Raw genomic sequence first — 115343 nt, 5'->3', positions numbered from 1 at the left:
GTATACGATTACATCCATTGGTTTTGCTGGTGCAAATGTCTTTTACGATGCGTTTTTAGTTGATGTAACTAAAGAGGAAAAGATGGATGATCTCTCCGCTCGCGGTTATGGGTGGGGCTATATTGGAAGTGCGATTCCCTTTCTAGTTTGTATAATTATCATTATGTTATCGCAAATGGAGATTCTCCCACTTTCGATGACAGCTGCAAGTCAAATATCATTTGTCATCACGGCGATATGGTGGGCTGTTTTTACCATTCCGATGCTTCGCCATGTCAGGCAAATTCATTTTATTAAGAGAGAATCCAAACCTATTATAAAAAGCTTTAAGCGATTAGGTAAAACGATAAAAGATATTCGTCATTATAAATCACTCGTACTCTTCCTACTTGCTTATTTCTTTTATATTGATGGGGTAGGCACGATTATTAAAATGTCCACTGCGTATGGAAGTGACCTGGGTATTTCGGCTACTAGTCTGTTATTAATCCTATTTTTGACTCAGGTTGTAGCAGCGCCTTTTGCCATTTTGTATGGAAGGCTTGCCAATCGATTTACGGGTAAAAGGATGCTGTATGTTGGAATCGGAGTATATATCATTGTGTGTATTTACGCGTATTTCTTAAAAACGGCCGTCGACTTTTGGATACTGGCGATGCTAGTTGCGACCTCACAAGGAGGCATACAAGCATTAAGTCGCTCCTACTACGCGAAGCTTATTCCAAAGGATCGAGCGAATGAATTTTTTGGTTTTTATAATATTTTCGGCAAATTTGCAGCTGTAATGGGGCCGTTGCTCTTGGCGGTTACTGCACAGTTAACAGGGAGCTCAAGCACTGGAGTCTTCAGCCTGGTTCTCCTGTTTATCATTGGAGGAATTCTCCTAGCCTTTGTGCCTGAGACGAAGGAAGAGGCTGGGTTGAGTGGGTGATTTGTGGACGGAGTGGAGTTCAGATTGGGGCGATAGACGATCAAGTGAAACGATAGAAGGTCGAATCAAAACGATGGATGCTCAAGTGAAACGATGGAAGCCCGAATCAAAACGATGGACGCCCAAGTGAAACGATAGAAGGCAATCAAAACGATAGACGCTCAAGTGAAACGATAGAAGGCCGAATCAAAGCGATGGATGCTCAAGTGAAACGATAGAAGGCCGAATCAAAACGATAGAAACTCAAGTGAAACGATAGAAGGCTGAATCAAAACGATGGATGCTCAAGTGAAACGATAGAAGGCCGGATCAAAACAATGGATGCTCAAGTGAAACGATAGAAGGCTGAATCAAAACGATAGACGCTTAAGTGAAACGATAGAAGGCTGGATCAAAACGATGGATGCTCAATTGAAACGATGGAACTCGCCTCAACCCTCCAACCATCAAAAAAAGCTCCTGCCAAATCAGCAGGAGCGTTTCACTTAGTTCAGTGTCTTCAAAAGGGTATAGAGGTTTTCTTTGGCTTCAAATCCTACGCCTGGGATGTCAGGGAGGCCGACGTGCCCATTTTCGACTTTATAGTTATCGGCGAATCCACCAAATGGTTGGAACACACCTGGGTAAGATTCATTTCCGGCTAATCCAAGTCCTGCGGCGATATTTAGAGACATTTGATGTCCGCCGTGAGGGATACAGTTTCGGGAGGACCAACCATTTTCTTTTAGCATCTCTAGAATTCTCATATATTCGGTCAGGCCATAGCTTAAGGCACAATCAAATTGTAAAAAGTCCGTTTTAGGGTTCATGCCGCCATGTCGGATAAGGTTGGTTGCGTCTTGTAGGGAGAAGAGATTCTCCCCTGTTGCCATGGCATGAGGATAGACTTCAGATAGTTTTGCCTGCAGCTCATAATCCAGTGGGTCTCCTGCTTCTTCGTACCAATAGAGCTTATAGTCTTTTACAGCTTCTCCAAATGCGATGGCTTCTTTAAGGTTAAAGCGTCCATTAGCATCGACTAGGAGATTGTCTCCTGAGCCAACAACCTTCAGCACGGCTTCGATTCTTCTGACATCCTCTGCAATAGAGTCACCGCCAACCTTCATTTTTACTTTTGTATAGCCCGCTTCGAGATAGCCCTTCATCTCATCTTGTAATTCGATCAGGCCTTTATTTGGCATGTAGTAGCCACCAGCTGCATAGACAAATACCTTCTCATCAATCGTGCCATCCCCGTATTGATCTGCGAGCAGCTTGTATAAAGGAACTCCTTCAATCTTAGCAACGGCATCCCATACTGCCATATCAAGTGTACCAATTGCAACAGTTCGTTCTCCATGACCGCCCGGTTTTTCATTGGTCATGAGTACGTTAAAAATTTTATGAGGATCTAAGTTCGTTCCCTCATTATTTGTAATGTCTTCAGGGGCAGCTTCAAGTAAGCGCGGAATAAATCGTTCACGTAAAAGTCCTGATGGAGCATATCGGCCATTTGAATTAAATCCATAACCTATGACTGGTTTCCCGTCTCGTATAACATCGGTTTGGATCGCGACAATCGAGGCGTTCATTTTACTAAAATCAATAAAGGAATTACGAATACTGCTACTAATTGGCACGGCTTTCTCTTTAATACTAACAATCTTCAACAACATCACCTCATTATTTTTTTGGTTCACTACTCCTCTTGCAAAAAGTGTGCCAACCCAAAAATGAAGCATAATTAAGGTTTGTGGGTATTTTGTATTTCAAAAATGAAATACCTATTTCGAATTTGAAAGTTTTCTCCAGAGTGTTGTTGGACTAATTTGATAGGCTTCACAGAATTCCTGCTTTGTTCCTTGAAACTGCTGATACAGGGAAGTCCATAATGATCTTTCCATCTCTTTAAAAGACTGAGCTATTGGAATACGTATCGTATTCTCTGGCTCGGGTTTACTTTTCACATATGAACGAACTCCTTCTGATGTAAGCTCATGATCTGGATACGTAATGACAAGCCTTTGCACAACATTTTGAAGCTCACGTGCATTTCCATACCAATTAGCAGTTGTAAGTGGTTCAAGTGTGTTTCCGCCATCCTTTAGACGTAAATAACGATTCTCTCGTTTCATTTCAATTTGTAAGAAATGCAAGGCAAGAGGGACAATATCCTCTTTCCTCTCTCGTAAAGGAGGGAGGTCGATTGTTAAGGTCGAAATTCGGTAGAATAAATCTTCTTTAAATTTCCCTTCCGTTATCAGCTTGTCCATTGGTTGATTGGTCGCACAAATAATTCGAACATTAACAGGGATATACCGCATGCCACCAACTCGCCGCACTTCGTTCTCTTGCAAAACGCGAAGCAACTTAGTCTGAAAGCCATGTGACATTTCATTAATCTCATCTAAAAAAAGGGTTCCTTCATGAGCCATTTCAAATAACCCAGCTCGACCTCCTTTTAAAGCGCCAGTGAAAGCTCCTTCTTCATACCCAAATAATTCGCTTTCAAGTAACTGCTCATTTAATGCACCGCAGTTTATTGATACAAATGGTTTGTGTTTTCTGTGACTTGCTTGATGGATACTCTGGGCAAAAAGCTCTTTTCCAGTTCCGGTTTCTCCATACAAAAGAACTGTACCCTCTGACCGAGCAAATGCAGCTGCGTCATTCATTTGCTTCTTCATTTTGGGGCTCACGCATACAATGTCTTCAAATGTATGTTTAGCTGTTAGTCCTTTTTGATATAGCTCTTTCCGAATTTTTAGTTCGAGAGATTGAATGTCGGATAACCGTTCAAAGATCTGAATGGCTCCTTGATATACATCATTTGAGAAAATTGGTGTTGTGGTTACAAGCATTTGTTCATCATTGACCATGGTTAACGCATTTCGTAGAGGAACCTGTTTTTGAAGCTGTTCTCCTAATTCCTCACTATTAAAAACGGAAGAGTAAGCTAATGTTTCAAAAGGAACATCTAATGCGTGAAACAAAGATTTAGCTTGTTCGTTACACAATTTAATTTCATTATTTGCGTTAAGACTTATCACCGCTTGTGGCACAACTTGTAGAATAGATTCTATTTCTTTTGTCTTTGCCTGTTCTTCTACTTGCAGGTTAAGCGTTTCTATAGCCTGTTGAATCGCAAAAACAAGTGCTTCCTCCCCGGACTTAACTAGAAAAGAAGCAATGCCAAGTTCGGTTGCAGTATCCGTTGCTAAACGGTCTCCAATAATCGCATCAGCGCTTTTGTCTATTGCATAACGACTAATTTGTTCTTTTGCATAAGTGGGTTCTTGGTAGGTTTCTACTTCTATACGAGATGAGTCAAACTGACTGCGAATCGATTCTGCATCATGAAAGATACCGGCATAAAATAAGACTTTTATCTTCTGGTAACCAAGATCTGTCACGTGAGTAATAGATCGTAGCAAATCGAAGGGCGTAATCGGAATTTGAATGTATGGTATGCCGCTTTGTTTTTTTAGTAATTCACCTAATCCACCTCTGGAAACAATCGCCCCGGTTTTAGACGTAATGGCGCCAAGGTTTTTCGAGTACGGAATTTGTGTCTCTGAAAATTTCACGTGATAGGAAAGGTGGTTAAAGGACTGTTCTAAACGTTGAATTTGGTTAGCGCTTAAGTCAAATGGAGCAATCACAACGATCTCTTTCAAGAGAATCCTCCTCTACCTTTTATATGATATGATGATTTTTAAAGGGGGCCGCCTTATGGAAATGGGATTATTTCTACAGCAGAGCACAAGCCTTGTGATGACACAGGAACTCAAGCAGGCTATTCAGCTACTTCAATTTTCATCTGCGGAGATTCGAGATTTTCTAAAGGAGCAAGCACTTGAAAATCCGTTGATCGAACTTAATGATAAGGTTATCTCTCATCCATTATTCCATCAACACGAAAAAATCACCAGTGATGCTAAGCATCGGGCGCTTGAAAACCAGCCGGCCAATAAAAGTTTACAAGATATATTAGTTGAACAATTGTCTGAAATGCAGATAAACGATAGGAATCGAGAACATCTCCAGTATGTCATTGATTCAATTGATGAAAATGGCTATTTAATGATCTCGATTGAAGAGTTTTGTACGGAGCAAGATCTCACCGTGCAGCTAGCAGAATCCTGTATTCAAATGATTCAGGATATGGAGCCAGCAGGAGTGGGAGCAAGGGATCTAGGAGAATGTTTGCTACTACAATTAAAGAGATCTACTGAAAAGTCAGAGCTTGCCGAGCAGATTGTGGCGAATCATATGGAACAATTGGCAGCGAAAAAGTGGAAGGAGCTCTCTGCGCATTACCAAGTGGAGGTCAGTGACATTCAAAAAGTGAATGATTTGATTCTACAGCTTGACCCTTATCCTGGTCGGAGCTATTCAAAGGATCTCTCTCATTTTGTTGCAGCAGATGTCGCCATTATGATGAACGATGATGGGGAACCAGTTGTCACAGTAATAGACTCTTTGCTTGGAAGTATTAAGGTGAATCAAGAATATAAAACTCAATTAATGAATAGCGGCGGAGAGTGTGCAGACTACGCTAAAGCCAAAACACAAGAAGCGCAGTGGTTGATTCAGAGTCTTACACAAAGACAGCAGACTATTCGACGGGCGGCAGAAGTAATTGCTGTGCACCAAGCAGTCTTTTTTAGCTACTAAACAAGGAGAATTGAATTCGCTTACATTAAAAGAGGTCGCTCTTGTAATGGGGGTTCATGAATCAACGGTTAGTAGAGCAACGTCAAATAAGTACGCACAGACTCCTAGAGGACTAATTGAGCTTAAGTCCATGTTTTCATCTGGATATCAATCCATTTCTAAACAAACCTTAAAAGCATGGCTAAAAGAATTTATTCAAAATGAGGATAAACATCATCCGCTAACTGATCAAGAGTTAGTGTCACTTTATAAGCAAAAGGATGTTGATCTATCAAGAAGAGTAATAGCTAAATACCGTGGAGAGCTTGGAATTGAGTCGTCTGCCAAACGAAAGAGATACTAAAACGTAAAATCTTTATTTACAAATAAGAATCATTCCGATATACTGACTTCTATACACAGATCGTAATAGTTACGAAAAAGGAGTCAGATAATGAAAAAGGGATTGGCGATGGCGGGAGCAGCGTTGTTGTTTTTAAACGCATGCTCTTCTGGTTCAGGAGAAGAAGCGGAAGAAAAGGATGCATTAGAAATTTATACAACGATATTTCCGATAGAGGACTGGACTAAAAAAATTGGTGGAGACTATGTGGATGTAACCAATATGGTACCAGTGGGCTCCGATGCTCATACCTATGAACCAACACCAACAGAAATGGTCAAAGTAGCAAGTGCGGATGCGTTTTTCTACAGCGGGGCCGGCATGGAGGCCTTTGCTGATAAAGTGGTTAATGCAGTAGAAGGAGAAGGTGTAGCAACACTTGAGGCTACTGACGGAGTCGATTTGATCCCAGATAGTCATGACCACGACCACAGTCACGAGCACGATCATGGGGAAGAAGATGATCATAGTCACGAAGAAGAAGATCATGACCATGGTGATGATCACAGCGAAGACCACGACCATGATCACGATCACGCAGGGGAAGCTCCAGAGACTGTTGAAATAGAAGGAATTTCAGATCATTACCACTCAGGAGATCATGTTCATTTAACAGCTACCGCTCCAGAAGATGCCAACTCTGATCATTGGCATTGGTATACACTTGAAGCAGGGGCAGATGCAGAGGACGAAGAAGCTTGGGAGGTTGTTCCTGACAATGGATCAGCTGAATACGAAGGAACGGCAGAGGATGGAGAACAAATTGTCGCTAAGCTATTTGGAGATGATCATGAAGTTTTAGCACAATCGGCACCTGTCACAATTACGATTGATGACCATGAAAGTGATGACCACGGACACAGTCATGGCGAATTTGATCCACACGTTTGGCTTGGATCCAATCCTGTCTATCGAATTGGCTGAAAATATTAAGGATCAATTAATTGAATTGAAGCCAGACCAAGAAGCCTATTTTACAGAGAACTTTGAAAAGCTTGTTGAACAATTTGAAGAACTAGATGCAGAGTTTCAAAGTGTAGCTGATAATGCAGAGATAGATACATTTATCGTATCTCATGCCGGTTATGGTTACTGGGAAAACCGATATGGATTCAATCAAATTGGGATAGCCGGTATTTCACCGACTAACGAACCATCACAAAGCCAATTAGTCCAAACAATTGAACATGCCGAAGAGCTCAACCTTCAGTATGTATTATTTGAACCAAATATCACACCAGCAGTTGCAGAAGTTGTGCAAAATGAGATTGGTGCAGAAGCCTTAACCATATATCCACTAGAGGCTTTGACAGAAGACGTAGCAAACGAAGAAGACTACTTCTCCCTTATGCACAAAAATGTAGAAACACTTAAAACGGTATTATCAGCAGAATAAACAAAGCAGCCCTCCAAATGTGGAGGGCTTTTTTAGGTGTATGTTTTGGGGAGGGGATGGAATGGAGCGATGGACTAGGGAATTGGAGCAATGGAGGATGGAATGGAGCGATAGACCAGGGGATTGGAGCAATGGAGGATGGAATGGAGCGATGGATCAGGGGATTGGAGCAATAGAGGATGGAATGGAGCGATAGACCAGGGGATTGGAGCAATGGAGGATGGAATGGAGCGATGGACCAGGGAATTGGAGCAATAGAGGATGGAATGGAGCGATGGCCCGCGGGATTGGAGCAATAGAGGATGGAATGGAGCGATGGAACAGGGGATTGGAGCAATGGAGGATGGAATGGAGCGATGGACCAGGGAATTGGAGCAATGGAGGATGGAATAGAGCGATAGCACCCCGAATCAAAACGTTGGAACCCAAAGTAAAACGATAGCCTCCAGAATCAAATCGAGACCCCATGCAAAACAATACGCCTCACCAAATCCACTTTCACCATCCTTTTTTACTCAATCCATGATTATTTTCTAGTAACTTGTCAAAACTAGTAAAGAGATTATGAGAGTTAGACGAGCTAGAGAAGGGAGATTGGGTAATGAGTAAGGGAATGAAGATGTGGGTGTCAATTCTTTTTATCATACTTATGGTACTTGGCTTGGAATGAAGAATCAGTGGCGGCTGAAATGGGGGAGGTCGATACACAGGTTTCGTTAAATGTGCGGGCAGCACCAAGTGAGGAAGCGGCTATTATTGGTAGTCTTTCGCCAGGAGAGAGAATTGAATATATTGATGTAGGAAATGGTTGGGGGCAAATGACGTATAAGGGAGAGCTCGGATTTGTCAGTACAGCCTACTTAATGAAAACCGCCAGAACACCAGAAAAGCAGGAGCAGCCTTCACCTCCAAAGTCGGAAGTTAAGTCTGAACTGTTGGAGTTTAATCGAATCGTAATCGATGCGGGGCATGGTGGAAAGGATCCAGGAGCAGTTGGAAATGGTCTCTATGAAAAAGTTGTTGCGCTTTCTATTGCGAATAAAGTGAAGGAGTTGCTTAAAGAGGAGGGTTTCGAAGTGCTTATGACTCGAGAAGCGGATATGTTTGTTACGTTGGAGGATCGGGCGTTGATGTCAAATGATTGGTCTGCAGACTTGTTTGTCAGTATTCACGCAAATGGATATGCAGATGCTGCGGCGAGTGGTGTTGAAACCTTTTATTATCAAGGAAGTAGCAAAGGGAAGCAGGTAGCAAAATCCATTCAAGAGCAGCTTGTTCTTTCAACGGGGAACAAAAATCGTGGAGTGTTCTCGGCAGATTTCTATGTATTAAAGTATACGAGCATGCCCTCCGTACTGGTAGAAACGGGTTTTGTCTCAAATGAAAAAGATGCGAGTTTGTTAAAAACAGAGGATTATCAAGGCAAGGCGGCTAAAGCAATTGTTGATGGGATTAAAGCATCTTAGTGAGGAAAATAACCCCCATATATTAGCATGTCTATCATATAATGATAGTATCTAACATATGAGGGGTTGAACAAGCATGTTCAAAAAAAGTACGTTTAGTATTATCATGCTAACTGTTTTGTTTAATGTGCTTGCTTTAAATGATGCTAATGCACTTAGTTGTGTGGAAACGACTGCGAATGAAGCGTTTGATGACGCTGCAGCTGTGTTTAGTGGAACGGTGATCAAAGCCAATTCGCATTCGTACACCATTGATGTAGAAGACGTGTATAAGGGAAACGTAACAGAGACAGTTAAAGTAAAAGGTTCCGAATGGAATCGCGGATTTGAAGTGAACCAGATGCTATTAATATATACAGATCAAACAGCATTAGGTCATTATAAATTGGATCTCTGCAGTCGAACGGGTTCCTTTGATGATCTTGAATATGATGTTCAAGGAATGACACCTACCAAACCGGAATCTGATCCATTTTTAAAAACTCCTATTTGGGCTGGCATCATTAGTATTGGAGCTGTAACGGCTGTTGTTTTCTTTAGAAAAAAAGGACAAAAAGAATAAGACTTGTTAGCGAACGTACATTCTCCTATAATGGAAGTAGAAATGATCTTAGATAGGTGGGTGAGTATGATATGGAACCGTTAAAAGCCATTTATAATGAGGCCTATGTGCAAAAACTGACAGCTGATATCAAAAGTGTAAACCTTGAATTTGACGCTGAAGCATGCAGCAGGTTGATTCTACAACCCGACTGGCAAGCATTAGAATTAATGGAGAGAAAGCGACGAATTACGGAGGCTTTACACGAAACTCTTCCTGCTTCATACCCCGAAGCTTTGAAGATTCTCGTTCAAGTAGCACCAAGCTACAGTGGTCTGGCCGGCATCGTGTTTCCTGATTTTGTTCAGTGCTATGGACTAGAGTTTTGGGAGGAATCAATTGATGCTCTGGAGATACTAACGGAGTATTCAACAGCAGAATTCGCCGTTCGTCCTTATTTTATCCAAGATACTGAGCGGATGATTAGCCAATCCGAAATATGGGCAGAAAGTTCGAATGAGCATGTGAGAAGGCTTGCGAGTGAAGGAAGCCGTCCTCGGTTACCGTGGGGCATTTCTGTGCCGACTTTTAAACAAGACCCTACTCCCATTTTACCGATACTCGAAAAACTTAAAGAGGACGAATCCTTATATGTCCGCCGAAGTGTTGCAAACAGCTTAAATGACATCACAAAAACTCACCCCGATTTGTTTATTGAGATAGCCAACAATTGGTACGGAGAAAGTGTGGATACAGATTGGATTATTAAGCATGCTAGTCGTAGCTTACTGAAAAAAGGAGATAAGCAGGTTCTTGCTCTATTTGGCTATGAAAACAGCCACAATTTACATATCCAAGAATTTGAGTTCAAAACGGCTTCTATAAAAGTTGGTGAGAGAGTAGATTTCTCATTTGATTTATATTCCGAAGTTGGTACGAAGCTACGTGTGGATTATGCCATTGATTATGTAAAAGCGCGGGGGAATAGAACACGTAAAGTATTTAAGCTCTCAGAAACATCTATCCAGAAAAACGAAACAAAATCCTATTCTCGCACGCATGCCTTTGAAGATCTCTCAACGCGTAAGCACCACCCCGGTTTGCATCAGCTGACCATAATTGTAAATGGGGAAGAGAAGGTGTCGGTTGAGTTTGAGGTTGGGTGATAAAATACCCCCAAGCAAGACATATCGTCTCGCTTGGGGGTTCGTTTTATTCTTCTACATTCACATTCATTTTCGCCGGTGCGACTTCGCGTGTTTCGTTGCCGTAGTCGTCACGGACAATGACTTCGATTTGAGCACCTTCCACTTCTACATTGGAAGTAGCTGTCCAGTAGCCCACGTACGTGCCATCGCTTTCTTCGCGAATTGGTAGTTCGTTTGCATTGGAGGTATTGTTGGTTAATGGCATGCGGATGATAAAGGTTGCATCAAGATCTTCTTCACTTGTGAATTCAATTTTGACGGATTCACCTGATTTGAGCTCTTTATCTTCATCCGGTTTTAAATTCTCAATGACCGGGGCATCAAATTTTACATCGATTGTGAGTTGCTCGGAGGTTTCATTTCCGGCTTTGTCTGTTGCAATCACTTCGATGTCGTTGCTTCCATTATCAAGGAGAATTCGTTTGCTAAAGTTTCCATCTTCATCTAAGCTTGCTTCTTGACCATTTACAGTGACAGTATCAAGGTAATCATCGGTCGCGGTTCCTTTCACAGTTACTGTTTCACGATTTGTTTTAGATCCATCGATTGGTTCAGTGATCTCAAGCTCTGGGTTCGTTTGATCTAGAATCACCGTGACGGCTTCAGATGCATCGCTCTCTCCTGAATCGGTTACGGTAGCAGCGGTTAATTCGTTTTCACCTTCTGAAAGATTAATATCAGCGGTGAACCCACCTGATTCGTCAGTTGTTGTTGAGCCGGCATCTTCACCATTATTGTAAATCGTGATGTCTGTTGTTGCGGAGGACGTACCCTCAACAGTGACAACTTCTTCGTTCGTGAACGTTCCATCCTCAGGAGAGGTAATCGTTGGTGCACTTAATTCATAGTTTACTTTTGCACGAATCATATAGTTTCCTTCTTCAGCCGGGGTTTTGGCCCAGCTTCCCCCAACAAACTCCAGCTTCTGTCTGCAAATGGACCATCTTCATCTGTTGCAAGTCCAGGAGCATTAGGGTTGGCAGCAGCTTGGATGTAGACTAAATAGAAGTCTCCTTCAACCATAATTCCTTCCCCAGAAAGATCTACGTCAGTCCAACCACCATCACGCTCTGCTGTGGCATCAATAGGACCTGCGATTTGTTTTCCAGGTGTTCCATTTGATCCACTTGCGTCATAGACAGCTACCTTAAAATCTGTTCCTCCAGGTACTGGCCATTCCTCGTCCCAGAATCGGAATAGGCCTCCTGTAAGAAGTGCACGATCTTCGCCTTCAGCAAGTGACATTCTTACGGCCCAGCCATTGCCAGCTTCAAAGAATACACGTGCATTTTCAGCTGTCCCATCGTCGTAACCAATTTCACCTTCATATCCGATAAATGGTTCCAATGCTACATCATGAGTTACGGTTCCGTCTCCTTCAATCGTCACTTCTAACGTTTTGCTGTAGAAGCTTGGGGCTGTAAACTGTAGCGTATACGATCCTTCATACGCTGTTAACTCATACTCACCTTGTTCGTTTGATTGAACAGGAGCAACATGACCATCTTCAAGTAATGTGACGGTTGCTCCAACAATTGGCTCACCTGTTGCATCATTACTAACGACACCGGTAACGGTACCTTCAGCAATTTCAGTAAGAGTAAAATGAGCTGATGTTGTTTCGTCTGCTTCAACTGTAACGGTCTGCTCTTCGGATTGGAATCCGTAGGCATCTGCACGTAGTGTGAAATCACCAGGTGCGTGTTTAAGTTGGTAGCTACCGTCAGCAGGGTTTGTTTGTACAGAACGGCCACTTTCCAATACGTTAACAGTAGCTTGTACTGGAAGCGCTGCTAGTTCAATCGCAGGCTCATTTTTAGATACTGCAGGTTTTTTAACTGATGTTTGCTCAGGTTGAATCTTATCTGGATCTATGTTTTCTTTTTCGAGATTGCGATTAAAGTAGGTATGGTTTGGAGGTTCAACACCAGGTGAGTACGTAGGCGATGTTGACTCGCCACTCAACGTCACTTGGTCCAAAAACCAACCTTCATTTGTTATTGAGATATCAGTTGTGACGTTAAATCCAAGATAGATGCGTTGTCCAGCATAATCAGATAGATCAATCTCTGTTTCAATCCAATCGGCTGTTGCACCGTTAAAACGTTCAAGTGCTTCCCACGCTTGGCCATCTGTTGAGATAAAGACATGGGCAAAATCATAGTTGTTCTCTAGCTCGTGCCAATGGGTAAATTGCAAATATGCTTCGCCATCATCTAAATCGATTGGAGGCATAACAAGTGTCATATTGGCATTGTTAGGATGATCTCCAGATAGATTTGTAGCATACACGTGGTCACCCGTTAGAGCTTCACCAGGACCGGATTGAGGCTCACCCCACTCCCAAACATCATTAGAGCCAAATGAATACCAAGCCATCTGGTTTTGTTGCAAAGTCTTCTTCGTAACCAATACCAATTGCAGGTAAAATAGAAATTTCATAGATATCGGATTCTGTTGCATTTTCACCGAAGTCAGTAATCGTCCATTTGTATTCAATGGATTCTCCATCAACTGCTTCGCCTGGAATTGTTGCTGCGTATGTACCGGATAAATGGTTTCCATCTACCTGAGTCGCCTCAACGGATGTCCATTCATCAGCTGTACGGAAGCTTAATTCAACCCCAGTTACACCAATATCATCTGTTGCTGTAACTGTTAATGGAATATCAGTTCCAAGCATACCCTTCAGTTACTGGCTCGTGCTCAAATGTTGGAGGTTCTGTGTCTTCACCATCTTTTGTAACACTTCCTGCCACTGTACCAATACCATCTAAAACAGATGCTACAGCATCATAAGCATTAACCAAACCATGACCAAAGCCATTGTTCGGTGATTCTGGATACTCATCATCTGTTAATGGAATCGCAGTAGAAGTAAGGACCTCTTCTAAATCATCAACAGTGAGAGATGCATTAGCTTGTAAAAGTAAGGCAGCGACCGCAGCGACGTGTGGGCCTGCCATTGAGGTTCCATTCCAACCGCCTTCGTATCCACTTCCAGGAACGGTAGAGCGAATGTTCACTCCTGGTGCGGCAATTTCTGGTTTGATCTCTTCGTATGGAGATGGACCTCTAAGTGAGAATCCTGCTAAGTTGTCATTAATATCAGTTGCTCCTGTTGCAAATGACTCTGGATAATTTGCTGGATTTGCAACTGAACCTGGTCCACCTGGATTAAAAAAGTTGGTATTTCCAGCCGAAAATTCTGGGAAGATATTAGCTGCTCTCCAGTTTTCAACCATTGGACGGTACCATTCATCTAGTCCAGGACCACCACCCCATGAGTTATTAACAATATCGGGTGCTTTCTCTGGCTTGGGGATTGCCGTCTGCATCGGTCGGAGCGATTATCCACTCACCAGCAGCAAGCAAGTCAGCATCTGTTCCACCGATATCCGTGAAGGCTTTTACCCCAATCCACTCGGCTCCAGGTGCCACACCTACTGCATTAGATCCGTCTGGCTCAACCCCAACCATTGTTCCGGTGACATGTGTACCATGACCATCATCGTCATAAGGGACGTTTTCGCCCGCAGTAGCATCAAACCAGTTGAAATCGTGGGTAGGACTATCAGGATTAGCTGGATCATATCCACGATATTGCTCCACTAGACCCGGATGATCCCACTGAACACCTGTATCGATAGAGGCAACGATAATTCCGCTTCCATCAATACCTTGTTCCCACACTGATGGTGCTCCAATATGACCTATATTCCATTCAATATCAGAATCAGCTGCTGCTTCAGGTGTTTCTGCTGATGTCTGTTCAGTTGGATTTAGCTGTCTCAATTCATTAGGAAGTACTTTCCCTACTTCAGGTCGAGTAGCTAGTTTTTCCATGACTTCTTTTGTACCAGTCACAGCCATTCCATTAACAATAAAGAAGGATTCGAAGTCTTTAATACGATCTGCTTCTAACTCCTTCTCAAGAAAAGCTGTAACCTCCTTTTGGCTATCAATACTTGTCGCACGCAGGCTCGAAACAATGGCCGAACGCTCAAGTAATTTCATTTGCGAGGCTGAAGCATTTTGCGCCTGCTGAGTCCAAGCCACATTTGCTGCTACCTCCGCAGTATCTACTTGCTCTTTAAATTTTAATAGAAAGGTAACGTATTCCTCTTTTTCAAATTCTTCATACAGACGTTCACTGATCTTCTCAGAGCTTGCCTGTGCAGAATCAAAAACAGACGTACTAGCCGATTGTGCTAACGTCTGATGAGGAATCAATAAAGTGAAAATAAACAACATCGTTAAGAAAATGGAAATGAATTGTCTAACTTTCATGTTATTTGGCATGCACTTTTCTCCTTTTAGTTATTTTTTTCTTGCTAAATCGTCACCTCTTCCTATTATTTTTCTTTTTTATGTAAATCTCGTTGATAGAAGTATCATAGCTAAAAAATAAGTAGAAAACAGTACTATTTAGAAAATTAAGAATAAAGTAATATTGAGTTAGGCAGAGAGATAAAAGGCTTATTATATGAGGTTTTATTAACATCGTGAGGGTGGTAAACAAGTCTACATACAAGATCAGGTACGTGTTAAAGCATCATTCTATGAGATGGAAAATCTAACATATTGAATCGATTACAAACGAATGGAAGGGAAATTTGAGGTTAAAATAGGTTGATACATAAACAGAGACTAAAGTATTAAGAATAATGCTTGAAATGAAACCAAAAGGTGTTATATGATATTTTCAACGTATGAAAGATAAAGGAGCTTACCAATGACTGTTAAAGATATCAAAAAAACGATACAAATAGATGCGCCTATTCAAAGAGTATGGGAGTTTGCCTCAACCGCTTCAGGAATAGAATCATGGTTCATGCCGAATGATTTTGAAGCAATAGAGGGACACGAGTTTCACTTACAATCACCATTCGGTCCTTCTCCGTGCAAAGTGATAAAGGTAGACGAGCCAAATAAGCTTTCTTTCACATGGGATACAGATGGCTTGATCGTAACATTTGACCTCAAAGTAATTGACGGAGGTACTGAATTCACAATCATCCATAGTGGCTGGAAGGAAGCAGAAGCGACTATTGGAAAGGCAAACGAAAAGAGTGCAATTATACGCGACAGAATGAATGGAGGATGGAATGGCATTGTTGCTCGACTTAAGAAAGTCGTGGAGCAATAATGACACAAACCGCAAAAAAATATGATGTTTTTCAAGCCATAGCTGATCCGACCAGAAGAGAGGTTCTAAGGCTATTATCAGAAAAACAGAGACCTATTGCTGACATTACTAGTCATTTTGACATGACTAGAACAGCTGTAGCAAAGCACTTATTTATTCTGTCAGAAGCGGGATTGATTAAGGGAGAAAAGGTAGGTCGGGAAAAAAGGTATCAGCTGCAGCCTGAACCATTAGCTGACTTACAAGAATGGCTCTCATACTTTGATCAATTTTGGACAAATAAGTTATCTGTGCTCAAGTATTTAGCAGAAGCTGAAGAGGGGAAGACTTCTGAATAACGGGGCTGAAGCTCGGAGCCAACCACACCCACATCAATAACACGAAAAAAGCGCAGGGATACTCACTCCTGCGCTTTTCCTTTTATTTCCCTAATTCATGAATAACATGGGCTGTACAGCTGATGCCATTCAAGAAGTTTTCGACTGCAATATTTTCATTTGGTGAGTGATTACGTTGATCGAAATTTGCATAAGGCATCAGCATAGAGGGAGCCTCTAGTATGTTTGTCCACACATAATCAGGAAGTGAACCGCCAAGACTCGGTTGAATGAGTGGTTCTTGGTTATAGGCGTCTCTAATGCCACTAATGGCTTTTTGCACAATCTCAGTATCAACCGGCGTTCGAGATGGATCCATCGAACCTAAGAAGCGAACCTTTGCTGTAGGGTGATGTGCTTTCACATGTCGTTTAATTTTTTCAAAGATATCCTTTGGATTCTGGTCAACGACAAGTCGTGTATCAATCTTTACGCTAGCTTTTGATGGAGTGATGGTTTTGACGCCTTCATCCAGGTAGCCGCTTTTAAGTCCAAAGATGTTGAAGGTGGGTTCCATTGTTAATTTACGATGGTATCCGACTCCATCCAATTCAAGTGATGGAAACCCGATTTTTTCACCGACTTCTTTGGCGTTAAATGGGAGCTCTTCAAGTAGCTTATCTTCCTCTGGGGTGGAAGGACGAATGTGATCATAAAAGCCATCTATCAGAACGCGTCCATCTTGATCGCGCATGGTTTGTAGTAATTCCATCAGTTCCCATGCTGGGTTAGGCACGATGTTTCCTGTGTTACCTGAGTGATTATCAAATGCTGCTCCCTCAACCTCAATCTCGAGCGCAAGCATACCGCGTACACCAAGCAAAACCAATGGAAGACCACTGTTATGAGAGGGACCATCTGCAGTATAAACAAGGTCAGCTTTTAGCATCTGTTTATGTTCTTGAACAAAGTCTGGTAAGTGTACGCTACCCATCTCTTCTTCGCCCTCAATGACAAATTTAAGATTAACAGGTAGGGACTTAAAGACCTCTAGATACGCCTTTACACCCAATAGCTGAGCGACAATTTGTCCTTTATTATCACCGGCTCCTCGTGCATAGATACGCCCGTCGCGAATCGTCGGTTCAAATGGCGGACTGTGCCAGTGATCTAGTGGATCAGGAGGCTGAACATCATAGTGACCGTATAATAAAATAGTTGGAGCAGATGCATTCTCTGATTTCAGCTCACCATATAAAATGGGATGTCCTTTTGTTTCGTGTAATACCGGATCAATGCCAATCTCTCTCATCAGATCTTGCATGAGAGCGGCACATTCACGCATACCCTTATTCTGCGTACTGATGCTTTCTTGTTTCAGAAGCGTGAACAATGTATCAATGGATTGTTGCTGCTGCTCTTGAACGATAGTGTCGATCGCTTTAATACTCATTGTTGAGTAACCTCCTGAAAATCTATTATTGTAAACGAACGTCTACATCAGGTCCAATTGGGATACCTAGCAAATAAAATGCTACAAATAATATAATCATTCCGATTAGTATAGCAATGGAATAAGGGAGAGTATAGGAAATTAGTGTTCCAAGTGCCATTTTCTTATCCCATCTACGTAGAAATTCTAATATTACAACCATATATGGAAGCAGGGGTGAGATCATGCTAGTCGATGAGTCACCAATACGATAAGCCATCTGTATAAAGCCAGGATGGTAGCCTAGTTGCATGAACATCGGGATAAATATAGGAGCAAAAATTGCCCACAGACCAGACCCACTAGATATCACCATATTAATTAGAGAAGTGAAGATGATAAAGCAAATGATTGCGCCAATTCCAGTGAAACCAAAAGTCGTTAACGTCTGGGCGCCTGCTACAGAGAGCCATAATCCAATTCCTGTCCATTGGAAAAATGCCGTGAACTGTGCAATAAAAAAGACAAGTACAATAAAATTTTTCATACTACTGACAGATTCACCCATGAACCTACCAACATCATTTATACTGCTAATTCGCTTCATTTTTATTCCGTACGTTAATCCAATGATAAAGAAGAATACAAGAAGGAACGTAACGAGTCCATCTAATAACGGTGAAGGTAGCAGTCCACCGTTTTCATTTCGCAAAGGACTGTTTGGAATCATAAGTGCGAGTAACAATAGAGCAACATAAATGGCTGCGACAATTCCAGTAGTCTTTAAAGCAGCTGTTTCTTCTTTAGTTACAGGTTTAACTTCTTCTTTTTGTTCTCCTTGATAGAGTCCAAGTCTAGGTTCAGTTATTTTGCGGCTAATCGTTCCACCAATAAGGGTACAAATGATTACACCGGCCACCATAAAATAATAGTTACTGATTGGGCTGACCGATACATCACTACCCAATATGGCAATGGCCTCATTTGTAATTCCTGCGAGTAGCGGTTCATTAGCTGTAATTAAAATACCAGTAGCATATCCGCTGGAAACACCTGCAAAGCCAGTAATAATTCCAACCAGGGGATTCATTTTAAGAGAATAATAGATAATTCCTGCAAGAGGCGGTACGATAAGAAAGGCGGAATCAGTTGCCACAGTAGCGAAGTTCCCGGCAAAAAAGATCATATATGGAATTAACCATACTGGTGCAGATAACATCATTTTTTTAATGAATGTTTCAAGTAAACCGACCCGTTCAGCCAATCCAATCCCAAGCATCATCGTGATGACAATCCCAAGTGGGGTGAACTGTACAAAGTTTGAGACGAGGGAAGTAACGATGTAAGCAATACCTTCGCTACTAAGAAGCCCCTTAATTGCTGTTTCCTCCATCGTACTTGGATGAATGACCGTAACGCCGGCTAATTGGAAAACAGTTGATGTTAGGAATAATAGTCCAATTAAAAGTAGAAAAATAGTTAAAGGCTCAGGAAGTTTGTTCCCTATTTTTTCGATGATGATTAATGATTTTTGACCAATACGTTTCATGAATAGGGATCCCTTCTCATTCTGCTAGTTTGCAAGAAATTTGTCGATTGTTGTCTTGTAGGCATTCCAATATAATAAATAGAAATACATAGAATTGCAAGATAAATAAGATAATTCGTGCAAAAAACATAGTAAGATTCCTGTTTATAGTCTAAGGAAAAGAGGTAAATAATGAAAAAGGTGAAAGGTTCTTTAATGGATGATCAAACACGATGTGTCCACTATCATACGGATAAAGACATCATCGCAATTAAATTTAAATGCTGTGGAAGCTACTATCCGTGTTATCAATGTCATCAAACTCATGAGGACCATCAAATTGTCGTTTGGCCAAAAGAAGAATTTGATGAAAAGGCGATTCTCTGTGGAGTTTGTAAAAGCGAATTAACTATTCATGACTACTTATTGAGTGAATATTCATGTCCAATGTGCAGATCGCAATTTAACGAAGGATGTAGTCTGCACTCTTCCATTTACTTTGAAAAATAAATCCTTATTTATAATTATTATTATTTGATATCTCTTATTAAATGATATATAATATAGTTATACAAATGAAGGAGCGTGTTACGAATATGACCAATCAAACCGTAGTAAACGAACTAAACCAACAGCTTGCAGACTGGAATGTGCTGTATACAAAACTTCATAATTTTCATTGGAATGTAAAAGGAGCCGACTTCTTTACACTACATGCTAAATTTGAAGAATTTTATAACGAAGCAGGAGCCCATGTAGATGAGATTGCTGAGCGAATTCTGGCGATTAAAGGTAAACCAATTGCTACAATGAAGGAATTTTTAGCAACTTCAAACGTGGAGGAAGCGACAGGACAAGAGACAGCACGCGATATGGTTGCCTCTATTGAAAAGGACTTTAACGCAGTATCCAAACATGCGGAAGCTGTTATCCAAGCTGCAGAACAAGCAGAAGATGAGTCAACAGCAGATATGTTTATTGCGCTTAAGGCAGAGCTAGACAAGCATACGTGGATGCTTGCAGCTTATCTAGGCTAATAACGAACAAAAAGGCAAAACAGACGATGTTACTCGTTTGTTTTGCCTTTTTTGTGATTCATCTTCGTAATGTTCTGTTTAATTCAGCTGCTTGTTTTAGGGCAAGCGCATCGTGCTGTATGTCTCCTGGCTTATTCCCTTTTCCAATAATGATTTCTACTAATTCTAACCCAATAAAATCACAGATTAACCTGAACTGCTGAATGAGTGGAGCCATGATGTCTTCAAGAGGCTCATCATTAGCCGTAATAACAAGATAGACCTTTTTCCCTGACACTTGTTCTTTAAAGTTAAGTTGTGGATCTCGCATGTACTGTGACCAGCGATCGAAGAAGATCTTTAGCTTGGGCTTGCATGCTGAACCAATAAACAGGGACAGCAAAAAGGTACGTATCAAATTTTAAAAAGGTTTCTAGTAACTCTTTGTATCCATCATGAACCGGATCGAAGTCTTTTCCCAAATGGCGTTGATCTATAATAGGTTTAAAAGCATGATCAGTTAGAAAAATCTCTGTGGTGTTTATGTTTTCAGTTACTCGTTTGGCTAGTTGCTCAGAATTTCCATTTCTACGACTGCTTGAGTAGATTGTAAGTAGATTCATTTGTACACTCCTTTTTTTCTTTAGTTTACGTCTATAATCGATATCAGTAAAATGAATAATATAGATAAAAGAGTTCACTAAAACGAATAATGGAGGACATATGGAGTTACGACACCTAGTAACATTTATAACGATTGTTCAGAGAAATGGTTTTAAGAAAGCGGCAGATGAATTAGGGTACGCACAGTCGTCTGTCACAAACCATATAAAGGATCTAGAAAATGAATTAGGAAAACGGCTTTTTGACCGCTTAGGGAGTAAGATTGTATTAACGGAACATGGTCATACATTCCTTCCATATGCAAAAGAAATCACTGCAAAGTATGTGGAGGCTAAAGGAATTTTGCAAGATAAGGATCAGTTAACAGGAGAGTTACGAATTGGTGCATCTGAGTCTTTAATTATTGCGAGAATGCCAGATATTTTAGCTCGATTTAAGAAAATGCATCCGAAAGTAAAGTTGATACTGCGTTCGGTCCATTATCAGGATCTAAATAGCCAGTTCCAAAGTGGCGAATTAGACTTGGCAATCATTTTAGAGAAGGACAACTGGATAGATCACAATCTATATATAGAGGAATTGAAACAGGAGAGAATGATGATTGCAGGAGCTGATTTGGAAAAAGAGAACGACGCTCTTTTATACACAGAAGGAGAGTGCAGCTACAGAAGTATCATGGATGATCTCGTAAAAAGTCGAGGATGGCAAAGCAAAGATAAACTTGAATTCTGGAGTACAGAAGCCATCAAACAGTGTGCAATCAGCGGCATAGGCAAAGCTCTTTTACCTTATTTTTATATTGAAAAAGAACTAACTACAGGAGCTATCAAGGCAGAAGATATTCAAAGTGCATCACGTATTTCTACGTACGTTGTTTCTCACAAGAATAAAGAGAGAGAAGGAGCAATTGAGGAAATGATGACAATGATGCGAGAAGTAGCAACTAGCTTGGCAGTAATTATGAGGATTATAGGAATGGGCTGGACATAACTATCATAAAAACTGAACTGCGTTTGTCTTTATAAGTTATCCGTATACTTCTGCCCAAGCTTCTTTCCCCCATTTTTTAAAATTTGACCCTTGCAATGCCGTAATGACCGGAGTATACTCCAGTCATGGACATTTTTTATCCATTATGTACAATTAAAGTCTTTAATGAGGTGTGATAAATAGATGAAGCTTAAAGGTGGAGTGGAGCAGGCAGCATGTATTCTGGTGATTCTTGCGACACAGGTAGAAGGTCAGCCAGTTAAAAGTGACGTGATCAGTAGTCGATTACATGTGTCTTCTTCCTATTTAAAAAAGGTAATGAGAAAGCTTGTAGTGCACAATTTGATTAAATCTGTGTCAGGGACAAATGGTGGATTTACACTAGCTCGTCCAATTGAGGATGTTACAGCATTGGACCTTTTTGATGCGATTGAGGGGACAGAGGATTTTCTTCAATTGGATGGATTGTTTCAGCGAACGTTCCCTGAGTCAAAAGTTACGGAAATAGGGGAAAAGGTTTTTCAAGAATCCTTTTTAAGTGCTCAAAGCAGCTATCGAAACGAGTTAGCCAAATTTCCTCTAAAAGAAATGCTGTCTGAGATCACTGGTTTTGAAAATTTGGCTCTATATGATTGGAATCAATCAATAGCAAAGGAAGTTAGTTCTACTGAAGGGAAAGGCGATGCAAGATGAATATGATAAAAGCAGAGTGGAAGAAGCTCTTAACAAATAGAAAATTGCTTGTGGTTGTATTAGCGTTACTGATTATACCTAGTATGTATGCAGGAATTTTTCTTGCTAGCTCTTGGGACCCCTATGGTAATGCAGATCAGTTACCAGTTGCGATTGTAAATGAAGATCAGGCAGTTGAGTATGAAGGGGAAACATTACAAATTGGGCAGGATCTGATAGAAAATCTCGAGGATAATGACAGTTTGGATTGGCATATGCCAAATCGTGATGAAGCGATGGAAGGGTTAGAGAACGGTGATTATTACATGGTTGTAGTCATCCCAGATACCTTTTCAGAACATGCTTCAACTGTGTTAGATGATCATCCACAAAAAATGAACCTTGAGTATTATACAAGTGGCGGTCAAAATTACATCGCGCAGAAAATTAGTGAATCAGCCGCTAAAGAGCTTAATCAGGAAATTGCTGAAACCGTCACGAAGGAATATGCAGAGACAATGTTCACAAAACTTGATGAGGTTGGAGACGGTTTTCAGGACGGGTCTGATGGTGCAACCGAATTAAAGGATGGTAATCAAAAACTCGAAGATAATCTTCAAAAGATTGCCGATAGCACCGTGACCTTTCAAGATGGGGCTAACTCTGCTGAAGAAGGCGGAGAAAAGCTAGAGGTGAATGTCGGAACTGCAGCAAGTGGGGCGTCAGATCTTGCTGAAGGCATTCATTCTTATACAGAAGGTGTAGGTAGTCTGAACTCAGGCTTGCAGCAATATACAGCTTGGAGCAAACGACTTAAATAATGGCGTTCAGCAATATGTATCTGGAGTTGGCACGTTGTATAACGGTGTCGAACAGTTTGCAGCTGGTGTCAACGATTTGAATGAAGGAGTCCAGCAGTATACATCCAGTGCTGGTCAATTAAATGATGGTGTGAAGCAGTATACAGATGGTGTTGAACAATTACGAGATGGATTAACAGAACAAAAAGCAGGTGCCAAAGAGCTTGCTGGTAATAACGAAGATTTGAGAGGCGGAAGTACCCAGCTTGCAGAGGGACTGCAAGAGTTGGAGCCAGGTATCTCTCAATTAAATGAAGGTGCCTCTACACTCGCTGAAAAAGGATCTGAGTTATCAGATGGACTTGCCGTGCTAGATGAAGGTAGTTCAAGTCTTGAAGAGAAAGTAAATGGATTAGCTGAGAAACTAGAAGGATCAACAGAAAAATCAGCAGAGTTGGTTCAAGGTCTCAAACAGATTCAGGATTCGTTAAATCAATTAAGTGAAAATGTGAGCAATCAAGATTTGAACTCTTCAATTGGTTCAGCACTTGATGACTTATCTGAGAAAATAGCTTCTCTTAATCAACAGGTACTAGAACGCAAAACGTCTAATGACACTGAGATTCAAAATGTAATTGCGAATAGTAGTGCAGATCTATCTGATGAACAAAAAGAAACACTATTAAGTGAGGTTGAGGCGGCTCAAGGCAATCAATCTACTGAAGCAGATACAGCTGCAGTAAATGAAAGTATAGCTGGATTAAAAACAGCAGTCGGTGAACTAAACGAGAAGCTTGGGTCTGTTAACGAGGCAACAAAGGCTATCCCAGATGCAATAGATCGTTTCGACCAATTGGTTCAAGGGGCAGGCGAGCTCCAAAATGGTTATGCAGATCTTGAATCAGGTATTGTAGGTGAGGGAGCAGAACGCCTTCAAGGTGCTGTGGCGCAGCTTTCTGGTGGAATCGGTTCAGCTCATGATGGTAGCAAGCAGCTAACGGATGGCTTATCAACTTTTGCTGAACGGTCCGAGCAGGCGGCAGGCGGTGTTGCTAGTCTAAACGAGGGAGCAGTTGCACTAGAAGATGGAATTAATCAATATACAGAAGGCGTTGATCAACTTAATGGTGCAGCTGAGCAGTTGTCTTCAGGTGCAGATGAACTGAGCTCGAAATCAGGTGAATTAACGAGTGGCACAGAGATGCTTGCAGATAAGGGAGCTGAGCTTGCTGCGGTTCTCAAACATTAAATGAGAAGTCAGGCGACCTTACAGGTGGAGCAGGAGAGTTGGCAGGTAAAGGCGATGAGCTATCTGCTGGTTCGAGCGAGCTTGCAGAGAGTGGACCTGAACTTGCGGCTTGGTGCACAGCAGCTCGATGAAAACGGAAATGCGTTGGAAGAAGGAGCAAATTCTCTTGCGGAAGGACTTCCACAGATCCAAGACGGCCTTCATTCTTTAAACGGAGGATTAAATGACCTAGCTGACGGGGCAGGTCAATTAAATGATGGCGCTCATGAGTTAAAGGATGGTTCTGTTCAGCTTGTTGATGGCTCGCAGGAGCTAGCTGATAAGCTAGCTGAGGGAGCCGAAGAAGTAAGGGATATTCATTCAGAAGATGATAATGCAGGGATGTTCTCTGCTCCAACTGAACTATCAGAGACTCAAGTTTCTGAACTTCCCAACTACGGATATGGAATGGCTCCATATATGATGTCAGTTGCGTTATTTATTGGAGCGGTTATTTATTGCTTACTGTTTCCAATTAAGGAGCCTGCTGAATATCCAACATCAGGGATTAAATGGTGGTTGAGTAAGTTCTCGATTCATTTCCTTGTTTCATTGCTGCAAGCTAGTGTATTAGTTGCGGTTATGGTATGGATCGTTGGTCTTGAGCCACAAAGCGTTGGGGCCACACTACTAGTAGCTTTAGTGACATCGATTGCTTTTATGGCTTTGATCCAATTCTTTAACATTTTATTTGGGCCACCGGGAAGTTTTATGATGTTAATTCTTATGATTTTTCAGCTCGGAGGAGCTGGAGGAACGTTCCCGATTCAGCTTTCAAATGGATTTTTCCAAGCGATTCATCCATTCCTACCAATGACATATTCCATTGACGCCTATCGTCAGGCGATTACTCTCGGCGGTTCAATGGTGAGTGATTTGTTAGTACTAGCTGGAATCTTTGTTGTTTTTACAGTGGTTCCATTGCATATTTTGTTATGAAAGCAAAAAGAATGGATCAAACAGCAAACGTATAAGTCTTGAGTAAGCCCGGTGGTAGATTGCCATCGGGCTTACTTGGTGTTATCATCGCTCAAAAAAATAGCTAGCTATAAATATGTGAGTCTGCTATTTTCAAGTTAGTAATTGAAATCTAGCTTGGAAAGGAAGTCATGTGGTGGAAGAGTGGATTATGACTTTTATGGAGGAGTATGGCTATTTCGGAGTATTTCTTATGATTGCTCTAGAAAATCTGTTTCCTCCGATCCCATCAGAGGTTATTTTGACGTTTGGCGGCTTTATGACAACAACTACAAACTTATCAGTAACGGGAGTCATTATCGCCTCGACGCTTGGTTCTGTCATTGGTGCAGCGGTTTTGTATGGAGTTGGACTACTTCTTGATGTAGCAAAACTAGAGAAAATCATTGATCGGTTTGGACCAATCCTCCGACTAAAACGAGAGGATCTCTATAAGGCGGATGCGTGGTTTGACCGCTACGGGATCTGGACTGTATTTTTCTGTCGAATGATACCCTTAATTCGAAGCCTCATCTCCATTCCAGCAGGCATGTCGAACATGCCGTTTTTCCTATTTTTGTTGTTTACAACACTAGGGACAATTATTTGGAATACGATACTGGTTCTGCTAGGAGCAAGGCTTGGCGAATCATGGGAAGACGTACTAGGTTATATGGCTGTCTATTCAGATATTGCGTATGTGGCGATTGCTGTCATCGCAATTCTCGTAGTGATTTGGTATATTCGTCGCCGTAGACGATCTTAGAGGAACGCTTGAACATTTCTTGTAAACCAAGAGGGTGCAACTTGATCAAATGAATGATGGTCACGAAGCACAGTGTGAAGTCTGCCGAGCATCTCATCAAATTGTTCCGGTGCAACGCGTAAAGACCAAACGATTGATGAAAAAACAGTCATAGCTGTGTAAATAGAATAGAGAGTCCAAAACGTTTCTGGGATCTGATGATTAAAGTATCCATGGATTTGTCCAATTGAAAAAGGGATACTGGTTTGTCTTGAGAAAAGGGCGATTTTGACAAAATCATGATACGGATCTCCCCAATCATACCCATTAAAATCAATCGCTCCAGAGTAATGGCTGTCCTTAATCATGATATTATTCAGGTGGAAATCATCATGCTGAAATTGATTAGGACGGTTTTTTAGAAAATGTTTGTTTGCTTCAATAAAATCGATCAACTTCTGATCATCTTGCAGTTTTACTCCGCTCGAATGATAGCTAGCTAGATAGTTAGTATGTTTGATTAGTGCTCTTTCCTCCCATGAGGCTATGGATTCTGGAGCTGATACCGTATGCATAAGAGCGAGTTCTCTTCCGGCTACTAAACCGATTTGATACTGATCGTTTTTGGATAACTGAGGTAAAGTAGTCTCTGCATCATCTCCATCTATATACGAATAGAGATGGTAGAAATGGTCTAACGAAAGAAGGTGTCCACTGTCGATTGGTTTAGGACAACGCACGCCTTTATCATGTAGAGAAAGCAAGAGATTCGCTTCTTTTCTCCGGTCATCCATAGTCCCTGAGCTACCGACTCTTAAAATAAGTGATGGTTGATGATGAAAATGAACGATGTATTTGTGATCAGGTGAAAATCCTTTGTGTATTTTTTCTAATGTAGTAGCATGCTGTATAGCTGGAATAGAGTTCTGTAACAAAGTTAAATCTATCATATCTAGTTGGTTACTCCTTATAGTATTAGAATGGGGCGGAGAGGTACATAGAGCTACCTTCTCCGCTACAAGCTACTGGCTCACTGAATAGTCTTTTAGAAGAGGTGTAATCTCACCTGCATAGAACATCTCTAGTCGGTGAAGTGCTCTCGTTGCTCCAACATAGAGAAGTTTTATATGCTCTGGAATGTGTTGATAGCTATGCTGATCCACCTCAAGTAATAAAACGGCATCGAAACTCCAGACCTTTTGAGAGATAGACGGGTAAAATCGAGGTTCCCCCTTTATAGGCATCATCCTCTGCCTGAATAAAGGTAAGCTCTTTGTTATCTTCACTTAGTTTCTCATACATGATTGAACATTGATCATGAGTTCTTCCTATCACGGCAATTGTCTGGAATCCTTCATTCTGCATGGTAGTTATCCAGCCTTGTACTTCCTGCTTCATATCCTCCTGCTCAACTTGACGAATAGACACAGGTTCCCCACTACGAAAAACAGGCTCTGCCATAACCCTACGCTGTGGAAACTGCTTTAGAATATGGTTTGCGCACTCAATAATCTCATACGTAGATCGGTAGCTTTTATTCATCTCAAAATAAGCCGTTTTTCTTTCACCAAAGAGATGTTCAAAGGAAGACCATTGATCAATCCCCTGAACGCTGTGAATGCCCTGAGATAAGTCACCTAGGATCGTGAAGGATTGCCCTCTGGTTTGTTCTTGTAGAACGGCAATTTGATAGGGTGAAAAATCCTGTGCTTCATCAATGACAACATGGTCAAAGCGTTTTTCCTTATCGAGTCCAATCCATCTATGATGAATATGGAGAAGAGGGGCAAGGTCTTCTGGTTCCACCATATTCTCCTGAAGCGACATCTCATTATTTTTAAGGATTTGCTTATAAAGCTGAAACGGTGTTCTTTTTTTAATTCTTGCTAAAAACGTTCGTAGCTTAGCCATTGTGTCTTTGCGCAGCTCTTGCTGTTCTTTTTTATCTAAAAATTGCTGTTTGACTTCGATTTCAATCCAGCGCTTCATTCGCGCTTTGATTCTTTCATGTTTTACTCGAACGGGGGAGTCTCGAAAGTCGATTGTACGCCACTTAGCTAACGTTTCAGATGAGAGAGTTGCTCCATGCCAAGCTTGAAAGTCTTCAGTAGGAAAAGAGCCTTCTTCAATTTCCAGCAATTCCTGCTCGATACATTGCTTAAAAGCAACAGATCCTTTGTACTGAGTGGCTTGATCAAGAGTAGATTCGGTTTGCTCAAATCGTTTCTGTAGCTTATGTGTTTGGCTTGCTATTTGAATAGCCGGATCATCGAGCGTCTGGATGGCCCACTCATGAAATGTCGTCTGTCGGATATGTCCTACCCCTAACTCAGGCAGAACCTGTGAAATATAATCAAGGAACATGGCATTTGGGGCAAAGATGATCATGTTTTCTGCTTGTATCTGTTCCCGGTACTCGTACAGTAGATAGGCAAGTCGGTGCAGAGCAACGGTGGTTTTTCCACTTCCCGCAACTCCTTGAATGATGACTGCTTTATTTTGAGGGTGGCGAATGATTTCGTTTTGCTCCCCTTGAATTGTCGAAACAATATCTTGTAGGCGATTATCCTTTTGTTCACCTAGTTTATACAATAAAAATTCATCGCCACCACTACTTGTTGACTCCCCTTGCTTGTAGCTATCTACAACACGTTGCAACTCTTGCTCTCGAATCATTATGTTCCGTTTTAACCCGATGGTTCCATCAACCACTCCTTCTGGTGCGACGTAGTACACATCCTCCTCACTGCCTGAAAAAGCATAGAAAAGACTAGATACAGGAGCACGCCAATCCACCACTAAAACGTCTCCCGTTTTTTCATCGTGAACGCCGGCTTTTCCAATATATAAGGGTGTTGATTCTTCTTGAGAGTACTCTTTAAAATCTAGGCGGCCGAAGTAAGGTTCTTGGCTCGCTTTTTTTATGATCTGTCGTTGTCTTTCGCGGCTGTCTTCTAGAACCTGTTCGTTAAAGTCATCTCCACGGTACCTGGGCATGGCTTCAAGTGTTTCGCCATAAGAATGAATTTGACGCAACTTCTGCTGTAGCACCTGATATTCCTCTTGAAATGAATCGCTCATTGTATCGCCTCCTATGTATACAATTATTCTGAGTTAAAATCAGAAAAAAATATAGACTTATATTTAAAAATTTGCTAAGCTACATACTATACAACTGCCTAAAATAGATCATACATATATTGGAAAAGGGATGCCTTGAAAGGTGTCTCTTTTTTTGTCGTTTTTTCTGGATATTCTAAGATTCTTTTGCAAAAACTATGGAAAAGGAGTGACGTGCTATGAGAACTCACCGTGTATGGATCGTCGGTTTGTTATCGGTTCTACTGACATTTGGTGTTTTAACGATGAGAACACAAGCGTTAACTTTTGATGAGCTTCCACAGGTGAAAGAATCCGAACACTGGACGGTATCAATCAAGGAAGCAAAAAACGACTCTAGATTAGAAAAACCAGATCCAAAGAAATTTGATACCTATGAACTAGAGATTCAAAATAAGTCAGGACAGCTTGGTTCAGTTATGGTTCGTGCTTATCGGGATGAAGCCAAAACAAATGTAAGGTATGGACTAGCCATATTAGATGAGCAAAGAGCAGTCGACCTCACAAAATTGGATGGAAAAGCTGTTCATTCAGCACTCTCCGTCACAAAAAAAGCAAAACAAATTGAAATTGACGTACTTTGGACATCGGGTGAAGAGGGAGATCGTCCATATAAAGAAACGTTTGTTTTCACTCATTAAACGAACGACTAAATATGATACACTAAGAAAAAAGTGGAAGGAGGTCCCGTATGTGGATATTCTTCGCGCGTTAAAAGAAATCTCTAAGACACTAAATGAGGGAACCGATGTGACCTCTATGCTTACACCCGTTTTAACTAAGGTTTTAAACATCACAGGTTTTACAAGTGGGTGGATTTTTTTAGTGGATGAGCGAGGCAGGCATACACTTGCCGCAAAATCTGGAGTTCCAGCAGGGCTTTCGCGAGAGGACTGTGGTCCATTAAAAAAGGGAGGCTGCTGTGCAAAAATCAATTTATGAAGGGTGCACTTGCAAACGCAGTGAATATGTTGGAATGTCAGCGTTTGGAGCGAGCTGTAGAAAAGGACTGGGGCGACACAAATCATATTACTCATCATGCAACGATTCCTATCCTAGCTTGGAGAGAGACCGCTTGGAATTTTAAATATAGCTTCGCCTGGAAAGTTACATTTTCAAGATGATGAATTAAATTTGTTAGAAACAATAGGTTACCAGATTGGCACAGCCATTAATCGGGTTCAGCTGTTTGAACTTGAATCTAAGCGTGCTGAGGAGTTCAGTCAATTAAGTGCCTTTCTACAGCATTTACATACCATCTCTTCTCAAAGTTCTGATGAAGAACTAGTGCAGGAGATAAAGAATACCTTTGATTTTGATGGAGTGGAATTCGATAAGCCAACTGTAAAGATTTATGGTTCGCACACGTTCAGTGAGGAGCTAATCACTCAATTAATAGAACATCTCCACCTTTTTAAAGAAAGACAACGCTTGCTTGAATTGGAAGAATCATTAACTCGGCGGGAAGAACGACAGCAACTTGCAAATGACTTGCATGATTCAGTTAATCAATTATTGTTTTCATTACAGCTGCGTCTAAAAGGAGTATCTCTTAGACTAACGGATGAAAAAACGAAAGATCAACTTAATAGTCTAGGAGACATAGTACAAGAGGCTCTCCGTGAATTAAAAGAAGTTATTCAAGTGCGGAAAAATGATGGGGGAGAAAGTAGTTTATCATCTTCTATTTGTCGGTATGGAGATTTAATAGGGGTGGATGTGCAGTTATCTGTTACTGGTCGTGTCAATTTCACTGAATATGAACAAAAAGAGATATACAGGATTGCGCAAGAAGCAATAAATAATACAAAAAAACACGCAGGTACCTCTGCCATACATATCTCTATCCAGTTAACAGATCAACATAGACAGCTTATTATTTCAGATGACGGTGTAGGATTTGATAGCGTTCGGTCAGGTTCATTAGGCCTCAAAAGCATCCGTTCACGAGCAGAGAGCCTTCAAGGGAAAGCTGTTTTATTGTCTAAAAAGGGCGAAGGAACTCGATGGGAGATTAACATTCCGCGAGAAACGGGAGGCGAGTTATGAAGCTATTAATTGTAGATGATCACCAAATGGTTCGAAAGGGTTTAATCTATTTTTTTGAGGCTATTCCTGAGATTGAGATCGTGGGTGAGGCAACGAATGGGCAAGAAGCAATCACGATGTATGAACGATTTTTGCCTGATGTTGTTTTAATGGATGTGGATATGCCAGTTATGAATGGTATTGATGCAACCGCGCAATTACTTAAGAGATGGCCAAACGCTCGTATTCTCATAGTGACTAGTTTCTCAGATCAGGATTATGTTATACCGGCCTTACAAGCAGGTGCTGCTGGCTATCAGCTTAAAGATGTAGAGCCAGAGGAGCTTGTTGAAACGATTAAAGCGGTGCACAAAGGAGAAAGTAAACTCCATCCACAAGTGATGAAGCATGTTCTTTCTCATGTTTCAGAGGATACCACTAAAAAAAGACTCGCGACCTTAACAGAGCGAGAAATAGACGTTTTGAAAGAAATCAGTACAGGACAAAGCAACAAAGAGATAGCAGAAACCCTCTTCATCTCTGAAAAAACAGTGAAAACGCATGTTTCAAATTTATTATCAAAGCTTGAGTTGCAGGACAGAACCCAGGCCGCCTTGTTTGCTATTCAAGCAGGTGTTGCTAAACCAACCGTTTTATAAAATGTAAAAGGAGAAAAGTTCGTATGAAAAAAAATCGCTCGGTTAATCGGTGTATTTATTAGTTTAGTTATCATTATAATAGGATTTGTCATCCCAAGAGAAGTAGATTCTCCAGATGATCAAACCGTCATTATCGACTATACATTGAATGAATATAGCGCTCCTGCTTGTTTTGATCAGGCTGGATTTACAAATAATATTGATGATGCGATATATAGCGAAATGGAAGACTCAGTATTTTCCCCGGAGTCCTCGTGTACAACGGATGAATTTGAAGTAACAACTGTTCCGTTGTGGTTTTCATTGTTTAGATAATACATATAACGGACAAAAAAGTGGGCATCGAAATTTTGGTGGCTGCTTTTTTGTGGTTGGAGGTGGCGGGGTTCTTGGTAAACTTCGCTGTTTCTTGCTATTTGACTCGAATCTTTGCTATAGCAAGTGATTGAGGGTCATATCAAGAGAAATTAAGCTAACACCAAGAACAAATCATACTTCATCAAGATCCAAGCCCTAGGACTAAGAGCTAAGCGGATGTTATTAAGAGTAATCTCAGTTTTAGCAAGACCTAACTGCGTTTACAAGCAATTGCTTTTGAAAATAGGAATATAAATGGACATTTTTATATCTTAACAAGAGACATCCAGATGGAAAAAGCTATACCAAAATCAAAACCTTCCTACATCAAAAGGCTGAGAGAAGATCCATCATATGTAGCTTCTTGACCTAGTCTTCCTAGTGCTAAAGTGAAGTCAGAGCTTGATAAATAGGGAGGAATAAATCAATGAAAGCGATACAAATGCGTTTTGCACGACCAACAGATCAATTGGATAATGTCATTCATTTTTATGAAGAAGGACTTGGATTAAAGCGAATTGGTGGGTTTCAAAATCACGACGGCTACGATGGGGTGATGTACGGTCTGCCTGACACTTCATACCACTTAGAATTCACACAACATATCTATGGTAGCCCTTGTCCTGCTCCAACTAAAGATAACCTACTTGTTTTTTATATGCTGGATCTAGTGGAAATGAAGCGAGTGGCAGAAAGGTTACATCAAATGGGCTATCCAGAAGTTGAACCTGAAAACCCTTATTGGAGGAAGTTGGCGATAACAATTGAAGATCCAGATGGTTGGCGCGTGGTGCTGATGAATACCAGAGGATTGCAGTAAATTGGATTCAGTATTGAAAGACCGAAGAGTATTCCTGTTAATTGCATCAAATCTATTTGCCTCTGTTGGCATGGGAATCTTAAGTCTTGGGATCGCTTGGTTACTTGTAGACAGACAGCAAGGGGAAAAACTACTTGGTCTTGTGATGATTGCTACAACCATCATGCTATTTATTGGATCACCGTATATTGGTGTGATGATTGATCGAATCTCACGAAAGCTGATTTTCCAATTAAATCAATTGTTCGTGTTGGTCATTGTTACACCGATTGCGCTCTTCGGCCTAATAAACAATGGTCTGCATACTTGGCAATTAATCATTTTATACATTACCTCTGTTGCATATTACGGTGTTCACTTTCCTAATTTAATGGCTTTTGTCCAACAATTGTTTGATAAAAACAAACACAACCGATTAAACGGTCTATTAGAGGTCCAATCACAGTCTGCGAGTATGGTTGCGGGTGGCATAGCAGGTTTGCTTTTTCAAATTATCGCCCCATCACAGGTTCTTTTTCTCGTTGTTGTCAGTAGCATAATTAGTTTACTACTGATTTGGAAGCTTCCAAATCAAGGAAACGTTAAGGTTGAGCTTCACTCAGTAAACCATATCAAGGAAGGCAATGCGGGCTTAACCTTTATAAAAAACAACTTGCAGTTATGCTTAAGTATATTTGCGTTAATGATCCCGTTCCTAACACTTATGATAGGGAATTATCTAAGACCAATTTATATAAATAATACCTTGCAAGCGGATGCCTCTATTTATGGATTTACGAATATGTTTTATTCAATCGGTGCAATCTGTGCTGGCATTCTTATTTCAATCGTTTTTGCTCGTTTTGGGCCTTGGATCGCAGCAGTAGGATCTGTCGCGATCTATACAGCATCTTTGTTTTTAGTTGCGCTTGTTCCAATCGTCCAGATCTTTCTTATTTTGCAGGTCTTTCATGGTCTTGGTAATGCAGGGAGCAGAATCTGTAAGCAAAACATCATGATGGCGACTATCCCGAATGATCGAATTGGACGAGTGAATGGTATTTTTGAAGCAGTCGGAATGGCGATGAGGGTTTTGTTGCTTCTGACATTCACTTTTTCATTGGACTGGATAAGTGTGCAGTTAGCTTTTTTAAGCACAGCGGTCTTATCACTGCTAGCACTCGTATTAATATATAAAAATCGGTCACAGCTCTCTAGCTTTAAGAGAACAATCCCTTTAGCGAAAACATCTGGAGGTGCATGATGCTAGATTTTTATAAACAGGTCTCACAGGATAAAAGAGCGAAGTATCATAGAGAAGCGGAGCAAGCACACATGACTAAGCCTATTAGTAACCAGGATAGAGTGATTCCCAATTGGTTAGCACTTTTGAGGGTATAAACTTAACATAAAGTAAAAAAGCGAAACAAACAATATTTTAGTTGTTTGTTTCGCCTAGAGAGGATCGATTGAAGAATGTAGGTCTTGGTATGACAACAGAGTTCCTTGGTAAATGAAACATCGTTCTTTGTAGTGTGTTACATCTATTAGATCCGTCTTAGTCTAAAAGGAATGTCTCTTGTTAACATAGCTTGCTACTTACTAAAGACACTACCCACCATTGTAGAAATCATATTCCTCTTGATAAGACTAATCCCCTCACCAAATTCTTAATCAAACGTTTGTTTAAACGAATTATTCCACTCTTATGATAAAAGCATGGCTGGTATCGCCTTTTTCCCAATTCACCGATACGCGATAGATATAATCATCGGGTTCTTGCGGAAGATTAAATGTCTGATCGGCTAACGTGACGTCTTGCTCGGTTCCATCAGTTCGTGTCTGAACGGTCAGCGATACACTTGTTGGCTTGGTCAGAGATGGAGAACTCAAGATCCGCTGCAGATCCAACGGGGGAAAGCTGGTGGTTCTCCTTCTTTCGCTTTTTCTATTACTACAGGGTCTTCCGTATCTGTACATTCGCTTACTTCGTGATTGCGACTAACTTCTTCAGTCCAACAATAAGCTCCACTTGTGGTTCCAATTGTTTCTTCGCCAATAATAACGTTTAAAATCGGAGGGGAGATTTTAGGATCCTTTCCTAGCGTTATGGAAGCATTTGTTTCGGTCTGACATGCAGATAAAAATAGAAACATACCAACAACAAAGATCACAAACTTTCCTATTTTGGTCATAGGTAGCCCCCATCTATTTTCTTTCTATTATAACTAGATTAAAAAATGTTAATAGCAGGAAAAAGAGTACTTTATAGAGAAGTGGTAATGAAAAGGGGTGAATGTAAATGAAAAATCAATTCGACCAATTGGAAAATAAGTATACGTATGCTGAGCGGATTGCGCATGATGATTGGATTCGTCTTATTCAGTCTAAGGTTGATTTAACGGATAAAAAAGTAGCGGACATTGGCTGTGGTGGTGGAATTTACACGCGGATGATGTCGGAGCAAGGCCCTGCATCGGTTTTGGGTTTGGATTCTTCTGTTCGAATGTTGGAAGCGGCAGAAGCGAAAACGTCAGATGAAAAAATCAGCTATGACTATGCTGATTGTGAGGATTTGAAGCCAGTAACTGATCATAGTCTCGATGTGGTGCTTGAGCGGGCTGTCATCCATCATTTATCAGGACTAGATGCGAATTTTGATGAAGTATCACGGGCACTCTCGGCTGAAGATGGTGTGTTCATTGTTCAGGATCGAACACCTGAGGATTGTTTGCTGCAAGGATCTTCTACGCATATTAGAGGGTATTTGTTTGAGTGTTTTCCTTTTTTAGCTGAAACGGAGAAACAGCGTCGTTTTTCAGATGAAGAAGTGCGTTCGGCTTTAGTTGAAGCTGGGTTTAATCGTGTGGAGATGCTGCCGCTATGGGAGACACGTTCAATTTATGATTCATTTAAAGAGCTTAAAGAGGATCTACAGTCAAGAAGAGGGCGGACGATTTTGCATGAGCTGAGTGATGAACAACTAAACGAACTTGTGGATTATATTTCTGTACGTCTACCGGACAATGGACAGATTATCGAAAAGGACCGTTGGAGTGTGTGGTTTGGATTTCGCAACTAGATAGAGTCGGAGGGTGCGTCTTATGGATAAAGAGTTGAAGGTAGTCATTGGAGCCGGTGGATATAACAACAATCCAGGCTGGCTTCATACGGAGGAACCCGAATTGGATATCCTTAATTCAACAAGCTTGGAGTAATCAGTTTGAAAAAGAATCAATAACTGCACTGCTTGCAGAGCATGTTTGGGAGCATCTAACATATGATGAGGGTCTTTGTGCTGCCAAACATGCCTTGCACTATCTCCAAGCCTGGAGGATATTTTCGCTGTGCTGTCCCGGACGGTTTGTTTCCAAATGAGCAATATCAACAAGTTATACAGGTCGGTGGACCCGGTCCTCGGGATCATCCTGCTTATGATCATAAAATTGTGTATACATACAAAACTTTACAAAAACTGTTTGAAGAGGCTGGTTTTGAAGTGAAATTGCTAGAGTACTTTGATGAGCAAGGTCGCTTTCATAAACAGAATTGGGCAGGAGAGCATGGAGTTATTTTTAGATCCTCCAAGTACGATCCAAGGAATCAAGGGGAGGTTCCTGAATTTCCATCGCTTATACTTGATGCTGTGAAAAAGGCATAGTGGAGGGATAATAATGTGGAAGCAGCAGTTAGTAGAGACTGAGACAGGTACATTTGAACTGTTTAAAAAGGGAGAGGGAGAACCTCTCTGTGTCACGCATTTATATAGTGAATTTAACGAAAAAGGAACATATTTTGCTGACCCTTTTACGTCACATTTTAGTGTGTATTTAATCAATTTGCGCAATGCAGGAAATTCATGCAGGGCTAGCGCGGATGATGAGTTAAGTATGGAGCAGAGTACTCGTGATCTTGAAGCGATACGCGAAGCCTTAAAAATTAATTATTGGAGCTTTGCCGGTCACTCAACAGGGGCGATGTTAGGTTTGGTGTACGCTATTCATTTCCCGGAATCCTTACAAAAGGTTCTTATTAATGCAGGGGCCGCAAGTCATGAATACATGAGACACCCAGATAGTATGTATAGCAAAATAAACCCGCTTAACCCACGTTTACTTGAATTGTTGGATATCATCAAATCCACTGAATCTTCTCCTGATCAAAGGAAGGCAGCGGGTAGAGAATGGACTGAAATGTCGCTCTACAAACCAGAGAACTATGAAGACTATTTTTCTAAACCAAGCAGCGGCAAAGTGGTAGCTAGTAGGCTTGATTTTTTTTCCTATCAAGAGCTACCTACGTTTGATCTCTTTGAGCAACTAGAAAGGGTTCAAATACCTGCTATTATTAGTTGTGGCAGACATGATAAGCAGTGCCCGCTTGCATGCTCAGAACATATCGACGAAAAGTTACCGAACTCAAAGCTCGTGGTTTTTAAAGTAAGTAATCACTTTCCTTTTTTAGAGGAGCCAGAAGCTTTTAATAATCTTGTTCAGCATTTTAAAAGAATGGAGCAACACGCCTAATAAAAAGGAGCTATCCCTTTAGTCTGATGGGATAGCTTTTTTGGTGATTATTTTTTTCTGGTTGACCTAAGAATTAAGCTTACAATTAACACAAGGATAATCGCTCCAATTAAAGCAGGTAGTAATGCGAACCCACCGAGTGATGGCCCCAAGCTTCCAAGTAACCATACACCAAGGTTTGCACCAATAAAACCGGCAATGATGTTACCAATAATTCCAAATGGAACGCCTTTTCCTGTAATAGCTCCAAGCTGCCCATCCAATTAATCCGCCAATAATTAAACTCCATATAAATCCCATAGATACTGCCTCCTTTTAATTTAATCACTCAAGATAGTGCTTATTGTGTCCACAAAAGAAGGTTTTATTAATGCATTTCCCAAATGTACGCAATCACGCATGCGTATTGGATGGAAGCTTAGTTCAAAAGGGGTCCTTCATTTATGAATGGTAAAAAAATGATGAAGTTTGGCAAAATTAAATCGGTTATTTCCCAAGTTTTGGAGAGTTGGAGCGGGGTATTGTAACCTGTGTACAACAAAAAAACCATAACAGGAGGAGAAACAATGAAGAAGACCAGATCAAAAGTGATGAGCACCGTGGCAGGAGCAGCGATTCTTGGGATGACAATTGCGATCCCAAGTTATGGAGCACATGGCAATGTAGCAAAGGCAGAGGAACCAGCAGTGCAAGAGTTGTCGGATGAAGAGAAGGGACAAGCCCTAGAGCAGCAAGCACAGGCTAAGGCACCGAATGTCGATATTACAATCGACCCGGTAGCGATTTTTGACAGTATTTCTGAAACCATAAAAACAGCTGATAATCGAGGCGGTTTTGTCAAAGCTGCACGTGAAACTGTATCGTTTCACACGGATTACAGTCTAAATGTAATGGTGCTGAATTTGAGTAATGACTATGATGAATCAAGCTATAGTGGCGTCCACTATTTTGACACCTTCACTTATGATGGTGCGGTATATGGAGTATGGGCATTTGAGGAAGGAACGTTTGTAAATAATGGTGATGGCGGATATGATAACTGGGCCTTTTATGGTTGGTTTGACCGCGATGGTGGAACGGTAGAATTTCATCTACCATAGAATGTGATGGCGAGATGGGCGAAATGTCCATTTCGTTTTTTTTTTATGTGTTGTGAGCGCGTCTTGCTTGGAGAAGAATTGTTCTTGATGAGTATGGGAGAAGCTTGGTGAAGAGGTTCTGGTCTTAATGGAATGAGTGATGCGCTTGGCAAGGAGGTTCTGATCTTAATAAAATCATATTTCATCTTAATAAAGTAAGAGCCCGATTTGTCTTGTTATAGCATGGATTCGTCTTAGTAAAACCTACCACAGCTTGATGAATTTTAATCGATCCAACTTTTAATCCTTTGCGCCATTTAGATTTTCTAATAATAACCAATATGTATTTTTCAACAGAAACCCTCGAACCTATGTTACATTATAAGCTGACAAAGGTTAATAGAGGTGTAAATATGGAAATGATTGCTGGCAGAAATGAACCGTGCCCGTGTGGCAGCGGAAAAAAATATAAGAAATGCTGTATGAACAAGCAGCAGGTAATAGATATCAATCAAGCTCGTGAAGAACGTATTGCGCAACAAAAACATCAGCTGACAAAAAAGCTACAAGCTTTTATGGATAAACAGATTACATATAATGAATTTTTAAAGCTACAATCAGAGTTTCATCAGCGCTCTAAAAAGCTTGTGCCTGAACAGATTGAAGAAGGGTACGTTAATTTCTGGCTTAATTTCTTTCAAATCCATAAAAACGGCTTAACCGGGATTGATTGGTTTTTGAAAGAAGAAGCATATAGGCTGCAAGCGGATGAAAAAAACTTAGCAGAACAATGGAGTACTCTTAAACCAAGAATTGTTCAAGCTGTAAATGAAGAGAATAATCAGGTTGTTTTCCTTGATGTCTTTACGGAAGAGACATTTAAAATGGCTAAGGATACCGAGAACCTTCCGACCTTCAGACCTTGGTATGGAACGCTAGGGCTTGTTGAATTTTTTGGAGATACACCATTATTTAATGGAATTCGAATCTTTCAAGGGCCGGATCATGTTGACCGTAGCGTAGAAAAAGTGAATCAGCTGGCAACTGAACATGATATCGCAGTTGTAGATGTATTGATTCAATATTTCCCTGAAGTTTTAGGATCGCTTTTAGAGAAGGAACAGAGACCTGACTTGGAAAATCAACAGTCAAATGCTCTAATTACTTTTGAAGCGCCTGTTACAGATGTTCAGTCGTTTGCAACCTTACTTAGAGATAAGGATGAGTTTGTTGTATATGATTGGCGTGAGGAGCACAAGCATTTAACTCAAGCGGAAAACTGGGCAGTGTACAAGGATAGTATTATAGAGAGTGAAGTATTAATGGCAGAAGCTGTTGCGACTCTCGAATTTACTAATGATAGCTTAAAGTACATCACTTATAAGAAAGAGAAGGCTGTACAATTCCGAGATTTATTAAATGATTATCCTCAATTTGTGGGAGACGTTAAAGAATCAACCAGCGGCAAATTGGGCAGTGGAATGGCATTTTCAAATAACTTGATGCAAATGACAGGAGAAGCGCCTGAATATTTCCCGCTTTATGCACAGCGTGCTAAGGATATGGACTTAGATCAACCTATCCCAGCACTAGGTCAGAATAGTATTTATCAACTAATTGATCATGGTCAATTTGAAGAAGCAGATCGTTGGTTTAAACAAATTGAATTTAATTTGTATGATCAAGTGATTGCTAAATATAATGATATCGACTTTACTTTTGATATTAATCCATTTAGAAAAGATGCGGGGCTATCACCTTCTCCATTTGTTACAGGTCAAGAGAATCGTGACTCAAGCATAAAGCCAATTTATTATCATGATAATCAGTTTTTGTCAGTCAAAAAAGAAGATATCAACACGTATGAAGATCTAGGCTTTAGTCCAGATTCGATCGATGCCTTTTACCACGATCCTATTCTTAGCTTTTTTAAGGAGAAAACGGATGGAAAAGGCGCAAATACGGTAAGGAAATACCGAATGAGTCTTTTTAATATACGTTACTCATTAGAAGTGCAAAAGGTAAAAGATTGGTCAGACTGTACCAAGGAATTTTGGAAAAAACATCTGTTAATTGATTTATTTGAAGATGTGGTGATCAGTCAGACACAGGTGAAGGATCTTCTAAGTACAATAAAAATGTTCACAAAGTGGTTGGATCAAAAGCATAGAACTGCCATTCATACTGATGCATCAGCTGTTTGTGCAGAGCTTGAAGCGTCCTTAATTGAAGCTGTTCAGGTCTATAATTTTACAACGGATTCAGGGCGTTTTTCACTACCGCAATTCCAAAAAGAGATTGATCCAGAAGCGGTTGGCGGTTTATATAAGATTCAAGATGTGAAGGAAGATAGAGTTGAGGTTAAATCGATTGATAGTAAGCAGAGTATATCGATTACTTTGCCGAAAAAAGCACTAAGCCAAGTGCATAGTGGATTGATTTTAGAGGCAGTCATTTCACAGGATGACAACAATCAGCCGATACTTAAGAAACTACTTAATGCGTATCCAAAAGAAGCAATAAGTTATCTATAGGAAATAATTAGTTCTTGTCAGATTCAGCGTGATCTGTTATTGTTTTAACACAACAACATATTCTTATTAAGAGGAGCAGAGGGACTGGCCCTATGACGCTTCAGCAACCCCGCCACGGCGGAAGGTGCTAATTCCTGCAGGTTAAATTCCTGGATGATAAGAGCTGAATGACTTACTAAACCATTTCAACCCTCTTATTCAAACGAATAGGAGGGTTTTTCGTTTTATTAAGTTTTTAATTAGGGTTTGGAGCATGATATCGGTTTCAAAACCAAGTATGTTTATGTGTGTAGTTATATTTAGTCGGAAGGCGGGTAGACCATTGATTGAATTTAAAAATGTAAGCAAAGTTTTTAAAACAAAAGAACGAGAAGTTAAAGCACTTGATGAAGTAAACTTCCGAGTTGATAAGGGACAGATATCAGGCGTCATTGGCTTTAGTGGTGCCGGTAAAAGTACATTGATTCGCAGTGTTAATCTGCTAGAACGACCAACAGATGGCGAAGTGATTGTGAATGGACAAAGCTTAACGTTGTTAAAGGGTGGCGAACTGCAGAAGGCTAAGCGCAACATCGGTATGATTTTTCAGCATTTTAACTTACTGCAGTCTAAAACAGTGTTTGAAAATGTGGCAGTTCCTTTACGTCTTGTGCGAACTCCACAAGCAGAATTAAAAAAACGTGTAAGAGAATTACTGGATTTTGTAGGTCTATCAGATAAAGCAGATAGCTACCCAGAACAGCTTTCTGGTGGTCAAAAGCAACGGATTGGTATTGCCCGTGCATTAGCATCTAATCCAGCTGTCCTGCTATGTGATGAAGCGACATCTGCTTTAGACCCGGAAACGACCAGTTCGATTCTTCAGCTTTTAAAGCGTGTAAATGAGGAATTTAACGTAACAATTTTAATCATCACACACGAAATGGGTGTCATTCGAGAAATTTGTGATCGGGTTGCGGTTATGGAAGAAGGAAGAATTATTGAAGAAGGAACGGTTCTTGATATCTTCTCTAAACCACAGCACCAGACAACCAAAAATTTTGTTCGATCTGTATTTAAAGATCAAATACCGGCAAGTGTACGAAAAATCCTTGAAAAAGGGTCTGAACAAATTAAAATCTACAAAATCGAATTTATTGGGGAATCATCAGGTAAACCGCTTTTGTCTGAGCTTGTTAGGAATTTTGATGTTGATGTTAATGTATTGTTTGGAAACATAACGGAGATCCAGGATACCCCTTTCGGTAGCTTAACGGTGGAGTTGCAGGGAGATCCAGGATCACTTGAATCTGCGTTTCGATTTATTAAGGAGAAAGAACTATTGGTATCGGAGGTGAAGCTAGATGCTTGAAAGTTTACCCGAGTCCATTAGACCAAATATTTCAACGGACATTTTGCTTACCTCTTTATATGAAACATTGTATATGGTTTTCCTATCGTTAATTTTTTCAGCCATTTTAGGCATTTTGCTTGGGGTTGTGCTTGTGGTTACACGTAAGGGTCATATCCTTGAGTGTGCCTGGGTGTTTAATATATTAAATCCCATTATTAATGTTTTGCGATCCATTCCATTTATTATCTTGATGGTTGCTATTATTCCGTTTACCCGACTTATTGTTGGAAGTGCTGTTGGCATGGAGGCAGCTGTTGTACCACTTGTTGTGTATGCTGCACCATACATTGCACGGTTAATTGAGAACTCGCTTTTAGAAGTGGAGCCTGGCATTATTGAAGCGGCTGATTCAATGGGTGCCTCCAAAGCGCAAATTATCTTCCGCTTTCTACTACCGGAAGCAAAGGGTTCATTAATTCTTAGTATTACAACCGCAACAATTGGTCTCGTTGGTGCTACCGCTATGGCTGGAGCTATCGGAGCTGGTGGGATTGGAAATGTAGCTATCACTTACGGCTACCAACGTTTTGACGATGCCACTATGGTGATTACAGTCGTGCTGCTAATTGTTATGGTTCAAGGTTTGCAGTCGCTTGGTAATATACTCGCAAGAAATTCTAGAAGAAGATAAAAAGAAAAGGTGGAGAGAGTTCATGAAACAATCATTTAAACTAATCGTAGCAGGACTTGGTGTCTAGCATTAACAGCATGCGGGCAAGGAAATGATGATAGTACAAGTGGAGATACAGAAGGATTCAGCAAAGATAATCCGGTAGATGTGAAAATTGGTATTTCGGGTACGGATTCACGCCAGTGGGACTTTATTTCGGGAATTGCTGAAGAAGAAGGCATTAATATTGATATTGTCAGTTTTAATGATTATGTCCAGCCTAACCAAGCTCTTGCAGACGGAGATATTGATGCCAATGCCTTCCAAACGGTATCGTACTTTGATAATTTCAGAGAAGAGAATAATTTAGATCTAGAAGCCATTGGAACGACAATACTTGCTCCGCTAGGGGTCTATTCAGATAAGTATGACTCCGTTGATGAGATCCCAGATGGAGCGGAAATTCTAATTGCAAATGAAGTCACAAACCAAGCGCGTAACCTAATGCTTTTACAAGAAGCGGGACTAATTGAGCTTGAGGATGACTTTGGTGTGACTAGTGGCTTGGATCAAATTAAAGATAACCCTAAAAATCTTAAACTAACGGAAGTCGTACCTGCTAATGCACCAAGATTAATGCAGGATGTGGATGCAGCGGTTATCAACAACGGAATTGCTGTTGATGCAGGACTAAACCCAACAGATGATCCACTTGCACGTGAAGATGAGACAGCAACACCGTACATTAATATCATCGCTGCACGTACAGATAACGCAGATGATGCAGCATTACAACGCATCGTGGAGATCTATCAGACGGATGAAGTAAAAGAATTTATTATTGATGAATACCAAGGAGCCACAATTCCAACGTATATCTCGTTAGATGAATTAAATGAATATCCACGTTAATGTGTGGAGGAAAAGATGTCTGTGCGCAGGCATCTTTTTTTGTGTCAGCAACTCAACAGATCAAGGAAGGTCCTTATCGCTCCTCAATAATGTTTTTACGATAAGATCTCTAGATGGAAAGGACACTGCTGTTACTTTATCAACTGTATATGACATTAAACAAGTGCTTGAAACGGAATTTCGACTAGGTAAACTACCTGTTAGGAAGGCTATAACAGAATTAGAAGAGCTTGGGGTGGATGTGTTCGAAAAAAGTAACCACTAAAAAACCGAATCAAGCATCTGCTTAATCCGGCTCACATCCTACTTATTCTGATTTTCTTGTTGATCCTTGCTTTCTTTCCATCTTGTTAAAAAGATGCTAACTAGCACAATCGCTGCAAGTGTAATAAGCAGGGTTGGAGAAATATTAATAATACCTGTTATATGTAAGATAGCTAGAACAAGAAGAACTACGTTCATTGCAATACGAATCGATCGGAGTACAGTCATATTCATGGTGGTCACCTCTTTGTTTATGTTTCTTCTCATACTATAAAACAACATACGCTTGTTTGCCAGTTCTACAAATGAAGTGTGGATGTTTACTGAGTGGGGTACTTTACTAATAGAGGTGAGGAAGATGGGTTATTATGATACGATTGATTTTGAAAATACGGATTTTCGTAAAGAGCCTCACAAATATAAAGTTGGTCGAGGTGAACAAGGAGTCTTGATGGTTGAGCCATATAAGGCAGAGATTTTACCTAATTGGCGTTTTAAGACTCCGGATATTGCAAAGGAATCAGCAGATACAATATATGAGCAGTTTTGTACATACAAAAAGCAGGATGATTTTGTTGGAATGGATATGGCTCGTAAATTTTTGCAGATGGGTTATACACGTGCTCGTCGTTATGCGAATTATCCAGGAGGCAAAAAATACAACAAAGATGGCGACATAAATGAACGAGATATTGATGAAACAAAAGCACGGTCTGCAGAAATCTTTCAAGAAAAGTGGATTCTGGTTCGTGAGGATGAAGAATACTTAGAAAAGAAAAAAGCACATCAAAAAAAATTCGGATAAGGAAAGAGGTGCGGATTTGGAGAAGGCCGTGATCGATCGCTTTGAGGATCAAGATCTTGCTGTATTGCTGGTTGGCCAAAGTGAAAAGGAGTATAACGTAAGTCGCAACATACTTCCAAATGAGGTTAAGGAAGGTAGCCATTTGCTTATTGTTTTAGAAGATGGAGTTATTTCTTCTGCTACTTTGGATGAGGAGGCGACACTGGAAGCGTCTAATCGCATTCAAAGCAAAATGGATAAGCTTCGAGAGATGAAAAAGATGAAAAGACGCTCTAAATAAAGGCTTTCTGTTCCACTTACAGGAGGCTTTTTTGTCGTTGGTCAAAAAAGTATTAATGTGTAATAAAGTATAAGGATAAGCTGAAAGTACTGTTATACTAGGGTTTGTAAGAGCGAAAAATAGCTATTGTCTGTAAGGTTATTGGAAATTATATTTAAAGGGCAGAGGGGAAAGAGGCTGCGAATATGAGAGGGGGAAGTTTGGGATATGAAGATAAAGAATGCTAAAACCAAAGTAGGCTTGTCCTTATTAAGTGCAGGAATGTTGCTCCTTGTTGGATGTAGTGAAGAGGGGAGTTCAGGTAGTGATGGAGAATCAGGCTCATCACTTGATTCAATTGACGTCATGACGATGAGTTATGAGCCAGATCCTACACAAAATGATAGCCCTGTTGTCAAAGAACTAGAGGAGTTAACAGGTAAAAAGATCAACCTATTATTTATTCCTTCTACCACATATGGTGATCGTTTTAACGTGACCCTAGCTTCTGGTAACCTTCCGCATGTCATGCTTGGTGATAAAAGTCCAAGCTATATCAGTGCTGTGAGAGACGGAGCTTTTTGGGATCTTACAGATTATTTGGGTGATTATGAAAACCTACAGATAAATGACATTGTTAAAGAAAATGTATCCATAGACGGTCGGGTCTACGGAATTCCGAGAGCCAGACCATTAGGTAGAAACGCCGCAGTTATTAGGAAAGATTGGCTTGAGAATGTTGGTATGGAAATGCCAGAGACAATTGAAGACTTTCACGCAATTTTGAAAGCGTTTACCGAAGATGATCCGGACGGTAATGGAGAAGATGATACGTACGGAATGGCAATTTCCGAGCATGAAGAACCTTGGAATATCATGCAAATGTGGTTTGGTGCACCTAATAAATGGGGCTTTGATGATAATGGAGAATTAATTCCTGATTTTACAACGGATGAGTACCGTGAAGCGCTTGTTTGGTTTAATCAGATTTATGATGAAGGACTAATTAATGAGGATTTTGCTATTATGGATCCTACGCAATGGACCAATCCAATGATAAACGGAGAAGTTGGAATCATTGTTGATGTGGCAGATACATCAGGACGGATTCAAAAAGGAATGGTGGAAAAAGATCCTGAATTAGATGACGTGCTTGATGTATTTGGTGCGGTTAGTGGTGACCACGGTTTGGTTACAAAACCAACGACTGGATATCATAGTGTGTTCTCAATCTCAACCACTTCTGTGAAGACAGAAGAAGAGTTAAAAGAAGTGCTTTCGTTCCTAAATGATCTGAATTCGGAAGAAGGTCAAATCCTTGCTATGAATGGAATTGAAGGTCGTCACTATGAATTAGACAACGGTGTATTTACGGACCTTACACTTGAGGATGAAAGTTTGAAACAAGAATTTCAATCGTTAAACCAAATGCAAATGTACCTTCCTGAAGAAAAGTTCCATAAGCCAGAGGAAACAGCTTTACAAGCTCGTTCGCAACAAGTCATGGATGAGAATGAAGCAATTGTTCAGCCAGACCCTGCTTATCCGCTTGTGTCTAAAATCTACGCACAACGAGGTCAGCAGCTCGATAATATCATCGGAGATGCACGGATTAAGTATATTATCGGTGAGCTAGACGATGCAGGTTTTGATGAGGCAATTGATACATGGATGAGTTCTGGAGGAGGAGATTACGTAAAAGAAATAAATGAGCTCTATGCTGAAGCTCAGTCAAGTAAGGAATAACAGTTCATCTAAGGGCACAGCTTCGTAAAGCCGGTCTGTGCTCTTTCCTATTTCTATAACGTGGATTAATGGAGGTGGATCAATGGAAAGTCAAAAAAGTGAATCAGCTATAGAAAGCATTTTAAATACTAGACCTAAGCAGTCAAAGTTTCAAAAAATATTACGTGATAAGTGGATGTACGTGCTTGTATTACCTGGTGTACTTTATTTTCTTGTTTTTAAAATTCTACCAATGTGGGGCGTATTATTGGCCTTTCAAAACTATTCTCCGTTTTTAGGGTTTTGGGGCAGTGAATGGGTAGGAATTGAACATTTCCAAGCGATTTTTTAGTGATCCAGACTTTGTCAGGTTACTGAGAAATACATTGCTGCTCGCCGTTTATGATTTGATTTTCTTTTTTCCTGCACCCATTTTATTAGCATTAATGCTTAATGAAATTAGGCTTTCCTTATACAAAAGGACCATTCAAACACTTGTTTATGTCCCTCACTTTATGTCATGGGTTATCATTGCGAGTATCTCGTATGTGTTTCTAACAACAAGTGGCGGTATTGTGAATGAACTGGTTGAACGGTTTACTGGAAGTCAGATCTCATTTTTTCTTCACCTGACTGGTTCCGACCAATGATTATTGCTCAGATTATCTGGAAAGAAAGCGGATGGGGAACTGTTATTTTTCTTGCTGCACTAGCGGGAGTTAGCCAGGAGCAGTATGAGGCAGCCATTGTTGATGGGGCAGGCAGATTTAGACGGATGTGGCATGTAACCCTTCCTGCACTTCGTAGTACGATTGTCATTCTCTTAATTCTAAGGCTAGGAAACTTCCTTGATCAAGGTTTCCAAGCAAATCTATTTGATGACAAATTCTCTAAACCGAGATGTAGCTGATGTATTTGATACGTATGTGTACTTTATGGGGATTACTCAAGGAGCCTTTAGTTATAGCACCGCAGTTGGGTTGTTTAAAGCGGTAGTTGGAATCATTTTGATTTTTGGTGCCAATCATTTAGCTAAACGATTTGGCCAGGGCGGTATTTTCTAGAAAGGGGAGGAACAACAGGTGAAGATTCATAATACACCAGCTGGACGAGTATTCGATGTGTTTAATCACATCATCTTGTTAGTTATTGCTTTAGTCACGTTTTTGCCGTTTGTTTATATTATAGCCGGTTCATTTGCAACGGAATCGGAAGTAGTGGAACGATCATTTTTTATCTGGCCGAATACCTTTTCATTAAATGCATATGAATATGTCTTCTCAACTACTACATTCGTTCGCAGTATAGGTGTGTCTGTACTCGTGACAATTGGCGGTACGATTGTTAGTTTGTTTCTGACAATGACAATGGCATATCCTCTTTCTAGGAAAGGGCTAATTGGCAGAAACCTATTGTTAAATATGATTATTTTCACGATGGTTTTTAGTGGAGGTATGGTACCAACTTATATGGTTGTGAGGTCACTTGGATTGCTTGACTCTTTGTGGGCGCTAATACTACCACTGGCTATCAATCCATTCTATTTAATTATTGTGAAAAACTTCTTTCAAATGCTGCCTAACGAGCTTGAAGAGTCCGCTAAAATTGATGGTTGCTCCGAGATCGGAATCTTTTGGAGGATTATTTTACCTCTTTCAAAGCCTGTGATAGCAACCTTTACATTATTTTACGCTGTGTTTTATTGGAACGACTTCTTTCAAGCATTACTCTATATCAGTGACAGTAGCAAGTGGCCGGTCCAGCTTTTATTGCAGCAAATTATGAATGTTGCTGAAACCAGGCTCGGTGGTGAAGTGGATACTGCTTTTGCAGAGCCACCAGCAGAAACGTTAAAGCTAGCAGTAATCGTTGTTGCGACACTTCCGATTCTGCTCTTCTACCCATTCCTTCAAAAGCATTTTGCTAAAGGAATATTGATTGGATCTGTAAAAGGCTAAATGAATACCAATTAAATTGGAAAAATAGTGAAAAAAGACTTCTTTCTTAATCTCTCTTGCTATAGTATAGAATTATCTGATTCTTTAAGCTGTAGCTAGAGAGGTGGGAATAGAGTTGGGACTAATCAAAAGAGTACAAACGGGCTGGAGTCGTGAATACTTTCGCAAAAACTTTTTGTTAATCCTCTTTATCGCTTTTATTCCAGGTGTCATCTCTGGAGTAGGTATTCAGTGGTTTGGAGTCAATGAGGTAAAGGATGAATTAAGAGAGAGACATAATAATCAAATAGCAGAAAAAGCTGAAATTATAAATGATCAACTAGATTATTTAGAAATGTCTCTATCTTATTGGGCGTTTGAGAAGCGGTTTGGACCAGAATTAATTGATCGTAATTTTTTACGAGATGTAACGGAAACGCGAGATATGATGCAGATGCTTACTGTACTCCAAGCAAGTCATCCTCTAATAAAAAAAGTAGAGCTCTATTTAAATAAAGACAATCAGCCATTGCTCTTTAGTCCATATTATAGCGAAGTGAAGGCTGTTGATTATTCGTTATACCAACCATCTCTCAGCCGTGGTTATTCACTCGGGTGGGAACAACTCGATAATCATACGGGTGCAGACGGAGAGAGCATGATACTAAGCCATGCGATACCTGGTTCTAGCCAAGTGCCCTTTGGATCATTAAATGTCGCATTGGATCAAGAGAAGTTTGGACAGCTTTTACAAACCTTAAAACCGTACGATCATGGGACGACCTTTTTGATAAATGGTCAGAAGCAGATCATTCTGCCAACGGTCTCTTTAGAGCAGAATTATTTTGTAAGCGCTTTAAAAAATGAAGTGATTCAGTTTGAAAATCAAGAGGGGTCATTTGAATATGTTTATCAAGGTGACAGCTATTCGGTATCTTATGGGGTGCTTGAACGAGTGAATGATAGCTGGACATATGTGTCTGCCACTCCCTTATCGGCGATTACAGCGCCAATTGAACTAGTTTCAAAGAGTATTGTGGCTATATCAGTATCAGGACTCGGAATTGCACTTGTATTAACGTGGTTTGGTTCCAAGAAAATCTATCGACCAGTAGAACAATTAATTGAAAAAGTACAAGAGGAGTACCAAGAAGTTGAGGCTGAAAAAACAAAAGGGGAGTTTAGTCTCATTGAGGAAGGTTTCACACAACTTTATCAAGAACGTCAGCGTTTAAAGGTCCGATTAAAATCAGAAACACCACAGCTGCAAAAAAGCTTTTTAATTCAAATGAGTCAAGGTTATCTTTATCAGCAGAATGAGCAGCAGTTGACAAATAGAATGGAAAACTACGGATGGAAGGTTACAAATCGAACATTCAGAGTGATTGATATTCAAGCAAGTGGTACCGGAAAATCAAATCAGAGCCTGATTACGAGTGACGATAGTTTAATCACATTTTCGATTCAGAATGTTGTCGAAGAGCTGTGTGAAAAGTATTTTCAACAGTACAGTGTTTTAGATAATTATGATCTGTCAGTTAGTCTATTTTTAATTGAAGAGGAAGAGGATTCTGCTTTTATCAAAGAATTTGTTCAAGAAGTGACCGCTATTATTAATCGTTTATTACACATGCAATTAATTATTACTGTGAGTGAAGGGACTTCTCACGTTAAGCGAATTCATGCCCTTTTTGAAGAAACGAGACAAGGAAAATATCAACGTCGTTTTAAGAACCAAAATCAAGTTTTGTTTTTAGAAGAGGTGCAACAAAGAGGCAACCGCAGCCATGGCATGTATCCATTTGAAGTTGAACGTGAAGTCATTCAGGCTATTCGAAATGGGGAGAACCTTCAAGTTCATAATCATCTAGAGCTTTTTCTTAATCAGTTGGTGGCTAGTGCCAAGACGTGGGAGAACATTCAAATGGGGATGCTACAGTTGTTCAGCAGAATCCAGGATGAGATGTTACTGTCGGATATCCAGTTAGATGACGTGTATGCGAATCGAAATCTCTATGCAGAGCTTAGTCTGATTAAAGAACCAGTGAGAATGTTGAATTGGATGGAGGTTGAGGTCATCGATCCGTATCTGGCGCACTTAAAGGAACGAGTGAATCTAGAAGCAAAACGCCTGGTAGAATCAGTGATTAACTATCTTAAGAATTCATATATGAATGATATTTCACTAGATCATTGTGCAGAGATGTTTGGAACAAATGCTCATACGTTAAGTCGGAGCTTCAAAAAAATGACGGGTGTAAAGTTTATAGATTATTTAACAGAATTACGAATAGATAAGTCAAAACAACTTTTAAGTGGCACAACAATGAAAATACATGAAGTAGCTGAACAGGTAGGATATCGCCATAGCTATTTCAATCGGATTTTTAAGAAAAATGCGTGTCTGTCTCCGAGTGAATATCGAAAAAAACATGGTTAAAATCACCTACGAGTGGAGGAACGATTTTGCAAAGCTTAAGAGAGCAATTCCTTAACCCTTCTATTGAGTACACACCCGTTCCCTTTTGGTTTTGGAATGATAGACTCACACATACAGAAATAAAAAGACAAATTCATGCGTTTTATCAAAAGGGTGTTGAAGGTTTTGTCATACATCCGCGATTAGGCCTGCCAACCGATATTGAGTACTTATCTGAAGAATTTATGTCGTATGTTAAAACGGCCGTGTCTGAAGCGAGCTGTCTTCATATGACTGTGATGTTATATGACGAAGCGATGTATCCATCAGGTTCTGCTCATGGCCGAGTGGTCAGGGATCAGCCTGCTTTTGCAAGTAGGGGTCTTCAGATGGTCCAATTAGATCCAGGTGCATCTCTTGATTTACAGTCAGATGAAAGGCTTGTTTCCCTTCAAGCAGTCAAGACGCAGGGTCATGTGATTCCCTTAAATGAAATGGAGATACTTAGTCTTGAAGACTTAGATGATGGTCGTTTCCGTGATCGCACTATTTTTGCATTTATCGAGAAACCCTCAAAAGGAACAATTCGAGGTGTACATGCTGGAGAGGATGATGGAGAAGCAGGGGCACCAAGCATCAGCTGATTTGTTAAATCCTCTCGCTGTACAGTCATTTATTCAACATACGCATGAAATATATAAACAGCACGTAGGAAAATGGATGGGCACAACGATAACGGCTTTTTTTACAGATGAACCGGATATCCTCGGGCGAAATGCGTCAGAGGAGCTCAGACCGTGGACAGAGAACTTTCTTCAAGATTATTTGCAGCATGGGGGAAGTGAGAATGAGCTTGCTGCTTTCTGGTTGGATGCAGGGGAGCAAACAGAACGGATTCGACACACCTATGAGAACGCGGTAAATCACAGATTATCTACTGTCTATTACTTGCAGCTGGCCAAGTGGTGCGAGAGTAACAGCTTGGCTTTGACGGGGCACCCGGCTGCAAGCACTGATATTGGCTTGCTGAAACATTTTCATATTCCAGGCCAGGATGTAGTCTGGCGTTGGGTAGGTCCAGAGGATAACAAAGCATTAGAGGGACCTCATTCAACAGCGGCTAAATGTGGTGCAGATGCAGCTAGACATTATGGACGTAGGCGTAATCTAAATGAATTTTTAGGCGTATGCAGCAAGGATGGAGATTGGACCTTAACAGCTGATGATATGAAATGGTATATCGACTGGCTGGCCGTCAGAGGGGTGAATCTCTTTTGCCCACATGCGTTTTATTATTCGATCTCAGGTAAAGAAAGAAGTCATGAACGTCCGCCTGATGTGGGAATGCATAATAGCTGGTGGCCCTTTTATAATCAGTTTTCAACCTATATGAAACGCCTAAGCTGGCTGATGACAGATGCGGTTAATCAGACAGAGCTTGCTGTCATATGCACGGAGAGTGTGTTGCCAACGCGTTCTGTTAAACCTTTGTACCAGCAACAGATCGAGTTCAATTACTTGGAAGAGGATCTGTTGGACCAGGCATTGATGAAAAGTGGAGCTCTATCTATTTGCGAACAAACCTACACAACCATTTTAGTAGATAAAGAGCTACAGGTAAAAGAAGAAACAATGTCTCTTTTAGAACAATTTAAGCAGCAAGGTGGCAGTGTCATTCAAGATCAAGTAGTTGATCAACTGGAAAAAACAATTGAGCTAAACCCGGCAAACGCTGATATTAGAGTGACACATGTAAAGAAACAAGGACAGTCATTTTATTTCATCGTGAATGAAGGAGAAACAGCTTATTCGGGTATATGTATGCTGGCAAATGCACAATCGCTTCAGGTATGGAATGCTTGGTCAGGTGACGTCTCCACTGTTGGTTCTTTCGACGATGCCGCATTTCGACTGCATATGGATAGAAGAGAGAGCTTAATCCTTGTGCCGTCAGAGTCACATGTTGTTGCAAGCAATGTACCCTCTAGACAAGTTGAACAAGTACGTAAACCAGTTACAGAATGGAACATGCAATATTCGGGAAAAGACATCAGCCAAGCAACTTTATCGTCGTGGGTAACGTGGGGAGGAAAGTGGACTCATTTTTCTGGAACCATTCGTTATGAATCGGATGTACTCCTAAGCAAAGAGGACAGTGAAACGCTGAAACTGCTTGATGCCGGGGAAGTATTTGAACTTGCGGAGCTTTGGATCAATGACGTCTATATTGGAAATAAGCTTTGGGCTCCTTACCGGATTGAGATACCAGAAGGGGTTTTAGTAGAAGGTGTAAATACCGTTGTTCTTGAAATTACAAACAGTAAAGCAAATGAAATGGATGGGTTGTCTACACGATCTGGTTTAGTTGGGCCAGTTGTACTAACAAATGAATAAGTGGGGAGCATCGCTATGCAATCGAATAGTTTAACAGGTGGGATTTATGCCATAGGAGAATTCTTTATGTTTCTTGTTAAGTTAAACGTGCTTTGGATGATAGGAACCTTAGTAGGGTTGGTCTTATTTGGATTTGGTCCGAGCACGCTTGCGATGTACGATGTCTTAAGACGTTGGATGAGAAAAGAATCAGATGTACCCGTTTGGCGGAACTTTTGGCGTCAGTATAAAACATATATAGTCCGCGGTAATAAGTTAACGCTTACATTGATGCTTGTTGTCATGATAGTATATATAAATATCACGTATTTTATCATAGAGCCTGCCTGGCTGACGATCCTCATAAAGTATGCGTTATTTATCATTGCAGCACTGCTTATTCTAACCGTATTATATGTCTATCCAGCTACGGTCCATTTTGAGATGAAACTTCTAGAGTCAATAAAGCAATCCTTTTTTATTGGCTTATATATGCCGCTGCGTACGCTCTATCTTGTAGCAGCTATCTTAACTGTGTATCATGTTCTCTTTTTATTCCCTCTTCTGATTTTCTTATTTGGCATCAGCTTATTTGGGTTCATTCAGATGTGGATTGTGCTTAGAACCTTTGCTCGATTAGAAGACAAACAAGCGAGAATGGTTGCTGCTAGTACCTAATTGATGCTTCTACACACTTCTTTTTTCCCTAAGTAGTATAGGACCTGCCCGGCTCACTTATACTTGTTGTATAGATGTGAAACGGGGTGTGAAGATGCTTTCGATGCTGCCAAATGTTCCACAATCGTTTGTGACCGAGAGACTTTTTATCAGGCTACCGATGCCTGGGGATGGAAAGGCTGTGTTTGAGGCCCAACAGGCTTCACTAAAGGAAATGCTGCCATGGATTCATTGGGCTCATTATCAGACCACACTTGAGCAAACAGAGAATGGAGTCCGTTACGCGCATGAACAATATATGCGGAAGAAAGATTTGCGTCTGCATTTATTTGATAAACAAACCGGAGTATTTGTAGGATCTTCAGGGCTTCACAATATTAATTGGTCTGTACCGCGTATGGAAATCGGCTATTGGATGGATACGCGACATAGTGGAAAAGGATATATGACAGAGGCAGTTGCTGGTATTACAGGTTTTGCTTTTCAAGAATTAGGTGTTCACCGACTTGAGATTCATTGTGACCCTGATAATAAACAAAGCCGTGCAATTCCAGAAAAATTGGGTTATGAACTTGAGGCTGTTTTAAAACAAAACAGCATATCAACTGACGGACGGAGCTATCGCGATACTTGTTTGTATGTGAAATTAAATCAAGACCGATATTCAAATAAGTAGCTCTATCGCTTGATTGGATAGGGCTTTACATAGTATGAGAGGGGACAAGCGTATGTCGAAGCTAAAAGCCATACAAATTGGATTGGGAGGTTTCGGGTTATCGTGGGTAGAGCTACTACAAGCGAATCAAAATATGGAGCTTGTTGCCATAGTAGATCAGCAGGAAGAAAGTCTACAAAAGGCGCAGGAAATGACCAATCTGGGGCCGGAGCAGTTGTTTATTTCTTTTGAGAAAGCGCTTGAGAAGGTACAAGCTGATTTTGTTTTGATTGTTACACCTCCTGCAACACATATAGCGCTTGCCAAACAAGCTTTAAAAGCTGGATTACACGTAATGATGGAAAAACCGTTAACGGATACAGCTGAAGAAGCAAATGACCTTCTAGCCTTTTCAAGAGAGTATTCACAAAAAGTGATGGTCAGTCAAAATTATCGCTGGAATCCTCAAATTCAAACCATCAAACAGTTGATTGCAGCTAGTAGCATCGGTCCAATTGAATATGCCGATTACTATTTTAATAAAGCGACACACTTTGGTGGTGGAGAGATCAGTATGAGGAAATCCTTCTTCAGGATATGGCTATCCATCACTTTGATATTCTCCGCTATTTATTAAATGATGAAGCAGTAACCATTCAGGCAACTAGCTTTAGGCCATCATGGAGTTGGTTTAAAGGGAATCCGCATGCTGATGCTGCAATGACATTTAGTAAAGGTGTGCATGTACATTACCGTGGAAGATGGGCTGGTAAAGGCAAAAAAACAACCTGGAATGGAGACATTCGTTTAGTTGGTGAAAGAGGCGCAATTGAATTAATTGATGATCAAGTCCTTTTGTATCAAGGAGAGCAGGATATCCCTGAAGAGATCCCGCTTATCAAAACGCCAACCTCTGATCGTATGATTTCACTAGATTCATTTATCCAAGCAATTAAAGAAGATACAGTTCCGCCTACATCGATTGAAGATAATATTAAAAGCCTTCAACTAACCTGGGCGGCCATTGAATCCTCTAAAACTGGAGAGCGTGTACACCTCTAAACTCTTATTCTAGCTTTATACATGCTATAGTAAAAGAATAGAAATTTTGAAGCTAGGGGGCCATGCATATGCAAAAGAAGCAGGGGATTATTTCTTTAGGAGAAGTCCTAGTTGATATGATCCCGTTAAATGCCGAAAATACAGAGTACCAAAAAAGTCCCGGTGGTGCGCCTGCAAATGTTGCAGTAGGCTTAAGTCGCCTGGGCATAGATAGTTATTTTATCGGAGCTGTTGGTACAGATTTAATCGGTCATTTTTTGCGAAAAACATTAGTGGAATACGGCGTCAATATTCAAGGGCTAACGCAAACAGCTTTAGCTAAAACGCCTCTCGTTTTTGTTGAACTCGCTGAAAATGGAGAGCGCAGTTTTGAATTTTTAATTGACCACAGTGCAGATCAGCTTCTGTCTACAGATGACCTTGCTGAAAATCTGTTTCAACAGGCAAAAATACTACATATTGGATCAATCTCCACGATTCAAAAAACGAGCCGTGCAGCAACACACAAAGCCATTCATCTGGCACAAGAGAATGGTATGCTCGTATCCTTTGACCCAAATTTACGTCTATCGATTTGGCCAGATGAACTATCAGCACTCGAGCAAATCAAAGCCTTACTGCTAACAAGTGATATTGTGAAACTTTCTGAGGAAGAACTAGAATTTTTAACAAATGAAACCGATGAAACAGCCGCTGTATTAAAGCTCAAAGACTACCAAATTCCTCTGTTAATCATCACAAAAGGTGAACACGGTAGCTCATTTTATACCAATACACATAAAGTGAATGTTCCAACCTACAAAGTAGAAGCAGTTGATACAACAGGTGCAGGAGATGCCTTTGTATCTGGCGTTCTTGCGCATCTTCATGATCTGGATGATCCGCTAGATTCTCTAACTCCAGAAACCTTGCAGCGAATTGGTGCATTTGCCGCTGTATCAGGCTCACTAGCAGCATCAACAAAAGGTGCGATGACTGCACTGCCAACTAAGGAAGAAGTGGAAGCGATTTTAGAGGAGCGAGGATAAAAGGTGTCAGATAATTTGACGAATGTCGTTTTCTGACGAATTTTTTGTGCTATGCTTCCTTCATTCAAATAAGTAGCTTCCCAGGGTTCCGTTTAGTTATTCATTTAGCTAAAGCCAGGTCCGGGGAGGCGGCATCCCTGATGCTTAAACTGGGAGGAAAAGTCCGGTGAAGAATCCATTGATTCTTCCCGGGCTTTTTTTGATAAAAATGAATGGAGGAAGAAAGATGGTTAAGAAATCAGTAGATCATGATTTTGCACTGGAGGCTGTGACAGAATCCCACAGAAGGGGTTTCTGGAAAATGTTTATGCTGATGGTTGGTTTCACTTTTTTCTCAGCGAGTATGCTTGCAGGAGGAACGCTTGGTCAAGGGCTCACATTCACTCAATTTATTGTGACTGTTTTGATTGGAAACCTGGTATTAGGCGCGTATACAGGTGTTCTCTCGTATATAGCATCTAAGACCGGCTTATCCACGCATTTATTGACACGTTATTCGTTTGGTAAGCAAGGCTCTTATCTTCCTTCTTTTTTATTAAGTATCACTCAGATTGGCTTGGTTTGGGGTTGGAGTGATGATGTTCGCATTGCCTTTCCAAAAGGTTACAGGGCTTAATATTTGGCTTATTATTATCGTCGCAGGACTTCTTATGACAGCAACCGCTTATTTTGGAATTAAGGCGTTGACGGCTCTAAGCTTTGTTGCAGTTCCTGCCATTGCGATCCTTGGAAGTGTATCAAGTACTCGAGCAGTGGGGTCGTTGGGTGGATTTGATGAGCTATTGGCGTATCAGCCGGTTGAGACGCTTGGGATTGCAGCCGCTATTTCGGTTTGTTTAGGATCCTTTATTAGTGGAGGAACACTGACACCTGATTTTGCGAGGTTTGCCAAAACAAAAAAGATAGCTGTCTCAACAACCTTAATCGCCTTTTTCTTAGGGAACTCATTAATGTTTTTATTCGGAGCAATTGGAGCGATATCTACTGGAGAGGCTGATATCTCAGAAGTCATGTTTACTCAGGGGTTAATTATTCCTGCCCTTATCATTTTAGGTTTAAATATCTGGACTACAAATGATAACTCCTTATATGCATCTGGACTTGGATTTTCTAATATTACAAAACTACCAAAAAATATACTAGTTATCATAAACGGTGTCATAGGAACACTGCTTGCCATGTGGCTTTACAACAATTTCATGAGCTGGCTTACATTTTTGAATATGACCCTTCCGCCAATTGGGGCCATTCTGATTGTTGATTATTTTGTTCGAAGTAAAGGACGTTACGAGGTTTCACAAGACAGAACATTCTCTACTGTACGAATTCAAGCCATTACAGCGTGGGCGATCGGAGTGCTATGTGCTCTATTTATACCAGGTATTCCCCCACTCAATTCACTTTTGGGAGCAGCAGTAGGCTATATTGTTTTAGACAAGGTAATGGATAAAGATAAACAATCAATTATTAAAAAAGCGGGGTAGCGTAGATGATTATAAAAAATGCAGTATTACGAGATAGAGACGGACATTGGGACATCTTAATAAACGAAAAACAAATTAGTAAAATTGATCGGGTAATTGAGCAGGCAGGTGAGGAGATCCTTGATGCAAACGGCCAAATGGTTCTCCCTCCTTTTATCGAGCCTCACATTCACCTAGATTCAACGATGACAGCAGGAGATCCAAGCTGGAATCAATCTGGCACGTTATTTGAAGGGATTCAACGATGGACAGAACGAAAAGAAAAGCTGACTCATGCCGACGTAAAGGAGCGTGCCAAAAAGGCGTTAACCTGGCAAGTCGCACAAGGCATTCAATATGTCCGAACTCATGTAGATACAACGGATGAAACACTAACCGCCTTTAAAGCCTTGCTTGAGGTAAAAGAAGAAATGAAGCACCTAGTTGATCTGCAACTTGTAGCATTTCCACAAGAAGGCATTCTCTCTTATCCTAAAGGAAAAGAGTTGCTAGAAGAGGCCATTCAGCTTGGAGCCGATGTAGTAGGAGGCATTCCTCATTTTGAAATGACAAGAGAAATGGGCGTAGAGTCCATTGATATATCGTTTGAATTAGCTGAGAAATATAATAAATTGTTGGATTTTCACTGTGATGAAATAGATGATGAGCAATCGCGTTTTATAGAAGTTGTGGCTGCAAGAGCCTACCAAACAGGAATGGGGTCGAGAGTAACAGCCTCGCATACAACCGCCATGCATTCCTATAACAATGCATATGTAGCTAAGCTAATGCGTGTATTTAAAATGGCAGACCTAAACTTTGTTGCAAATCCACTAGTTAATACACATTTGCAAGGTCGCTTTGACAGCTATCCAAAACGCCGCGGCATTACTCGAGTAAAGGAACTACAAGAAGCAGGATTAACGGTCTCCTTTGGACACGATGATATTTTTGATCCATGGTATCCACTTGGCACGGGCAATATGCTACAAGTGCTACATATGGGACTTCACGTGACACATCTCATGGGCTACGATCAAATTAAGCAATCCATTGACTTCATCACCACAAACAGCGCAAAAGTCCTGAACATCTCAGACCAATATGGTATTGAAGAAGGCAAACCAGCAAACCTAATCATTGTTGGCGCACCGGATGAATTCACAATGATCCGCAAGCAAGCACCCGTTCTCTACTCAGTACGTGCAGGCAAAATCATCGCCAAAACAAAACCAGCGGAACGAGTAGTAGGCAATAAGGTAGTAGAATTCAATATATAGGAATTAGGAGGCCTCCTTTTTGGGGGCTTTTTTTGTGGTGCCGGGAACCTTGAAAATGCGCGGGAAAGGAGAGGAGATGCGCGGTAATCTAGAAAATGCGCGGAAATCAAGCATTGGTGCGCGAAAATCCTAAAAATGCGCGAAAACGTAGCCGTGATGCGCGGAAACCAAGGGTCAGTGCGCGAAAATTTTAAAAATGCGCGGAAATCCATGCACGGTGCTCAAAAAAAACCATAAGTGCTCAAAAATCATGAGCACTATCGAATCACCTCAAAAACTGCAGTCCCCCTATGCTAAAAATCCTGCCAAACCCGCTTTCTTCCATTCTTAAGAATTTCTTCAGTTTTTCACTAGTGGAAACTTTAGATCTGAGGGTTACAATGTAAATAATAGAAAAAGTTAGATTGAGGTGTGGGGAATGGCGACGTATACAGTGATGGTGGTAGATGATGATAAAGACATTCGGGATGGGATTGATATTTATTTAAAGAATGATGGATACAGTGTACTTCATGCGGAGAATGGAAGAAGCGCCATTCACCTACTTGAACAGAATGAGGTTCATTTAATAATTTTGGATATTATGATGCCTGAGATGGATGGTATTGAGGCGACATTTAAGATACGGCAGGAGCGTAACATCCCAATTATTATGCTAAGTGCAAAGTCTGAAGAGACGGATAAAATCCACGGACTCTCGATTGGCGCTGATGATTACATTACTAAGCCTTTTCATCCGATGGAATTAATGGCTCGAGTAAAGTCTCAGATGAGGAGATATACACAGCTAGGTACTTATGAAAAAAGAGAGTCAGTGATTCAGGTGGATGGGCTTGTCCTCGATCAAGAGGCAAAATGTGTGCAGCTAGATGGAGTGACAGTCAAGCTAACACCGATTGAATATCGAATAACGGAGCTTCTGATGCTGAATCTTGGCCGGGTCTTCTCTATTCATGAAATCTATGAGCGAGTGTGGAATGAACCAAGCTTACAACTCAGAAAATATTGTGGCTGTGCACATTCGCAAAATTAGAGAAAAGATTGAAGTGGATCCAAAAAAACCTCGTTATATCAAGGTTGTATGGGGTGTAGGATATTTGATTGAAAAGGAGGCTGGCAGGTCGTGAGAAAGCATTTTGGAGAAACGATGAGTTGGAGTCTGTTGTTTGGTATCATGTTAGTTGGTTTAAATACCTTCCTGAATAATATTGGAAACATCGCTAATCTTATCAGTACACTTGATGTATTTAGACAGATAGCGATTCCGTTAATTATCAGTGTTGGTGTCATTGCCGGGATCATATTGTTTAAGTTTTTTAAGTTTAAACTATCGTGGTTTCAGGAAAGTTCAATGAGAGCGCAATATGCTGCGATTCCACTCGATGTGCGATTTGTATTGTTATTTATAACAGGGTTATTTATCATTTATTTCTTTTTAGTAACAGGGTTTGAGTCCTATCGGTTTATTCGGTATATTGATTTGAGCTTTTTTATAGGCGCTTCATTCTACTTTGTTTTGATCTGGCTCGCACTCCATCAAATTGTGTGGCTATATCTTGAAATTGAGGATAGCTCTTATTTAATAAAGGCTTTAAAAAATAGTGTAATAAGTAGAGCGTATCAGATACTTCGTGATGCATTCAGTAACGTACCATTGGTGCTAAAATTGTTACTCATGATTATCATAATTTTTGTATGGGGGTTTGGAACTGCATTTTCTCTAATGTTGGGTGGTAGTACAATTGTAATATTTATTGCATGTGTCCTATTCATCGGCATCCCCACCTTACTCATATTTTTCCTCAAACTCGGCTACTTAAATCGAGTGATCAAACAAACGGAGAATCTAACAAAAGGAAAGGTAGCTATGCCGGTTCTGGTAAAAGGGCATTCATTTATCGCGACGCACGCAACGCACATCAATAAGTTACGTGAAGGAATTTCTCATTCTGTCACAGAACGGGCAAAAAGTGAGCGGATGAAAACAGAGCTAATTACAAATGTCAGCCACGATCTGAGAACACCTTTAACCTCAATTATTACGTACACAGATTTGCTTAAAAATCCTGATCTTCCATCAGATGAACGCCAATCGTATGTAGATGTGTTAGCGAGAAAATCGGAACGATTAAAAACACTGATTGATGATTTGTTTGATGTATCAAAAATGGCAAGTGGTCAAATTGAACTCAAAAAAACGGATATTGAGCTAAAACAGTTGATTCAGCAAGCAATTGTGGAGCACCAGGAAGCTTTTGATAGTGAACAGTTGGACCTACGTCTGAGTTTGCCAGAAGAAGAAATGCTAGTTCATGTAGATGGTCAAAAGTGCTGGAGGATGCTTGATAACTTACTTTTAAATGTAGCCAAGTACTCACAACCAGGTACGCGTGTCTATTTAGCAGCGAGCAGACAAGAGAACCAGATTACTGTAGTGATTAAAAACATCTCACGCTACGAATTAAGTGAAAACCCAGATGAGTTGTTTGAGCGGTTTAAGCGAGCGGATGAAGCTCGACATACAGAAGGATCTGGTTTAGGTCTAGCCATTGCACAATCCATCGCAGAGTTACATGGAGGTGCACTGAAGCTTGATATTGATGGTGATTTATTTAAGGTTACAGTTCGTATAAAAGATACAAAGTACCCCCTGTCTAGCTAAGATAGGGGTTTTCCTTATAAACTAGAAAGGGAATACTAGTTAGAAAAGCAGGAATGCTTTGTGAGTAAGCATGTTAAATTAAAAGACGGTACTGAGCTCCCAAGTATAGGACAAGGTACTTGGTTGATGGGAGAAAACATCAGCAAAAAGCAGGACGAAATTCGCGCTCTGCAGCTAGGCCTAGATCTTGGCCTTAAGGTTATAGATACCGCAGAAATGTACGGTGAGGGCTTGTCGGAACAACTTGTGGGAGAAGCGATAAAAGGGCGAAGAGATGAAGCGTTTCTTGTTTCTAAGGTCTATCCACATAATGCAGGATTCCCGTCGATCATCAAGTCGTGTGAAAATAGCTTAAAACGGTTAGAGACAGACGCTATCGATCTTTATCTGCTTCATTGGCGAGGTGGTGTGCCACTTTCTGAAACAGTTGAAGGAATGGAAAAACTAAAGAAGGACGGCAAAATCAAACGGTGGGGTATCTCTAATTTTGATACAGCTGATATGGAGGAGCTCTGGGCTCTGCCGGATGGAGAGAACGCCCAAGCGAATCAGGTCCTCTATCATTTAGGAACGCGAGGCATTGAATTTGATTTGATGCCATGGCAGAAGCAGAAACAGCTTCCGATTATGGCTTACAGTCCTATTGCTCACGGAGGTAGAGAGCGTGAACGATTGCTTGAGAATAGTGTAATTAAGGAAGTTGCAACAGATTATGGTGTAACACCACTGCAGATTGCTCTTGCATGGACCGTGCGATCAGGTGACGTACTTTCTATTCCAAAAGCCGTACAAGCACAGCATGTTCGTCAAAATGCGGAGGCAATGTCAATTGAACTAAGTGTGGAAACCTTAAAACAGCTTGACGCTGCTTTTCAACCACCTAAAACCAAACAACCGCTTGATATTATTTAATGTGACTGGCTCAACTCTCATTTTGGTGGGAGTTGAGCTTTTTATATTCTATGAACATAAGCAATAACAAGGTGTTACATACATGGTAAAGTGAAGTCTGGATAGAAGGACGAGACATAAGGAGATGAATCACATTGAAATCCGAAAAATTAATCAGGATTCTTATGAAAGAGTTTGGACTAGAGAACATTAATATAGAGCGAGAGGAACAAAATAGTGAGTATGAAGGCTTACTATTAAACATATCTAATCACTTTTATAGAAGTAGGCTTGCTAAGTTAACTCCTAAAAAGAAAGGGTATTTTGTTGCGTTTTGGGAGAAAGATACCAATGGAGTCAATCAAGCTTATAGTTATGAACAAACACCTGAAAAAGTAATGATAATAGTTTTAGATCAAGAGAAGAGAGGGCAATTTATCTTCCCTAAAGATGTGCTCCTTCAATATGGAATTGTAAAAAGTCCTGAGCAAAAAGGGAAGATGGCACTTAGAGTGTACCCTAGCTGGATAACTGATTTGAATACAAATGCTACTAAGACTCAATCGTGGCAATTGAACTATTTTGTTGATCTATCAGATGGCTTAGACATCGAAAAAGTAAAGAAACTGTACTTTGAATAAGTACAGTTTTTGTAAAGGCATCAAAGATAGTGTCTCCTTTAAATTAAAGAAAATCTTGTAAAATGACAACCCTGTCGTTTATAATAGCGACAAGGTTGTCATTTTGTTTAGGGAGGCAGAAAAATGGATCAAACGGTGTCTAAAAAGCTATTTCAACAAAAGGGGTACCTCAATTTAATTGCTGCACAGACATTATCTTCACTAGGGAGTTGGCTCGATATGCTTGCTTTGATGGGGCTTGTGGCCATAAAGTGGAATGCGTCACCACTGGAGATGTCTGGTGTCATGCTGATGTTTGTTGCACCGATGGTTTTTCTAGCTCCAATTGCAGGTGTTTTTGCTGATCGATTTGAACGGAAGTACATAATGATTATCTCGAATCTTGTTTGTATTGCGCTTGTTTTAGGCATTGCTTTTTCAACAGCTCTTTGGCAAGTGTATCTGCTTTTATTTATCCGTGGTTTTTTTGAAACGCTTTTTGGACCAGCGAAAAGTGGGAAGGTTAAAGAAATTGTTGGGATGGACAATATTCAAACAGCTATGGGCATCAGTGGTATGATCGACAATGCTTCTAAAATCATTGGCCCTTTTTTAAGTGGCTTACTGGTAGCTGTCATTGGCGTTCAGGGCTCCTTTATTACAAATGCAATGGTCATCGCGTTATCCACGCTTCTGTTGTTAGGTGTTCCAAAAGCAAAAGCAGTGCACAGAAAGATCGAATCGAAAAAAATAGGTTGGTTTATGGGGATGAAAACAGATTTGAAGGAAGGCTTGGTTTTCCTTCGTACGATACCTGTAGTGTTCATTAGTGTTCTTCTTGTAACGATTCTGACGATGGCCCTACAAATTGCCGATACACAAATCATCATTTTGCTGCGAGATATTTTTGTGGAACCGACTAAAATCATAGGGTATGGTATGGCTGCAGCAGGTGCGGGGATGTTTCTGGCGAGCGCAATTTATACAAAAAAAGAAATTCGCTCTACCTTACAAGTCATCATAGTGGCAACCATTGTGATGGGAGTGATTCTAATTACAACCGCTTTGATTAGAGACCTACCTACAGGAATCCTTACAGTGGTGTACCCAATCATATTTTTCATAATGGGATTTTCCATTGGAACAGCTGTTATTCCAACCAATATTGTTGCCCAGAAACAAACACCAGTTGATAAAACAGGCAGAGTGTTTGGCTTTATTAATAGTATGAGTACACTAGGTATGTTAATTGGTATTTTAAGTGGAGGTTTACTATCAGAATTATTCGGAGTTGTGGTAGCATTTATATTATCAGGGTCCTTATTGATCGTACTTGGCCTGGCCACAATCCCTGTAAAATTCATGGTAGAAAGAAGGCATATCCATGTCACCGAAAGTGTCACAGGAGCACAAGGAAAAGCGTAGAAACGAAATCATAGAAGCAGCTAGAACTATTTTCATTAAAAAGGGATTTGAACTTACAACGATGCATGATGTAGTCGAGCAGTCCGGTATGAGCAGAGGTGGCGTCTATCAGTATTTTTCAAATACAGAGGACATGATGAGGGCTATCTTGGATAAAGGAGAAGCTGAATTTACCGGACAGAAGGATCGGTTATATGAGAAATATACAACGAGCTGGGCTGTATTAGAAGCGGTGGCAGATGCGCATGATCATGTCACATTAGATCCAATTGGTTTGACAATTTATGAGTACTTTGTAGCTGGATTACGTGGATTAAACACAGGTCGAGTTGATTACATGAAAAAACGATTAGAAACAATAAAAGGTTTTTACATTGATGTCATTGAAAAAGGGATAGCAGACGGAGAATTTAATCCAGTTCAGAAACCAGAGGCAATTGCTTCATATTTTATCATTTTGGCGGATGGCATTGTTCTTCACAGGAACCTAGATAGAGAAATGGCAGATGTAAAAGGATTGGTTGAAGGGTTAAAGATCTACCTTAGAGCTACATTGAATGTTAAATAAAACTTCTCACCTAAAAAAGATTGCATAAACTAATCGAATTAGTTATTATAAAACTAATGCGATTAGTTTATTTAGGAGAAGGAGTGAATGTAATGAAAGTGACGAAAATAGATCATGTTTACCAACTGGCTTTTATGCCAACTATCTTTCCGGTAAATTGTTACCTTATAGAAGAATCAGATAGTCTAACACTTATTGATGCGGCTATCCCCTCTAGCTATAAAAAGATTTTAAAGGCTGCTAAGGACATTGGTAAACCAATCAAACAGATCGTATTAACCCATGCTCATAGTGACCATATCGGTTCTCTTGATGCTCTTAAAGAAAGACTACAGGATGTAAAAGTTAATGTTTCTAAAAGAGATGCACTCTTACTTAAAGGGGATAAAAGCTTGTTAGAAGGCGAGCCGAAGACTCCAATTCGTGGTGGAGTTCCAAAATCGATACAAACCAGACCAGATCGTTTACTAGGTGATGGAGACATGATTGGCTCATTACGAGTGGTGACAACACCAGGACATACTCCTGGTTCGATCAGCCTTATCGACACACGAACAAACACAATGATTGTTGGGGATGCCTTTCAAGTTCGAGGTGGGGTCGCTGTGTCAGGTACACTAAAATGGTTGTTCCCGGCTCCAGCTATGGCCACGTGGAACAAAGAAGAATCGATTCGAAGCGCAAAAAAGATTAAAGCCATTAATCCCTCAGTACTTGCCGCTGGACATGGGAAAATGTTAGGTACGCCAACTCGTTTAATAACACAGGCGATTGAACAAGCAGAAAGAAGGAACTGAACATGACACCAAGAAGGGGACTAACCATTTCAGAAATTGTCTATTCAGCAACGGAAATTGTAGATCAAGAAGGATTACAGCAGTTATCAATTGGCGCTGTGGCTAAGAAATTAAACATTAAACCCCCATCCCTATATAATCATGTTCGAGGGTTAGACGAATTACATGATCTACTGGCTATACACGTCTGTCAAACCCTGTATGAAAAACTTCGTGACGCAACGGTAGACTTTAAACAAGACGATGCAGTTAGGGGATTTAGCTATGCATACGTTGAGTTTGCCAAGACACATTCAGGACTTTATGAAGCGATCTCCCGTTCTGCTAGCGAAGAAAATGATGCGCTCAGAGAAGTGCAGGGTCAAGTAGTTCAGGTTGTGTTAGATGTCTTTGATGATTACGGTTTACAAGAAGAGCGAGCCATACATTTGGTTCGGATGCTACGTAGTATGCTACATGGATTTGTGACATTAGACGCAGCAAACGGGTTTGGTCTGCCATATGATTTACAGGACACGCTGGAAATCATGATCCAGACCTTTCTACAGGGGATAAAGGAAGTAAAATAATTTAAATGAACTAAGCGAAAAAAAGAAACTCTCATTTGGAGTTTCTTTTTTTCGCTTTTAGCTAGCCTCATGCTCATCTATTATTCTAATTGACACCTTGATAAGGTATCGTTCATATCCTTCGACAGTTAATTCATCTAATAAGATATCTTCATAATAATATCCTGTTATCTCCATGCCATGCTTCGTTGCGTAGCATAGTAACCTCTCATAGGTGTCCTTAATTCTAGAATAACCAGTTGTATGATATCCAATTAGATAATGGCCTTCTTTTTTAATGTAATTACTTGCAGTCTTTTTGTTGTCAACTCTACTGTACAAATAATCATAGTAAAAAGGATCTTCGTTCTTTATTTTTTGGGAGTCGAACATCCAACAGCAGTTAGGTATGTATTCATATTCAGCTCATTTAATACATTATTATGTTCTATTATGGAATGATAAATGACATTGTCTTCAATAGAAGGATGGGCTTTTGTTATCAGAATGGGCTCTTCCTTTTGGTACTCTACCTTAATTTCAGAGGTATCAACTTTTATAGCGTGTTTAGTGTTTTTTTTCATGTCTGATATTATTTTTTTCATCATCTGAAGTTGCTTAATTTTCATGTTGAGGTAGTTCTCTTGCTCTTGAAGAAGACCAATAAATTCTTCAGGAGACCTGTTTGAAATATACGCTTTGATATCTTTTAGCGGTATTGGAATGATTTTAACTGCGATGGTTGGTTTCTTTTTATTTAAAGAGCATGTGAACGTAAAAATCATTTCAGCCCTTAGTGTGATTCTGCTTGGTGTATTGATTATAAATCTGAATTAGGTGATAAAAATGAACAACAAATTAAAAGGATCCATTTTTCTAACTTCAGCTATAGTGTTTGAAGTGATCTCAACAACTAATATTAAGTTATCGAATGGATTCAGTGAACTCTCTTTTTCAATCATTGCAGTTATAGCGATAGTCATTGCGATGTATAGCTTAGCTCAAGCGCTAAACTATATACCATTATCTGTAGCCTATGCTATTTGGGTAGGAATTGGTACTGCATTAATCTATGTCATAAGTATCGTTGTCTTTAATGAACCTGTGAGTCCGGTTAAATTGTTAGGAGTTATTCTGGTTATTGGTGGGGTCGTTTGTCTTAACTTCTTAACAAAATCAGAAGAGGAAAATGAGCAGGTGAAAAGTACATCAAGTTAAGTAGGTTGAACAATAAATATAAAACCAGGAGAAAAGTCTCCTGGTTTACTTTCGTTATCCTTTAAAAATCTCATCAATTGCCTTCCACTCGTCTGGTGTGAGTGTGACATCAAGTGTTTTTAGGTTATTGGACACTTGGTCAGGTCGTTTAGCACCTGGAATAAGCGCATCAATACCGTCTTGTTGAAGATACCAGGCAAGGGTAACGTGTGCTGTTTCCAAGCCTTTGCTTCTTGCAATTTCCTTTAGCGATTCTACTTTTTCAAGATTCCGTTCAAAAGCGTCGCCTTTAAATAAAGGATGGTTTGCTCGTAAATCATCAAACTTCGTGTCTTTTGTGTACTTGCCTCCGAGTAACCCTGCGGCAAGTGGGAAGTATGGGATGAAGGAAAGCTTATTTTCTACAATGTATGGCAGTACGTCTGTCTCTGCGTCTCTTGTGAGTAGGTTGTACTCCCCTTGTAGAACATCTACATAGCCATCTTTATTGGCTTCTTTTAATTGGTCGAGTGAGAAGTTCGATACACCAATTGAGCGAATCTTTCCGGCGTCTTTTAGTTCTTTTAATGCGCCAACAGCTTCATCCTTTGGTGTTTGTTCATCAGGGAAGTGAATATAAAATAAATCAATATAATCGGTTTGTAGGCGACGCAGTGCATCATCTACCGATTGCTTCAGAAAGTCTGGCGAGTTATCAATTTTGACTTCTTCACCTTCAAAGCGGTGTGCGGCCTTAGTGGCAATAACAAGTTCCTTACGATTTCCAGCTTCTTTAACGACTTCACCTACTAATACCTCAGAATTCTCAGGGCCATAAATAAAGGCTGTATCTAGGAAATTAATGCCTTCAGAGAGACCAGTTCTAACAAGCTCCCTGCCTGTTTCTTCACTTAGATTGTTAAATAAATTGTGACCCCCTACAGCGTTTGTTCCGAGTCCAATTGGATTCACAAATAAACCAGATTTTCCAAGTTCCACTTTTGTAGACACTGTCATCATCCTTTCATGTTTGGAGTTCTCTAATCATAGCAAAGGTTGTACACATCAACTACGAATATGCTTATTGAAATCTGTGAATCCTAAGAGAAAAAGTGGAGATGATCTGATGGTTCAGTTTTTTAACGTTGGTGTACCCTTTTTGTTTTATACCATTATGCTACTAACCATTATTTTGACGAGTAGGCTGCCAACAAACAAAAATAAAGAATGATGCGGTGATACAAGTCATATAAATGAGATATCTAGCGGGCTGTACTAAGACAATGTTCTTGGTGCGGTCCGTTTGATGTTTCTTGGATTAAGCTGAAACTTACATGATTGTAAGATTCCTGTTAGTTAAATCGATACAAGATAGGGTATCCTGCGTGTTATTCTTTGCTTAATCACAAACGCAGGAGGAATTTTACGATGTCTAAGTCAGTTGTACATGTTACGGATGTTGATAAGGTATACGGAAAAAAAGGAGAGAATCAATTTCGGGCATTAAAGAAGGTAAGCATGAATATAAACGAAGGCGAGTTTGTTGGCATCATGGGGCCATCGGGTTCAGGGAAAACAACACTGCTAAATGTCATCTCTACACTTGATTCGATTTCAGCGGGTCAGATCCAGATTGATGGAACGGATATTACAATGATGAACCAAAATCAGCTAGCTGATTTCAGGGCGCAAAAGCTCGGGTTTATCTTTCAAGATTTTAATTTGCTTGAAAGTATGACGGTTTATGAAAATATTGCACTACCGCTGTCCCTACAAAATGTTTCTTCAAAAGAGATCTCACCAAAAGTCCACGCGATTGCGAAAACATTGGATATAGAATCGATTCTTGAGAAGTATCCCGCACAAATCTCTGGTGGTCAAAAGCAACGTTCTGCAGCTGCGCGAGCACTTGTGCATAATCCAAGTATGTTGCTTGGCGATGAACCTACGGGAGCACTTGATTCAAAAAATGCAACGAGTTTACTTGAAACAATGACTAGCTTAAATGAAGAGCATGGTATTTCGATTATGATGGTTACGCATGATGCCAATGCGGCTAGTTATTGCAAACGCATTGTGCTTATCCAGGATGGAGAATTATATAAGGAAATTATACGCACTGGCACACGCGAAGACTTTTTCAAAGAAATTTTAAATGAACTGGCAGAGCTTGGTACAAGCCAGGCATAGAGAGGAGGATAAATATGTTAGGCAAATTAGCTGTATCAGGTATTCGAAGTAAGCTAAAGGACTATATTGTTCTACTAGCAGGATTAATCATGTCTATTTCAATTTTTTATATGTTCCAGACACTTGCTTGGAATAAGGAATTTACAAGTGAAAATTCATTGATTAACAGCATTCAATTAGTGTTTAATGTAGGATCCGTTTTGCTTGCTGCTGTAACCTTTTTCTATATTTTATATACGAATTCATTTTTGTTATCTCTTCGTCAAAAAGAATTTGGCATGTACATGTTGCTTGGGGCGAAGAAAAAGCAAATTCAAAAAATCATGTTTATCGAAACAATGGTTATTGGTATGATCTCCTTAGTTATTGGGATTGGTTTAGGTGTACTGCTTGCAGAGGTTGTCGGACATTTACTTATGAATCAGCTTAACTTTACAGCTACCACTTATTCAGCCTTTTTCTTACCTGCTGTCGCCATTACATTGGTTTTCTTCTTTGTTTTGTTTTCGATAAATGGTGTCATTAACTCGATCCGATTATCAAGACTGCAGATCTTAGAATTAGTGCACGCAGATGCACAGTCAGATATTGTTCCAGTAAAAATAAAAACAAGAGTGATCAGTGCTGGTCTAGGAGTCATCTCATTAGGTATTGGTTACTTTGCTTTAATTAATATGGAAAAACTTCGTGAATTGGGACTACTACTGGCAACTTTAGCGACTACACTTGGTACCTATCTTATTTTCTCATCCTTGATTCCATGGATTGTGAATCTATTAAAGATGAATAAATCGTTAAATGGGAAGGGAATTCAAGCATTTACTTTTTCTCAGCTACGATTTCGAATAAATGGGCTCAAAAAAATGCTAGCAACTGTAACAATGCTTATTGCTTTAGGTGCAGGTGCGATCGCTGCTGGTATGGCTTTTCAACATAATGTTAGTGCCTTGTCTGATTTTCAAGACATTTATGACACTACAGTATTTGATGCAAATGAAGAACAGGAAAAAATCCTCAGCAATATTGATTTTAATGAAGTGAATGAATATCGTTATAAGGTTGACGATCAGTATGTTTATTTCTTAGATAAGGATTTAGATGAACAGCGTCCACTCATTTTAGATTATGATAGTCAGAGTGGGACAGAGCCAACGATAAAACGGTTAGAAGAGGATCTTCCACAAGATACACGCGGGTTTGAAGAAGATGAGGATGTAGTGATTGAATATGAATGGAGTTATTTCCTTTATGGAATTGCTGAATCAAATAACTCAGAATTCGGTCCAGTGGTTGTTAATAGTGAAGAATATGCTAAGGTAGATGAAACCGAAAAAAAAGTGTTGATAGGAAAAACGGATGCGTTCACAGACTATCTTCCACAATGGAAGCAGTTAGATGAGATTCAAAATGAACGTTATGAAACAGATATGATGTTTAGTAGTAAATATCGCATGTATGAAGGACTTAATGCGATTTCAAGTGGAACCGTTTTTATGGGCTTTTTCTTGGGCATAGCCTTTCTTGCAATGATGGCAAGCTGTTTGATGTTTAAAGTATTATCAGGTGCAACAAAAGATATCGGTCGCTATGAAATGTTGCGTAAGATTGGTGTAAGACCAAGCAAGCTTTCAGGTTCGGTTTATAAAGAATTGTTCTTTATTTTCTTATTCCCTGGAATCTTTGGTATTGTACATGTTTTAGTAGGAATGAATCTCTTTTCATTCATCTTGCTCGAACCATATTATCGACTCTGGTTCCCGATTTCACTATTTATCGCAATCTATGCGGTTTACTATTTGATTACTGTTAACTTGTATAAGGGTATTGTTATGCCGAAGTCGAAGTAATTGTATTAGATTTGAGTCACCCTCATGTGGTGGCTCTTTTTTTGAAGTCTAGATTGGGTTTGTAAGGAAGAAACAGCTACATTTGAAACTCGTTGGGCAGTTTGTGGAAAAAGAACGTCTGGATCAGTATTTACTCAAACGGGTAAAGATATTGCTAAACTAAATGAAGAAGGTAAGATTACGTATTTAGAGAATGTACCTGATGCAACTGACATGTTTGAATCATATAAAAAATAAAGATGTAAAAAAGTGCAGTAGTCATCTAAAGATGATTTGCTGTACTTTTAATTTTTATATTGCCGATTCAATCGAAATGAAGTACGATAATCATGAATAGAGAACAAGGGAGAGACAAAATTGACAGCGGTTACAAAAACAACAGCTAAAACAATCGCAGAAAAACTAGGATTATCTATTGCTACTGTAGACCGCGCTTTAAATAATCGAGGAAATGTAAAAAAAGAGACGTATCAAAGAATTATGGATATGGTTGAAGAACTAGGTTATAAACCAAATAAACTAGCTTCGGTACTATCTAGAAAAATGAAATATAAAATTGCGATTGTGTACCCTTCATTTGCGCAGTACTTTTGGGATCAAGTTGAAGTAGGGTTAAACAAAGCCATCCATGAACTTAGTGACTATGGAGCTGAATTCACGACACTCCGAATGAATGAAGGACAAGAATCTGCCAATGTTTTGCTGCAAAGAATCATTGACTCCAATGAGTACCAAGCGATTGCCATTGCTGCTGGTGAAGAACCACTTACTGAAGTCATTAATGCTGGTGTAGCTAAGGGAATAACCATCTGTACATTTAATCAGGATAGTCTCCAAAGTGATCGTTTATTTTATGTAGGTGTTGATTATCTTCAAGCTGGACAACTGGCTGCAGAGTTAACCTGTAAATTTGTAGGTCGTTCTGGCCGCATTGCAGTAGTTGGAAAAAACGAGGATTATCAGACAATGACAAAGAATGTAGGTTTTCTTGAGGCAGCTAAAGAATACTCATCTATTACCTGTACAGGTCCATACTCTATCAACGAATTTAAATCGCTGATTCAACGTAACGGGCATGTAGAACTTGATGGAATCTATGTCTCTACCTCTGACATTTTTGAAGTCGCACACGAACTTAAAGAAGCAGCACATGATATGACGATCGTCTGTCATGATTTAAATGAAGAGATTTACGAATACCTTAACTCAAATGTCATTACAGCTACAATCACCCAGGAACCTCTTAATCAGGGCTATCTGGCATTAACTCAATTATTTGGACATCTTGCATTTGGTGAGGACACCCGCGAGCATCAAATTATTAAACTAGAAGTAGTGATGAAAGAAAATGCTAAGTATTATCTTTAAGCTTAGCTATTCTTTTGACATAAATGAGGTACGATAATCATTTTATTTGATAGGGGGAAAAATATGAAATTTAGTAATGGTTGTTGGATGGATAAGGAAGGTCATGTCATAAAAAGTCCTGCAGAGGTTTATGATTGGAAGCAAGAAGATAAGCTACTTACGCTGTATGCGCCATTTCAAAAAATCAACCACATAGGACAAACGCTTGATGGAGGGGTATTAACGGTTGAATTATCCTCACCAATAGAAGATGTCATTCGTGTGAAAGCTTATCATCATGCAGGTTCTATGATTGAGAAGCCATCTTTTACGCGTGCTAATCACTCTCCATCCTTTAAGGTAGAAGAAACGAATGAACAGCTTACCGTTACTTCAGGACACTTGAATGCAAGCATTCAAAGAGAGCAGTGGAGTGTGCATTTTTCATATAAAAATCAACCACTTACATCTAGCGAACCTCGATCGTTAAGTTATATTCAAAATGAAAAGAATGAATCTTTTATGCGTGAGCAGCTGTCACTTGATATTGGTGAGCTAATATATGGGCTAGGTGAACGATTCACTCCTTTTGTGAAAAACGGTCAAGTAGTGGATATTTGGAATGAAGATGGTGGAACAGGCAGCGAACAGACATACAAAAACATTCCATTTTATGTGAGTAATAAAGGCTATGGAGTGTTTGTAAATCATCCAGAGCAGGTTTCATTTGAAGTTGCCTCTGAAAAAGTGTCAAAGTCTCAATTTAGTGTAGCTGGCGAATATCTAGATTATTATATCATCGCAGGAAATGGTCTAAAAGAAGTGTTGAACAACTATACAGAACTCACAGGAAAACCACCTCTGGTTCCTTCCTGGTCATTTGGCTTATGGCTGAGTACATCATTTTTAACGAACTATGATGAGGCGACAGTTAATTCATTTGTAGACGAAATGATAGAACGAGACATTCCTCTTGATGTCTTTCACTTTGATTGTTTATGGATGAAAGAACTAGAATGGTGCAACTTTGAATGGGATGAGCGTGTTTTCCCAGATCCGGTGAATATGCTCAAGCGATTAAAAGAAAAAGGTCTTAAGATCTGCGTATGGATTAATCCATATATTGGTCAGAAATCTCCATTATTCAAAGAGGCAGCTGATCAGGGCTTTTTATTAAGAAAAACGGATGGCCGTGTTTGGCAGTGGGATAAATGGCAAGCAGGTATGGGTCTTGTAGACTTTACTAACCCTGAAGCAACAAAGTGGTATACAGATAAACTCGATGGCTTAATTGATATGGGTGTAGACAGTTTTAAAACGGATTTTGGGGAGCGAATTCCACTTGATGTAGTCTATGCGGATGGTTCGTGCCCTTATAAAATGCATAATTATTATACTCAGCTTTATAATGAAAGCGTATTTAATTTATTGAAAAAACGTCTTGGAGATTCGCAGGCTGTTTTGTTTGCACGATCGGCAACAGTAGGTGGTCAAACAATGCCTGTTCACTGGGGTGGAGATAGCTTTTCAAATTACGCTTCAATGGCAGAGACGTTACGGGGAGGACTTTCTCTAAGTCTTGCCTGTTTTGCCTATTGGAGTCATGATATAGGAGGCTTTGAAACTGGATCAACAGCAGATCTCTATAAACGCTGGACACAGTTTGGATTGCTCTCTTCTCACAGTCGTTACCATGGCAGTGGTGATTATAAAGTGCCGTGGCTTTATGACGAAGAGGCAGTGGACATCACAAGACAGTTCACCAAATTAAAATGTCGCCTAATGCCTTATTTATATGCAAAGGCAGTTGAAGCAACAAATACAGGTGTTCCGATGCTAAGACCAATGGTACTGGAATTCCCAGAAGATGAAACATGTCATTACTTAGACCGTCAGTATACACTCGGAAGCGAGCTGTTAGTTGCTCCAATTTTTAATGATCAGGGAACGGTTCGATATTATCTACCTAAAGGTGAATGGACGAATCTTTTAACCAATAAAAAAATTAGCGGGGAAAGATGGATAACTGAAACACATGATTACACCTCTCTTCCTTTAATGGTGAAAGAAAACTCCATTCTTGTGTTTGGGCACGAGGATTCAACAGCGGCATATGATTTTACTCATGAAGTATCATTGCATCTCTTTGCTTTAAGCGATGGCGAACCAGCAACGACGGTTTTAGTTAACGAAGCAGGAGAGGAAGTTGGTTTTGCCAAAGCACTAAAAACAGACTCTAGTATCACATTGCAGACAGAAGGTTTGCAGTCACCTTATTCAATTGTGTTACGTAATGTCCATTCTATTCAATCGCTTACAACAGGTACTGAAAAGCAAACATCAGACGGTATTCACATTTCAGTAGACTCGGGTATTAATGAAGTGACCATTCAATTATAAATAGGGAGGTCCTTAATTATGAGTTTGATTAAAAGAGGTGGAGCTGTAGCTTTTGCTGTAGCTTGCGGTGTAGTGGCAGGTTGTTCGGGAAGTGATACGGCAGCAGATGGTGATATAGTAAAGCTTAATTTTCTGACATTTGCTGATCCGGCGCAATTGAAGGTCTATCAACGAGCAGTTGATGCTTTTCATGAATTACATGGGGATGAAATACAAGTTGAACTGACTGGGCTTTCTACGGATAACTATACTCAAACACTCACAACTCGTTTACAAGGGAGTGAAGGACCAGACATCTATTATGTGCAAGACTTTTCAATGGCTACCTTTGTTCAAGGAGAAGCCGCTTTGCCGTTGGATGATTTTTTAGAGGGGCCGGACAGCTATGTGAAAAAAGACGATTTTCCTGATGAAATTTGGGGTCCAACTCAAAAAGACGGTGTGACCTACGCCTTAGTTCCAGATGCCAACCCATTTGTTATGTATTACAATAAAGATGTTTTTGAAGAGGTTGGGGTAAAATTGCCTCAAGAGTATTATGATGAAGGCAATTGGACCTGGGATACGTTAGAGGAGATCACATCTACATTTAAAGAAGCAGGTAAGGAAGGATATGTTCAGGATGGTGGACCATTTGGAGTGAATACGTGGATCTATAACAATGGAGGTAGCGTAGAAAAGGATGGCGAAGTGGTGATTGATTCAGACCCTAAAACCATTGAAGCTATCGAGTTTGTGAATCAAATGGTTCAAGACGGGAACTTTGTGTTTTCGGGAAGTTTACCACAAGGACAAGGGCGAGATGCCATGTTTATGTCTAATCAAGTAGCGATGGTGGGTGCAGGAAGATGGTTAACTCCGTTATTTTTAGAATCTAATAAGGAGTTTGATTATATACCATGGCCAACCAATACAGGTGAACAGATGGAACCAACACTGGTAACCTCTGCATATCTCGCTGTGAACAGTGATACGGATTATCCGGAAGAAGCCATGAAGTTTATCAGTTATTATGTTTCAGCGGAAGGGCAGGAAGTTCGATTAGCGGATAACGGTAATTCTGTTCCTTCTATCGCAGGTCTGGAACATGTCGTGACAGACAATCCAGAGCCAGAGCATGCCCAATATCTATTAGATGCGATTGAGATTGGTCAACCCATTGTTTTTGAATTCGAAACGCCAGGACTCTCAAATGAACTAGAGGACATATACGAAATTATGTTCCTTGGTGATATTACAGCTGAAGAAGCAATTAATCGATTGGGTGATAAAGCAAGAGAAATGACAGAAGAATAAAAGTGGACCTTTCGTTTCGGTTTGACCGGACGAAAGGTTTTTTTGGTGTGCATTAAAAGACTCCAACTAGTTGACTGTTCTTTTCCGCTCTCTAAACTATGATATGAATAACCTGCTTCCTATATCATATAATAGGGGCAATCCAATCATAGGAGGTACATATGGAGCGAATGCTGGTGTTGCAATCTGATTTTGGTTTAAGTGATGGTGCTGTTAGTGCAATGTATGGAGTGGCCTTGTCTGTTAATCCGGACCTCAGAATTTCAAATCTAACACACGATATCCCTCCTTATAATGTATGGGAGGCATCCTATCGATTGCTTCAGACGGTTTCATACTGGCCAGAAGGAACGGTATTTGTATCCGTTGTAGACCCTGGTGTTGGTTCAAAGCGTAAAAGCTTAATTGCCAAGCTTGCTTCAAACCAATTTATTATTACTCCTGACAACGGCACACTTACACATTTAATAAAAACAAAAGGATTAGAAGAAGTGCGAGAGCTTGATGAGGTTCGTAACCGACTACCAAACTCAGGTGAGTCCTATACGTTTCATGGGCGTGATATCTATGCGTACACAGGGGCAAGATTGGCAAGTGGTGTGATTAGCTTTGAAGAGTCTGGGAAAAAGATAGAACCAACCACAATTGTTCAGCTATCCATTCAAGACGCCACTATATCTGATACGAAAGTAAATGGTAGTATTGACATTTTGGATGTGCGTTTCGGAAATATCTGGACGAATATTCATCGCTCATTATTTACGCAACTAGGAATCAATTACGGTGACTTAGTAGACGTTGCCATTGAAGATGGTACGAGGCAAGTATACAAACACACAATGAGCTTCGGTCGTTCATTTGCAGATACATTGATCGGAAAAACCGTTCTTTATGTAAATTCGATTGACCATATTGCAATTGGTATTAACCAAGGATCCTTCGCCAAGGCATACGGGGTCGGAACAGGTTATAACTGGAAAATCAAGATTCAGCCAATCGTTTAATTCCATTTTTTAACCTTGAGTTCGATTTACTCTTTCTTTATACTTATTTAGTATACCGAAGTAATTAGGATACATTTGTATAGATAGAGAGAAGGTTAAGAATGAAACAAATGGTAGGAGAGAGCTCTGCTTCTAAAAAAGGATTCACTTATTACACAATAAAGTGGATGGTCTTTTTCGTTGGGCTTGTCGTTTTAGCAACTGGCGCAGCATTTATGATTAAGTCCTCTTATGGATCTGCTACGTGGGATGTCTTACATTTAGGACTTTCAACAAAAACCTCATGGTCAATTGGGTTATGGGTACAGATCGTTGGGTTAGTTATGATTGGTTTAGCTTGCTTAATTGATCGAACAAAACCGCAAATCGGCAGCTTTATTAATATTATATTGATTGGGTTTTTTCTTGATTTTATGCTCAGCTTACCAATCTATCCGAGTGTCATGCTTTGGTGGGAGAGCTTAATTTTCCTAATCGGCGGGATCTGTATTCTTGGCTTTGGTGCTGGAATGTATGTAGCTACAGGACTTGGGGCAGGACCAAGAGATGGTATGACCCTAGTACTCGCAAAGAAAACAGGATTATCAATTCGGCTAGTGCGGACCCTACTTGAGGGAACTGCGCTTTTATTTGGATGGTTACTCGGAGGACCAGTTGCAGCAGGAACATTCCTTTCCGTTTTTTTGATTGGACCTGTGATGCAAGCTTCAATTGGTTTCTGGCGTAAACAAATGGCCAAGCTTGATAAACAAGAAGAGCCTGAGGAAGTTGAAATGGAACCAGAATTAAAAGTAAATGGTTAAAGATCAAAAAACACAGTAGCATTATCGCTACTGTGTTTTTGTTATGCAACCTTCTTAGATTGCTTTTGCTTTTTCTTAGCTACTGGATTTAGATAGTGGAAGAATAGACCCATAAAAACGGCTCCACCAACAAAATTACCAAGAGTAACAGGAATTAAGTTGTGAATAATACCGGTTACTGTCATGTCTGCCGAACCAAGCATAAAAGCAATGGCAAATGTGCACATGTTTGCAATACTATGCTCATAACCAGACACAAAAAAGCTAAAGACAAGAAGCATCATAATAAAGATTTTAGCCATTTCATTCTTCAGTGACATTGGGATAAAAAAGGCAAGACAGACTAACCAGTTACAAAGTATACCTCGGAAGAATAACTCGCTAATTGGTGTCTCGGTTTTATGTGAAGCGACATTTAAGAGAAAACCATTCACGCTGGAATCACTGAATAATCCGGTAGCCCACAAGAAGCAAGCGAAGAAAACAGCTCCAATAAAATTACCAATATACGTCATGAACAGTAATTTGAATACAGAAGTCCAGGACATCTTTCCTCTTAAAGCAGCAAAAGGGAAATAAAAAGTGTTTCCAGTAAATAAATCTGCATTGCCATATTTAATTAAGAGAATACCCACGCCAAAAGTGATAGCAGCTACAATGTAAGCGAGAGACGAGCCTGTCTCGTAGAAAAAACCTCCTGTACGAAAAGCTACGATAACACCAAGTCCTAAAAACATAGTTGCTAAAATAGAGCGCACAAGATAATGCATACGATTATCTTGGTAGGTTTTTTCTTTTTTTAGTGCTAGTTGTTCAATTTTTTCTAATGATGCATGTTCCATGTATGTTATTACACCGCCAATATTATAATTACGATCAAAAACCGCTATCTGATTATACTCGATTTTTTGTAAAATGAAATGATTAGTTAAGTAAAAAAACAACAAAAACTATTATTTGGTTAAAGTTGACAAAAAATAGTAGAGATATGTAAACTACTAATAACCATCTATAGGGTAATTAATAGAGAGAACTAGGGAGATATTTCTCTAGTTCTCGTTGTTCTAAATACATTGTTACGTAAGGGAGAAGAAAGCATGAAGCACGTACATATTCCGTCTATCTATCAAATGAGGGATTCAGAGAATACTGAAGCAGCAGGTTACCCGGCATTTGCGCGTATTATTGAAGGAATACAGAAGGCATTACAGGAGCGATATGGGAAAAATTACGAGTTATATGCAAGTGAGGATAACAATTTTGATTACTGGAACCTCTTAGAGAAGGACATTCAAAATGAGTCTGAAAAGGTAGAACATGTAGGTAAGATATTCGAAAAGTTGGAGCAAAAAACGTTTGCTTATGATGAAGACAAAGAAACGGCAGATTATCGAATCCATCTATCGATATTAAATAATGTATTTTGTTATGCTGAAGCTGGAGTAGCTTTTGCACGAATCCCTGTATTTGAAGAGTTTGGGGCAAGTATTTTATGTCGAAACTGTGTGTTTAGCATTGGTGATAAGGAAATGTCCTCTTTTCTTGAAGCTGTTCGTACTAGACTGTGGGAAGAAAGCCGCCAGGAAGTGACTGTTTTTACGGACACAGAGGAGGGCATGGTGCGAAAAGAAGAGCCAGTTACTCATGCTGTTGATCGGAGTGAAGTCATTTTAGAGGTAGAGCTTAAAGAAGATATCTATCAATCATTAGATCAATTTTTTGAAAAAGATCGTACGTTTTATCAGACCTACAATATCCCATATAGACGGGGAGTTCTTTTATATGGACCTCCCGGTAATGGTAAAACAACTCTAGTGAAATCGATTGCTTGGATCTATTCAGGCTCCTGTAGCTTACTGGCAAATCACTGAATTCACATCAAGTGATTCAATCGAAGAAGTATTTACAGCGGCGAGACGATTAGCACCAATGGTTTTAGTCATAGAAGATATTGATTCAATGCCTGATGGGGTACGATCATTTTTCTTAAATACATTAGATGGAGCTACATCTAAAGAAGGTATTTTCCTAATTGGTACAACAAACTATCCAGAGAAAATTGATCCTGGATTGATGAATCGAGGAGGACGTTTTGATCGAGCCTATGAGATTCGTTTACCTAGTCGTTTGCTACGATTAGACTATTTAGAACAAAGAGGGTTTACTACTTTTATGACTCAGGAACAGCTTGAAGAAGCGGCTGAAGCAACAGAGGGTTTTTCATTTGCTCAACTAGGTGAATTATTTGTCAGTACAGCTCTTCACTGGCACCAACAAGGGCATGTAAATCCATTAAAGATGATTGAAAGTATGCAAGGTGAGCATCAGAAAAGTAAAAAAGGAAATTGGATTAAGCAAGGCGGAAAGATGGGATTCTAACGGTTATTTCCACCTGAACGGTTGATTATGATATTCTTATCTTAGCTTTATATGTCATGAAAAGGTGAGATCATCCTGTGAAGAACCAATTTCTAAAGGGTACCTTTTATTTAACAGGTGCTACTTTTATCTCGAAAATACTTGGATTTATTTATATCATGCCTTTTGTTCTCATTGTGGGGGACTCAGGCTATGCCCTATATAAGTACGCATATGGTCCATATACATTAATGTTAAGTGTTGCTACATTAGGTTTGCCTATGGCTGTATCTAAGTATGTAGCGAAGTACAATAGCTTAGGAGATTATCAAGCAGGAAGAGATTTGCTCCGAAATGGCCTTAAGATCATGATGGCGATGGGGGTTCTTTCTTTTCTAGCACTCTATTTATTTGCTCCGAGTCTCGCCTCGATTGCCATAAAAGAGGGAGATGTCAGTGGGAACTCACATGATGATGTTGTATTTGTCATTCGTCTTGTCAGCGTTGCCTTATTAATCATTCCGCCAATGAGTATGATGAGAGGGTTCTTTCAAGGAAACCAACAAATGGGACCATCTGCTTTTAGTACCGTTTTAGAGCAAATCGTGAGGATTGTCTTTATTCTAGTAGGTTCTTTTACCATTTTGTACATTTTGAATGGAACGGCCACTCAGGCTGTGGGCATTAGCACAATGGGTGCGTTTGCTGGTGGGTTAGCGAGCTTGATTTTGCTTTTGTGGTTTTTCCTTAAACGCAAGAATTTGTTCCCTAACCCAAAAGACAGTCATATCGCACATGAGCGAATTGAATGGCTTCCGATGTTAAAGGAGCTTACAGGTTATGCGATTCCTTTTGTGCTAGTAGGGTTGGCAATTCCTGTGTATCAGAACATTGATACGTTTACAATTAACGGCCTGTTAACGTCTGTAGGTTACAGCTTACAGGAAGCAGAACAGGTGAATGCAATCATAGGATTGGCACAAATTCTTGTATTGGTCCCTGTCTCATTGGCAACTGCCTTTAGTATTTCCCTAATTCCGAACATCACTGGCTCCTTTAACAAAGGGGACATGCAGGATGTCACTCAGAAAATTAAACAAACGTTTATTTTATTAATGTTTGTACTTCTACCAGCAGTTGTTGGGATGACGCTTTTGAGTGAACCAATCTACACAAGTATATTTGGAATGAATAATAATCCCGAGTTAGGCGGGCGAGTCCTGGCTTGGTATGCACCAATGGGTATTCTTTTCTCCTTGTTTTCTGTATCAGCAGCTGTCTTACAAGGTATTAATAAACAAAAGCATGCGATTCTTGGACTTGGATTAGGTATTGCGGTTAAGCTACTTCTCAATACCCTGTTAATCACATCTCTTTACGAGTTAGGTCCAATTATTGCTACGTATGCAGGATATCTTGTATCTGTGAGCTATTTATTTATTGTTATCTATAGAAATATTGAAATACCAGTATCTAAACTATTGAAACCCCTTATTCCAATTGGGCTAATGGTTGTGTTAATGACAATTGTGGTTGTACTATTTGAGGCTTTGATCCGACTTGCTTTCTCAAATGTAGTAGGAGAATATCCACTTTCGTTTCTCGTAACAGGTATTGCCGTATTTGCAGGAGCTATAACGTATCTAATGGTTAGTGGAAAAACAGGGTTGATCCGATTAATTGTAAGGAGACAGTAATCATGACACCAGAAGAGCTGTGGATCAGATATAAACAAGAGTATCCAGAATCACCAAATACGTATACAGCCTGGTCATTTGGCGATTCAGTCGAGATGGCAAATATCCTTCTAGAATTAGTACTTTCTGGGCGTAAAACAGCGACCTCTTGTAACTATACCCTAGCTCAACAACAGGGGGAGGAGCTTCCTGAGGTCGGTCAGATGAATATCGTACTTGATGGTCATGGAGAAGCCAAAGGTATTATTCGTACTACACATATTGAGGTTGTACCTTTTCATAAAGTGACTGAACGTTTTGCGCGCTTAGAAGGAGAGGGTGACCTTTCTTTGCAGCATTAGCAAAAAGAGCATGAAGTATTTTTTACAAGAGAGTGGATGGAAGTTGGCGGGACTTTTAGTCCTGATATGCTCGTTTTTTGTGAGGTATTTCAACTTGTATATGGAGAAGACTAAGCCTATTGGACATTTGTTCATTAGGTTTTTCTCATGAAAGAGCATTAGTAAAAAAGTGGAGGCGCATCATGATTATCATATTTACTATGTTTCTATTAGGTATTTTATTAGGATTTATTGGTGCGGGAGGCGCAGGTTTTGTCATTGCATTATTAACAGTCGCGTTTGGTTTTCCGATTCATACAGCACTCGGAACATCCCTTGCAGCGATGGCCTTTACAACATTATCAGGAGCATATAGCCATTTTCGTGAAAAGAATATTGTTTTAAAAATGGGATTAATCGTTGGATTATCCGCCTTTTTTAGTTCATTTGCAGGAGCCAAACTAGCAGTTTATATCCAGGAAGATCTTCTACATTATTATACAGCGGCTATGCTTATCCTCTCAGCTATCTGTATGATGATTAAATTATTTATTTCCAGTGACTCCTCTCATATTGAGATGAAAAAAAGTCAGGTGTGGGGAAGAGGAGTAGGGTTAGGCATACTGACTGGGTTACTAGCAGGAATGTTTGGCGTTGGGTCTGCACCATTTATTCAACTTGGTTTGTTGATCTTTCTTCATCTATCACTGCGCCAATCCGTTGGTACAACAATGCTGATTATCCTGCCAATCTCAATAGGAGGAGGACTTGGATATGTTACGGAGGGTTTTGTCGACGGAGTCCTGCTTATAAAAGTACTAATCGGTACGATGGTTGGAGCTTATGTAGGTGCTAAATTCACCAACCTAGCACCAAAAATTGTGCTTAAAGTAGCTGTTATCGCAACACCAACTGTGGCTTGGGTTAATTTTGTTGCTTTGAGGGAGATGGTGTGAAGTGAGCAAGAGAGAGTGGGGATGGAATAGCAAGAGAGAGCCGGGACTTGGCAAGAGGGAGAGCGGGATAGCAAGAGAGATCGGGGTCTTGGCAAGAGGGAGAGCGGGATAGCAAGAGAGATCGGGATCTCAGCAAGAGGGAGAGCCAAATAGCAAGAGAGAGCTGAGTCTTGGCAAGAGCGAGGACCAAATAGCAAGAGCGCCAAAACCTTAATAAGAACGCTAGTCAATTAGTAAGATCCGCGATCAGTATTAGCTAGATACCGGCATAAAAAAAAGACAAAACGGACCTATTTTGGTGTCTGTTTTGTCTTCTGGGTTAAGAGTCTGTTATGAGTCTTGGCTGCTGATGATTCTGTTTAATGATCTTGAGTAAATGACGCTTAAATAAATACATCACCCAGATATGGAACTTTGCTTGAGTGAGTGTATAGATAAACCAGGGGAGTGAGGGCTTGTATTCGTGAATAGCAATGATGCACTCCTGAGAATTTGGGATTTGCCTAAATTCTAGTCGTCCTCTGCCTGGTTTTTCTTCTGGTTTGGTAAAGGCTCCTCCGGTTATATAATAGAGGGCGCGTTTCTCATGGCTTCGTTCATGTGCATAGGTAAGTTTGAGTAAGGGTTTCTTACCTAACAAATAAATATTGGCGTTATTACGATGATCAATAGACGTCTGAATTAGTGGACTTCCAAAGTCTTCAAGCCAATTAATGTAACGAGAGGCGGCCCATTCAGCATTCTTACCTTCTGGGAGTAAGACACGCTGGACAGATCGTACATCAGAGATATTTGAACTCGTTTTCGAATTAGAAGTAGAGCTTTTTTTCTTTTCTTGTTGCTCTTGTTCTTCTTGTTCCAAAGCGGATTTTGCCGCTTCTTTAAAGGTTGTTTTGCCGTAGCTTAGGTCTTTATCCATATTCTCCGGATTTGCGACCATTGGGTGAATTAGGCTCTCTATCAATGGATAGACCATTTCTTTTGGTGTGCCGGTAGTGACGCTGACCCACAGACGAGAGAGGTTAACGGTCATAAATGGTACATTAACAAGTTTCCTCTTTTTCCCCATGACTTCGGCTGTGTCAATCATCATTTCTCTGTAAGTCATGACTTCAGGACCGCCAACATCAATGGACTCGCCTGAGAGTTTTTTGTTTCCGATACTACCTTTTAGCGCACCTAACACATCCTGCAGAGCAATGGGGTGTGTTTTTTGACGCGTCCATTTTGGTAAAAGCATCATCGGTAATCTCTTCACAAGTTTCTTTACGATTGGGAAAGAGGAGCCTTTAGGACCGACAATTAATCCTGCGCGAACGGTAGTTACTGGGACGCCATAGGAGGAAAGAACTTTCTCGACTTCTAATCGACTTTTTAAGTGACGAGAAAGCTCGTCTGCATCTGGAGGAATGATCCCACTCAAGTAAATAATTTGTTTAACTCCATTTTTTTTAGCAGCTTGAGCAAAGTTGTCCGCTAAAATTAAATCCATATCTTCAAATTTGGCTTGTGTTAGTTTTGCTGAAGGCATCATTGAGTGGACCAAATAAACAGCATAATCTGCACCCTCAAGGGCCTTTTCGGCATCCTTTAATGAAAATAAATCGGCAGATCGCCAAGTGACGTTCTCTGTATTTTCATAGTTATCCCCATTCCGGGATAAAGCAATAATATCCGCTTGTTTCTCAAGCTTTTTTAGTAAGTTGTTTCCGATATATCCACTTGCACCAGTTAAAGCAATGACTGGTTTACGTTCAGTTGTTTCTAAGTCCATCATCGTACACGCTCCCAAAATAGATGTCGTTATCCGTATTGTTACCCTTATCTTATCTTAGCTAACCAAAGAAAAGGGAAAAGAAGTATAATGGACATGAGTTTGCATTCTATTTCCAAAGGGAGTTGAAGTGATGCAATACAGACAGTTAGGCAATACAGACTTAAAGATAAGTGAATTGAGCTTTGGAACATGGGCCATTGGTGGTTCATGGGGGCAGACAAATGATCAGGAGTCTTTAAAAGCGCTTGAGACGGCAGTGGATAACGGAGTTAACTTTTTTGATACAGCGGATGTCTATGGAAATGGACATAGTGAAGAATTGCTTGCTAAAGCAACTAGAGGTAGAGAAGATGAGATTCATATTGCAACAAAATTTTGCCGGGCGGGAGATATTCACTCACAGGAAACATACTCAGCTGAACAGGTTCGTACCTATTGTGAAAATAGCTTAAAACGTCTGAAGAGAGAACGGTTGGATTTGTATCAAATCCATTGCCCACCTATTGAGATTTTAAAAGATGGAAAGGTCTTTCAAGTGCTAGACGAGCTTCAAAAAGAAGGAAAGATTAGGCATTATGGAGTAAGTGTAGAAACGGTAGAGGAAGGGTTACTTTGCTTAGAGAACCCGAATGTTCGAGCCTTACAAGTGATTTTTAATCTGCTCCGCCAAAAACCGTTAGAGCAATTGTTGCCTAAAGCAAAGGAAAAAGGTGTTGGGATTATTGCACGTGTGCCACTTGCAAGCGGGTTGCTAACTGGAAAATTCACGAACGAATACACATTTGAACCTGATGATCACCGACATTTTAATCGGGATGGCGAATCCTTTAATGTAGGCGAAACATTTGGTGGAATTAAGTTTGAAAAAGGTGTGGAATTGGTTCAGCAACTTCTATGGATTAGGCAGGGACGTAAGCATCTATCAAGTGCAGCGTTACGATGGATCCTAGACCAGCAAGAGATAACGACCGTCATTCCTGGCTTTAAAACGGTCAAGCAGGTCGAGAGTAATCTAGAAGCTGTAAATGTACCAACCTTTTCAGCTGAAGAGCTTGAGAAACTTCATACATTTTATAAGACAGAAGTAGAAGAACATATTAGAGGTGCTTATTAGGTTGGTTGCAGAACGTCCCCAATAGCATAGCTTTTGGGGACGATTGTTACACTATCATTTATGTTTCCCAAAGTTCATATGAACATATCGTCCATAAATAATACCGTATACTCCAAATAAAATGAGTCCGAGTGCGACAATGCCAAGAATCCATTGGCCAAATGGCTGCTGTGACAATTCAAATAATGCTCCATCGATCCCCTCAGTTTCATCAGCATCTGCAGAGATAGCTGTTTGAATGAGAAAAAATCCAACGACCGCAAACACAAAAGCACGTGCCAATAACCCAATTTTCCCAGAAGTACGTGCAATGTTCAGCTCATGTTTGTTCATCTCGCCAGCTTTAAATTCCTTCATAAACAGTTCCTTTATTGCTTTGTATGCCTCAAAAAATGCATATCCAATGATACCAGCACCAACAGCACCAATCATCCATTGGCCAAATGGCTGTGATAAAAGTAGTTGGGAATAGGTTTGCTCATCACTTCCGCCAGATCCTCCGGCATGAGTAGCAAACTTACCTGCATTAAATGCGAGACTTGCATAAATGAGAGCACTCCCGATGAACCCACCACGAATGAGTAGACCTTTGATTCCATGACCAAAGTTGCCTGTATCAATAAAAGCACGAATCAACATCCAAACTACGTAACCAATTAATCCAATTGCCACTAACCAAAGCACGACTTCTCCAAATGGAATGCCTGCCAGAGACTGCAGAGCACCATTTGTATCTTCTGTGTCTCCACCAACACCAATAGCTGTCATAAAGGCTAGAACCCCAATTAGAATATAAACAAATCCTTGAGACATATATCCAAAACGGCCAAAACGTCTAATCCATGGTTTAGACTCTTTTTTTGCTTCTGAAGCTTTTTGCTTGGTTTCTTGTTTAGATGGCGTTTTCTTTGCCAATGACCTCAGTCCCTTCGGCTATCTTTCACTAAGATTCCCTAATCGATCGAACAAAAACCATTTTCTCGAAGATCCTTTGAACCTCTGTTAAAATAGAGGAGACAGACCTAAATTTAATCCTAGGAGGATGGATGATGGCTCATATGATGGGATTATATGATGAACCATTTGCATTAATGAAGTCCGGGAGAAAAACAGTGGAAGTCCGTCTCAATGATTCTAAAAGACAGAAATTACAAGTGGGAGATCAAATTAATTTTATTAAAGCGCCTGTTCAGGACGAGCGGCTGAATGTTGTCATAACGGCTTTAAAGACCTATCCAACATTTCGTGATCTTTACGAGGACATTGAGTTGAAGAAGTTAGGAAAAGAGCAAGCATCATTAAACAAGCTAATCAATGAGACCTATATGATTTATTCGGAAGAACAAGAGAACGAGTTTGGTGTTTTGGCTATCGATGTAGAGAGAGTGGAATAAGAAAAAAGGATGTCCTGAAAATAGGACATCCTTTTTGGTGGGTTTATTTAGTCAAGATAATAGGTTCCTCTTTTGTAACGATAATTGTGTGCTCAAATTGAGCGACAAAGCTTTGGTCCACGGTAGTTAAGGTCCAACCATCATCCAACTGATATACATCTTCTGCTTTGGTTGAGACGAATGGTTCAAAAGCAATGACTTCTCCGTCTTTAAAAAGTTTTGTATCTCTAGGATTGTAATAATTAAAAATGTGTTCAGGTGAATCATGAAGCGAGAGACCGATTCCGTGGCCAGTAAGGTTTTTAATAACGGTGAATCCATGTTCCTGCGCTGTTTGAAAGACGGTACGCCCCACACCATTTTGTTTAGATCCAGCTTTGAATTTCTTTAAGCCGGCATCAAACGTTTCCTTAGTGGCGTGAATTAAATTAGCTAACACAGGATCACCGTTCCCAACCACAAAGGAATGGCCGGTGTCAGCAAAGTACCCATTTAACGATCCTGAGACATCAATATTCACAAGATCCCCCTCTTTGATGACACGTGGTCCTGGTATACCATGTGCTACTTCTTCATTTACGCAAATACATGTGAATCCAGGGAAATCATATGTGCTGATAGGGGCTGAGACAGCACCGAACTTTTTGAATAGCTTGCCACCTATCTCATCGATTTCCTTAGTAGTAATACCTACCTTAGTGTGTAGTGTTAGTTCATTACGAATTTCGGCTACAATCTTTCCAATTTCTTTTAGACCGTTAATATCTTTTTCTGTTTGTGCAATCATGTAAATTCTCCTTTAAATATATGTGTGGATGTCTATCTTGTTATGGTATTTGTCTTGCACCTAGTCTGCTACAACATACAATACATTTATTCTAAGCTTAAGTATACCGTACATCAATTGTTTGTAAAAAAAGATAGCACTTAAAAATGGATACATCTATACTAAAAGGAACGAAAAGTAAAAGAAGGAGGCATTTCTATGATTATTCGAAAGGCAATGACTCAAGATAGCAGGTCTATCCAGCAAATTGCTCGTACGACGTGGCATCATACGTATGAGGATCTGATTCCACGTACCATTCAAGATCAATTTTTAAACGAGGCATATTCGGATAAGTTTATGGGGTATCGAATACCAAGGACAATTGTGGCAGAAATTGATGAGGCGGTCATTGGATTTGCTGATTTTACAGAAGCGACGGATGATCAAAAGGCCTCGGTTGGAGCACTTTATATCCTTCCAGAGTATCAAGGCAGGGGAGCTTGGTCTGCATTGATTAAGGACGTGCTCTCGAAGCTTGAGCATGCAGTAACCATCTATGTGGACGTTGAAAAAAAAACGAACCTGCACTGGCCTTTTATAACAGAATGGGATTTGTGTTGGAAGAGGAATACTCGGAACTATTTTATGGTCATACAATTCACACGGTGAAGTTACGTCTGGATCTAAAATAAAAAAGAAGTGGACAGTAATAGATGTCCACTTCTTAATGTTAAAAGGCTCCGGAACCACCGCCACTACCTCCAACTCCGCCACCTGGGGAACCACCTGATTGTGAGGATGATGGAGAAGCTTGAGAGTTAGCTGTATTAACACTGGATGAAGTGATAACAGACAAGGCAATAAACGTTGAGACGTCAAATGAATAGGCTGTTGTAGCCAGAGGTTGTTTTTTAAATACATCTTCAAGCGCGTTATTCTTATCTTGGAGCTTTTTATTTCCTGTGCCAATTCCAAAGATAATAGCTCGCATGAGATCATCTTGCTTCCATTTTGTCATTTCTTCAACCGAAAGTTCGGCTGTTCGTTTTTGATATGTGTTCCAGTCGTAGGCAATTCGTGCGCCTTCTTCCGTTCGTGGACGATAGAAACATGCGTAACCGACTAAACCAATAAAAATCAGAATCGTAAAGAACAACCACATTGGCAGTCCGTATAAAGGAAACAAGATAAAGAGAGGAATTAGCAGCAGACTAGACAAGCCAACGATCAGTCTATGAGACGTTTTGTTTTGATGTAGATTTGCTTCTTTGACTTCTTCTCTAATCGCTTCTCTCCATTTTTGATCGTATTTTTGATAGGCTTCATGGTTCTTCTTGTTTTTTGCATAGGCTTCAAGCTCTTGAAGTGAGAATTCATTTTTACTACCGATTGTATCAAATAACCACTCAATTAAAATCTGTTCATGTTTGTTTGCACCCTTACGATGAAGCAACGTGAACTGATTTTTGTCGTGTTCTTTTACATAACCTTGCCTTATTAGATCAAGCAGACCTGCTGCCATTGCTTCAGGTGTGAGTGTTAATCGAGTAAATAGAATTGTTGCTAGCATACTGAGTTTTTGTTTTGGAATGGTGCTAAATGAGTTTGTCGCTCGTTCAAATGATTTGTACACACTTCTTGATTTTAAGTATGAAAATACGATGAGTAAAAGCAGAACTAAGGCAGCGATCGGAATAAAAAAGATAGCAAAGCTTGAGAGTCGATCCTGCATCGAGGCGTACGCTGCTGCTTCATCCTTTCCTTCTTGTTCGTGTGCTAGGATGTCAGCTTTTATCTGTTCGCTCCTGCCTGTCGCATCAGGAAAAAGCTCTGGAGCATATGCAACACGAATATCTCCCTTTGAACCATCAGGCACTTCGCCAATCGCAAATTGTACGGAGCCATTTTCTTGGATGGTTTCTGTACCAAAGGATTTATCAGAGCCATAGGCAATCACGTCATTGGTTTCTTCAGGCGGGTGAATCGTAATCGTCAAATTCTCATAAGGCACTTCATTGGCTGCATCGAAAAAAGCCCATTGAAAATCAGCGACATCTTGGTAAAGCTCAACACCACCATGAATGACGTAGGTCAAATCAACAGTAACAGGTTCATAGCTACCAGGACGCATGATCTTATAAAGAGCTTCATCCTGTTCAACCTCAAGTGGCTGACCATTTTCTGTTGCCTCAAAGTCACTAATTTCAGTTCCTTCTGTTGCGTATAACATTCTAGTCAGTCCATTAAAATCATCATCAAAGTCATAGGAATGAGTTTCGTGCACATTAACATCACCATTTGGTAAAAGGGACACATCAATAGTTGATTCGGGAATTATAAAATCAATGGCAAACGCTTTAAGAGGTGCAAAAAGCATAAGAATGAGCATAGTTGTGGCGATTGTGAAGATCCGTTTAGTCATAGAAGCACCTACTTTCTTTACATAAGTTACGGTTTATTTTGAAAAAGGTTTCAGAGAATGAAACAGTTTACCTTTTTAGCACGTATATAAACATGAGAAAGAACGAGGGGGGTTACTTATGGAACAGGGCATTACTTTACCAGATCAACGGATTTCTAAAAAGGCAGTGGTTGTTTGGAGGATCTCATCCACCATAGCACATGTCATCACATTACTAGTTTTAGGTACCGTTCTCTTTTTGCATTGGTATTATGATTGGGCAAATTGGATTGGATACATAACGTATGTCATTACAGGTCTTATCATACTTCAAGCAATTTACAAGATTTTCATTTACCCAATCTATATGCAAAAAACGTGGAGATACCGCGTGGATAACGAATATATACAAATAAAACATGGAGCAATCGAACATGTACATTTATTAATACCCATGGTTAAAGTCCTTCATGTAAGTACAAGCCAAGGACCAATTCTTAGAAAGTTCGGTTTGTCTACAATTACAATCGGCACAACCGCATCGTCTCACGAGATTCCTGCGCTACCTGTAGACGAAGCAGAAGACTTACGAGAGAAAATTGCGATGCTTGCGAAGGTGACTGAAGATGAGTGAGCAAGAGATTCAATTACATAAGCCATACAGACTTCACGCTACCTTCCTTTTGTCTGAAGGGCTATCAGTAGTGAAAGGATTCATTTTTCCTATCATTTTAATGTGGGTAGTTAATGCAAATTCTGACTCTACATTTATCTTAATCGCAAAATGGGGACTACTCGTTATCGTAGCTGGTTCCATCCTATTAGCCATTCTCCAATGGTTTCATTTTCGTTATCAGTTCAATGAACAGGAACTACACATTAGGAAGGGTGGGTTAAATAAAAAAGAACAATTTATTCGATACCATCGAATTCAAAATGTCTCCAAAACAACAAATATAATTGGAAAACTGTTTCGAGTCACAACTCTTAAGCTAGAAACAGAGGCATCTAGTGATGCTACAATTCATTTGAAAATGGTGAAACGCGATCAAGCAAATGCCATCCAAACGTTTTTAGAGGCTAAGGGTAAGCAAACTGATAACGAATTGGCTGAACAGAAAATAGACTCTAAAACGCATCATTATACGGTCACGAATAAAGAGTTAATGAAAGCGTCCTTTACATCGTTTAGTATTCTTGCTTTAATCCCTATATTGATCACAATCTTTTTTAATGTGGATGAAATTTTTTCTCTTGATGGGTATCTCGAGAGTACGTGGGACTTTCTAAAGGATCACTGGATTTGGTTAGCGGTATCCATTATCATTCTTCTGATCATCTCGAGTTTATTTGGAATTGTAACAACCTTTTTGCAATATGGTCGCTTTGAAGTACGAAGTGATAACGATCGAATCTATATTAAAAAGGGTTTATTACAAGTGAAGGAAATTTCTTTACTTAAGAGTAAAGTTCAAGGTGTGAGTGTATCTAAGACAATCATTAGGCGATGGTTTGGTATTGCAAAGGTCAGATTAATGTGTGCAGGTGGAGAAGGTGAAGGGGATGAAGCTGAGTCAGCAGTTATTTTTCCTTTTTTATCGATTGATAGAATACCAGAACTTCTTCCAGAGATTATTCCTGGTTTTACGTACAGCCAGCCAGAAAAAAAACTGCCACGACGTGCATTATGGGTAAAACTCTTACGACCAAGCTATTTCTGGATGTTTGTGTCTGTCATTGTTTTCATTGCTTGGAGTCATTTATGGTATGTCTGCCTAATTCTACTTCTTCTGATTATCTTAAACCGATTACTTGATTATAAGTACACTAGATATCAGATTAGTGATTCATATACTCAGGTTGAAATTGGTGGGATTTTCAACGAGCTCACTACAACAGGAATGAAAAAAATTGAAGAGGTGACGTTGCAGGAAACTTGGTTGCAACGTCAGTTGGACTAGCTTCACTACAGATCGCAACACGAGGCAAACCAGTTGAATATACCTTTATAAAGGACATTCCTCGTGAAGAAGCTCGAAGTTATTATCTCTGGTTTGCAGAACTTATACAAAAAAACTATCAGGGATATACAAATCAACAGGTGGAAAGTGAAAATGAAGAGGAAGCTTAACATTAGGTTGAGCTTCTTTTTTTATAAAAATAAGTAAAGGTTCGTTTGAAGGGATTGGTAACGTTTTAAAGGGGGAGAATCAATAATAGTTAGAGACTCGAAGTAAGCAATTCCTATTCATTTAAGATATAATGGTTCGATAAAACGTAATACGTACCATCGAAAGTGGTTTGTGTTTAAGAATAGGATGAAAAAAATGAATGATCGTTTAATCGTGCCTTTATGGGCATTTGGGCTTTTTATTGTCATTATGAATACAACCATGTTTAATGTGTCGATACCAGGCATCATTGGACAGTTAGAAGTTACGGCTGAGCTCGGTTCCTGGATTATCTCTAGTTACTCAATAGGTTATGCTCTTACCACTGTTATTTATAGTCGTTTATCTGACTCCGTGTCGATCCGTCTATTAATTGCGATTGGTGTTACGATTCTAATGGCAGGTTCCGTGTGTGGAATTTTTGCAACAGACTTTAATACATTATTATTAGCACGAATCCTACAATCAGGTGGAGCAGGGGCAATAGCTGGACTCGGCATGGTTATTGTAAGTAGATACATTCCTTATGAACGCAGAGGTAGTGCATTAGCGTTAATTTCTGCTGCTAGTGCAATGGCATTTGGAATGGGTCCTATTGTTGGAGGCATAGTCTATCAGACATTTGGCTTGGCCGGTCTATTTGCAATCACCTGCCTTGTTATCTTGATTTTTCCAATTATTATTCCACTATTACCAAAAGAGAAACCAAGGTCTTTTCAGTTTGATGTGATTGGTGGAGTTTTAACTGTAGTCAATACAATTACACTTCTGCTAGCTGTGACACAACGTTCTCTTTGGATGCTTTTGATCTGTTTAGGTTCGATTGTAATACATGGTTTCTATTTAAGGAGAAAAAAACCGACGTTTATTCGCAAGGAGCTATTAAAGCAACCGGCGTATGTAAAGTTATTAGTAGTTGGTTTTTGTGTGATGTCACTTAATTTAGGTAATTTGTTTTTAATGCCTTTAGTACTAGCGAATGAATTTCAAACAACAGCAATGGGCATTGGTTTTATTATTGCACCAGGGGCAATTTTAACGGCTGTTATCTCCAGATATGTAGGAAGAGGTATAGATAGCTTAGGAAATGGAAGATTCTTGTTATGGGGACATGTGCTACTTGCAGGTGTTGCAGCGGTATTTGCTGTGTTTACATCCGTCTCACCATTGGTAATTCTAATAGGATACCTATTTTTCTCACCAGCATTTTCTGCAACATTAAGTGCACTAAACAATGAAGTTTCAAGAATCCTTCCAGATGAATACATCGGTTCAGGTATGGGTATGATGCAGCTGGCTCAATTTATGGGTGGATCTTTATCCGTTGCAATCTGTGGCATTTTGATTTCATTCCATGTGAATGTTTCAGTTATTCACGAGTATGGATTTGTGTACCTCTGTTTGCTTGTTTTGATTATGTGTTCAATGGCTGTTTACTTATGGTTTCAACACTCACTTAAAAGAGAGGCAAGCTCTCTATAAAATGTAGGAGGGAGCAAATGGAACAATCATTTTTTGAACGTGTCTATCAAGTGGTTGAGGAGATTCCAGAAGGGCGCGTTGCAACGTACGGACAAATAGCGCGATTACTGGAGCAGCCACATAATGCAAGAGTAGTAGGCTGGGCGATGCGTCAGGCACCTCGTGGGTTACAGAGTCATCGAGTGATAAAAAAATCAGGCGAGCCATCGCCTGATCTTATATTTGGTGGAAAGGGAACGCAACGAGAACTTCTAGAAGCTGAGGGCATCCCCTTCCGGCCAAATGGCCGAATTCATTTGGAATTATGCTTATGGGAGAGGTGATTGTTCTGAAAAGAATGACATACTGGTTAGACAAGTGACTTAATTAACCATAAAATAGATATAGGTTAAAGTCAGTATGAAAAAGGGGAAGAGTATGTGACAAAACGAAAATGGATTTCTTTAGGCATTGCTCTAATAGGAATGATTGGGATTGCAATATATTTTGTTGGATTTTATCCAACGCCTTCAGAGCGGGCATTTGATAAAGGGCTTACATATATAAAAGAAGAGAAATACAACATTCTTAGTATTCACAAGGAAGAGACACATGGTCCGTCTGTATTTTTCTTTGAGCACGCAAATCGTATTGGAATCTTAGAGGTAGCCCCTGGAGAAGATATGATTCAAGCTATTGCTGAAAAGAACAATTTGAGCGAAGGAATTAGTTTGGTTACGTTAGCGGGAACTGAAAGACATAGTGGAGTGTTAATCGAGCGTGGAGATGCGAATGAAATCCAAGCTACTTACGTTACAAAGCGACGGTGAAGAAGTAGCAGAGTTGCAGATAGAAGAAGATGATCAACAGTATAGTGGGTATCTGAGAGAGAGTCGCAGTCTGTCTAATGTTGATACATTACTATTAACAAAAGAGAACGGGGAAATAGAAGAGATAGAAGTTAGTTATTGAGTGAAGAAAAGTGCCGGTGAGATCATTTCACCGGCACTTTTTATCGTTATTTCTCTTGTTTTAGAGCAAGATATACTGCAGCGAAATCCTCACGGCCGAGTCCTTTTTGTTTGGCAAAAGCAAAAAGTTCTTTGGCTGCATGTGAAATAGGAAGTGGTGCCCCGCTTTCATAAGCTGTTTCGGAAAGTTGTTGTAAGTCTTTATAAGCGTGCTCAAGTGGAAACTGTGTCTCAAATGTTCCGTTCACAATCATATCTCGTTTTCCATCGAGTACAGGTGCAGTAGTTGGAAGCATCAAGAGTAGATCTGTTAGCTGTGCTCGATCTAAACCAACTGATTCACCAAAGCTTACAGCCTCAGCTAAACCTGCCATTGATTGGACAAGCGTCAGGTTCACCGCAAGCTTTGTTGCGGATCCCTTACCGATATCGCCCATATGTTGTACGGATTGACCCATTACGTCTAGAAGCGGTGTTATTTCCTCGACATCTTTCTTGCTACCACCTACTAGAAAATGCAGTTTACCTTGTTCGGCAGGTCCTTTTGATCCAGCTACGGGAGCGTCAACAAATCTTCCTCCTGCATTCCGGGCGTCTTTAGCCCATTTAAGAGAGTACGCAGGCTTAACTGTACTTGTATCTACCCAAAGTGTGTTATTGGATAGACCTGATAGAAGTCCGTGCTCTCCGTAAATCACTGCTTCAACAACGGAAGGGGTGGTTAGCATCGTGAAGACAATATCGGCCCTTTCAGCAACCTGTGCAGGTGTATCCGCCCATTGAGCTCCTTTTTTTATGAGCTCATCTGCTTTTTCTTTTGTTCGATTGTGAAGAATAAGCTCCTGTCCACTTTCAATTAGCCTTCTTGCCATGTTTTCTCCCATGATACCAAGTCCAATAAATCCAATCATCAAATCACCTGTTTCTACTATGATCTTTCTATTTTCCCACTTATAGTCTTGTCGAATCAACTAATAGCTTTTTTGAACCTTACAAAACTGTAAGGGAAATAATAGATTAATACATTGGAGTATTAAAAATACGATTGATATACTTTAGGTAATGATCTTAACCATGAGATGGGAGAGAGAGCTATGTTTCGAACCTTAGGGTATTTAAAAGCAGGCACTCCAAGACAGAGAGCCGTGTACCAAGCAATTGCTACACTGGATGTTATGAATAGATGGTCAGCATACTCTCCAACACTATGTGGAACCATCCCAATTGGTATTGATGTGGACACTTCTGATATTGACATAGTGATGCATATTAATCGGTCAAATTTCACAGAGGTGGAAGCAGAAATGACCCGATTATACGGTCATTATGATGATTTTAGAGTGAAACGTTTTGAAGTAAGAGGCGAGCCTACAATTAAAGCTAATTTTATCTATAAAGGCTATGAGTTTGAATTGTTTGGGCAACCAAAATGTGTCACAAAGCAGAATGCCTACTTGCATATGTTGATAGAAGCTACCCTCTTAAAGCAGAAGCCCTTACTCCGAAGACAGATTATTCGCTTAAAGAATCTGGGGTTGAAAACAGAGCCAGCTTTTTGCATGATGCTTGGGCTTGAAGGAAACGCCTATGAGCAGCTGCTTAAATATGGGCGAGACCACCAGATTATTTGATAGATTGATACTATAAAAGCCAAGTGATACGTCTAAGTATCACTTGGCTTTTTAGAATTTATTAGGGCAGAGTAAAACCTTCCCGTAAAATTCTTTTTGAGTAATGATATCACTAAATGCTTGAGGACCTTCTTGCAGAGAAAGTTTGTGAGTGATCATCGGACGTACATCTAGTTCACCTGTGCTCATCTTTTGCAAGGTAGCTGACCATTCTCTTCCAGGAAATGGTGCAGAGACCGCATTCCATGAGCCGAACACTTTTAATTCATTTCGAACAATTTTCTCAAAGTAGAACCGTTCTACGGCAACATCGCCATAAGGTATGCCCATAAAGACTACCTCACCACCTTTACGTGGCAGGGCAAAAACTTGCGCCGACGTAACGGGAGAGCCGGCAGATTCAATAGCAACATCTACTCCTTGATTGTCGGTCAATTTGAGAAGTTGTTCATGTGCAGGCGTTTCTTTTGGATTAATTAAATAATCGGCTCCCATTTGTCTGGCTAGTTCAAGTTTTTTTGAGTCAATGTCAATCGCATAAACGGCAGCTGCTCCAAAAATTTTTGCCCAGGCGATTGATAATAAGCCGATATTTCCGCAACCAAGAACAGCTACACTTCCTCCCGGTTGTAAGCTCGTTAGGTACAACCCATGGACCGCAACTGCAGAAGGTTCAACTAGAGCCGCTTGTTCCATGGAAATAGAATCAGGCAAAGGGAGAACATTTTGTGCAGGGAGTTTTGTGAAGGTTGCAAATCCTCCTGGTTGTCTAGCGCCAATAACAGAAAGGTTGTCACATTGGGATGGGATACCTTTTTGACAGCTGAGACATTGGCCACAGGCAATTGTGGGGCACGCAGCCACCGGGTCACCTGGTGCTAGATGAGTAACGGACTTTCCAACAGCTTCAACAATTCCTGCAAATTCATGTCCCCATGTCATACCTTTTACATATGGACCAAGCTTCCTGTAACGAGAGAGGTCAGAACCACAGATACCTGCGATTTGGACACGAATAATCACGTCATCACTCGCTTCAAGTACCGGCATTGTGAGAGGTTCATAACGCAAATCCTCTATCCCATATAAGTTAAGTGCATGCATGATTTGACTCCTTATGTGAGCGAATTTGAGGTTGTAGTTGTCTCTTGTTTCTTTCTTTTCTTAATCAGACTAATCATTCCGATACCTACCACAAAAGAGTTAATGATTAATTGGTGATCTAAATAAAACGTGCTGACCATTTTTCCATAGGGACCTAGCATTGAATCGACCATAAATTGAATCATATTCATCTACCTCCTAGTTTTGATCTAATGGCAGTAGGGACACTTTGATGGCTTCTCCACTTTTAATCGCTTCGTAGCCTTTATCCCATTCTGCAATACTGAATTCATGGGTGATGAGGGCTTTGGCGTTCACTCGTCCATCATTCATCATGTCAAGTGATGGAGCCCAATCGGCTGATTTTTGGCTTCGTGTTCCAACAACACGTATTTCCTTTTGAATAATTTTCTCAAAATCGATTTCGATTTTAGCGTGTGGGAAGATCCCAACTTGAACAAATTGTCCTTTTTTCGCAAGCAGATCAAGTCCCATATTGGCTGCAGGCACAGCACCTGTACATTCAAATATGAGGTCTGCACCATATCCATTAGTAAAGCTATTGACTATGTCATGAATGTTTTCTTTTTGTATATTTACAACAGAATCAATACCTAGCTCTTCTGCTTTATTTAAACGGGTTAAATCGTTATCAAGCCCTGTGATAATTACTTTCGCTCCATATGCTTTAGCCACTTGAGCCGTTAACAATCCAATTGGACCTGGACCAAGCACCACAGCAACATCACCAGGGCTTATCGTTGCTTTTTTAACAGCGTGGTGGGCACAAGCAAGTGGTTCCGTTAAAGAAGCTGATGCATAATCAACATGATCAGGCAGCTTATGAACACTGCTTGCTTTTGCGACAAGATATTTGGCAAACCCACCGTTAACTTGTGTTCCTAGTCCTTTTCGATGATTACATAGATTAAAATCCCCTGTTTGGCAATAGCGACACTCTCCACAAACATAGAAGGTCGTTTCAGAAGTGACTCGATCTCCTACATTTAACTCTGTTACATCTGAAGCTACTTCAGTAATCACACCAGAAAATTCATGCCCAAGAGTGACAGGTGCATTCACTTTGTAGTTTCCTTCATATGTGTGTAGATCCGAGCCACATATGCCAGCGTATTTCACTTCTATTTTCACTTGTCCTTCTCGAACGGCAGGTTCATCGACAGTCAAGAGAGTTAGGTTTCCGAAGCCAAGTTCTTCTTTTACCAATGCTTTCATAAGAGTGCCTCCCAATTAATTAAATAGTTGAAACAGCTTATAAATAACGTAGTTCACATGGTTACCGCCTTGGTCAATACTAGAGATTAGGCTTGTACCTTCAGGGATTTGGAATGCAGCACTTTCAGCCATTTGTGTATGAAGCACAGCTATATCAGTAGCCATATAAAGGGATAAGCCGATTAAAGCAGATCCAACAATAACAGAGTGTACGATGTTTCCTTTTGCTGCTCCGACGATAAAGGCTACGATAAACGGTATCGTTGCAAGGTCACCAAATGGAAGGACGTTGTTACCTGGAAGAATGATAGCCAGGATAACCGTAATAGGTACCAGCAGTAAGGCTGTTGCAATAACAGATGGATGGCCGATCGCAACGGCTGCATCTAAGCCAATATAGATATCCTTTGTGCCAAATCGTTTGTTTAAAAATTCTCTGGCTGATTGGGATACAGGCATTAGACCTTCCATTAAAATTTTCACCATACGTGGCATCAGGAGCATAACCGCTGCCATAGACATCCCGATATTAATCGTATCGCCAACGCTGTAGCCGGCTAATACACCAAGTAGTAAACCAAGAACTAAACCAATAATGAGAGATTCACCAAATACACCAAAGCGTCGTTGGATAGATTCAGGATCAGCATTTAACTTGTTGATACCAGGCACTTTTTGTAAGAGTTTGACGAGCGGAATACCCAGGATTGCATATGAAATCGTACTTCCTGTTGCAACGGATATACCCGGTAGCTCAAAGTATTTTTCAAGCATTGGTGCTGTATAGTCGGCAACCTTTAAACAAATAATTTGGAAGATAACAGCTGCGATTAGAGCTTGAACAAAGCTTCCATCAGAAAGCACATAGACAATTGCTCCAATAAATGTGTAATGCCAGAAATTCCAAATATCTACGTTCATTGTTTTGGTTGTTTTTGTTACAAGCATAAGTACGTTTACAATTAAGGCGAGGGGAATAACAAACGCAGCCACTGGACTTGCCCATGAAATCGTTGCTGCAGCAGGCCAACCGACATCAATGATATTTAATTCAACGCCAAGTCTTGCAACCATTGCTTCTGCAGCAGGTCCTAAGTTGTTAACGAGCAAGTCAACGACTAGGAAGATCCCTACAAATGCGACACCAATTGTGATGGCTGAACGAAACGCCTTACCGATTTTTTGTCTGAAAAATAATCCGAGAAGAAAAATAGCGACGGGTAAAATGACTGTAGGGCCAAGATCCAGAAATGCTTGAAGTCCATCAATGACTTGTTGCATAAATAGTGCCTCCTTTATTTAGTACAAATTTATCTATATGTGTACCATTGCGTTCAAAAATTAGTGATAGCAGGATGGGTCCCGGATTATCGGGACACCATCCATACTTTGTTATTTTTTTAATTCATCTAAAATCTCTTGTTTTGTTTCATCTAACCCAATTCCAGTAAGGAACGAGCGAGCGTTGATGACAGGGAATGGGTATTCTGTTTTAACAATTGTTGTTGTGACCAAAAGATGAGCTGAGTCAACATAAGAAGAGATGTCAGAAACTTTAATTTGTAGCACCTCTGCGTCAATTTTGTTTTCCTTAATCATGGTTTCAACTGCATCATTCACAATGGTGGACGTTGCAATTCCAGTCCCACAAGCTACTAATACGCGTTTTTTCATGCTTTTTCACCTCCTTCTAAAGTTAAATCAAGGCTAATACGAAGCGCATCAATCAGTTTTGTTTTATCCTTTTCTCCTGCTAAATAGAGCAATCTCTGCTCATCCTGGAACACACTCATAAGCTTCTGCAAAAGTGATAGCTTGGGTATGGTTTTCATCCATAGCAAGCATAAAAATGAGCTTAACAGGAACGGTTTGATCAGATTCCCCCATAATGACAAAATCTACAGGGTCCTTAAGTACACCAATACTGATGCTTTTTTGAATGACGTGCTCTCGATCTGTATGGGGAATTGCAACGGGCACTCCTTTTGTTGGAAGACCTGTGGCATAGTTATTCTCTCTTTCAATGATGGCTTCAACATAGCTACTTTTCACAATGCCTTGTTCTAACATGTTGTTTGCCATCTGTCTTAGTGCATCTTCTTTAGAAGAAGCTTGAATGTCATGTAAGACGAGTGATTCGTCAATAAAAACGGTTGTCATAATGTGGCACCTCTTTGAAAAAGTAATTTAGAGTGGTTCGATTGAAATATTCTGCTTAATTTGTTGTGCAAGCACGCGTGCATTGTCAGCGACCTTAATCGTATTCATTGCTTCTGAATCTTGAGATAGCTTAATCAATTGTCTGAGTGCCCGCAGATGCTGGTATTTATCGGGAGCCGCAATGACAACAATTGTGTGGATAGTGTATGACTTTGCGAATGTCACCCCTTCCTTTAACTGCAGCAAGCTCATTGAGACACGTTTTACCCCTTCCTCTGGATCAGCGTGAGGGATAGCGGTATTAGACCCAATCACAATATAGGGGTCCTCTGAATCTAATTTCTGTAAAGCATCGATATAGGATGATGTAATACTGTTGTTTGTAAGCAATGGTTTGCCAGCAAGCGCAACAGCCTCTTCCCAAGAATGAACCCGATCTGCGAGTTGAATCGTTTGCTCTGTTAAAAAATCAGATAAATCAGGTGTAATTGCTTCAGGCAAACTATGATGTGTCGGTTGATCCTGGTTCATAAAACGACTTAGCTCTACCTGTAAAGCCTCCTTATTTTCAATAGTCGAATGGGCTTCAATAATGTGCATAAGCTGATCCATTTGTACATCTGAAGGGACGTATCCTTCTGTCTCAGTCATCACTTGTTTTCGCAAACGTAGCTTCTCACTCTCATTCATTAGAGGAGAAATAATAAATAACTTTTTATCTGTCTCGACATAAATAGGTGAGAAAACTAAGTCATAGTGAAAGCTGTACGTTTGAAACTCTCTGACCGAAAGTGCTTCAAGGAAGATGAATTCAGGAAAAAGTTCATTTAATTGAGAGAGCATCAGCCTTGAAATGGATACTCCTTTTGGACAAACAACCACTGCCTTAATTTTCTCTTGAAGACTATCACCTTGTTTGGTTAACCAGCCTCCTAAAAACATGCTGAGGTACATCGCTTCATGATTAGGGATTGGTTCACCAATCAATTTCTCTAGTGGACGCATTGCTAACCGAGCAATGTGATGAAGCTCATCGAATTCTGGACTGGTAGATTGATGAATTTCATTCATATCTGTTAGTCGGTATTTAATTCGATAATAAGCTGGTTTTGTGTGGAGCATCAGCTTAGCAAGCAGCTGTTCCTTATCTCTTAAAAAGATGCAGGAACGTTTTTCGAAAAGCTCAAGCATTTCACTTAAGGCCTCTCTAAGTTCAGGAATCACATCTTCTGTAATTGCCTCTGACCAATACACATTGGCTGTGAGTAAATGAAGAGTAATAAATAGTCTGTCACTGATTGGTACATGACCTGCTTCATCTAAAATTAATTCTGTAGCCAGATACTCTTTGGTGTCTGAGAGTTCATCATAATGAACATAAAATGGATCAATTGTTTTCTTCTGCTTAATTCTTCTAAGAAGCAGTGCTAAAATAAATGGCATTGCTTCGATTTTGTCATCAGTAAACTTAAGTCCCAGTTCAGATTCAACATGCGTCATTTTTTCTCTCAGTTTTTTAAGTTCATCCTGACTAATGTCTGTAGTTTTAATCAGATAACGTTTACCGTGATGAATCAGTAAGTAGCTATGAACTAACGAGATTAATAGTTTGCGCTTAGAAAATTCCTTGCCAGTGAGAACATAACCATGTCGTCTTGAATAGGTGATGTTAATTTGAAAACGATCCACATACGTTTGAGTTTTTTTTAGATCATTTAAAATCGTATTTTTACTAAATTCCAATTCACTTGTAAAATGAAGCAAGGATAACTCTTCTTGCCTGCTGATTAGCATTAGTAAAATCATCAGCACTCTTTCACCTTCAGAAGGAATGGTTTCCTGGACCACCTCTTGTTCATCTGTAAGAATTGTTGATGATAAAAGCGGACTAATCATAAATGAACCTTTTTTTGTTCGTTCAATCTTTGGAAGGTTTTTGGTCTTTAGCCAATCATTAATTTTGTCAAAACTGTATTTTAACTGACGACGATTAAGATTATGCTTTTGTTCAAGATCCGAACTTTTTAGAGCAGGGTTTGATACAACATCGTTTAATAAGTCCGTACTGCGACTATCAAGATACATGATGTGGCCTCCCTTCTTTTTTAGTGTAACACCGACAAATTTTGTTTTGTATGCGTTTTCATCACACTCTCTTGACCCTTGAATTGTCACATATTGTGATGAAAGGAAGAATAGATAGGGTCTTGTCTTTTTATTGTTTTAAACTTCATGTAGTATGATAAGAGGTAAGAGACATCGACGAAAAAGGAGAGGTTTTAATCGTGAAATGGACAAAAAGTATTGGAATGGCTTTATTGACAAGCCTTTTTATCATAAGTGGATGTGGAACGTCTAATAATGATCCAGAAGAGACAGCAACAGAAGATCCAATAAATGTTACGATGACAATGGAAAACGGTGGAGAAGTGGTCATGGAGCTATATCCTGACATTGCTCCAAAAACAGTGGAGAATTTTGTTTCACTTGCTAGAGATAGTTTTTACGATGGATTAACCTTTCACCGTATTATCCCTGGGTTTATGATTCAAGGTGGAGATCCGGATGGTACGGGAATGGGAGGACCTGACCATTCTATAGAGGGAGAATTCTCAAGCAACGGATTTGAAAATGATTTGAAGCATGATCGTGGTGTACTTTCAATGGCTAGAAGCCAAGATCCTGATTCAGCAGGTAGTCAGTTTTTTATCGTTGTAGAAGATTCACCTCATCTTGATGGTGATTATGCGGCATTTGGAAAAGTCACTGAAGGTATGGATGTTGTAGATGAAATTGTAGCTGTTGAAACAGACGATCAGAGCAAGCCGCTAGAAGGTCAGGAGCAAATCATTCAATCTATAACTGTTGAATAACATACAAAGAACCACCATTTCGTCATTGCGGAATGGTGGTTTTTTTGTGCTTAGATCAGAGTCTTCTCATAAAAGTAGAAGGGATTCGCTCGCTCAGGCAACTTTAATTCTCCAACTGGACGGTAGCTATGTCGTAGGAAAAGTCCTTGAGCCTTTTGGTTTAATGAATAGGTGTCGACCTTCATAGACGTACATCCCTTTGTTCTTGCGTGTTGTTCTGCAAATTCAATTAGCTGTGAAGCAATTCCCTTTTTACGAATAGCGGGGTTTACGACTAACCGATGGAAAATCATAGTCTGCTCAATGGGCTGCTCCCAGGAGAAGTGGCTGTAGGCTTCGGAAAAATCACGGTCAATGGTGATTGAGCCAACAACTTCATGATCAAGCTCTTTCACAAAAATTGTTCCATTTTCCACATCATGTTGAAAGTGTTCGGGTAGTGGGTACGTTTCATCCCATTGATCATTTTTTTCTTCCTTCATGATTTGCACGGTTTCTGTTGCCATTCTTGCTATATGTTGAATATCTGTAACTGTTGCTAGTCTTATCACTGCTGTCACCTCTAAGGGATATCTATATTACTTTAATGATTACAGTTTTAGCCAAAGTTGTCTAGAAAAATGCTTAATTGAGTCCATACATATTTTTATAAATTTAATAAATAATAAACTAACTAAATAAAGTATGAATCACATTGACATGAAATTGTCAAGGGTGTATATTTTGTGTCGCGAAGTATTAAAGGAAATAACCTTTAACTAAACGAAAGAAGGTCCTATTGTGAATTCAACACAAACTTTATCTAAACAAGAAGTGAAAACAGCTTTAAAAGGTAAGGATTTATTAATGAATCCAAGCTTAAATAAAGGCGTTGCTTTTACGGAAGAAGAAAGAAAAGAATTAGATTTGGAAGGGTTACTTCCCCCGACTGTATTAACTATAAAAGAACAAAGTGATCGAGCGTATGAGCAATTTCTTTCGCAACCGACAAGCTTACGAAAAAATGTTGTGCTAAGTGATTTAGCTAACCGTAATCGAGTCTTATTTTATCATTTGTTTAGCAAGCATATTGCTGAGATGCTACCTATCGTTTACACACCAACTGTAGGTACAGCAATCCAGGAATATAGCCATGAATATTATCGTCCAGAAGGATTGTATCTTTCTATTAATGATTTAGATGGTATTTCTAAAGCCTTTGATAACATTGATGCAAATCCAGAGGATATTGATGTCATTGTAGCTACTGACTCTGAAAGCATCCTAGGAATAGGAGACTGGGGAGTTGGAGGAATTAAAATTGCGATTGGTAAGTTAGCTGTATATACAGCTGCAGCAGGAATTGATCCTAGTCGTGTTCTGGCAGTTGTGTTGGATGCAGGTACAAATAATAAAAAGCTTCTTGATGATCCATTGTATATAGGAGAGCGTCACGAACGTGTTCGTGGTGAAAAGTATGATCAATTTATTTCTACTTATGTAGATGAGGCATTAAAGAAATTCCCTGGAGCTTTGCTTCATTGGGAAGATTTTGGTGGAGCGAATGCGCGTAAAATTATTGATGATTACAAAGACTCAGTTCTGAATTTTAATGATGATATCCAAGGAACTGGAGCCGTTACGTTATCAGCTGTTGTTTCAGGCTTGAAAGTAACAGGGCAACCTTTAGAAAAACAGCGTGTCGTTGTATTTGGTCCAGGTTCAGCTGGGATTGGGAACGCTGATCAAATTGTTGGTGCCATGGCATTAAACGGAATTACAGAGGAAGAAGCCTATAAAAACTTCTGGGCTGTCGATCAGTTTGGATTGCTAACAGAAGACAGAGGCAATACAGCAGACTTCCATAAGCCGTATCTTCGCCCAGACTCAGAAGTTTCTGATTGGAAACGAGATGAACAGGGTCAGATTAGTTTATTAGAAGTTGTAAAACAGGTGAAACCAACCATTCTTATTGGTACTTCAGGATCAACCGGTGCATTTAACGAAGAAATCATTCGTGAAATGGCGGCTCATACTGAGCGACCGATCATCATGCCGATGTCAAACCCAACGTCACTAGCTGAAGCTGTTCCGGAAGATCTTATTAATTGGACAGATGGACAAGCGTTAATTGCCACAGGAAGCCCGTTTGCTCCAGTCAGCTATAAGGGTGTTGATTACGTAATTGGTCAGGCGAACAATGCATTTGTTTTCCCTGGTCTTGGACTTGGTGCCGTAGCTGTAAAAGCGAAACTTATTACAGAGAAAATGTTTGCTGCTTCTGCTAATGCTGTTGCGAATGCAACAAAAGGTACAGGCAGAGGAGCTGCTATATTGCCTAGAGTAGAAGATCTTCGCTCGGTATCAACCGAAGTCGCTATTGCTGTTGCAAAAGCAGCCATTGAAGATGGTGTTGCTCGAATAACTCCTGATAATATCGAACAGGCAGTTAAAGATGCAATGTGGGAACCGACGTATAAATCGATTGTACCGTCAAACTAACTGAGTGAAACTCAAATGAAATTGGAGTCCTGAAAAGTGGGAATTGGTGAAATTTTTATTATCCTGATACCGATCTTTTTTGTTATTATATTAGGGTATCTAGCAGGGTACTTGAATGTATTTGACAAGAACTCATCAAAAGGGATTAATACACTTGTTACAAAGTTTGCATTACCTGCACATCTATTTGTAGGTGTCACAACGACACCTCGAGATGTGTTACTAGCCCAATGGCCATTTATGATCGCATTGGTTTTAGGGATCTTTGTTTTTTATTTTATTATATTTTTGGTTACGAAATTTGGATTTAAGTTTAACTTATCCAATGCGGCAATGTTCTCCTTGAACTCTGCCCAACCAACTTTTGCTTTTATGGGTATTCCTGTTCTAGGAAGTTTGTTTGGGTCAGAGGCTGTCGCCGTACCTATCGCTGTAACAGGGATTGTGGTAAACGCACTTCTTGATCCTACGGCTACGATTATGGGGACAATTGCACAACGAGAAAAAGCAGAAAATGAGAGCATGGCAAAAGTTGTAGCCAAAACGTTTGCACACGGATTACGTGAGCCGTTGGCATTGGTTCCGCTAATTGCCGTTATTTTAACACTTCTTGGATTCCATGCTCCAGGTTTGTTATCAGATTCCTTTAATGAAATAGGGGACGTTACCTCTGGTGTAGCATTATTTGCGGTTGGTGTAACCGTGGGTATTCGTAAAGTGAGCTTTAACATCCCTGCATTTAGCATTGCTTTCTTAAAAACAATTGTTCAGCCAACGCTAATGTTCTTAATTGCTTGGGCAATGGGTATGTCAGCTGAAAATACAACGATGCTTGTTCTTCTTGTTGCATTCCCAGGCTCAGCGGTAGCAGCCATGATTGCTGTTCGCTTTGAATCAATGGAAGCAGAAGCAGGCTCTGCATTTGTACTGAGTGCGCTTATATCAGTGCTTACGCTGCCTTTCTTAATTTCATTATTGATGTAAGTTGAAAAAAACCTTCATTCTATTACAGAATGAAGGTTTTTATTTAATTAAGTGGAACTTTTTGTATGGTAGAACCGTACATGAACTAGTGTGCTAAGAAGGGATGTGGAGAGATGGACTTATACATTAAACAACGAGTGTTCACATTTGGCGATCAATTTACAGTTTCAGACCAACAAGGAAACAAGCTTTATGAAGTACAAGGCAAAGTATTTTCATTTGGTGATCAATTAACGATTTCTGAAGTAGATGGGCCAAGCCCAAATCCATATAAAGCAGAAATTAGCTTCTTGGATGCCTCGATATGCCATTGAAATGGATAACAAAGTGGTCTGTGAGGTGGTCAAAAAGTTCACGTTTTTCAAGGCCAGTTTTGACATATCTCCTTTTAATTGGGTCGTTGAAGGCGATGTGTTTAACCATCATTACATCCTCAGAGATGAATCAACAGAAATCATGACGGTTAAAAAAGAATGGCTGACCTGGGGAGATACGTATCATGTAACGATTAATGAGGAAAAGTTAGTGTTACCTTGTTTAGCGATTATGATCGTTCTTGATTTGGTGCTACATAACAAAAAGAGTCAAAATCATTCTACGGCGTTTCATAACAATTAAGAGTCACATGAGCAGTTATTGCTCATGTGACTCTTTTTCAAATTTGTTGATTTAACACAATATGGATGAGTGAATCCACAGCTATTGCGAGAACACCTTCCCCGTAGTCAAAGGCTGGATTATGATGAGCTGCTGAAAGGGTAGATCCATATAAAAGATAGGTGGCGAGTCCACCTTTTGCTTGAACACGCTCCATCATATAGGTAGCATCCTCAGAACCGCCAATCTTTTCAAAAGCAGGTGACACATGTGTTACATACGTACTATCACTCACAGACGATTGAACAATTTCATTCCATATGTCGTCTGATTGTGCTGAAATTCCTTTTCCAACTAATTCTGTAGATACCTGAACATCGTGCATATCAGCTGCTGCTTTGAGGATCTTCTCCGCTTTTGATGACACGTATTCGTTAAGTTCGTTTGTTTCACCACGGGTTTCGATTTCCATATAGGCAGTGTCAGCAATGATGTTACGCCCATTCCCTGCAATCAGCTTACCAACATTGATTCTAGTCGCTCCACCTGAATGGCGCGCGATACCGTAGAGCTGAGTAGCGGCAGTGGCTGCTGCAAATAATGCATTTTGTCCGGTTTCTGGACTCGCTCCTGCATGCGACGAAACACCAGAAAACACAACATTATATTTTGATGTAGCAAGCGATGAGGAAATTCCAGGGACAATTGTTCCTTCAGGTTGATGCATGATATGACCAGCTAAGAATAAATCAGCATGATCAAGCCAACCTTTTTGAACAATTGATTTAGCTCCACGAACGCCTTCTTCTGCCGGTTGGAAAATAAGTGTATATGTACCGGTCAACTCGTCCTTTAAGTCATGAAGTAGATGTGCAACTCCAAGACCAATTGATGTATGTCCATCATGGCCACAAGCATGCATCTGTCCATTATGTCTTGATGCAAATTGATTTTTGACGGGAGCATGCTCTACCTCTTGAGTTTCGTGTATAGGTAGGGCATCAATATCAAATCTGAACGCCATATGTTTACCTGGTTTACCTGTGTCTAATTGAGCAACTAAACCTGTATGATTACCTTTCATTTTTTCAAGTAACTCATGAGGAACACCGTTTTTTCGAGCACGATCTACGTGCCATTGATCTTCTTCTTGAGTTGGAAGGCCCATACGAGCATCTGAATCACTGACGTCTTTTCCTAAAAATAGCTTGAACGAAAGCGGGCTGAGCTTTTCTACAATATAAGCCGTTGTTTGATATTCGCACCAAGCCAAGTTCAGGGAATTGGTGCAGGTCTCTACGCCACTCTGCTAGTAGTGGCTCTAATTTTTTCACTTTATCAGATACATGTTGTTTTACAGTCATAAGTCACAAGCCTTTCATTTTTAATTATTGATCTAAGTAAACACCTGTTCCTGGTCCAATTGGAATACCAATTAGATTCCACGCTAGGAACATAACAATCCAGATTACAAGAATAATCAATGTATATGGAAGCATCAATGAAATGATAGACCCAAACCCAAAGCGAGAATCATATCGTTTCATAAAACCTAACACCATAATGACATATGGATTAACTGGTGAGATATTATTTGTAGTTGAGTCACCAATACGATAGGCAAGTTGTGCGAAAGCAGGATCATAGTCGAGAAGCATGAATAATGGGACAAAGACGGGAGCCATCAACGCCCATTGTGCTGATCCACTAGAAATAACCAGATTAACAATTGTTACTAATAAGATAAAAGAAACGACAAAACCCATACCAGTAAAATTCGCATTTTGTAACAATGAAGAACTAGATATAGCAGTAATCGTACTTAAATTAGTCCAGTTAAAATAACTAATAAATTGTGCCGCTGCAAAGATTAAGACAATGTATCCTGACATGTCCTTCATTGCTTCAGCCATTAAGGTAGGAACATCAGCACTTTTCTTAATTGTACCGGCTGTTTTACCATATACAACTGCAACAAGGATAAACATGATTAGTATAATCGGAATGATGTTAGAAATAAATGGTGAAGGAATAATGGTTCCTTCATCGCTTCTTAAGAAACCATTTACAGGAACGATAAGTGCTGCAAGTATTACGATATAGAGTCCACCTGCAATCACTGCATTACGAAGTCCTTTGATTTCTTGACTAGTCGGGTTACTGATTTTTTCATTGATGAGTCCTTGATCCGCATACTTCGGATCAAATTTCCCTAGTCGTGGTTCTACTATTTTATCCGTAATAAACGCACCTACAAAAACTAACATAACGACGGATGCACACATAAAGAACCAGTTATCAACCGGTGTAACGGTATAATCAGGAATGATGATTCTAGCAGCCTCCGTTGTGATGCCTGAAAGCAGCGCATCAGTCCCAGCAATTAAAAAATTAGCTGTAAACCCAATCCCAACACCAGCAAAAGCGGCAGCCATACCTGCTAATGGGTGACGACCAATTGCGTAATAAACCATGCCTGCTAAGGGTGGGATAATAATCATAGCGGCATCAGAAGCGATATTACCTAATACACCTGTGAAAATAATCGCGTAGGTAATCAGTCCTTTTGGCGCACGAATGATCGTTGATTTCATAAACGTTTCAAAAAATCCAACTTTCTGAGCGAGTCCAATACCGAACATCATGACAATGACAAGTCCAAAAGGAGCAAACCCTGTAAAGTTATCAAGCATGGAGGATAGCATGTAAAGAACGCCTTCTTTTGATAATAACGATTTAGCTACAATCTCTTCACTTGTTGTTGGATGAGTAACTGTTACATCAAACAAGTTAACAATAAAAGAAACAATCATTAGGAAAATAGCTAAGTAGATAAAGAGAATAAAAGGATGTGGAAGTTTATTTCCAACTTTCTCAACGACATTTAAAAAACGGTTGAATAATCCTTTTTTCTCCATTTGCGCAGTTGACATAATACTAACCTCCGTTAATTCAAAAGTAATAAACTTATTTTACGAGTGAGGGTGTTACACCCTTTGGTATTGGACAAACATATGGTGTTTTATCAAGTTTAGAATGAAGCTCTTTTTTAGCTTGATCAACAAGTTCTGGTGATTCAAATAGTCTAATGGCTGTATCTGCCATGACTAATGAAGCTTGTCTCATTCCTTTAAATGCGGCTGTGCTAACTCCTTGTGTAACCATTTGCCACGTATGAAATGGAGTGCCCACAGTAAAACAAGTGGTGAAGCATTGTACAGTTGGAGCGATCCAACTCACATCCCCTACATCAGTGGACCCGATATTCTTCCCTTTTTTTGATGTAGTTGGTATAACATCCTCTAGCAAGTCTTTTTCTTCTAAAGAATGGATCAGTTGCTTCTGATTATCTGGTAGCATTTCTTTAATATCGTTAAAGAAGCCTGTTCGTTCTTCTTCTGTGATCGATTTTTGAATGGCTTTTGCAAAAGACTGTTCTTCATCGGTATAGATGGCTAATGGAACGGTTTGAAAAGCAGCAGCCATCTGTTCCTCTAGCACATGATTACGAATGAAATTACTGCAGCCTTTTTCAAAGTGAATCTCAAAAGTTGTTTCAGTCATCAATGCGGCGCCCTTTGCAATCTTCTCTACTCGTTTGAACAAGGCATCAACTTGACTAATTTCTGGTGCGCGCACTAGATACAGAACTTCAGCTTCAGGTTGAACTACATTAGGAGAAAGACCACCGGAATTAACAATTGAATAATGGACCCGTGCTTCATCAATCATATGCTCTCTTAAATAATTCACTCCAACATTCATTAATTCCACGGCATCTAATGCGCTTCTTCCAAGGTGAGGACTTGCAGCGGCATGAGAAGCCTTTCCTTTAAAACGAAAGGAAACCTGATAATTAGCTAGTGATTCAACAGCCCAAATGCCATTATAGCTACCAGGGTGCCAAGTAATGGCTGTATCAATATCATCGAAAACACCTTCACGCGCCATAAATGCTTTCCCAGATCCACCTTCTTCACCTGGACAGCCATAAAAACGAACAGTCCCAGAGAGTTGATGTTTATCTAGGTAATGACGAACAGTGACAGCGGCAGCAAGTGCCCCGGTACCAAGAAGGTGATGACCACATCCGTGGCCGCTCTCGCCGGCTTGAATAGGCTCTTGATGGGGGATTTCTGGCTTTTGACTTAGCTGCGATAAAGCATCGAACTCACCTAAAAAGGAAATGACCGGTGAACCAGATCCGTAAGAGGCAGTGAACGCAGTTGAAAGACCAGCCACATTATATGTAAGCTTAAATCCTTCCTGTTCAAGTATTTCGCTCAATAATTTTGAAGATTTCGTTTCTTCAAAACGTAGCTCAGCAAGATTCCAAATTTTCTTAGCAGTATCTTCAAAAAGAGGTTGTTTAGCATCGATAATGGAGCGAATGGTTTCGAAGTCAGACATGATTTATTCTCCTCGTCATTTTTATTTTTGGACATATTAAAGACGTTTCGATGTTTTACCCATCATATGAGAATATTCTATCAATTACAACCTTTTTGTTAACTAATCTCTCATAAGAGAATGTTCTTTTGCCTTTAATTATCAGCCTATGATATAAATGTATAAATGACGAGAATGAAGAGAGGAGGAGATAGGTTGCATCGAATCGGAGTACTCACAGCATTTCACTCGCAAGCCTATATAGAAAAAGCAGTCAGTGAAATAGAAAATATTGAGTTTATCTTTCTTCCTTATGAACGTCCATCACAAATTAGTGAGTTATATCAAAAGTATGAATATAAGGTAGATGGCTTTCTACTTAGTGGTATCTATACACAATCGGTCTTATCACAAGAGCTTCAACATGTGAGTGTACCTAGTGTCTATTTAGATGTGAGTGAAGGAGATTTTTATCAGGAGTTATTTAATATTGCTAGAACAAATGGACTTAACGTAAGTCGAACGATTATAGACTTCTTAACTATCGAAAATAATTACATGGGTCTAAAGCAAATCCTCACAAAAGATGAGAGACCATATACATACAGTAATGAATTTACCGACTATCTACACGAGGATGTTTATGAGAGACTGATTGAATTTCATGTTTCCTTATGGGAAAAAGGGTTAGTTGATCTTTCAATTACTAGAATGAGTAATGTTGTAGATGAACTAAAAAGTAGAGGAATTCACACGCTATTTCTGTTTCCTTCAGAGGCATCAATCCAGGATAGTATTCGAACACTGATTCATCAGATTCAAGAACTGAAGCTACTAAATA

113 protein-coding genes, 8 pseudogenes and 1 riboswitch (2 of these 122 only partly in view) are annotated in these 115343 nt (G+C 40.0%); of the genes and pseudogenes, 88 read left to right on the top strand and 33 right to left on the bottom strand.

Annotated elements, in window-relative coordinates; translation table 11 throughout:
* Positions 1 to 931, top strand: partial view of an MFS transporter gene (locus NDM98_RS18865; RefSeq protein WP_251610924.1) — the 3' portion only. The gene continues 302 nt to the left of window position 1, outside the view; the window shows 931 of its 1233 coding nt (coding positions 303–1233); the start codon falls outside the window, past its left edge; the stop codon is at positions 929 to 931.
* Complete coding sequence (locus NDM98_RS18860; RefSeq protein ID WP_251610922.1) at positions 924 to 1061, top strand: hypothetical protein; 138 nt, start codon at positions 924 to 926, stop codon at positions 1059 to 1061. The genes NDM98_RS18865 and NDM98_RS18860 overlap by 8 nt, the downstream gene beginning before the upstream one ends.
* 355 nt (positions 1062 to 1416) lie before the next feature.
* Here NDM98_RS18860 and NDM98_RS18855 read toward each other — a convergent pair whose 3' ends face one another.
* Both NDM98_RS18855 and NDM98_RS18850 read right to left on the bottom strand, forming a co-directional pair.
* Positions 1417 to 2580 (bottom strand): mandelate racemase/muconate lactonizing enzyme family protein, encoded by a 1164-nt coding sequence (locus NDM98_RS18855; RefSeq protein ID WP_285804071.1) that lies wholly within the window; start codon positions 2578 to 2580, stop codon positions 1417 to 1419.
* 114 nt (positions 2581 to 2694) lie between these two features.
* Entirely contained in the window at positions 2695 to 4587 is a 1893-nt protein-coding gene (locus NDM98_RS18850) for a sigma 54-interacting transcriptional regulator (protein ID WP_251610920.1), read from the bottom strand.
* 55 nt (positions 4588 to 4642) lie between these two features.
* On the opposite strand from NDM98_RS18850, the gene NDM98_RS18845 reads away from it, so the two are divergent.
* The 8 genes from NDM98_RS18845 to NDM98_RS18815 all read left to right on the top strand — a co-directional run bounded on the left by NDM98_RS18845 (position 4643) and on the right by NDM98_RS18815 (position 10538).
* Positions 4643 to 5587 (top strand): RNA polymerase factor sigma-54, encoded by a 945-nt coding sequence (locus NDM98_RS18845; RefSeq protein WP_251610918.1) that lies wholly within the window; start codon positions 4643 to 4645, stop codon positions 5585 to 5587.
* Between the two features lie 10 nt (positions 5588 to 5597).
* Entirely contained in the window at positions 5598 to 5930 is a 333-nt protein-coding gene (locus NDM98_RS18840; RefSeq protein WP_251610917.1) for an RNA polymerase factor sigma-54, read from the top strand.
* A 90-nt stretch (positions 5931 to 6020) separates the two neighbouring features.
* Positions 6021 to 6893: a metal ABC transporter substrate-binding protein gene (locus NDM98_RS18835; protein ID WP_251610914.1), complete on the top strand. Its 873-nt coding sequence runs from the start codon at positions 6021 to 6023 to the stop codon at positions 6891 to 6893.
* Positions 6835 to 7365, top strand: coding sequence for a metal ABC transporter solute-binding protein, Zn/Mn family (locus tag NDM98_RS18830; RefSeq protein WP_251610912.1), 531 nt, complete (start codon positions 6835 to 6837; stop codon positions 7363 to 7365). The genes NDM98_RS18835 and NDM98_RS18830 overlap by 59 nt, the downstream gene beginning before the upstream one ends.
* A gap of 61 nt (positions 7366 to 7426) precedes the next feature.
* Positions 7427 to 7561 (top strand): hypothetical protein, encoded by a 135-nt coding sequence (locus NDM98_RS23630; RefSeq protein WP_285804070.1) that lies wholly within the window; start codon positions 7427 to 7429, stop codon positions 7559 to 7561.
* Between the two features lie 493 nt (positions 7562 to 8054).
* Entirely contained in the window at positions 8055 to 8831 is a 777-nt protein-coding gene (locus NDM98_RS18825; protein ID WP_251610904.1) for an N-acetylmuramoyl-L-alanine amidase family protein, read from the top strand.
* 76 nt (positions 8832 to 8907) lie between these two features.
* Positions 8908 to 9393: a hypothetical protein gene (locus NDM98_RS18820; RefSeq protein WP_251610903.1), complete on the top strand. Its 486-nt coding sequence runs from the start codon at positions 8908 to 8910 to the stop codon at positions 9391 to 9393.
* Positions 9394 to 9464: 71 nt separating this feature from the next.
* Complete coding sequence (locus NDM98_RS18815) at positions 9465 to 10538, top strand: DNA alkylation repair protein (protein ID WP_251610902.1); 1074 nt, start codon at positions 9465 to 9467, stop codon at positions 10536 to 10538.
* Positions 10539 to 10584: 46 nt separating this feature from the next.
* Here NDM98_RS18815 and NDM98_RS18810 read toward each other — a convergent pair.
* Positions 10585 to 14882, bottom strand: a pseudogene (locus NDM98_RS18810) (S8 family serine peptidase).
* A 433-nt stretch (positions 14883 to 15315) separates the two neighbouring features.
* Here NDM98_RS18810 and NDM98_RS18805 point away from each other — a divergent pair.
* Both NDM98_RS18805 and NDM98_RS18800 read left to right on the top strand, forming a co-directional pair.
* Positions 15316 to 15729, top strand: coding sequence for an SRPBCC family protein (locus NDM98_RS18805; protein WP_251610901.1), 414 nt, complete (start codon positions 15316 to 15318; stop codon positions 15727 to 15729).
* The gene (locus tag NDM98_RS18800) at positions 15729 to 16067 is read left to right on the top strand and encodes an ArsR/SmtB family transcription factor (RefSeq protein WP_251610900.1); all 339 of its coding nucleotides are present in this window, start codon (positions 15729 to 15731) and stop codon (positions 16065 to 16067) included. Before NDM98_RS18805 ends, NDM98_RS18800 begins: the two co-directional genes overlap by 1 nt.
* A gap of 82 nt (positions 16068 to 16149) precedes the next feature.
* On the opposite strand, the gene NDM98_RS18795 is transcribed toward NDM98_RS18800, so the two are convergent.
* Together NDM98_RS18795 and NDM98_RS18790 are read right to left on the bottom strand one after the other, a co-directional pair.
* Entirely contained in the window at positions 16150 to 17499 is a 1350-nt protein-coding gene (locus tag NDM98_RS18795) for a M20/M25/M40 family metallo-hydrolase (RefSeq protein ID WP_251610891.1), read from the bottom strand.
* A gap of 25 nt (positions 17500 to 17524) precedes the next feature.
* The gene (locus NDM98_RS18790) at positions 17525 to 19027 is read right to left on the bottom strand and encodes an AbgT family transporter (protein ID WP_251610889.1); all 1503 of its coding nucleotides are present in this window, start codon (positions 19025 to 19027) and stop codon (positions 17525 to 17527) included.
* Between the two features lie 171 nt (positions 19028 to 19198).
* Here NDM98_RS18790 and NDM98_RS18785 point away from each other — a divergent pair, with 171 nt between their 5' ends.
* Both NDM98_RS18785 and NDM98_RS18780 read left to right on the top strand, forming a co-directional pair.
* Entirely contained in the window at positions 19199 to 19516 is a 318-nt protein-coding gene (locus NDM98_RS18785) for a CHY zinc finger protein (protein ID WP_251610888.1), read from the top strand.
* Between the two features lie 86 nt (positions 19517 to 19602).
* Positions 19603 to 20043, top strand: coding sequence for a Dps family protein (locus NDM98_RS18780; protein ID WP_251610886.1), 441 nt, complete (start codon positions 19603 to 19605; stop codon positions 20041 to 20043).
* A gap of 58 nt (positions 20044 to 20101) precedes the next feature.
* Here NDM98_RS18780 and NDM98_RS18775 read toward each other — a convergent pair whose 3' ends face one another.
* Together NDM98_RS18775 and NDM98_RS18770 are read right to left on the bottom strand one after the other, a co-directional pair.
* Positions 20102 to 20353 (bottom strand): hypothetical protein, encoded by a 252-nt coding sequence (locus tag NDM98_RS18775; RefSeq protein ID WP_251610884.1) that lies wholly within the window; start codon positions 20351 to 20353, stop codon positions 20102 to 20104.
* On the bottom strand, positions 20334 to 20645 hold the full coding sequence (locus NDM98_RS18770; protein WP_251610882.1) for a flavodoxin family protein: 312 nt from the start codon (positions 20643 to 20645) through the stop codon (positions 20334 to 20336). The genes NDM98_RS18775 and NDM98_RS18770 overlap by 20 nt, the downstream gene beginning before the upstream one ends.
* A gap of 100 nt (positions 20646 to 20745) precedes the next feature.
* Between NDM98_RS18770 and NDM98_RS18765 the strand changes: the two genes are divergently transcribed.
* From NDM98_RS18765 to NDM98_RS18740, 6 genes are all read left to right on the top strand, one after another.
* Positions 20746 to 21636 carry a LysR family transcriptional regulator gene (locus NDM98_RS18765; RefSeq protein WP_251610879.1) on the top strand — a complete coding sequence of 297 codons (891 nt, stop codon included), beginning with the start codon at positions 20746 to 20748 and terminating at the stop codon, positions 21634 to 21636.
* 183 nt (positions 21637 to 21819) lie between these two features.
* Positions 21820 to 22329, top strand: a complete 510-nt coding sequence (locus NDM98_RS18760; RefSeq protein ID WP_251610878.1) for an Rrf2 family transcriptional regulator — start codon at positions 21820 to 21822, stop codon at positions 22327 to 22329.
* Entirely contained in the window at positions 22326 to 23129 is an 804-nt protein-coding gene (locus tag NDM98_RS18755; protein ID WP_251610876.1) for a YhgE/Pip domain-containing protein, read from the top strand. The genes NDM98_RS18760 and NDM98_RS18755 overlap by 4 nt, the downstream gene beginning before the upstream one ends.
* Before the next feature lie 34 nt (positions 23130 to 23163).
* Positions 23164 to 24357, top strand: coding sequence for a coiled-coil domain-containing protein (locus NDM98_RS18750; RefSeq protein WP_251610874.1), 1194 nt, complete (start codon positions 23164 to 23166; stop codon positions 24355 to 24357).
* 54 nt (positions 24358 to 24411) lie between these two features.
* A complete protein-coding gene (locus NDM98_RS18745; RefSeq protein ID WP_251610872.1) occupies positions 24412 to 25335 on the top strand; it encodes a YhgE/Pip family protein in 924 nt (307 codons plus the stop codon).
* A gap of 175 nt (positions 25336 to 25510) precedes the next feature.
* Positions 25511 to 26119, top strand: a complete 609-nt coding sequence (locus tag NDM98_RS18740) for a DedA family protein (RefSeq protein WP_251610870.1) — start codon at positions 25511 to 25513, stop codon at positions 26117 to 26119.
* Here the strand turns inward: NDM98_RS18740 and NDM98_RS18735 are convergent.
* Together NDM98_RS18735 and NDM98_RS18730 are read right to left on the bottom strand one after the other, a co-directional pair.
* Positions 26116 to 27048 (bottom strand): phosphotransferase family protein, encoded by a 933-nt coding sequence (locus tag NDM98_RS18735; protein WP_251610868.1) that lies wholly within the window; start codon positions 27046 to 27048, stop codon positions 26116 to 26118. The genes NDM98_RS18740 and NDM98_RS18735 overlap by 4 nt on opposite strands.
* Before the next feature lie 72 nt (positions 27049 to 27120).
* A pseudogene (locus tag NDM98_RS18730) lies at positions 27121 to 29179 on the bottom strand (HelD family protein).
* A 218-nt stretch (positions 29180 to 29397) separates the two neighbouring features.
* Here NDM98_RS18730 and NDM98_RS18725 point away from each other — a divergent pair.
* From NDM98_RS18725 to NDM98_RS18700, 6 genes are all read left to right on the top strand, one after another.
* Complete coding sequence (locus NDM98_RS18725) at positions 29398 to 29859, top strand: YozF family protein (RefSeq protein ID WP_251610866.1); 462 nt, start codon at positions 29398 to 29400, stop codon at positions 29857 to 29859.
* A gap of 52 nt (positions 29860 to 29911) precedes the next feature.
* Positions 29912 to 30160, top strand: coding sequence for a GAF domain-containing protein (locus tag NDM98_RS18720; RefSeq protein WP_251610864.1), 249 nt, complete (start codon positions 29912 to 29914; stop codon positions 30158 to 30160).
* A 192-nt stretch (positions 30161 to 30352) separates the two neighbouring features.
* Positions 30353 to 31267 carry a sensor histidine kinase gene (locus NDM98_RS18715; protein ID WP_251610861.1) on the top strand — a complete coding sequence of 305 codons (915 nt, stop codon included), beginning with the start codon at positions 30353 to 30355 and terminating at the stop codon, positions 31265 to 31267.
* Positions 31264 to 31905: a response regulator gene (locus NDM98_RS18710; protein ID WP_251610853.1), complete on the top strand. Its 642-nt coding sequence runs from the start codon at positions 31264 to 31266 to the stop codon at positions 31903 to 31905. The genes NDM98_RS18715 and NDM98_RS18710 overlap by 4 nt, the downstream gene beginning before the upstream one ends.
* A 784-nt stretch (positions 31906 to 32689) precedes the next feature.
* The gene (locus tag NDM98_RS18705; RefSeq protein ID WP_251610852.1) at positions 32690 to 33082 is read left to right on the top strand and encodes a VOC family protein; all 393 of its coding nucleotides are present in this window, start codon (positions 32690 to 32692) and stop codon (positions 33080 to 33082) included.
* Position 33083: 1 nt separating this feature from the next.
* Entirely contained in the window at positions 33084 to 34325 is a 1242-nt protein-coding gene (locus NDM98_RS18700) for an MFS transporter (protein ID WP_251610850.1), read from the top strand.
* A gap of 431 nt (positions 34326 to 34756) precedes the next feature.
* On the opposite strand, the gene NDM98_RS18695 is transcribed toward NDM98_RS18700, so the two are convergent.
* Entirely contained in the window at positions 34757 to 34954 is a 198-nt protein-coding gene (locus tag NDM98_RS18695) for a hypothetical protein (RefSeq protein WP_251610848.1), read from the bottom strand.
* Positions 34951 to 35256 (bottom strand): hypothetical protein, encoded by a 306-nt coding sequence (locus tag NDM98_RS18690; RefSeq protein ID WP_251610846.1) that lies wholly within the window; start codon positions 35254 to 35256, stop codon positions 34951 to 34953. The genes NDM98_RS18695 and NDM98_RS18690 overlap by 4 nt, the downstream gene beginning before the upstream one ends.
* A gap of 107 nt (positions 35257 to 35363) precedes the next feature.
* On the opposite strand from NDM98_RS18690, the gene NDM98_RS18685 reads away from it, so the two are divergent.
* From NDM98_RS18685 to NDM98_RS18675, 3 genes and pseudogenes are all read left to right on the top strand, one after another.
* Positions 35364 to 36143 carry a class I SAM-dependent methyltransferase gene (locus NDM98_RS18685; protein WP_251610845.1) on the top strand — a complete coding sequence of 260 codons (780 nt, stop codon included), beginning with the start codon at positions 35364 to 35366 and terminating at the stop codon, positions 36141 to 36143.
* Positions 36144 to 36156: 13 nt separating this feature from the next.
* A pseudogene (locus NDM98_RS18680) lies at positions 36157 to 36722 on the top strand (class I SAM-dependent methyltransferase).
* A 13-nt stretch (positions 36723 to 36735) separates the two neighbouring features.
* Positions 36736 to 37587, top strand: coding sequence for an alpha/beta fold hydrolase (locus NDM98_RS18675; RefSeq protein ID WP_251610843.1), 852 nt, complete (start codon positions 36736 to 36738; stop codon positions 37585 to 37587).
* Between the two features lie 47 nt (positions 37588 to 37634).
* Here NDM98_RS18675 and NDM98_RS18670 read toward each other — a convergent pair.
* Positions 37635 to 37887 (bottom strand): annotated as a pseudogene (locus tag NDM98_RS18670) (GlsB/YeaQ/YmgE family stress response membrane protein).
* A gap of 266 nt (positions 37888 to 38153) precedes the next feature.
* On the opposite strand from NDM98_RS18670, the gene NDM98_RS18665 reads away from it, so the two are divergent.
* From NDM98_RS18665 to NDM98_RS18645, 5 genes are all read left to right on the top strand, one after another.
* The gene (locus NDM98_RS18665) at positions 38154 to 38687 is read left to right on the top strand and encodes a stress protein (protein ID WP_251610842.1); all 534 of its coding nucleotides are present in this window, start codon (positions 38154 to 38156) and stop codon (positions 38685 to 38687) included.
* A gap of 392 nt (positions 38688 to 39079) precedes the next feature.
* Positions 39080 to 41200 carry a YecA family protein gene (locus NDM98_RS18660; protein WP_251610840.1) on the top strand — a complete coding sequence of 707 codons (2121 nt, stop codon included), beginning with the start codon at positions 39080 to 39082 and terminating at the stop codon, positions 41198 to 41200.
* A 60-nt stretch (positions 41201 to 41260) separates the two neighbouring features.
* A riboswitch (SAM riboswitch) is annotated at positions 41261 to 41363 on the top strand.
* 159 nt (positions 41364 to 41522) lie between these two features.
* The gene (locus tag NDM98_RS18655; RefSeq protein ID WP_251610839.1) at positions 41523 to 42551 is read left to right on the top strand and encodes a methionine ABC transporter ATP-binding protein; all 1029 of its coding nucleotides are present in this window, start codon (positions 41523 to 41525) and stop codon (positions 42549 to 42551) included.
* A gap of 73 nt (positions 42552 to 42624) precedes the next feature.
* Complete coding sequence (locus tag NDM98_RS18650; RefSeq protein ID WP_373370431.1) at positions 42625 to 43224, top strand: methionine ABC transporter permease; 600 nt, start codon at positions 42625 to 42627, stop codon at positions 43222 to 43224.
* Between the two features lie 147 nt (positions 43225 to 43371).
* The gene (locus NDM98_RS18645) at positions 43372 to 44115 is read left to right on the top strand and encodes a MetQ/NlpA family ABC transporter substrate-binding protein (protein ID WP_251610837.1); all 744 of its coding nucleotides are present in this window, start codon (positions 43372 to 43374) and stop codon (positions 44113 to 44115) included.
* A gap of 303 nt (positions 44116 to 44418) precedes the next feature.
* Here NDM98_RS18645 and NDM98_RS18640 read toward each other — a convergent pair whose 3' ends face one another.
* Positions 44419 to 44613 carry a hypothetical protein gene (locus NDM98_RS18640; RefSeq protein WP_251610833.1) on the bottom strand — a complete coding sequence of 65 codons (195 nt, stop codon included), beginning with the start codon at positions 44611 to 44613 and terminating at the stop codon, positions 44419 to 44421.
* Between the two features lie 124 nt (positions 44614 to 44737).
* On the opposite strand from NDM98_RS18640, the gene NDM98_RS18635 reads away from it, so the two are divergent.
* The 24 genes and pseudogenes from NDM98_RS18635 to NDM98_RS18525 all read left to right on the top strand — a co-directional run bounded on the left by NDM98_RS18635 (position 44738) and on the right by NDM98_RS18525 (position 67595).
* Positions 44738 to 45184: a DUF4385 domain-containing protein gene (locus NDM98_RS18635; protein WP_251610831.1), complete on the top strand. Its 447-nt coding sequence runs from the start codon at positions 44738 to 44740 to the stop codon at positions 45182 to 45184.
* A gap of 16 nt (positions 45185 to 45200) precedes the next feature.
* Positions 45201 to 45464: a DUF3006 domain-containing protein gene (locus tag NDM98_RS18630; protein ID WP_251610829.1), complete on the top strand. Its 264-nt coding sequence runs from the start codon at positions 45201 to 45203 to the stop codon at positions 45462 to 45464.
* Positions 45465 to 45671: 207 nt separating this feature from the next.
* On the top strand, positions 45672 to 47189 hold the full coding sequence (locus tag NDM98_RS18625; RefSeq protein WP_251610828.1) for an extracellular solute-binding protein: 1518 nt from the start codon (positions 45672 to 45674) through the stop codon (positions 47187 to 47189).
* Between the two features lie 82 nt (positions 47190 to 47271).
* Positions 47272 to 48232 (top strand): annotated as a pseudogene (locus tag NDM98_RS18620) (ABC transporter permease).
* An 18-nt stretch (positions 48233 to 48250) separates the two neighbouring features.
* Positions 48251 to 49126 carry a carbohydrate ABC transporter permease gene (locus NDM98_RS18615; RefSeq protein ID WP_251610827.1) on the top strand — a complete coding sequence of 292 codons (876 nt, stop codon included), beginning with the start codon at positions 48251 to 48253 and terminating at the stop codon, positions 49124 to 49126.
* Positions 49127 to 49241: 115 nt separating this feature from the next.
* Positions 49242 to 51545, top strand: a complete 2304-nt coding sequence (locus tag NDM98_RS18610; RefSeq protein WP_251610825.1) for an AraC family transcriptional regulator — start codon at positions 49242 to 49244, stop codon at positions 51543 to 51545.
* A 26-nt stretch (positions 51546 to 51571) separates the two neighbouring features.
* Positions 51572 to 52168: a hypothetical protein gene (locus NDM98_RS18605; protein WP_251610823.1), complete on the top strand. Its 597-nt coding sequence runs from the start codon at positions 51572 to 51574 to the stop codon at positions 52166 to 52168.
* Entirely contained in the window at positions 52134 to 53918 is a 1785-nt protein-coding gene (locus NDM98_RS18600) for a hypothetical protein (protein ID WP_251610821.1), read from the top strand. The genes NDM98_RS18605 and NDM98_RS18600 overlap by 35 nt, the downstream gene beginning before the upstream one ends.
* A gap of 15 nt (positions 53919 to 53933) precedes the next feature.
* Complete coding sequence (locus tag NDM98_RS18595; RefSeq protein ID WP_251610820.1) at positions 53934 to 54575, top strand: YesL family protein; 642 nt, start codon at positions 53934 to 53936, stop codon at positions 54573 to 54575.
* A gap of 94 nt (positions 54576 to 54669) precedes the next feature.
* Positions 54670 to 55251: a GNAT family N-acetyltransferase gene (locus NDM98_RS18590; protein ID WP_251610819.1), complete on the top strand. Its 582-nt coding sequence runs from the start codon at positions 54670 to 54672 to the stop codon at positions 55249 to 55251.
* Positions 55252 to 55303: 52 nt separating this feature from the next.
* Complete coding sequence (locus tag NDM98_RS18585) at positions 55304 to 55867, top strand: Gfo/Idh/MocA family protein (protein ID WP_251610818.1); 564 nt, start codon at positions 55304 to 55306, stop codon at positions 55865 to 55867.
* Positions 55828 to 56292 carry a Gfo/Idh/MocA family oxidoreductase gene (locus NDM98_RS18580; protein ID WP_251610816.1) on the top strand — a complete coding sequence of 155 codons (465 nt, stop codon included), beginning with the start codon at positions 55828 to 55830 and terminating at the stop codon, positions 56290 to 56292. Before NDM98_RS18585 ends, NDM98_RS18580 begins: the two co-directional genes overlap by 40 nt.
* A gap of 68 nt (positions 56293 to 56360) precedes the next feature.
* The gene (locus NDM98_RS18575; RefSeq protein ID WP_251610815.1) at positions 56361 to 57320 is read left to right on the top strand and encodes a carbohydrate kinase family protein; all 960 of its coding nucleotides are present in this window, start codon (positions 56361 to 56363) and stop codon (positions 57318 to 57320) included.
* Positions 57321 to 57546: 226 nt separating this feature from the next.
* Positions 57547 to 57936, top strand: coding sequence for a cytosine permease (locus tag NDM98_RS24750; protein WP_373370426.1), 390 nt, complete (start codon positions 57547 to 57549; stop codon positions 57934 to 57936).
* Positions 57896 to 58804: a cytosine permease gene (codB, locus tag NDM98_RS18570; protein ID WP_373370425.1), complete on the top strand. Its 909-nt coding sequence runs from the start codon at positions 57896 to 57898 to the stop codon at positions 58802 to 58804. Before NDM98_RS24750 ends, codB begins: the two co-directional genes overlap by 41 nt.
* A gap of 5 nt (positions 58805 to 58809) precedes the next feature.
* The gene (codA, locus tag NDM98_RS18565; RefSeq protein ID WP_251610813.1) at positions 58810 to 60063 is read left to right on the top strand and encodes a cytosine deaminase; all 1254 of its coding nucleotides are present in this window, start codon (positions 58810 to 58812) and stop codon (positions 60061 to 60063) included.
* Between the two features lie 418 nt (positions 60064 to 60481).
* Positions 60482 to 61190, top strand: a pseudogene (locus tag NDM98_RS18560) (response regulator transcription factor).
* Entirely contained in the window at positions 61187 to 62725 is a 1539-nt protein-coding gene (locus tag NDM98_RS24290; protein ID WP_251610810.1) for a sensor histidine kinase, read from the top strand. Before NDM98_RS18560 ends, NDM98_RS24290 begins: the two are co-directional and overlap by 4 nt.
* A 60-nt stretch (positions 62726 to 62785) precedes the next feature.
* Positions 62786 to 63637: an aldo/keto reductase gene (locus tag NDM98_RS18550; RefSeq protein WP_251610808.1), complete on the top strand. Its 852-nt coding sequence runs from the start codon at positions 62786 to 62788 to the stop codon at positions 63635 to 63637.
* Positions 63638 to 63771: 134 nt separating this feature from the next.
* Positions 63772 to 64257 (top strand): MepB family protein, encoded by a 486-nt coding sequence (locus NDM98_RS18545; RefSeq protein ID WP_251610806.1) that lies wholly within the window; start codon positions 63772 to 63774, stop codon positions 64255 to 64257.
* Between the two features lie 123 nt (positions 64258 to 64380).
* Complete coding sequence (locus tag NDM98_RS18540) at positions 64381 to 65661, top strand: MFS transporter (protein WP_251610805.1); 1281 nt, start codon at positions 64381 to 64383, stop codon at positions 65659 to 65661.
* Positions 65621 to 66229 carry a TetR/AcrR family transcriptional regulator gene (locus NDM98_RS18535; RefSeq protein ID WP_251610803.1) on the top strand — a complete coding sequence of 203 codons (609 nt, stop codon included), beginning with the start codon at positions 65621 to 65623 and terminating at the stop codon, positions 66227 to 66229. Before NDM98_RS18540 ends, NDM98_RS18535 begins: the two co-directional genes overlap by 41 nt.
* A 92-nt stretch (positions 66230 to 66321) precedes the next feature.
* Entirely contained in the window at positions 66322 to 67026 is a 705-nt protein-coding gene (locus NDM98_RS18530) for an MBL fold metallo-hydrolase (RefSeq protein WP_251610801.1), read from the top strand.
* A 2-nt stretch (positions 67027 to 67028) separates the two neighbouring features.
* Positions 67029 to 67595: a TetR/AcrR family transcriptional regulator gene (locus NDM98_RS18525; protein ID WP_251610799.1), complete on the top strand. Its 567-nt coding sequence runs from the start codon at positions 67029 to 67031 to the stop codon at positions 67593 to 67595.
* Between the two features lie 57 nt (positions 67596 to 67652).
* Here the strand turns inward: NDM98_RS18525 and NDM98_RS18520 are convergent, their stop codons facing one another.
* Together NDM98_RS18520 and NDM98_RS18515 are read right to left on the bottom strand one after the other, a co-directional pair.
* On the bottom strand, positions 67653 to 67916 hold the full coding sequence (locus tag NDM98_RS18520) for a hypothetical protein (RefSeq protein ID WP_251610797.1): 264 nt from the start codon (positions 67914 to 67916) through the stop codon (positions 67653 to 67655).
* 29 nt (positions 67917 to 67945) lie between these two features.
* Entirely contained in the window at positions 67946 to 68359 is a 414-nt protein-coding gene (locus NDM98_RS18515) for a MerR family transcriptional regulator (protein WP_251610795.1), read from the bottom strand.
* Between NDM98_RS18515 and NDM98_RS24745 the strand changes: the two genes are divergently transcribed.
* Entirely contained in the window at positions 68313 to 68411 is a 99-nt protein-coding gene (locus tag NDM98_RS24745; protein WP_373370430.1) for a hypothetical protein, read from the top strand. The genes NDM98_RS18515 and NDM98_RS24745 overlap by 47 nt on opposite strands.
* A 9-nt stretch (positions 68412 to 68420) precedes the next feature.
* On the top strand, positions 68421 to 68792 hold the full coding sequence (locus NDM98_RS18510) for a DMT family transporter (protein ID WP_251610793.1): 372 nt from the start codon (positions 68421 to 68423) through the stop codon (positions 68790 to 68792).
* A 54-nt stretch (positions 68793 to 68846) separates the two neighbouring features.
* On the opposite strand, the gene NDM98_RS18505 is transcribed toward NDM98_RS18510, so the two are convergent.
* Complete coding sequence (locus NDM98_RS18505) at positions 68847 to 69788, bottom strand: aldo/keto reductase (protein WP_285804079.1); 942 nt, start codon at positions 69786 to 69788, stop codon at positions 68847 to 68849.
* Positions 69789 to 70199: 411 nt separating this feature from the next.
* Between NDM98_RS18505 and NDM98_RS18500 the strand changes: the two genes are divergently transcribed.
* The 7 genes from NDM98_RS18500 (at position 70200) to NDM98_RS18470 (ending at position 79658) form a co-directional block, all read left to right on the top strand.
* Positions 70200 to 70961, top strand: coding sequence for an ABC transporter ATP-binding protein (locus NDM98_RS18500; RefSeq protein WP_251610789.1), 762 nt, complete (start codon positions 70200 to 70202; stop codon positions 70959 to 70961).
* Between the two features lie 14 nt (positions 70962 to 70975).
* A complete protein-coding gene (locus NDM98_RS18495; protein WP_251610787.1) occupies positions 70976 to 72808 on the top strand; it encodes an ABC transporter permease in 1833 nt (610 codons plus the stop codon).
* A 357-nt stretch (positions 72809 to 73165) separates the two neighbouring features.
* Positions 73166 to 74176: a LacI family DNA-binding transcriptional regulator gene (locus NDM98_RS18490; RefSeq protein ID WP_251610784.1), complete on the top strand. Its 1011-nt coding sequence runs from the start codon at positions 73166 to 73168 to the stop codon at positions 74174 to 74176.
* Between the two features lie 63 nt (positions 74177 to 74239).
* A complete protein-coding gene (gene yicI, locus NDM98_RS18485; RefSeq protein WP_251610782.1) occupies positions 74240 to 76555 on the top strand; it encodes an alpha-xylosidase in 2316 nt (771 codons plus the stop codon).
* Between the two features lie 18 nt (positions 76556 to 76573).
* A complete protein-coding gene (locus NDM98_RS18480; protein ID WP_251610780.1) occupies positions 76574 to 77851 on the top strand; it encodes an ABC transporter substrate-binding protein in 1278 nt (425 codons plus the stop codon).
* Positions 77852 to 78012: 161 nt separating this feature from the next.
* Positions 78013 to 78855: an SAM hydrolase/SAM-dependent halogenase family protein gene (locus NDM98_RS18475; RefSeq protein ID WP_251610778.1), complete on the top strand. Its 843-nt coding sequence runs from the start codon at positions 78013 to 78015 to the stop codon at positions 78853 to 78855.
* 101 nt (positions 78856 to 78956) lie between these two features.
* Positions 78957 to 79658, top strand: a complete 702-nt coding sequence (locus tag NDM98_RS18470) for a YczE/YyaS/YitT family protein (protein WP_251610776.1) — start codon at positions 78957 to 78959, stop codon at positions 79656 to 79658.
* Positions 79659 to 79699: 41 nt separating this feature from the next.
* On the opposite strand, the gene NDM98_RS18465 is transcribed toward NDM98_RS18470, so the two are convergent.
* Entirely contained in the window at positions 79700 to 80500 is an 801-nt protein-coding gene (locus NDM98_RS18465; protein WP_251610774.1) for a formate/nitrite transporter family protein, read from the bottom strand.
* A gap of 255 nt (positions 80501 to 80755) precedes the next feature.
* Between NDM98_RS18465 and NDM98_RS18460 the strand changes: the two are divergent.
* The 4 genes and pseudogenes from NDM98_RS18460 to NDM98_RS18445 all read left to right on the top strand — a co-directional run bounded on the left by NDM98_RS18460 (position 80756) and on the right by NDM98_RS18445 (position 84989).
* Positions 80756 to 82037 (top strand): annotated as a pseudogene (locus NDM98_RS18460) (AAA family ATPase).
* Positions 82038 to 82114: 77 nt separating this feature from the next.
* Positions 82115 to 83713: a putative polysaccharide biosynthesis protein gene (locus NDM98_RS18455; protein ID WP_251610773.1), complete on the top strand. Its 1599-nt coding sequence runs from the start codon at positions 82115 to 82117 to the stop codon at positions 83711 to 83713.
* Positions 83714 to 83715: 2 nt separating this feature from the next.
* Positions 83716 to 84168 (top strand): annotated as a pseudogene (locus NDM98_RS18450) (ASCH domain-containing protein).
* Between the two features lie 68 nt (positions 84169 to 84236).
* On the top strand, positions 84237 to 84989 hold the full coding sequence (locus NDM98_RS18445; protein WP_251610767.1) for a sulfite exporter TauE/SafE family protein: 753 nt from the start codon (positions 84237 to 84239) through the stop codon (positions 84987 to 84989).
* Positions 84990 to 85308: 319 nt separating this feature from the next.
* Here NDM98_RS18445 and NDM98_RS18440 read toward each other — a convergent pair whose 3' ends face one another.
* Positions 85309 to 86766, bottom strand: a complete 1458-nt coding sequence (locus NDM98_RS18440; RefSeq protein WP_251610766.1) for an NAD(P)H-binding protein — start codon at positions 86764 to 86766, stop codon at positions 85309 to 85311.
* A 130-nt stretch (positions 86767 to 86896) separates the two neighbouring features.
* Between NDM98_RS18440 and NDM98_RS18435 the strand changes: the two genes are divergently transcribed.
* Positions 86897 to 87880 (top strand): aldo/keto reductase, encoded by a 984-nt coding sequence (locus NDM98_RS18435; protein WP_251610764.1) that lies wholly within the window; start codon positions 86897 to 86899, stop codon positions 87878 to 87880.
* Positions 87881 to 87934: 54 nt separating this feature from the next.
* Here NDM98_RS18435 and NDM98_RS18430 read toward each other — a convergent pair whose 3' ends face one another.
* Positions 87935 to 88795 carry a DUF1206 domain-containing protein gene (locus NDM98_RS18430; RefSeq protein WP_251610761.1) on the bottom strand — a complete coding sequence of 287 codons (861 nt, stop codon included), beginning with the start codon at positions 88793 to 88795 and terminating at the stop codon, positions 87935 to 87937.
* A gap of 131 nt (positions 88796 to 88926) precedes the next feature.
* Between NDM98_RS18430 and NDM98_RS18425 the strand changes: the two genes are divergently transcribed.
* Positions 88927 to 89274: an ASCH domain-containing protein gene (locus tag NDM98_RS18425; protein ID WP_251610759.1), complete on the top strand. Its 348-nt coding sequence runs from the start codon at positions 88927 to 88929 to the stop codon at positions 89272 to 89274.
* Between the two features lie 43 nt (positions 89275 to 89317).
* Here the strand turns inward: NDM98_RS18425 and map are convergent, their stop codons facing one another.
* On the bottom strand, positions 89318 to 90061 hold the full coding sequence (map, locus tag NDM98_RS18420; protein WP_251610757.1) for a type I methionyl aminopeptidase: 744 nt from the start codon (positions 90059 to 90061) through the stop codon (positions 89318 to 89320).
* 198 nt (positions 90062 to 90259) lie between these two features.
* Here map and NDM98_RS18415 point away from each other — a divergent pair, with 198 nt between their 5' ends.
* Positions 90260 to 90712 (top strand): GNAT family N-acetyltransferase, encoded by a 453-nt coding sequence (locus NDM98_RS18415; RefSeq protein ID WP_251610754.1) that lies wholly within the window; start codon positions 90260 to 90262, stop codon positions 90710 to 90712.
* A 61-nt stretch (positions 90713 to 90773) separates the two neighbouring features.
* On the opposite strand, the gene NDM98_RS18410 is transcribed toward NDM98_RS18415, so the two are convergent.
* Positions 90774 to 92465, bottom strand: coding sequence for a DUF2207 domain-containing protein (locus tag NDM98_RS18410; protein ID WP_251610751.1), 1692 nt, complete (start codon positions 92463 to 92465; stop codon positions 90774 to 90776).
* A gap of 118 nt (positions 92466 to 92583) precedes the next feature.
* On the opposite strand from NDM98_RS18410, the gene NDM98_RS18405 reads away from it, so the two are divergent.
* The 7 genes from NDM98_RS18405 (at position 92584) to NDM98_RS18375 (ending at position 97048) form a co-directional block, all read left to right on the top strand.
* A complete protein-coding gene (locus tag NDM98_RS18405) occupies positions 92584 to 93078 on the top strand; it encodes a PH domain-containing protein (RefSeq protein WP_251610748.1) in 495 nt (164 codons plus the stop codon).
* On the top strand, positions 93071 to 94405 hold the full coding sequence (locus NDM98_RS18400) for a PH domain-containing protein (protein ID WP_251610745.1): 1335 nt from the start codon (positions 93071 to 93073) through the stop codon (positions 94403 to 94405). The genes NDM98_RS18405 and NDM98_RS18400 overlap by 8 nt, the downstream gene beginning before the upstream one ends.
* Positions 94381 to 94575, top strand: a complete 195-nt coding sequence (locus NDM98_RS18395; RefSeq protein WP_251610743.1) for a hypothetical protein — start codon at positions 94381 to 94383, stop codon at positions 94573 to 94575. The genes NDM98_RS18400 and NDM98_RS18395 overlap by 25 nt, the downstream gene beginning before the upstream one ends.
* Positions 94576 to 94771: 196 nt before the next feature.
* Complete coding sequence (locus tag NDM98_RS18390; protein WP_251610742.1) at positions 94772 to 96097, top strand: MFS transporter; 1326 nt, start codon at positions 94772 to 94774, stop codon at positions 96095 to 96097.
* Positions 96098 to 96114: 17 nt separating this feature from the next.
* Complete coding sequence (locus tag NDM98_RS18385; RefSeq protein ID WP_251610740.1) at positions 96115 to 96420, top strand: MGMT family protein; 306 nt, start codon at positions 96115 to 96117, stop codon at positions 96418 to 96420.
* A 96-nt stretch (positions 96421 to 96516) separates the two neighbouring features.
* On the top strand, positions 96517 to 96906 hold the full coding sequence (locus tag NDM98_RS18380; RefSeq protein ID WP_251610738.1) for a hypothetical protein: 390 nt from the start codon (positions 96517 to 96519) through the stop codon (positions 96904 to 96906).
* Positions 96869 to 97048 (top strand): hypothetical protein, encoded by a 180-nt coding sequence (locus NDM98_RS18375; RefSeq protein ID WP_251610736.1) that lies wholly within the window; start codon positions 96869 to 96871, stop codon positions 97046 to 97048. The genes NDM98_RS18380 and NDM98_RS18375 overlap by 38 nt, the downstream gene beginning before the upstream one ends.
* Before the next feature lie 46 nt (positions 97049 to 97094).
* On the opposite strand, the gene NDM98_RS18370 is transcribed toward NDM98_RS18375, so the two are convergent.
* Positions 97095 to 98018, bottom strand: a complete 924-nt coding sequence (locus NDM98_RS18370) for an NAD(P)-dependent oxidoreductase (protein WP_251610734.1) — start codon at positions 98016 to 98018, stop codon at positions 97095 to 97097.
* Positions 98019 to 98141: 123 nt separating this feature from the next.
* Here NDM98_RS18370 and NDM98_RS18365 point away from each other — a divergent pair, with 123 nt between their 5' ends.
* Positions 98142 to 98678, top strand: coding sequence for a DUF4269 domain-containing protein (locus NDM98_RS18365; RefSeq protein WP_251610732.1), 537 nt, complete (start codon positions 98142 to 98144; stop codon positions 98676 to 98678).
* Between the two features lie 51 nt (positions 98679 to 98729).
* Here the strand turns inward: NDM98_RS18365 and NDM98_RS18360 are convergent, their stop codons facing one another.
* The 7 genes from NDM98_RS18360 to NDM98_RS18330 all read right to left on the bottom strand — a co-directional run bounded on the left by NDM98_RS18360 (position 98730) and on the right by NDM98_RS18330 (position 105263).
* Complete coding sequence (locus tag NDM98_RS18360; RefSeq protein ID WP_251610731.1) at positions 98730 to 99782, bottom strand: galactitol-1-phosphate 5-dehydrogenase; 1053 nt, start codon at positions 99780 to 99782, stop codon at positions 98730 to 98732.
* Between the two features lie 11 nt (positions 99783 to 99793).
* The gene (locus NDM98_RS18355; RefSeq protein ID WP_251610729.1) at positions 99794 to 99967 is read right to left on the bottom strand and encodes a hypothetical protein; all 174 of its coding nucleotides are present in this window, start codon (positions 99965 to 99967) and stop codon (positions 99794 to 99796) included.
* 13 nt (positions 99968 to 99980) lie between these two features.
* The gene (locus NDM98_RS18350; RefSeq protein WP_251610727.1) at positions 99981 to 101018 is read right to left on the bottom strand and encodes a zinc-binding dehydrogenase; all 1038 of its coding nucleotides are present in this window, start codon (positions 101016 to 101018) and stop codon (positions 99981 to 99983) included.
* Positions 101019 to 101033: 15 nt separating this feature from the next.
* Entirely contained in the window at positions 101034 to 102299 is a 1266-nt protein-coding gene (locus NDM98_RS18345; RefSeq protein WP_251610725.1) for a PTS galactitol transporter subunit IIC, read from the bottom strand.
* 111 nt (positions 102300 to 102410) lie between these two features.
* Positions 102411 to 102692, bottom strand: coding sequence for a PTS sugar transporter subunit IIB (locus NDM98_RS18340; RefSeq protein ID WP_251610722.1), 282 nt, complete (start codon positions 102690 to 102692; stop codon positions 102411 to 102413).
* 99 nt (positions 102693 to 102791) lie between these two features.
* Positions 102792 to 103178 carry a PTS sugar transporter subunit IIA gene (locus NDM98_RS18335; protein WP_307728894.1) on the bottom strand — a complete coding sequence of 129 codons (387 nt, stop codon included), beginning with the start codon at positions 103176 to 103178 and terminating at the stop codon, positions 102792 to 102794.
* Between the two features lie 27 nt (positions 103179 to 103205).
* Positions 103206 to 105263 carry a BglG family transcription antiterminator gene (locus NDM98_RS18330; RefSeq protein WP_251610720.1) on the bottom strand — a complete coding sequence of 686 codons (2058 nt, stop codon included), beginning with the start codon at positions 105261 to 105263 and terminating at the stop codon, positions 103206 to 103208.
* Between the two features lie 224 nt (positions 105264 to 105487).
* Between NDM98_RS18330 and NDM98_RS18325 the strand changes: the two genes are divergently transcribed.
* Entirely contained in the window at positions 105488 to 106051 is a 564-nt protein-coding gene (locus tag NDM98_RS18325) for a peptidylprolyl isomerase (RefSeq protein WP_251611135.1), read from the top strand.
* A 50-nt stretch (positions 106052 to 106101) separates the two neighbouring features.
* Here the strand turns inward: NDM98_RS18325 and NDM98_RS18320 are convergent, their stop codons facing one another.
* Positions 106102 to 106602, bottom strand: a complete 501-nt coding sequence (locus tag NDM98_RS18320; protein ID WP_251610718.1) for a GNAT family N-acetyltransferase — start codon at positions 106600 to 106602, stop codon at positions 106102 to 106104.
* Between the two features lie 229 nt (positions 106603 to 106831).
* Here NDM98_RS18320 and NDM98_RS18315 point away from each other — a divergent pair, with 229 nt between their 5' ends.
* From NDM98_RS18315 to NDM98_RS18300, 4 genes are all read left to right on the top strand, one after another.
* Complete coding sequence (locus NDM98_RS18315) at positions 106832 to 108532, top strand: NAD-dependent malic enzyme (RefSeq protein ID WP_308807770.1); 1701 nt, start codon at positions 106832 to 106834, stop codon at positions 108530 to 108532.
* 36 nt (positions 108533 to 108568) lie between these two features.
* Positions 108569 to 109516, top strand: coding sequence for an AEC family transporter (locus tag NDM98_RS18310; protein WP_251610716.1), 948 nt, complete (start codon positions 108569 to 108571; stop codon positions 109514 to 109516).
* 113 nt (positions 109517 to 109629) lie between these two features.
* Positions 109630 to 109830 (top strand): LURP-one-related family protein, encoded by a 201-nt coding sequence (locus NDM98_RS18305; protein WP_251610714.1) that lies wholly within the window; start codon positions 109630 to 109632, stop codon positions 109828 to 109830.
* A complete protein-coding gene (locus tag NDM98_RS18300; RefSeq protein ID WP_506324406.1) occupies positions 109766 to 110134 on the top strand; it encodes an LURP-one-related/scramblase family protein in 369 nt (122 codons plus the stop codon). Before NDM98_RS18305 ends, NDM98_RS18300 begins: the two co-directional genes overlap by 65 nt.
* A gap of 37 nt (positions 110135 to 110171) precedes the next feature.
* Here NDM98_RS18300 and NDM98_RS18295 read toward each other — a convergent pair whose 3' ends face one another.
* From NDM98_RS18295 to NDM98_RS18285, 3 genes are all read right to left on the bottom strand, one after another.
* Positions 110172 to 111386: an amidohydrolase gene (locus NDM98_RS18295; protein ID WP_307728892.1), complete on the bottom strand. Its 1215-nt coding sequence runs from the start codon at positions 111384 to 111386 to the stop codon at positions 110172 to 110174.
* A 115-nt stretch (positions 111387 to 111501) separates the two neighbouring features.
* Positions 111502 to 113046, bottom strand: coding sequence for an AbgT family transporter (locus tag NDM98_RS18290; protein ID WP_251610711.1), 1545 nt, complete (start codon positions 113044 to 113046; stop codon positions 111502 to 111504).
* Positions 113047 to 113080: 34 nt separating this feature from the next.
* The gene (locus NDM98_RS18285; RefSeq protein ID WP_251610709.1) at positions 113081 to 114523 is read right to left on the bottom strand and encodes a M20 family metallopeptidase; all 1443 of its coding nucleotides are present in this window, start codon (positions 114521 to 114523) and stop codon (positions 113081 to 113083) included.
* A gap of 195 nt (positions 114524 to 114718) precedes the next feature.
* On the opposite strand from NDM98_RS18285, the gene NDM98_RS18280 reads away from it, so the two are divergent.
* A protein-coding gene (locus NDM98_RS18280; RefSeq protein ID WP_251610708.1) for a helix-turn-helix domain-containing protein crosses the window boundary here: on the top strand, positions 114719 to 115343 show its 5' portion. Its footprint extends 638 nt past the window's final position; 625 of the gene's 1263 nt are visible here — the first part of the coding sequence; its start codon is at positions 114719 to 114721; the stop codon falls past the right edge of the window.

Source organism: Alkalicoccobacillus plakortidis (assembly GCF_023703085.1).
Lineage (GTDB): Bacteria > Bacillota > Bacilli > Bacillales > Bacillaceae_D > Alkalicoccobacillus > Alkalicoccobacillus plakortidis.
Note: the sequence above shows the minus strand (reverse complement) of the source record. Positions and strands in the feature narration are given on the sequence as shown.

Excerpts from the sequence above, each read along its gene's own strand:
- NDM98_RS18820 (WP_251610903.1), top strand. The coding sequence starts at position 8,908 with ATGTTCAAAAAAAGTACGTTTAGTATTATCATGCTAACTGTTTTGTTT.
- NDM98_RS18345 (WP_251610725.1), bottom strand. The coding sequence starts at position 102,299 with ATGCAACAAGTCATTGATGGACTTCAAGCATTTCTGGATCTTGGCCCT.
- NDM98_RS18435 (WP_251610764.1), top strand. The coding sequence starts at position 86,897 with ATGCAATACAGACAGTTAGGCAATACAGACTTAAAGATAAGTGAATTG.
- NDM98_RS18710 (WP_251610853.1), top strand. The coding sequence starts at position 31,264 with ATGAAGCTATTAATTGTAGATGATCACCAAATGGTTCGAAAGGGTTTA.
- map (WP_251610757.1), bottom strand. The coding sequence starts at position 90,061 with ATGATTGCACAAACAGAAAAAGATATTAACGGTCTAAAAGAAATTGGA.
- NDM98_RS18725 (WP_251610866.1), top strand. The coding sequence starts at position 29,398 with ATGAGAACTCACCGTGTATGGATCGTCGGTTTGTTATCGGTTCTACTG.
- NDM98_RS18745 (WP_251610872.1), top strand. The coding sequence starts at position 24,412 with ATGAGCTATCTGCTGGTTCGAGCGAGCTTGCAGAGAGTGGACCTGAAC.
- NDM98_RS18525 (WP_251610799.1), top strand. The coding sequence starts at position 67,029 with ATGACACCAAGAAGGGGACTAACCATTTCAGAAATTGTCTATTCAGCA.
- codB (WP_373370425.1), top strand. The coding sequence starts at position 57,896 with ATGATGTTCGCATTGCCTTTCCAAAAGGTTACAGGGCTTAATATTTGG.
- NDM98_RS18780 (WP_251610886.1), top strand. The coding sequence starts at position 19,603 with ATGACCAATCAAACCGTAGTAAACGAACTAAACCAACAGCTTGCAGAC.
- NDM98_RS18425 (WP_251610759.1), top strand. The coding sequence starts at position 88,927 with ATGATGGCTCATATGATGGGATTATATGATGAACCATTTGCATTAATG.
- NDM98_RS18585 (WP_251610818.1), top strand. The coding sequence starts at position 55,304 with ATGTCGAAGCTAAAAGCCATACAAATTGGATTGGGAGGTTTCGGGTTA.
- NDM98_RS18300 (WP_506324406.1), top strand. The coding sequence starts at position 109,766 with ATGGGCCAAGCCCAAATCCATATAAAGCAGAAATTAGCTTCTTGGATG.
- NDM98_RS18475 (WP_251610778.1), top strand. The coding sequence starts at position 78,013 with ATGGAGCGAATGCTGGTGTTGCAATCTGATTTTGGTTTAAGTGATGGT.
- NDM98_RS18640 (WP_251610833.1), bottom strand. The coding sequence starts at position 44,613 with ATGAATATGACTGTACTCCGATCGATTCGTATTGCAATGAACGTAGTT.
- NDM98_RS18625 (WP_251610828.1), top strand. The coding sequence starts at position 45,672 with ATGAAGATAAAGAATGCTAAAACCAAAGTAGGCTTGTCCTTATTAAGT.
- NDM98_RS18825 (WP_251610904.1), top strand. The coding sequence starts at position 8,055 with ATGGGGGAGGTCGATACACAGGTTTCGTTAAATGTGCGGGCAGCACCA.
- NDM98_RS18470 (WP_251610776.1), top strand. The coding sequence starts at position 78,957 with ATGAAACAAATGGTAGGAGAGAGCTCTGCTTCTAAAAAAGGATTCACT.
- yicI (WP_251610782.1), top strand. The coding sequence starts at position 74,240 with ATGAAATTTAGTAATGGTTGTTGGATGGATAAGGAAGGTCATGTCATA.
- NDM98_RS18590 (WP_251610819.1), top strand. The coding sequence starts at position 54,670 with ATGCTTTCGATGCTGCCAAATGTTCCACAATCGTTTGTGACCGAGAGA.
- NDM98_RS18445 (WP_251610767.1), top strand. The coding sequence starts at position 84,237 with ATGATTATCATATTTACTATGTTTCTATTAGGTATTTTATTAGGATTT.
- NDM98_RS18415 (WP_251610754.1), top strand. The coding sequence starts at position 90,260 with ATGATTATTCGAAAGGCAATGACTCAAGATAGCAGGTCTATCCAGCAA.
- NDM98_RS24750 (WP_373370426.1), top strand. The coding sequence starts at position 57,547 with ATGGTTAAGAAATCAGTAGATCATGATTTTGCACTGGAGGCTGTGACA.
- NDM98_RS18830 (WP_251610912.1), top strand. The coding sequence starts at position 6,835 with ATGGCGAATTTGATCCACACGTTTGGCTTGGATCCAATCCTGTCTATC.
- NDM98_RS18440 (WP_251610766.1), bottom strand. The coding sequence starts at position 86,766 with ATGATGGACTTAGAAACAACTGAACGTAAACCAGTCATTGCTTTAACT.
- NDM98_RS18365 (WP_251610732.1), top strand. The coding sequence starts at position 98,142 with ATGTTTCGAACCTTAGGGTATTTAAAAGCAGGCACTCCAAGACAGAGA.
- NDM98_RS18340 (WP_251610722.1), bottom strand. The coding sequence starts at position 102,692 with ATGAAAAAACGCGTATTAGTAGCTTGTGGGACTGGAATTGCAACGTCC.
- NDM98_RS18350 (WP_251610727.1), bottom strand. The coding sequence starts at position 101,018 with ATGAAAGCATTGGTAAAAGAAGAACTTGGCTTCGGAAACCTAACTCTC.
- NDM98_RS18690 (WP_251610846.1), bottom strand. The coding sequence starts at position 35,256 with ATGACCAAAATAGGAAAGTTTGTGATCTTTGTTGTTGGTATGTTTCTA.
- NDM98_RS18665 (WP_251610842.1), top strand. The coding sequence starts at position 38,154 with ATGAAGAAGACCAGATCAAAAGTGATGAGCACCGTGGCAGGAGCAGCG.
- NDM98_RS18705 (WP_251610852.1), top strand. The coding sequence starts at position 32,690 with ATGAAAGCGATACAAATGCGTTTTGCACGACCAACAGATCAATTGGAT.
- NDM98_RS18765 (WP_251610879.1), top strand. The coding sequence starts at position 20,746 with ATGGAGTTACGACACCTAGTAACATTTATAACGATTGTTCAGAGAAAT.
- NDM98_RS18375 (WP_251610736.1), top strand. The coding sequence starts at position 96,869 with ATGAAATCCAAGCTACTTACGTTACAAAGCGACGGTGAAGAAGTAGCA.
- NDM98_RS18575 (WP_251610815.1), top strand. The coding sequence starts at position 56,361 with ATGCAAAAGAAGCAGGGGATTATTTCTTTAGGAGAAGTCCTAGTTGAT.
- NDM98_RS18530 (WP_251610801.1), top strand. The coding sequence starts at position 66,322 with ATGAAAGTGACGAAAATAGATCATGTTTACCAACTGGCTTTTATGCCA.
- NDM98_RS18735 (WP_251610868.1), bottom strand. The coding sequence starts at position 27,048 with ATGATAGATTTAACTTTGTTACAGAACTCTATTCCAGCTATACAGCAT.
- NDM98_RS24745 (WP_373370430.1), top strand. The coding sequence starts at position 68,313 with ATGGTTGGTTTCTTTTTATTTAAAGAGCATGTGAACGTAAAAATCATT.
- NDM98_RS18335 (WP_307728894.1), bottom strand. The coding sequence starts at position 103,178 with ATGACAACCGTTTTTATTGACGAATCACTCGTCTTACATGACATTCAA.
- NDM98_RS18325 (WP_251611135.1), top strand. The coding sequence starts at position 105,488 with ATGGCTTTATTGACAAGCCTTTTTATCATAAGTGGATGTGGAACGTCT.
- NDM98_RS18775 (WP_251610884.1), bottom strand. The coding sequence starts at position 20,353 with ATGCGAGATCCACAACTTAACTTTAAAGAACAAGTGTCAGGGAAAAAG.
- NDM98_RS18635 (WP_251610831.1), top strand. The coding sequence starts at position 44,738 with ATGGGTTATTATGATACGATTGATTTTGAAAATACGGATTTTCGTAAA.
- NDM98_RS18595 (WP_251610820.1), top strand. The coding sequence starts at position 53,934 with ATGCAATCGAATAGTTTAACAGGTGGGATTTATGCCATAGGAGAATTC.
- NDM98_RS18835 (WP_251610914.1), top strand. The coding sequence starts at position 6,021 with ATGAAAAAGGGATTGGCGATGGCGGGAGCAGCGTTGTTGTTTTTAAAC.
- NDM98_RS18405 (WP_251610748.1), top strand. The coding sequence starts at position 92,584 with ATGGAACAGGGCATTACTTTACCAGATCAACGGATTTCTAAAAAGGCA.
- NDM98_RS23630 (WP_285804070.1), top strand. The coding sequence starts at position 7,427 with ATGGAGCGATGGACTAGGGAATTGGAGCAATGGAGGATGGAATGGAGC.
- NDM98_RS18795 (WP_251610891.1), bottom strand. The coding sequence starts at position 17,499 with ATGAGTATTAAAGCGATCGACACTATCGTTCAAGAGCAGCAGCAACAA.
- NDM98_RS18535 (WP_251610803.1), top strand. The coding sequence starts at position 65,621 with ATGTCACCGAAAGTGTCACAGGAGCACAAGGAAAAGCGTAGAAACGAA.
- NDM98_RS18515 (WP_251610795.1), bottom strand. The coding sequence starts at position 68,359 with ATGATTTTTACGTTCACATGCTCTTTAAATAAAAAGAAACCAACCATC.
- NDM98_RS18510 (WP_251610793.1), top strand. The coding sequence starts at position 68,421 with ATGAACAACAAATTAAAAGGATCCATTTTTCTAACTTCAGCTATAGTG.
- NDM98_RS18660 (WP_251610840.1), top strand. The coding sequence starts at position 39,080 with ATGGAAATGATTGCTGGCAGAAATGAACCGTGCCCGTGTGGCAGCGGA.
- NDM98_RS18410 (WP_251610751.1), bottom strand. The coding sequence starts at position 92,465 with ATGACTAAACGGATCTTCACAATCGCCACAACTATGCTCATTCTTATG.
- NDM98_RS18505 (WP_285804079.1), bottom strand. The coding sequence starts at position 69,788 with ATGACAGTGTCTACAAAAGTGGAACTTGGAAAATCTGGTTTATTTGTG.
- NDM98_RS18845 (WP_251610918.1), top strand. The coding sequence starts at position 4,643 with ATGGAAATGGGATTATTTCTACAGCAGAGCACAAGCCTTGTGATGACA.
- NDM98_RS18290 (WP_251610711.1), bottom strand. The coding sequence starts at position 113,046 with ATGTCAACTGCGCAAATGGAGAAAAAAGGATTATTCAACCGTTTTTTA.
- NDM98_RS18600 (WP_251610821.1), top strand. The coding sequence starts at position 52,134 with ATGATGGAGAAGCAGGGGCACCAAGCATCAGCTGATTTGTTAAATCCT.
- NDM98_RS18465 (WP_251610774.1), bottom strand. The coding sequence starts at position 80,500 with ATGGAACATGCATCATTAGAAAAAATTGAACAACTAGCACTAAAAAAA.
- NDM98_RS18815 (WP_251610902.1), top strand. The coding sequence starts at position 9,465 with ATGGAACCGTTAAAAGCCATTTATAATGAGGCCTATGTGCAAAAACTG.
- NDM98_RS18330 (WP_251610720.1), bottom strand. The coding sequence starts at position 105,263 with ATGTATCTTGATAGTCGCAGTACGGACTTATTAAACGATGTTGTATCA.
- NDM98_RS18390 (WP_251610742.1), top strand. The coding sequence starts at position 94,772 with ATGAATGATCGTTTAATCGTGCCTTTATGGGCATTTGGGCTTTTTATT.
- NDM98_RS18285 (WP_251610709.1), bottom strand. The coding sequence starts at position 114,523 with ATGTCTGACTTCGAAACCATTCGCTCCATTATCGATGCTAAACAACCT.
- NDM98_RS18500 (WP_251610789.1), top strand. The coding sequence starts at position 70,200 with ATGTCTAAGTCAGTTGTACATGTTACGGATGTTGATAAGGTATACGGA.
- NDM98_RS18685 (WP_251610845.1), top strand. The coding sequence starts at position 35,364 with ATGAAAAATCAATTCGACCAATTGGAAAATAAGTATACGTATGCTGAG.
- NDM98_RS18790 (WP_251610889.1), bottom strand. The coding sequence starts at position 19,027 with ATGAAACGTATTGGTCAAAAATCATTAATCATCATCGAAAAAATAGGG.
- NDM98_RS18770 (WP_251610882.1), bottom strand. The coding sequence starts at position 20,645 with ATGAATCTACTTACAATCTACTCAAGCAGTCGTAGAAATGGAAATTCT.
- NDM98_RS18800 (WP_251610900.1), top strand. The coding sequence starts at position 15,729 with ATGACACAAACCGCAAAAAAATATGATGTTTTTCAAGCCATAGCTGAT.
- NDM98_RS18360 (WP_251610731.1), bottom strand. The coding sequence starts at position 99,782 with ATGCATGCACTTAACTTATATGGGATAGAGGATTTGCGTTATGAACCT.
- NDM98_RS18650 (WP_373370431.1), top strand. The coding sequence starts at position 42,625 with ATGGTTTTCCTATCGTTAATTTTTTCAGCCATTTTAGGCATTTTGCTT.
- NDM98_RS18540 (WP_251610805.1), top strand. The coding sequence starts at position 64,381 with ATGGATCAAACGGTGTCTAAAAAGCTATTTCAACAAAAGGGGTACCTC.
- NDM98_RS18805 (WP_251610901.1), top strand. The coding sequence starts at position 15,316 with ATGACTGTTAAAGATATCAAAAAAACGATACAAATAGATGCGCCTATT.
- NDM98_RS18755 (WP_251610876.1), top strand. The coding sequence starts at position 22,326 with ATGAATATGATAAAAGCAGAGTGGAAGAAGCTCTTAACAAATAGAAAA.
- NDM98_RS18675 (WP_251610843.1), top strand. The coding sequence starts at position 36,736 with ATGTGGAAGCAGCAGTTAGTAGAGACTGAGACAGGTACATTTGAACTG.
- NDM98_RS18400 (WP_251610745.1), top strand. The coding sequence starts at position 93,071 with ATGAGTGAGCAAGAGATTCAATTACATAAGCCATACAGACTTCACGCT.
- NDM98_RS18760 (WP_251610878.1), top strand. The coding sequence starts at position 21,820 with ATGAAGCTTAAAGGTGGAGTGGAGCAGGCAGCATGTATTCTGGTGATT.
- NDM98_RS18785 (WP_251610888.1), top strand. The coding sequence starts at position 19,199 with ATGAAAAAGGTGAAAGGTTCTTTAATGGATGATCAAACACGATGTGTC.
- NDM98_RS18495 (WP_251610787.1), top strand. The coding sequence starts at position 70,976 with ATGTTAGGCAAATTAGCTGTATCAGGTATTCGAAGTAAGCTAAAGGAC.
- NDM98_RS18385 (WP_251610740.1), top strand. The coding sequence starts at position 96,115 with ATGGAACAATCATTTTTTGAACGTGTCTATCAAGTGGTTGAGGAGATT.
- NDM98_RS18305 (WP_251610714.1), top strand. The coding sequence starts at position 109,630 with ATGGACTTATACATTAAACAACGAGTGTTCACATTTGGCGATCAATTT.
- NDM98_RS18580 (WP_251610816.1), top strand. The coding sequence starts at position 55,828 with ATGGCTATCCATCACTTTGATATTCTCCGCTATTTATTAAATGATGAA.
- codA (WP_251610813.1), top strand. The coding sequence starts at position 58,810 with ATGATTATAAAAAATGCAGTATTACGAGATAGAGACGGACATTGGGAC.
- NDM98_RS18480 (WP_251610780.1), top strand. The coding sequence starts at position 76,574 with ATGAGTTTGATTAAAAGAGGTGGAGCTGTAGCTTTTGCTGTAGCTTGC.
- NDM98_RS18355 (WP_251610729.1), bottom strand. The coding sequence starts at position 99,967 with ATGATTCAATTTATGGTCGATTCAATGCTAGGTCCCTATGGAAAAATG.